General features: G+C 55.5%; 101 protein-coding genes, 3 pseudogenes and 1 other annotated feature (1 of these 105 running past the window's edge). Of the genes and pseudogenes, 44 read left to right on the top strand and 60 right to left on the bottom strand.

Going from position 1 to position 115343, the window contains the following annotated elements; all coding sequences use genetic code 11:
* Positions 1 to 156 carry the start of a phosphatidylglycerophosphatase B gene (gene pgpB, locus CMQ96_RS20845; protein ID WP_049086276.1) on the bottom strand. 612 nt of this gene lie to the left of the window's left edge, so 156 of the gene's 768 nt are visible here — the first part of the coding sequence; the start codon lies at positions 154 to 156; its stop codon lies beyond the left edge, outside the window.
* A gap of 161 nt (positions 157 to 317) precedes the next feature.
* Between pgpB and ribA the strand changes: the two genes are divergently transcribed.
* Positions 318 to 908, top strand: a complete 591-nt coding sequence (ribA, locus tag CMQ96_RS20840; protein WP_004139521.1) for a GTP cyclohydrolase II — start codon at positions 318 to 320, stop codon at positions 906 to 908.
* A gap of 56 nt (positions 909 to 964) precedes the next feature.
* Here ribA and acnA read toward each other — a convergent pair whose 3' ends face one another.
* The 4 genes from acnA to topA all read right to left on the bottom strand — a co-directional run bounded on the left by acnA (position 965) and on the right by topA (position 8346).
* Positions 965 to 3637, bottom strand: a complete 2673-nt coding sequence (acnA, locus tag CMQ96_RS20835; RefSeq protein ID WP_098067276.1) for an aconitate hydratase AcnA — start codon at positions 3635 to 3637, stop codon at positions 965 to 967.
* Positions 3638 to 4031: 394 nt separating this feature from the next.
* On the bottom strand, positions 4032 to 4199 hold the full coding sequence (locus CMQ96_RS20830; RefSeq protein WP_004139526.1) for a YmiA family putative membrane protein: 168 nt from the start codon (positions 4197 to 4199) through the stop codon (positions 4032 to 4034).
* 245 nt (positions 4200 to 4444) lie between these two features.
* The gene (gene cysB, locus CMQ96_RS20825; RefSeq protein ID WP_004121248.1) at positions 4445 to 5419 is read right to left on the bottom strand and encodes an HTH-type transcriptional regulator CysB; all 975 of its coding nucleotides are present in this window, start codon (positions 5417 to 5419) and stop codon (positions 4445 to 4447) included.
* 329 nt (positions 5420 to 5748) lie between these two features.
* Positions 5749 to 8346 (bottom strand): type I DNA topoisomerase, encoded by a 2598-nt coding sequence (gene topA, locus CMQ96_RS20820; protein ID WP_024359426.1) that lies wholly within the window; start codon positions 8344 to 8346, stop codon positions 5749 to 5751.
* A 410-nt stretch (positions 8347 to 8756) separates the two neighbouring features.
* On the opposite strand from topA, the gene CMQ96_RS20815 reads away from it, so the two are divergent.
* On the top strand, positions 8757 to 9008 hold the full coding sequence (locus tag CMQ96_RS20815) for a YciN family protein (RefSeq protein WP_004101388.1): 252 nt from the start codon (positions 8757 to 8759) through the stop codon (positions 9006 to 9008).
* A gap of 56 nt (positions 9009 to 9064) precedes the next feature.
* Here CMQ96_RS20815 and sohB read toward each other — a convergent pair whose 3' ends face one another.
* Entirely contained in the window at positions 9065 to 10111 is a 1047-nt protein-coding gene (gene sohB / locus CMQ96_RS20810) for a protease SohB (RefSeq protein ID WP_024359427.1), read from the bottom strand.
* Between the two features lie 254 nt (positions 10112 to 10365).
* Between sohB and CMQ96_RS20800 the strand changes: the two genes are divergently transcribed.
* Positions 10366 to 11127: a YciK family oxidoreductase gene (locus CMQ96_RS20800; RefSeq protein WP_004121257.1), complete on the top strand. Its 762-nt coding sequence runs from the start codon at positions 10366 to 10368 to the stop codon at positions 11125 to 11127.
* Entirely contained in the window at positions 11124 to 11714 is a 591-nt protein-coding gene (gene cobO / locus CMQ96_RS20795; RefSeq protein ID WP_024359428.1) for a cob(I)yrinic acid a,c-diamide adenosyltransferase, read from the top strand. The genes CMQ96_RS20800 and cobO overlap by 4 nt, the downstream gene beginning before the upstream one ends.
* Here the strand turns inward: cobO and CMQ96_RS20790 are convergent.
* The 7 genes from CMQ96_RS20790 to rnm form a co-directional block, all read right to left on the bottom strand.
* On the bottom strand, positions 11686 to 12660 hold the full coding sequence (locus tag CMQ96_RS20790) for an AraC family transcriptional regulator (RefSeq protein ID WP_064342506.1): 975 nt from the start codon (positions 12658 to 12660) through the stop codon (positions 11686 to 11688). The genes cobO and CMQ96_RS20790 overlap by 29 nt on opposite strands.
* A gap of 16 nt (positions 12661 to 12676) precedes the next feature.
* Positions 12677 to 15034: a glycoside hydrolase family 3 C-terminal domain-containing protein gene (locus tag CMQ96_RS20785; protein WP_064411518.1), complete on the bottom strand. Its 2358-nt coding sequence runs from the start codon at positions 15032 to 15034 to the stop codon at positions 12677 to 12679.
* A gap of 18 nt (positions 15035 to 15052) precedes the next feature.
* On the bottom strand, positions 15053 to 16417 hold the full coding sequence (locus tag CMQ96_RS20780; RefSeq protein ID WP_004139545.1) for an MFS transporter: 1365 nt from the start codon (positions 16415 to 16417) through the stop codon (positions 15053 to 15055).
* 165 nt (positions 16418 to 16582) lie between these two features.
* On the bottom strand, positions 16583 to 17470 hold the full coding sequence (rluB, locus tag CMQ96_RS20775; protein ID WP_004121268.1) for a 23S rRNA pseudouridine(2605) synthase RluB: 888 nt from the start codon (positions 17468 to 17470) through the stop codon (positions 16583 to 16585).
* 228 nt (positions 17471 to 17698) lie between these two features.
* On the bottom strand, positions 17699 to 19597 hold the full coding sequence (locus CMQ96_RS20770) for a DUF2207 domain-containing protein (protein ID WP_024359431.1): 1899 nt from the start codon (positions 19595 to 19597) through the stop codon (positions 17699 to 17701).
* 29 nt (positions 19598 to 19626) lie between these two features.
* Positions 19627 to 20247, bottom strand: coding sequence for an L-threonylcarbamoyladenylate synthase (locus tag CMQ96_RS20765; RefSeq protein ID WP_004121270.1), 621 nt, complete (start codon positions 20245 to 20247; stop codon positions 19627 to 19629).
* A 9-nt stretch (positions 20248 to 20256) separates the two neighbouring features.
* A complete protein-coding gene (gene rnm / locus CMQ96_RS20760; RefSeq protein WP_004121271.1) occupies positions 20257 to 21126 on the bottom strand; it encodes an RNase AM in 870 nt (289 codons plus the stop codon).
* A 227-nt stretch (positions 21127 to 21353) separates the two neighbouring features.
* Positions 21354 to 21449, top strand: a sequence feature (Trp leader region).
* A gap of 35 nt (positions 21450 to 21484) precedes the next feature.
* Here rnm and CMQ96_RS20755 point away from each other — a divergent pair.
* The 5 genes from CMQ96_RS20755 to trpA are packed head-to-tail and all read left to right on the top strand — an operon-like array spanning position 21485 to position 28016.
* Positions 21485 to 23047: an anthranilate synthase component 1 gene (locus CMQ96_RS20755; RefSeq protein WP_098067275.1), complete on the top strand. Its 1563-nt coding sequence runs from the start codon at positions 21485 to 21487 to the stop codon at positions 23045 to 23047.
* Positions 23047 to 24642: a bifunctional anthranilate synthase glutamate amidotransferase component TrpG/anthranilate phosphoribosyltransferase TrpD gene (gene trpD, locus CMQ96_RS20750; RefSeq protein ID WP_024359433.1), complete on the top strand. Its 1596-nt coding sequence runs from the start codon at positions 23047 to 23049 to the stop codon at positions 24640 to 24642. The genes CMQ96_RS20755 and trpD overlap by 1 nt, the downstream gene beginning before the upstream one ends.
* A gap of 3 nt (positions 24643 to 24645) precedes the next feature.
* Positions 24646 to 26004 (top strand): bifunctional indole-3-glycerol-phosphate synthase TrpC/phosphoribosylanthranilate isomerase TrpF, encoded by a 1359-nt coding sequence (gene trpCF, locus CMQ96_RS20745; RefSeq protein ID WP_049085461.1) that lies wholly within the window; start codon positions 24646 to 24648, stop codon positions 26002 to 26004.
* Positions 26005 to 26013: 9 nt separating this feature from the next.
* Entirely contained in the window at positions 26014 to 27207 is a 1194-nt protein-coding gene (gene trpB / locus CMQ96_RS20740; protein ID WP_004139553.1) for a tryptophan synthase subunit beta, read from the top strand.
* The gene (gene trpA, locus CMQ96_RS20735) at positions 27207 to 28016 is read left to right on the top strand and encodes a tryptophan synthase subunit alpha (RefSeq protein ID WP_004121283.1); all 810 of its coding nucleotides are present in this window, start codon (positions 27207 to 27209) and stop codon (positions 28014 to 28016) included. The genes trpB and trpA overlap by 1 nt, the downstream gene beginning before the upstream one ends.
* Positions 28017 to 28048: 32 nt before the next feature.
* Here the strand turns inward: trpA and CMQ96_RS20730 are convergent, their stop codons facing one another.
* Entirely contained in the window at positions 28049 to 28504 is a 456-nt protein-coding gene (locus tag CMQ96_RS20730; protein WP_049085464.1) for a MarR family winged helix-turn-helix transcriptional regulator, read from the bottom strand.
* Positions 28505 to 28581: 77 nt separating this feature from the next.
* Between CMQ96_RS20730 and CMQ96_RS20725 the strand changes: the two genes are divergently transcribed.
* Positions 28582 to 29529, top strand: coding sequence for a zinc-binding alcohol dehydrogenase family protein (locus CMQ96_RS20725; protein ID WP_098067274.1), 948 nt, complete (start codon positions 28582 to 28584; stop codon positions 29527 to 29529).
* A gap of 154 nt (positions 29530 to 29683) precedes the next feature.
* On the opposite strand, the gene CMQ96_RS20720 is transcribed toward CMQ96_RS20725, so the two are convergent.
* A complete protein-coding gene (locus CMQ96_RS20720; protein ID WP_024359436.1) occupies positions 29684 to 30583 on the bottom strand; it encodes a LysR family transcriptional regulator in 900 nt (299 codons plus the stop codon).
* A gap of 121 nt (positions 30584 to 30704) precedes the next feature.
* Between CMQ96_RS20720 and CMQ96_RS20715 the strand changes: the two genes are divergently transcribed.
* A complete protein-coding gene (locus CMQ96_RS20715) occupies positions 30705 to 31409 on the top strand; it encodes an SDR family NAD(P)-dependent oxidoreductase (protein WP_004139565.1) in 705 nt (234 codons plus the stop codon).
* A gap of 80 nt (positions 31410 to 31489) precedes the next feature.
* Here CMQ96_RS20715 and CMQ96_RS20710 read toward each other — a convergent pair whose 3' ends face one another.
* Positions 31490 to 32383, bottom strand: a complete 894-nt coding sequence (locus CMQ96_RS20710) for a helix-turn-helix domain-containing protein (protein ID WP_224231755.1) — start codon at positions 32381 to 32383, stop codon at positions 31490 to 31492.
* Positions 32384 to 32693: 310 nt separating this feature from the next.
* Between CMQ96_RS20710 and CMQ96_RS20705 the strand changes: the two genes are divergently transcribed.
* Complete coding sequence (locus CMQ96_RS20705) at positions 32694 to 33317, top strand: helix-turn-helix transcriptional regulator (protein WP_064342502.1); 624 nt, start codon at positions 32694 to 32696, stop codon at positions 33315 to 33317.
* A gap of 526 nt (positions 33318 to 33843) precedes the next feature.
* Complete coding sequence (locus CMQ96_RS20700) at positions 33844 to 34089, top strand: YmjA family protein (protein ID WP_004139568.1); 246 nt, start codon at positions 33844 to 33846, stop codon at positions 34087 to 34089.
* 97 nt (positions 34090 to 34186) lie between these two features.
* On the opposite strand, the gene ompW is transcribed toward CMQ96_RS20700, so the two are convergent.
* Positions 34187 to 34825 (bottom strand): outer membrane protein OmpW, encoded by a 639-nt coding sequence (gene ompW / locus CMQ96_RS20695; RefSeq protein WP_049085487.1) that lies wholly within the window; start codon positions 34823 to 34825, stop codon positions 34187 to 34189.
* Between the two features lie 313 nt (positions 34826 to 35138).
* Between ompW and CMQ96_RS20690 the strand changes: the two genes are divergently transcribed.
* The 4 genes from CMQ96_RS20690 (at position 35139) to yciA (ending at position 39383) form a co-directional block, all read left to right on the top strand.
* Positions 35139 to 35882, top strand: coding sequence for a YciC family protein (locus tag CMQ96_RS20690; protein ID WP_004121298.1), 744 nt, complete (start codon positions 35139 to 35141; stop codon positions 35880 to 35882).
* A 52-nt stretch (positions 35883 to 35934) separates the two neighbouring features.
* Positions 35935 to 36474 carry a septation protein A gene (locus CMQ96_RS20685; protein ID WP_004101360.1) on the top strand — a complete coding sequence of 180 codons (540 nt, stop codon included), beginning with the start codon at positions 35935 to 35937 and terminating at the stop codon, positions 36472 to 36474.
* 230 nt (positions 36475 to 36704) lie between these two features.
* Positions 36705 to 38885 carry a TonB-dependent siderophore receptor gene (locus CMQ96_RS20680; RefSeq protein WP_004138183.1) on the top strand — a complete coding sequence of 727 codons (2181 nt, stop codon included), beginning with the start codon at positions 36705 to 36707 and terminating at the stop codon, positions 38883 to 38885.
* Positions 38886 to 38984: 99 nt separating this feature from the next.
* Complete coding sequence (gene yciA / locus CMQ96_RS20675; RefSeq protein WP_004121302.1) at positions 38985 to 39383, top strand: acyl-CoA thioester hydrolase YciA; 399 nt, start codon at positions 38985 to 38987, stop codon at positions 39381 to 39383.
* Positions 39384 to 39415: 32 nt separating this feature from the next.
* Here yciA and CMQ96_RS20670 read toward each other — a convergent pair whose 3' ends face one another.
* A complete protein-coding gene (locus CMQ96_RS20670) occupies positions 39416 to 39952 on the bottom strand; it encodes a YniB family protein (RefSeq protein WP_064342501.1) in 537 nt (178 codons plus the stop codon).
* A gap of 130 nt (positions 39953 to 40082) precedes the next feature.
* Between CMQ96_RS20670 and hxpB the strand changes: the two genes are divergently transcribed.
* From hxpB to CMQ96_RS20650, 4 genes are all read left to right on the top strand, one after another.
* Positions 40083 to 40751, top strand: a complete 669-nt coding sequence (hxpB, locus tag CMQ96_RS20665; protein ID WP_098067273.1) for a hexitol phosphatase HxpB — start codon at positions 40083 to 40085, stop codon at positions 40749 to 40751.
* 148 nt (positions 40752 to 40899) lie between these two features.
* The gene (kduD, locus tag CMQ96_RS20660; RefSeq protein WP_004121311.1) at positions 40900 to 41661 is read left to right on the top strand and encodes a 2-dehydro-3-deoxy-D-gluconate 5-dehydrogenase KduD; all 762 of its coding nucleotides are present in this window, start codon (positions 40900 to 40902) and stop codon (positions 41659 to 41661) included.
* Positions 41662 to 41752: 91 nt separating this feature from the next.
* Complete coding sequence (locus tag CMQ96_RS20655) at positions 41753 to 42343, top strand: metal-dependent hydrolase (RefSeq protein WP_004138197.1); 591 nt, start codon at positions 41753 to 41755, stop codon at positions 42341 to 42343.
* Positions 42344 to 42477: 134 nt separating this feature from the next.
* Positions 42478 to 43869 (top strand): L-cystine transporter, encoded by a 1392-nt coding sequence (locus CMQ96_RS20650; protein ID WP_004138198.1) that lies wholly within the window; start codon positions 42478 to 42480, stop codon positions 43867 to 43869.
* Positions 43870 to 43943: 74 nt separating this feature from the next.
* Here the strand turns inward: CMQ96_RS20650 and cedA are convergent, their stop codons facing one another.
* Complete coding sequence (gene cedA / locus CMQ96_RS20645; protein WP_024359440.1) at positions 43944 to 44183, bottom strand: cell division activator CedA; 240 nt, start codon at positions 44181 to 44183, stop codon at positions 43944 to 43946.
* Between the two features lie 196 nt (positions 44184 to 44379).
* Between cedA and katE the strand changes: the two genes are divergently transcribed.
* Positions 44380 to 46638 carry a catalase HPII gene (katE, locus tag CMQ96_RS20640; protein ID WP_024359441.1) on the top strand — a complete coding sequence of 753 codons (2259 nt, stop codon included), beginning with the start codon at positions 44380 to 44382 and terminating at the stop codon, positions 46636 to 46638.
* Positions 46639 to 46678: 40 nt separating this feature from the next.
* On the opposite strand, the gene chbG is transcribed toward katE, so the two are convergent.
* From chbG to osmE, 7 genes are all read right to left on the bottom strand, one after another.
* A complete protein-coding gene (chbG, locus tag CMQ96_RS20635) occupies positions 46679 to 47437 on the bottom strand; it encodes a chitin disaccharide deacetylase (protein WP_004138201.1) in 759 nt (252 codons plus the stop codon).
* Between the two features lie 12 nt (positions 47438 to 47449).
* On the bottom strand, positions 47450 to 48796 hold the full coding sequence (locus tag CMQ96_RS20630) for a 6-phospho-beta-glucosidase (protein WP_004138202.1): 1347 nt from the start codon (positions 48794 to 48796) through the stop codon (positions 47450 to 47452).
* A gap of 102 nt (positions 48797 to 48898) precedes the next feature.
* The gene (gene chbR, locus CMQ96_RS20625; protein ID WP_029669837.1) at positions 48899 to 49738 is read right to left on the bottom strand and encodes a transcriptional regulator ChbR; all 840 of its coding nucleotides are present in this window, start codon (positions 49736 to 49738) and stop codon (positions 48899 to 48901) included.
* A gap of 12 nt (positions 49739 to 49750) precedes the next feature.
* Positions 49751 to 50098: a PTS N,N'-diacetylchitobiose transporter subunit IIA gene (gene chbA / locus CMQ96_RS20620; protein ID WP_004138207.1), complete on the bottom strand. Its 348-nt coding sequence runs from the start codon at positions 50096 to 50098 to the stop codon at positions 49751 to 49753.
* Between the two features lie 53 nt (positions 50099 to 50151).
* Positions 50152 to 51510 carry a PTS N,N'-diacetylchitobiose transporter subunit IIC gene (gene chbC / locus CMQ96_RS20615; protein ID WP_004121341.1) on the bottom strand — a complete coding sequence of 453 codons (1359 nt, stop codon included), beginning with the start codon at positions 51508 to 51510 and terminating at the stop codon, positions 50152 to 50154.
* Positions 51511 to 51678: 168 nt separating this feature from the next.
* Complete coding sequence (chbB, locus tag CMQ96_RS20610) at positions 51679 to 51999, bottom strand: PTS N,N'-diacetylchitobiose transporter subunit IIB (protein WP_004101340.1); 321 nt, start codon at positions 51997 to 51999, stop codon at positions 51679 to 51681.
* Between the two features lie 285 nt (positions 52000 to 52284).
* A complete protein-coding gene (gene osmE, locus CMQ96_RS20605) occupies positions 52285 to 52623 on the bottom strand; it encodes an osmotically-inducible lipoprotein OsmE (protein ID WP_004121344.1) in 339 nt (112 codons plus the stop codon).
* 230 nt (positions 52624 to 52853) lie between these two features.
* On the opposite strand from osmE, the gene nadE reads away from it, so the two are divergent.
* Positions 52854 to 53681: an ammonia-dependent NAD(+) synthetase gene (gene nadE / locus CMQ96_RS20600; RefSeq protein ID WP_024359442.1), complete on the top strand. Its 828-nt coding sequence runs from the start codon at positions 52854 to 52856 to the stop codon at positions 53679 to 53681.
* Between the two features lie 102 nt (positions 53682 to 53783).
* Complete coding sequence (cho, locus tag CMQ96_RS20595) at positions 53784 to 54644, top strand: excinuclease Cho (protein WP_004138213.1); 861 nt, start codon at positions 53784 to 53786, stop codon at positions 54642 to 54644.
* Positions 54645 to 54678: 34 nt separating this feature from the next.
* Here the strand turns inward: cho and CMQ96_RS20590 are convergent.
* From CMQ96_RS20590 to CMQ96_RS20550, 8 genes and pseudogenes are all read right to left on the bottom strand, one after another.
* Positions 54679 to 56721: pseudogene (locus tag CMQ96_RS20590) on the bottom strand (DUF2207 domain-containing protein).
* A gap of 4 nt (positions 56722 to 56725) precedes the next feature.
* Positions 56726 to 57268 carry a LemA family protein gene (locus tag CMQ96_RS20585; protein ID WP_004138218.1) on the bottom strand — a complete coding sequence of 181 codons (543 nt, stop codon included), beginning with the start codon at positions 57266 to 57268 and terminating at the stop codon, positions 56726 to 56728.
* Between the two features lie 208 nt (positions 57269 to 57476).
* Positions 57477 to 57959 (bottom strand): ATP-independent periplasmic protein-refolding chaperone Spy, encoded by a 483-nt coding sequence (gene spy / locus CMQ96_RS20580; protein WP_004138219.1) that lies wholly within the window; start codon positions 57957 to 57959, stop codon positions 57477 to 57479.
* Between the two features lie 349 nt (positions 57960 to 58308).
* Positions 58309 to 59274 carry a succinylglutamate desuccinylase gene (gene astE / locus CMQ96_RS20570; RefSeq protein WP_064342497.1) on the bottom strand — a complete coding sequence of 322 codons (966 nt, stop codon included), beginning with the start codon at positions 59272 to 59274 and terminating at the stop codon, positions 58309 to 58311.
* A 12-nt stretch (positions 59275 to 59286) separates the two neighbouring features.
* Positions 59287 to 60612: an N-succinylarginine dihydrolase gene (astB, locus tag CMQ96_RS20565; protein ID WP_098067272.1), complete on the bottom strand. Its 1326-nt coding sequence runs from the start codon at positions 60610 to 60612 to the stop codon at positions 59287 to 59289.
* Positions 60609 to 62087: a succinylglutamate-semialdehyde dehydrogenase gene (astD, locus tag CMQ96_RS20560; protein WP_049131825.1), complete on the bottom strand. Its 1479-nt coding sequence runs from the start codon at positions 62085 to 62087 to the stop codon at positions 60609 to 60611. Before astD ends, astB begins: the two co-directional genes overlap by 4 nt.
* On the bottom strand, positions 62084 to 63118 hold the full coding sequence (gene astA / locus CMQ96_RS20555) for an arginine N-succinyltransferase (RefSeq protein ID WP_024359447.1): 1035 nt from the start codon (positions 63116 to 63118) through the stop codon (positions 62084 to 62086). The genes astD and astA overlap by 4 nt, the downstream gene beginning before the upstream one ends.
* On the bottom strand, positions 63115 to 64335 hold the full coding sequence (locus CMQ96_RS20550; protein ID WP_049086182.1) for an aspartate aminotransferase family protein: 1221 nt from the start codon (positions 64333 to 64335) through the stop codon (positions 63115 to 63117). The genes astA and CMQ96_RS20550 overlap by 4 nt, the downstream gene beginning before the upstream one ends.
* 444 nt (positions 64336 to 64779) lie before the next feature.
* On the opposite strand from CMQ96_RS20550, the gene xthA reads away from it, so the two are divergent.
* The 8 genes from xthA (at position 64780) to CMQ96_RS20510 (ending at position 72363) form a co-directional block, all read left to right on the top strand.
* Positions 64780 to 65586 carry an exodeoxyribonuclease III gene (gene xthA / locus CMQ96_RS20545; RefSeq protein ID WP_024359449.1) on the top strand — a complete coding sequence of 269 codons (807 nt, stop codon included), beginning with the start codon at positions 64780 to 64782 and terminating at the stop codon, positions 65584 to 65586.
* Positions 65587 to 65777: 191 nt separating this feature from the next.
* On the top strand, positions 65778 to 66431 hold the full coding sequence (locus CMQ96_RS20540) for a TVP38/TMEM64 family protein (protein ID WP_024359450.1): 654 nt from the start codon (positions 65778 to 65780) through the stop codon (positions 66429 to 66431).
* Positions 66421 to 67119, top strand: coding sequence for a TVP38/TMEM64 family protein (locus CMQ96_RS20535; RefSeq protein WP_004138228.1), 699 nt, complete (start codon positions 66421 to 66423; stop codon positions 67117 to 67119). Before CMQ96_RS20540 ends, CMQ96_RS20535 begins: the two co-directional genes overlap by 11 nt.
* On the top strand, positions 67116 to 67667 hold the full coding sequence (locus CMQ96_RS20530) for a carboxymuconolactone decarboxylase family protein (RefSeq protein ID WP_004138231.1): 552 nt from the start codon (positions 67116 to 67118) through the stop codon (positions 67665 to 67667). Before CMQ96_RS20535 ends, CMQ96_RS20530 begins: the two co-directional genes overlap by 4 nt.
* 9 nt (positions 67668 to 67676) lie before the next feature.
* Positions 67677 to 68837 (top strand): ABC transporter substrate-binding protein, encoded by a 1161-nt coding sequence (locus CMQ96_RS20525; RefSeq protein WP_098067271.1) that lies wholly within the window; start codon positions 67677 to 67679, stop codon positions 68835 to 68837.
* Positions 68810 to 70345 carry an ABC transporter permease subunit gene (locus tag CMQ96_RS20520; protein WP_098067270.1) on the top strand — a complete coding sequence of 512 codons (1536 nt, stop codon included), beginning with the start codon at positions 68810 to 68812 and terminating at the stop codon, positions 70343 to 70345. Before CMQ96_RS20525 ends, CMQ96_RS20520 begins: the two co-directional genes overlap by 28 nt.
* Complete coding sequence (locus tag CMQ96_RS20515) at positions 70345 to 70977, top strand: ATP-binding cassette domain-containing protein (protein WP_049087347.1); 633 nt, start codon at positions 70345 to 70347, stop codon at positions 70975 to 70977. The genes CMQ96_RS20520 and CMQ96_RS20515 overlap by 1 nt, the downstream gene beginning before the upstream one ends.
* Before the next feature lie 78 nt (positions 70978 to 71055).
* Entirely contained in the window at positions 71056 to 72363 is a 1308-nt protein-coding gene (locus tag CMQ96_RS20510; protein WP_098067294.1) for a sulfurtransferase, read from the top strand.
* A 143-nt stretch (positions 72364 to 72506) separates the two neighbouring features.
* On the opposite strand, the gene CMQ96_RS20505 is transcribed toward CMQ96_RS20510, so the two are convergent.
* Positions 72507 to 73124, bottom strand: a complete 618-nt coding sequence (locus CMQ96_RS20505) for a CDP-alcohol phosphatidyltransferase family protein (RefSeq protein ID WP_049087346.1) — start codon at positions 73122 to 73124, stop codon at positions 72507 to 72509.
* Positions 73125 to 73210: 86 nt separating this feature from the next.
* Between CMQ96_RS20505 and CMQ96_RS20500 the strand changes: the two genes are divergently transcribed.
* Together CMQ96_RS20500 and gdhA are read left to right on the top strand one after the other, a co-directional pair.
* A complete protein-coding gene (locus CMQ96_RS20500) occupies positions 73211 to 73621 on the top strand; it encodes a pyrimidine (deoxy)nucleoside triphosphate diphosphatase (RefSeq protein WP_049131842.1) in 411 nt (136 codons plus the stop codon).
* Positions 73622 to 73803: 182 nt separating this feature from the next.
* Complete coding sequence (gene gdhA, locus CMQ96_RS20490) at positions 73804 to 75147, top strand: NADP-specific glutamate dehydrogenase (protein WP_004138255.1); 1344 nt, start codon at positions 73804 to 73806, stop codon at positions 75145 to 75147.
* Positions 75148 to 75217: 70 nt separating this feature from the next.
* On the opposite strand, the gene CMQ96_RS20485 is transcribed toward gdhA, so the two are convergent.
* On the bottom strand, positions 75218 to 77173 hold the full coding sequence (locus tag CMQ96_RS20485) for a DNA topoisomerase III (protein WP_004121401.1): 1956 nt from the start codon (positions 77171 to 77173) through the stop codon (positions 75218 to 75220).
* 4 nt (positions 77174 to 77177) lie between these two features.
* Positions 77178 to 78221 (bottom strand): selenide, water dikinase SelD, encoded by a 1044-nt coding sequence (gene selD, locus CMQ96_RS20480; protein WP_024359457.1) that lies wholly within the window; start codon positions 78219 to 78221, stop codon positions 77178 to 77180.
* 227 nt (positions 78222 to 78448) lie between these two features.
* Between selD and phoC the strand changes: the two genes are divergently transcribed.
* On the top strand, positions 78449 to 79195 hold the full coding sequence (gene phoC, locus CMQ96_RS20475) for an acid phosphatase PhoC (protein ID WP_004138262.1): 747 nt from the start codon (positions 78449 to 78451) through the stop codon (positions 79193 to 79195).
* Between the two features lie 164 nt (positions 79196 to 79359).
* Here the strand turns inward: phoC and CMQ96_RS20470 are convergent, their stop codons facing one another.
* Positions 79360 to 79911, bottom strand: coding sequence for an NAD(P)H nitroreductase (locus tag CMQ96_RS20470; protein WP_098067269.1), 552 nt, complete (start codon positions 79909 to 79911; stop codon positions 79360 to 79362).
* Positions 79912 to 80077: 166 nt separating this feature from the next.
* Between CMQ96_RS20470 and sppA the strand changes: the two genes are divergently transcribed.
* The 3 genes from sppA (at position 80078) to pncA (ending at position 83694) form a co-directional block, all read left to right on the top strand.
* Positions 80078 to 81931 carry a signal peptide peptidase SppA gene (gene sppA / locus CMQ96_RS20465; protein WP_064371693.1) on the top strand — a complete coding sequence of 618 codons (1854 nt, stop codon included), beginning with the start codon at positions 80078 to 80080 and terminating at the stop codon, positions 81929 to 81931.
* Positions 81932 to 82025: 94 nt separating this feature from the next.
* Positions 82026 to 83042: an asparaginase gene (ansA, locus tag CMQ96_RS20460; RefSeq protein ID WP_004138269.1), complete on the top strand. Its 1017-nt coding sequence runs from the start codon at positions 82026 to 82028 to the stop codon at positions 83040 to 83042.
* A 10-nt stretch (positions 83043 to 83052) separates the two neighbouring features.
* Entirely contained in the window at positions 83053 to 83694 is a 642-nt protein-coding gene (gene pncA, locus CMQ96_RS20455; protein ID WP_004138271.1) for a bifunctional nicotinamidase/pyrazinamidase, read from the top strand.
* Positions 83695 to 83824: 130 nt separating this feature from the next.
* On the opposite strand, the gene CMQ96_RS20450 is transcribed toward pncA, so the two are convergent.
* The 8 genes from CMQ96_RS20450 to CMQ96_RS20415 form a co-directional block, all read right to left on the bottom strand.
* Positions 83825 to 85180, bottom strand: a complete 1356-nt coding sequence (locus tag CMQ96_RS20450) for an MFS transporter (RefSeq protein WP_004138273.1) — start codon at positions 85178 to 85180, stop codon at positions 83825 to 83827.
* Positions 85181 to 85322: 142 nt separating this feature from the next.
* Positions 85323 to 86081 carry a DeoR/GlpR family DNA-binding transcription regulator gene (locus CMQ96_RS20445; protein WP_004138274.1) on the bottom strand — a complete coding sequence of 253 codons (759 nt, stop codon included), beginning with the start codon at positions 86079 to 86081 and terminating at the stop codon, positions 85323 to 85325.
* 136 nt (positions 86082 to 86217) lie between these two features.
* Positions 86218 to 87201, bottom strand: coding sequence for an aldo/keto reductase (locus CMQ96_RS20440; RefSeq protein WP_049089993.1), 984 nt, complete (start codon positions 87199 to 87201; stop codon positions 86218 to 86220).
* Positions 87202 to 87210: 9 nt separating this feature from the next.
* Entirely contained in the window at positions 87211 to 88158 is a 948-nt protein-coding gene (locus CMQ96_RS20435; protein ID WP_004138277.1) for a carbohydrate kinase family protein, read from the bottom strand.
* Between the two features lie 4 nt (positions 88159 to 88162).
* Positions 88163 to 88999, bottom strand: coding sequence for a ketose-bisphosphate aldolase (locus tag CMQ96_RS20430; protein WP_024359460.1), 837 nt, complete (start codon positions 88997 to 88999; stop codon positions 88163 to 88165).
* Positions 89000 to 89023: 24 nt separating this feature from the next.
* Positions 89024 to 90067, bottom strand: a complete 1044-nt coding sequence (locus CMQ96_RS20425; protein ID WP_098067268.1) for an NAD(P)-dependent alcohol dehydrogenase — start codon at positions 90065 to 90067, stop codon at positions 89024 to 89026.
* A 17-nt stretch (positions 90068 to 90084) separates the two neighbouring features.
* The gene (locus CMQ96_RS20420) at positions 90085 to 91464 is read right to left on the bottom strand and encodes an MFS transporter (RefSeq protein WP_049085401.1); all 1380 of its coding nucleotides are present in this window, start codon (positions 91462 to 91464) and stop codon (positions 90085 to 90087) included.
* A 26-nt stretch (positions 91465 to 91490) separates the two neighbouring features.
* On the bottom strand, positions 91491 to 92567 hold the full coding sequence (locus CMQ96_RS20415) for a zinc-binding dehydrogenase (protein ID WP_024359462.1): 1077 nt from the start codon (positions 92565 to 92567) through the stop codon (positions 91491 to 91493).
* 322 nt (positions 92568 to 92889) lie between these two features.
* On the opposite strand from CMQ96_RS20415, the gene CMQ96_RS20410 reads away from it, so the two are divergent.
* Positions 92890 to 94143, top strand: a complete 1254-nt coding sequence (locus CMQ96_RS20410) for a glycoside hydrolase family 18 protein (protein WP_098067267.1) — start codon at positions 92890 to 92892, stop codon at positions 94141 to 94143.
* A 100-nt stretch (positions 94144 to 94243) separates the two neighbouring features.
* Positions 94244 to 94588 carry an HNH nuclease YajD gene (gene yajD / locus CMQ96_RS20405; RefSeq protein ID WP_004138290.1) on the top strand — a complete coding sequence of 115 codons (345 nt, stop codon included), beginning with the start codon at positions 94244 to 94246 and terminating at the stop codon, positions 94586 to 94588.
* A 60-nt stretch (positions 94589 to 94648) separates the two neighbouring features.
* On the opposite strand, the gene CMQ96_RS20400 is transcribed toward yajD, so the two are convergent.
* Both CMQ96_RS20400 and msrB read right to left on the bottom strand, forming a co-directional pair.
* On the bottom strand, positions 94649 to 94924 hold the full coding sequence (locus CMQ96_RS20400) for a YeaC family protein (protein ID WP_004138292.1): 276 nt from the start codon (positions 94922 to 94924) through the stop codon (positions 94649 to 94651).
* A gap of 42 nt (positions 94925 to 94966) precedes the next feature.
* Entirely contained in the window at positions 94967 to 95380 is a 414-nt protein-coding gene (gene msrB, locus CMQ96_RS20395; protein ID WP_004121465.1) for a peptide-methionine (R)-S-oxide reductase MsrB, read from the bottom strand.
* A gap of 338 nt (positions 95381 to 95718) precedes the next feature.
* On the opposite strand from msrB, the gene gapA reads away from it, so the two are divergent.
* Positions 95719 to 96714 (top strand): glyceraldehyde-3-phosphate dehydrogenase, encoded by a 996-nt coding sequence (gene gapA / locus CMQ96_RS20385; protein WP_004138295.1) that lies wholly within the window; start codon positions 95719 to 95721, stop codon positions 96712 to 96714.
* A gap of 74 nt (positions 96715 to 96788) precedes the next feature.
* Entirely contained in the window at positions 96789 to 97673 is an 885-nt protein-coding gene (locus CMQ96_RS20380) for a D-hexose-6-phosphate mutarotase (RefSeq protein ID WP_024359464.1), read from the top strand.
* A gap of 117 nt (positions 97674 to 97790) precedes the next feature.
* On the opposite strand, the gene CMQ96_RS20375 is transcribed toward CMQ96_RS20380, so the two are convergent.
* Both CMQ96_RS20375 and CMQ96_RS20370 read right to left on the bottom strand, forming a co-directional pair.
* Positions 97791 to 98645 (bottom strand): aldo/keto reductase, encoded by an 855-nt coding sequence (locus tag CMQ96_RS20375; protein ID WP_049085330.1) that lies wholly within the window; start codon positions 98643 to 98645, stop codon positions 97791 to 97793.
* A gap of 92 nt (positions 98646 to 98737) precedes the next feature.
* Positions 98738 to 99484 (bottom strand): MipA/OmpV family protein, encoded by a 747-nt coding sequence (locus CMQ96_RS20370; protein ID WP_004138300.1) that lies wholly within the window; start codon positions 99482 to 99484, stop codon positions 98738 to 98740.
* Positions 99485 to 99910: 426 nt separating this feature from the next.
* On the opposite strand from CMQ96_RS20370, the gene yeaG reads away from it, so the two are divergent.
* Both yeaG and CMQ96_RS20360 read left to right on the top strand, forming a co-directional pair.
* A complete protein-coding gene (gene yeaG / locus CMQ96_RS20365) occupies positions 99911 to 101845 on the top strand; it encodes a protein kinase YeaG (protein WP_004121478.1) in 1935 nt (644 codons plus the stop codon).
* A gap of 130 nt (positions 101846 to 101975) precedes the next feature.
* Entirely contained in the window at positions 101976 to 103259 is a 1284-nt protein-coding gene (locus tag CMQ96_RS20360; protein ID WP_004121480.1) for a YeaH/YhbH family protein, read from the top strand.
* Positions 103260 to 103399: 140 nt separating this feature from the next.
* Here CMQ96_RS20360 and CMQ96_RS20355 read toward each other — a convergent pair whose 3' ends face one another.
* The 10 genes and pseudogenes from CMQ96_RS20355 to CMQ96_RS20310 all read right to left on the bottom strand — a co-directional run.
* A complete protein-coding gene (locus tag CMQ96_RS20355; protein WP_098067266.1) occupies positions 103400 to 103726 on the bottom strand; it encodes a hypothetical protein in 327 nt (108 codons plus the stop codon).
* Entirely contained in the window at positions 103726 to 103965 is a 240-nt protein-coding gene (locus CMQ96_RS28935) for a hypothetical protein (RefSeq protein WP_075208996.1), read from the bottom strand. The genes CMQ96_RS20355 and CMQ96_RS28935 overlap by 1 nt, the downstream gene beginning before the upstream one ends.
* 86 nt (positions 103966 to 104051) lie before the next feature.
* Positions 104052 to 104426, bottom strand: a pseudogene (locus tag CMQ96_RS20345) (recombinase family protein); the annotation flags it as partial.
* Positions 104426 to 105340 carry an arabinofuranosidase catalytic domain-containing protein gene (locus CMQ96_RS20340; protein WP_098067265.1) on the bottom strand — a complete coding sequence of 305 codons (915 nt, stop codon included), beginning with the start codon at positions 105338 to 105340 and terminating at the stop codon, positions 104426 to 104428. The pseudogene CMQ96_RS20345 and the gene CMQ96_RS20340, both read right to left, overlap by 1 nt.
* A gap of 9 nt (positions 105341 to 105349) precedes the next feature.
* The gene (locus CMQ96_RS28930) at positions 105350 to 107884 is read right to left on the bottom strand and encodes a hypothetical protein (protein ID WP_224253296.1); all 2535 of its coding nucleotides are present in this window, start codon (positions 107882 to 107884) and stop codon (positions 105350 to 105352) included.
* Between the two features lie 77 nt (positions 107885 to 107961).
* Complete coding sequence (locus tag CMQ96_RS20330; protein WP_098067264.1) at positions 107962 to 111039, bottom strand: host specificity factor TipJ family phage tail protein; 3078 nt, start codon at positions 111037 to 111039, stop codon at positions 107962 to 107964.
* Entirely contained in the window at positions 111036 to 111416 is a 381-nt protein-coding gene (locus tag CMQ96_RS20325) for a nitrite transporter (RefSeq protein WP_025713372.1), read from the bottom strand. The genes CMQ96_RS20330 and CMQ96_RS20325 overlap by 4 nt, the downstream gene beginning before the upstream one ends.
* 12 nt (positions 111417 to 111428) lie before the next feature.
* A complete protein-coding gene (locus CMQ96_RS20320; RefSeq protein WP_049100206.1) occupies positions 111429 to 111905 on the bottom strand; it encodes a DUF1833 family protein in 477 nt (158 codons plus the stop codon).
* Positions 111892 to 112365: a hypothetical protein gene (locus CMQ96_RS20315; RefSeq protein ID WP_073511344.1), complete on the bottom strand. Its 474-nt coding sequence runs from the start codon at positions 112363 to 112365 to the stop codon at positions 111892 to 111894. Before CMQ96_RS20315 ends, CMQ96_RS20320 begins: the two co-directional genes overlap by 14 nt.
* A gap of 20 nt (positions 112366 to 112385) precedes the next feature.
* Positions 112386 to 115268: pseudogene (locus CMQ96_RS20310) on the bottom strand (phage tail tape measure protein); the annotation flags it as partial.
* Positions 115269 to 115343: the final 75 nt, after the last annotated feature.

Below are 115343 nucleotides of genomic sequence, written 5' to 3'. Positions count from 1 at the left end.
CCAGGGTTGCGTCACCGTTTCAGTTATCCAGTACAGCAGCTTCATCGCCCCTGCCGACAGCCCCGGATGCCATTTCCAGCCGGTAATCCAAATCACAGCGGGCATGATTAATAACAGGGCCGCGCCAACGGCGGTTCGTCTGGCAATCAACAGCATCTCGTCTCCTTTTCATTGACCTCAATATCATAACGGAAAGTAGTTCGTTTGTGCGCTTTGCGCGCAGGTAACCCTACGCAATTAGGAGAACGTCGCGCCATTGTGGCAAAATAGCGGCAAACAGAAGCACAGTCAGGTGCTGATAGAATCTGGAGAATCACATGCAGCTTAAACGTGTGGCAGAAGCCAAACTGCCAACCCCATGGGGCGATTTTCTCATGGTGGGTTTTGAAGAACTGGCAACCGGGCAGGATCACGTCGCGCTGGTCTTTGGCGATATTTCGGGGCAATCCCCGGTTCTGGCTCGCGTACACTCTGAGTGTTTAACGGGCGACGCCCTTTTTAGCCTGCGCTGTGATTGCGGATTTCAACTGGAAGCGGCGCTGTCGCATATTGCCGAAGAGGGACGCGGCATTCTGCTGTACCACCGTCAGGAAGGGCGCAATATCGGCCTGCTGAACAAAATCCGCGCCTACGCTTTACAGGATCAAGGCTATGACACCGTTGAAGCCAACCATCAGTTGGGCTTTGCCGCCGATGAGCGCGATTTCACGCTGTGCGCAGATATGTTTAAGCTGCTCAACGTCGACCAGGTACGCCTGCTGACCAACAACCCGAAGAAGGTCGAGATCCTCACTGAAGCGGGAATCAATATTGTGGAACGCGTGCCGCTGATTGTGGGGCGCAACCCGAAAAATGCCCACTATCTGGACACCAAGGCCGCCAAAATGGGGCACCTGCTGAGTCAGTAATGCCGTTGAAAATGAAGGGCCAGCCTGTGCTGGCCCTTTTTATATCAGACGCGACTTTACAGCATATTGCGGATCACATAGTGCAAAATACCGTCGTTCTGATAGTAGGTCAGCTCCGTCGCGGTATCGATACGGCAGCGGCAATCAATCACTTCCTGCCGACCATCCGCGCGGGTCAGCGTGACCGGCACCGTCATACCTGGCTGCAAAGCCTGCAGGTTGCTGATATCTATCCGCTCCTCGCCGTTTAGCCCCAGCGTTTTGCGCGTCACCCCCTGCGGAAACTCCAGCGGCAGGATCCCCATGCCAATCAGGTTGGAGCGGTGGATACGCTCGAAGGACTCGGCAATCACCACCCTGACGCCGAGCAGACGCGGTCCTTTAGCCGCCCAGTCGCGGCTGGAGCCGGAACCGTACTCTTTGCCTGCGATCACCGCCAGCGGCGTCCCCTCTTCTTTGTAGAGCATGGCGGCATCGTAAATAGCGATCGGCTGAGTATCCGGAAGATGACGAGTCATCCCCCCTTCCACGCCGGGGACCATTTCGTTACGAATACGAATATTGGCAAACGTCCCGCGCATCATGACTTCGTGGTTGCCGCGACGGGAGCCGTAGGAGTTAAAATCAATACGTTCGACGCCGTGATTTTGCAGATAACGGCCCGCAGGGCTATCGGCTTTAATGCTGCCCGCCGGAGAGATATGGTCGGTGGTAACCGAGTCGCCCAACATGGCGAGAATGCGCGCGCCGTGAATATCCTCTACCGGTTTAGGCTCAACGCCCATTTCATCAAAGAATGGCGACAGGCGGATGTAGGTGGAATCATTCTGCCAGTCGTAGGTATCAGAGCGATCCACTTTTATCGCCTTCCACTCGGCGGTCCCTTCAAACACTTCGGCATATTCTTTGCGGAACATCTCCGTTGATACCTGCTCAACCGCTTGCGCCACTTCGATTCCGCTCGGCCAGATATCTTTCAGATACACCGGCTGGCCGTCTTTCCCCGTGCCTAACGGCTCACGGGTCAGGTCGAGATCCATATTCCCCGCCAGGGCGTAGGCGACCACCAGCGGCGGCGAAGCCAGCCAGTTGGTTTTTACCAGCGGATGAATGCGTCCCTCAAAGTTGCGGTTCCCGGAGAGCACCGCCCCGACGGTCAGATCGCCCTGCTTGATGGCACGCTCAATCGGGTCAGGTAATGGGCCTGAGTTACCGATACAGGTGGTACAGCCATAACCGACCAGGTTAAAGCCCAGCTCATCCAGCCAGGGCGTCAGCTTTGCGTGGGCCAGATAGTCGGAAACGACCTTCGATCCGGGCGCCAGCGACGCTTTCACCCACGGCTGCGGTTTCAGACCCCGCTCAACGGCTTTTTTGGCCAGCAAGCCGGCGGCCATCAGGACGCTGGGGTTTGACGTGTTAGTACAGGAGGTGATAGCGGCAATCACCACCGCCCCGTCAGGCAGCGAATACTGCTGTCCGTTGAGCGTATAGTCGATTGGCCGTTTATCTTTCTGCGCGTGGTTGACTTCAAGCTCGGTGCTGGCGGCAAAGGCACGGGGGACATCGCCGAGCGCTACGCGGTCCTGCGGGCGCTTCGGTCCGGCCAGGCTCGCTTCGACGGTTTCCATATCCAGCGCCAGGGTGCTGGTGAATACCGGCTCATCTCCGGGCTGACGCCACATACCCTGCGCTTTCGCATAGGCTTCCACCAGCGCCACCTGCTCTTCGCTGCGCCCGGTAAGGCGCATATAGTCAAGCGTAACCGCATCAATCGGAAAGAAGCCGCAGGTCGCGCCATACTCCGGCGACATATTGGCGATCGTCGCGCGGTCCGCCAGCGGCAGCGAATCAAGGCCGTCGCCGTAGAATTCAACAAACTTACCAACGACGCCGTGTTTGCGCAGCATCTGGGTCACCGTCAGGACCAGGTCAGTCGCGGTAATGCCTTCACGAAGCTTGCCGCTCAGTTTAAAGCCGACGACGTCCGGTATTAGCATGGATACCGGCTGCCCCAGCATCGCGGCTTCTGCTTCAATACCGCCGACGCCCCAGCCCAGGACGCCTAAACCGTTAATCATCGTGGTATGGGAATCGGTGCCGACCAGGGTGTCGGGAAAAGCCACCCACTCGCCGTTTTGCTGTTCGCTCCACACCGCCCGTCCAAGGTATTCGAGGTTTACCTGGTGGCAAATACCGGTACCCGGCGGTACCACGCTGAAGCGGCTAAATGCCTGCTGCCCCCAGCGCAAAAAGACGTAGCGCTCATGGTTGCGCTCCATCTCCAGTCGGACGTTCTCTTCAAAAGCATCATCGTCGCCAAAGCGGTCGACGGTGACCGAGTGGTCAATCACCAGGTCGACGGGCGAAAGCGGGTTCACTTTAGCGGTATCGCCGCCCAGGCGTTTGACCGCTTCGCGCATCGCCGCCAGGTCCACCACGGCGGGAACCCCGGTAAAGTCCTGCATCAGAACGCGCGCCGGACGGTAGGCGATCTCCCTGTCAGCATGGGCATGCTTCAGCCATCCGGCCAGGGCATGAATATCTTCGGCGGTCACGGAATCACCGTCTTGCCAGCGCAGCAGGTTTTCCAGTAGCACTTTGAGCGATTTGGGCAAGCGCGAGAGATCGCCCAGTTGTTTGGCGGCCAGCGGTAAGCTGTAGTAATGCCAGGTTTTATCTTTAACCTGTAGCGTATCCTTGCTGGCTGCTCGTAGGGTTGACGACATAGCTCCTCCTTTACCTTAGGGATAGCATCCCCTGATCCTCCTCAGGGTCATTATTAAAGATAACACATCTTTGATGTAACATTTTGATAACAACCCAAATTGCTAAAATAGGCTTAACGCATAAAGACAGGAAATTTGAATAATGAGGGCGGATATATTGAGAAGGATTGAAGAAGACAGGTGTGTATCGGCGACCGTGGCGTATTAGTACACAAGTACAAAGAAGAACTAATCGCCATTATTCTGGCGATTAGTTCAATAGCGTAAATTTATCGAGCGAGTGTAAAAAGGGAAAAATTATATCCTCCTTATTGCCGCTATTTTATCCGATGGAATATTACTCAATATTTCACTTGTCATAAAAATGACACAACCATTTTGACTGGAAGGTGCTCTAGCTTAGAAACCAAACGTTGCAGACAACCAGAGCAATGACGCTCCAGAACATCGCAAGCCCAAGGATAACGGCGCTCCAGGCCTTACTTCTCAAAACCGGATCTATCTCAGTCTTGTCACGTTCCTGTGACATCGCAAACTTCATATAATCGATATCACTAATCATTTTTTCACCACCAATCGCTAAGAATTTCTAACCACAGATAAATCTTAATTATGGATTGGCTATTAATCCAGTGAATTCGCTTCCCGGAAGATATCTTTGCTCATTAATTTGATCGCGGCAGGTATATTTGCAAATGTGGTACGAGGAGTTAACGAAAATTGTGATTCAGACGAGGTTTAGATATTCATTTTCAGGTCATTATAGGTTTTGGCATCCCCGAGAGGATGCCATTATTTTTTCTGCGGTTATTTTTCCGGTAATTTAATATCTTTGAACATCGCTTCGATATCTTCATTTGAGCGCAAAGCGACGGCGGTATCGACTACATCCCGCGTCAGATGCGGCGCAAATCGTTGAATAAAATCATACATATAGCTTCGCAAGAAGGTGCTGCGCCGGAAACCTATTTTCGTGGTGCTGTGGCTGAAAATACCGTTGGCGTCGAGCTTGACCAGGTCCGGGTCGGAAACCGGATCCACCGCCATACTGGCAATCACCCCTACCCCAAGGCCCAGACGCACGTAGGTTTTAATCACATCGGCGTCGGTGGCGGTGAAAACGATGCGCGGCGTTAAGCCGGCGCGATTAAAGGCGGTATCCAGCTCGGAACGACCGGTGAAGCCGAAGGTGTAAGTCACCAACGGATACTGCGCCAGCTCCTCAATCGATACCGACTCGCGCGAGGCCAGCGGGTGCTCTGGCGTGACGACCACGGAGCGGTTCCAGTGATAGCACGGCAGCATGACCAAATCATCATAGAGATGGAGCGCTTCGGTCGCGATAGCGAAGTCGGCATTGCCTTTCGACACCGCCTCGGCGATTTGCGTTGGCGACCCCTGATGCATGTGCAAGGAGACGCGGGGGTAGCGTTCGATAAAGCCTTTAATCACGCCCGGCAACGCGTAGCGGGCCTGAGTGTGGGTAGTCGCAACGTACAGGGAGCCCTTGTCTGGCCAGGTATGCTCACCCGCCACCGACTTGATCGCATCCACCTTCGATAAGACCTCGCGAGCGATGCGTATGATCTCCTGGCCTGCGGGAGTCACCTGGGTGAGATGTTTGCCGCTGCGGGCGAAAATCTGAATGCCCAGCTCATCCTCCAGCATGCGAACCTGCTTGCTGATGCCCGGCTGTGAGGTATACAGACCTTCGGCAGTCGAGGAGACGTTCAGATTATGGTTAACAACCTCAACGATATAGCGGAGCTGCTGTAGTTTCATGGCTGATATCCGATAGCACGTAAAATAAACCCGCTTAATACATTTTACGCTCAGGTCACTTGCCGGCGGGCGGATTGCCCCCCCAAGCCTGCGACTCGCCGTGTCGGCGCCACAACGTATCCTGAAGACGATGATGTATAAGACGATAAGATAATAAAAAAGAGATTAGCTATAACCACTATATCATTTATATCTACAGTGTATAGATACTAACAAAAAATAATAAGTCGGTTATAAGGCGAGAGACGATACAGAATAAATCTTGGATATCAGCAACATGCAGTGTTAAAAAAGGGCCGCGACGCGGCCCTTATTTCCGGTGATAGCAGTTACTTCTTCGCTTCAGTCCATTTGCCGTCAATATAGAAAGCTGACCAGCCGGTGGCTTTACCCTCTTTCTCTGACGCAACGTACTGCTGCTTAGTTTTACGACTAAAACGCACCATCGTTTTGTTGCCTTCCGGATCCTGCTGCGGCGCATCGGCCAGATAGCGCAGCTTCTCGGCCAGGCGGTCGCGGAAGCGGTACAGCTCTTCCACGAGCGGCGCGCGGGTTTCGCGCGATTTCGGGAAGGTGTTCGCGGCCAGGAAAACGCCCGCCGCGCCATCGCGCAGAACAAAGTAGGCGTCCGATTTCTCGCACGGCAGCTCCGGCAGCGGCACAGGATCTTCTTTCGGCGGCGCCACTTCCCCGTTACGCAGGATCTTACGGGTGTTTTTACACTCGTCGTTGGTGCAGGCCATATACTTACCAAAACGCCCCATCTTCAGGTGCATTTCAGAGCCACATTTCTCACACTCAACGATCGGGCCATCATAGCCCTTAATGCGGAACTCGCCCTCTTCAATCTCGTAGCCATCGCAGGTCGGGTTATTACCGCAGACGTGCAGCTTGCGCTTAGGATCGATGAGATAGCTGTCCATCGCCGTGCCGCATTTTTTACAGCGGCGTTTGGCGCGCAGCGCGTTGGTTTCAGCGTCCTCGCCTTCCAGCACGTTGAGAACTTCGTTTTCCGGCACCAGGTTAATGGTAGTTTTGCAGCGCTCTTTTGGCGACAGCGCATAGCCCGAACAGCCGAGGAAGACGCCGGTGCTGGCGGTGCGGATCCCCATCTTGCGCCCGCAGGTTGGGCAGTCGATGGTGGTCAGAACCATTGGGTTCGGCTGCATGCCGCCCTCTTCCGGATCTTTCTCCGCCGTTTGCAGCTGCGAGGTGAAGTCTCCGAAGAAGTTATCGAGAACCTGTTTCCATTCGGCCTGATGGTTGGCCACCTGGTCGAGGCGGTCTTCCATCTGCGCGGTGAAATCGTAGTTCATCAGATCGCGGAAGTTCTCTTCCAGACGATCGGTGACGATCTCGCCCATTTTTTCCGCATAAAAACGACGGTTTTCCACCCGCACATAGCCGCGATCCTGAATGGTCGAAATGATCGACGCATAGGTGGACGGGCGGCCGATGCCGCGTTTTTCCAGCTCTTTAACCAGCGAGGCTTCGCTAAAACGCGCCGGCGGCTTGGTAAAGTGCTGCGCGGGCGTCAGCTCGACCAGGCTCAGGCTTTCGCCCTTGTTGACCAGCGGTAAAGTACGATCTTCATCGCCTTTACGCAGGGCTGGCATCACTTTGGTCCAGCCGTCAAAGCGCAGCGTACGACCGCGCGCTTTCAGTTTGAAATCGCCGGCTTTCACCGTCAGGGTGGTGGAGTCGTACTGCGCTGGCGTCATCTGACAGGCGACAAACTGGCGCCAGATCAGCTGATACAGTTTCTGCGCATCAGATTCCATATCTTTTAACGTTTCGGCCAGCACGTTGACATCGGAAGGACGAATCGCTTCGTGCGCTTCCTGGGAGTTTTCTTTGCTGGCGTACTGGTTAGCGCTTTCCGGCAGATATTTCTTACCGAAGTTATCGCCAATATAGCCGCGCACCATATTCAGCGCGTCCTGGCTCAGGTTCGTGGAATCGGTACGCATATAGGTAATATGCCCCGCTTCGTAGAGGCGCTGCGCCATCATCATGGTTTTCTTCACGCCGAAGCCAAGACGCGTGCTGGCGGCCTGCTGGAGCGTGGAGGTGATAAACGGCGCGCCCGGCTTGCTGCTGGTCGGCTTGTCTTCACGCTCCAGCACGCTGTAGCTGGCTTTCTCAAGCAGCGCAACCGCTGCCATGGTTTCATCACGGCTCACCGGACGGAACGGCTTATCGCCGCTGTGGGTCACCTGCAGCGGTAACGCATCGCCGCCTGGTGTCGTAGTGCTGGCGTCAACTTCCCAATACTCTTCCGGAACAAACGCCTTAATCTCACGCTCGCGTTCAACCACCAGACGTACGGCAACCGACTGGACGCGGCCTGCGGACAGACCACGGGCAATTTTTTTCCACAGCAGCGGAGAAACCATGTAACCCACCACGCGGTCCATAAAACGGCGCGCCTGCTGAGCGTTAACACGGTCAATATTCAGTTCGCCCGGCTTTTCGAAAGCCTGACGGATAGCATTCTTGGTGATCTCATTGAACACTACGCGGCTATAGCGCTGTTCATCACCGCCGATAACTTCCCGCAGGTGCCATGCGATGGCCTCCCCTTCGCGGTCAAGGTCGGTTGCGAGATAGATGTGGTCAGCTTTTTCCGCCAACTGTTTGAGTTCGGAAACAACCTTTTCTTTACCCGGGAGTATTTCATAGTGCGCATCCCAGTCATGCCATGGGTCCACGCCCATACGGTTGACCAGAGCGCCGCGTTCATCCTTCTTAGGCTTTTTAGCCCCTTTGGTGGAGGTAGAGTCGGCGCTCTTTTTGGAAGCTGAGCCACTGGTCGGCAAATCGCGGATATGACCGACGCTGGACTTAACCACGTAGTCATTACCCAGATACTTATTGATCGTTTTGGCTTTTGCCGGGGACTCAACGATAACGAGAGCTTTACCCATATTCACCTTTACCTAATTTGATTCATCCAGGAATACATCGCACATTGATTCACCATCCACTGGCGACACGTCACAACCTATGTTGCGTCGTTATCGATGGATATCAACCCTTTGCACCGGTTTCAGGTCCATAAAACCAGATAGCTGAGTTTGCTGGCTTTTTCTTGCCAGGCGACATAGCACGAATAATTTTTGGCCGAATGTCAAGCAAATCTGTTGCCAGATCGCTGAAAGCGTCACACTGTACCTGATAAAATTCGTTACGCAACTTTATTAGCATGCAAAAGCAAATCCCGCCACTAAACTGATGTTTATTAAGCTCCTGCGATTACCCCCATAAGATCCATGGAAAATTTGCCCCTCGTCGCCGTGCGGCGTAGACTAGCCGCGAAGAATCACAGGAGGCATTTATGCAAGGTACAACCCAACCCATCGATCGCCAGACGCTTCTGGAAAAAGCCAACAAACTCATTCGCGAACATGAAGATACGTTAGCCGGGATCGAGGCCACCGACGTCGTTCAGCGTAACGGCGTGCTGGTGTTCAGCGGCGAGTTTTATCTTGATGAGCAGGGTCTGCCAACGGCGAAGAGTACGGCGGTATTCAATATGTTTAAATATCTCGCGCACGAGCTGTCTGATAAGTATCACCTGGCGGATTAACCGCCGCGCGCAGGGCCAATACGACAACGCGAGGCCCGTGCCTCGCGTTGTTTTTTTTACATCAGCGGCTTTTGCCCGCGCTGCCACCAGCGCAGCAGCAGTTTATCGGCGCTTTCCGCCGCGCTGCCGGTAAACCGGTCGAGCATTTTCTTACGCTGCTGGTAGCGCACGCTGATAACCTCATGCTTGTCCATCAGGCCCAGCAGAAGTTCATCGCTGGTTTCCACCGCGTCAACAAGGCCTTTTTCCAGCGCCTGAACGCCATACCAGTGTTCACCCGTCGCTACCTGCTCGATATCCAGCTCAGGGCGCATCCGGTGGACAAAGTCTTTGAAGAGTCGATGGGTATCGTTGAGATCTTCGCGGAATTTCTGGCGCCCTTCTTCGGTATTTTCGCCCAGCATCGTCAGGGTACGTTTGTACTGCCCGGCCGTATGCAGCTCAATGTCGATGTCCTTGTTCTTAAGAAAACGATTGATGTTGGGGATCTGCGCCACAACGCCAATAGAGCCAAGGATAGCGAACGGCGCGCTGACGATTCTGTTCGCCACGCAGGCCATCATATAGCCGCCGCTGGCCGCAACTTTATCTACCGCGACCGTTAACGGGATTTGTTTGTCGCGCAGACGCTGCAGCTGTGAAGCGGCAAGGCCGTAGCCGTGGACCACGCCGCCGGGGCTTTCAAGGCGAATCACCACCTGGTCGCGCGCTTTTGCCGCCGCCAGAACGGCGGTGATCTCTTCGCGCAGGCTGCTGACTTCGTGGGCATCCATACTGCCTTTAAAATCCAGCACCCAGGCGCGCGGTTTAGCGTCCGGCTCGGGGGTTCCCAGCTTTGCCCGCGCCTTTGCCGCTTTTGCTTCCTGCTTGAGCTTTTTCTTTTGCGCTTTATGCCACAGCTTCTGCTGCGGCCCATCGAGCAACGAAGCCGCCAGCTCTTCCTTCATCTCCTTATATTGCTCGCTAAGATTGGTTACCCGCAGCTCGCCGCGCTGTTTTTTGCGCTGAGTCAGGTTAACAATAATGGCGACGATAACCGCAATTGCGACAACGATGGTCGCGATTTTGGCCAAAAACAGGCCATATTGAGCAAGTAATTCCACGTTTTCACCTTGTGTAAACCGCTGACGTTGGCGCACAGTGTACATCAGCCGTCGGCGAGAAGTCTTTGTGCTTTGTGTCGCGTGCGAGGCGCCTTCCTGTTTTTTTCAGCGACGATGAAATCGTTGCAAGATATTAATTCCGCGAAGAGTTTCCGTTTCGCCGATTGCAATAGCGGGCGCTTTCAGGCATAAAGCGCAAAAGTGAAATACCGAATAGCAAGCGCGATCGCCTGCCGATCGCCCGAGGAGTCGCCGTGCACTATCAACCGCAACGTCACCTGTTACAGGATCGCATCATCCTGGTTACCGGCGCCAGCGATGGCATAGGCCGTGAAGCCGCCCTGACCTATTCCCGCTATAGCGCCAGCGTTATCCTGGTCGGCCGTAATGAAGAGAAGCTGCGCAGCGTTGCGCACGAGATTCAGCAAGCGGGCGGCATTCCCGCCCGCTGGTTCACTCTCGACCTGTTAACCTGCACGCCGCAGGAGTGCCAACAGCTGGCGCAGAAGATCGCCATCCACTATCCGCGCCTCGACGGCGTACTACACAACGCGGGTCTGCTGGGCGATGTCTGCCCGATGGATCGGCAAAAGCCGGAAGTATGGCAGCAGGTCATGCAGGTAAACGTGAACGGCACCTTTATGCTCACCCAGGCGCTGCTTCCTTTATTACTTAAATCCGAATCGGGTTCGCTGGTCTTTACCTCCTCCAGCGTCGGCCGTCAGGGGCGCGCCAACTGGGGCGCTTATGCCGCATCTAAATTCGCCACCGAAGGCATGATGCAGGTGCTGGCCGAAGAGTATCAGAGCCGTCATCTGCGGGTTAACTGCATCAACCCCGGCGGCACGCGCACCAAAATGCGCGCCAATGCCTTCCCAACGGAAGATCCACAAAAATTGAAAACCCCCGCTGATATCATGCCGGTTTACCTGTGGCTGATGGGCGACGACAGCCGCCGTAAGACGGGAATGACTTTTGACGCCCAGCCGGGCCGCAAACCAGGAATCGCACAATGAGTGATGAACGCCACCGCGAACGCCAGCAGCGGGTAAAAGAGAAAGTTGACGCTCGCGTCGCCGCCGCGCAGGAAGAACGCGGCATCGTGATCGTGTTTACCGGTAACGGTAAAGGCAAAACCACCGCCGCTTTTGGCACCGTTACCCGCGCCGTCGGGCACGGTAAAAAGGCCGGCGTCGTGCAGTTTATAAAAGGCACCTGGCCAAACGGCGAGCGCAACCTGCTCGAGCCGCACGGCGTCGAATTTCAGGTGATGGCGACCGGTTTTACCTGGAATACGCAGGATCGCGAAAGCGACACCGCCGCCTGCCTTTCAGTCTGGGAGCACGGGCGCCGAATGCTGGCCGATGAAAGCCTCGACCTCGTTTTGCTGGACGAGCTCACCTATATGGTGGCCTACGACTACCTGCCTCTGGAAGAGGTGCTTACCGCGCTGCGCAGCCGCCCGGCGCACCAGACGGTCATTATCACCGGCCGCGGCTGCCACCGTGAAATTACCGAACTGGCCGATACCGTTAGCGAACTGCGTCCGGTTAAGCACGCCTTCGATGCCGGGATCAAGGCGCAGATAGGGATCGACTACTAGCCGCCAGCCGCTCGAGCAGCCCATGATTGAGCGGCAGGCACAGGCAATCCTCCCCCAGCGCCAGCTCGCTTTCGGGAATATTTTGCCGCGAGACGAAGCGCTTACGGTATTCGGTTGGCGTGACGCCGCAGTATTTATTAAAGGCGGCAATTAGAGACTTGTGCTCCTGAAAGCCGCAGCTGTGGCTAATCTCAGTGATTGGCGTGCGCGTATCGCGCAGCAGAGTGCGGGCTTTGTTTAGCCGCACCAGCGTCAGGTACTCTTTAAAATTATAGCGGCTCACTTTTTTGAACAACCGCGAAAACCAGGAGTAGCTCATCCCGCTATGGCAGGCGACCTCGCTCAGGGTCAGCGGCTGATCAAAGTGTTGATTGATAAAATCAATGCCTTTTTTGATCATCGCCTCGTCGCGCAGCGAGCTTTCGCCGCGCCGCGTCGGCTTTCCGGCGCAGACGACCGCATCCAGCAGCAGATAAATCGCCGCGATGCGCTGAAACGGCGCGTGGTTATCGATTAGCTGTTCCAGTAGCCTCGCCAGCCGGAGGTGCACCTCACTGTCTGCCGTCGAGTAAGGTCGTTCGCAGGTATTCCAGTCCAGCTGCGGCGAGGGATGAAGCTCATCAAACAGGCCGGGTGAAAACTGGACGGTGACCAGCTGGCTGCCCGCCTCCTCCGCGCTAAGCGAATGGACCTCTTCGGCATTGATGTACAGCATATCCCCCTGCGTAAGCTCCAGGCTCTGCTGGCCGACAGAGAGCGTAAATCGCCCCGCCAGCACGGTAATCAGCTCCGGAGCCGGATGCCAGTGAGGCTCGCAGTAGCGAACCTCCGCGGCAAACACGTTCAGCTTCTCCGCATCAAAGGCAATCAGCTCGTAGCCGCTGTTCACCGTCTGTCGGCCGGTCTGGCTGACCGAACGAGGATGAGTCACTGAAAAAGGGAACATGCGCACTCTCCTGTCATTAGCAATGATGAGCGCCCGCCAGCACCGCGTTAAGCTCGTCGCGCTCAATATCCAGCGCCAGGAACTCGGTCAGCGCAATCAGCAGCCCGCAGAACAGATCCGGTGCCAGGCGAATCAATTTTTCACGCACCTGCTCCGCTGGTATCTGACTCTTATCGGCAATCAGCGTCACGACGCGGGCAAAGGCCTCCGGCTGCTGGATCAGCTGTTGCAGAGAGTTATCATCGCGCAGCGGGACATACCGCTGCGGGCAATCTACCTCCATTTCCGCCGTTAACGGCAGATCGCGGGATGAGGCGCCGACGCGGATCTGCCAGATGCCCGGCGTCACCATCCAGTCGCCAAGACCCGGATGGTAGCAGGCTAGTTCGGCAATGGGCAGCTGCAGGCTTACGCGCCGGGATTCTCCGGCGGCCAGCGCCACTTTGCTGAACGCTTTTAATGACTGTACTTCGCGAATCAGCTCCCCCTTCGGCGCGCTGACGTACAGTTGGACGATCTCTTTACCCGCATACTCCCCGCAGTTGGTCAGGTCGAACGACACCGTAAGCGTCTCGTCTGCGCCTAATCGGGAGGCTGACAGCGCGATATTATCATAGGCAAACCGGGTATAGCTTAAGCCAAAACCAAACGGAAACTGCGGCGTCAGGCGACGTTTGTCATAATAGCGATAGCCGACAAAAAGCCCTTCTCCGTAGTAGTGGCGCAGGTTTTCGCCCGGATAGTGTAGCCAGGCCGGGGTTTCCTCCAGGGAATTAGGCACCGTTACCGTCAGCTTGCCGCAGGGGTTACGCTTGCCGAAGAGGATTTCCGCCACCGCGCGCCCCATCCCCTGACCGGCAAAAAACGTTTCCAGCAGCGCTTTGCATTCGCCAAGCCACGGCATCACCACCGCATCGCTATTCGCCAGCACCACCACGATATTTGGCTGGACCGCGGCGACTTCACGAATCAACCGCTCGTGCACCGGCAGAATATGCAGATCCTGACGATCGCCGTTTTCGCCATCTTCGCCTACGGCGGTACTGACGAAGAGTACCGCCACGTCAGCCTCTTGTGCCACGCTGCAGGCCTGCGCCAACGCCTGTTCATCATCGCGCAGATCGTCCGGCGCGCCTACGGCCCAGGTAACGCTAAAATCGTCCCCGGCGAGGTCGAAAATTTCATCCAGCGGGCGATCGAGAAGATACGGTACCGTGGTCGCGCATCCGGATCCCTGAATCACCGGCTCCTGCGCCGGTTTACCCAGCACCGCGATGCGCGGTGTTTTCTCCGAACGCAGCGGCAGCAGAGCCTCTTCATTTTTCAGCAGGACGATAGATTCACCGGCAAGCCGCTGCGCCAGCGCGTGGTGCGCCGTAAAATCGGCTCGCGTTTGCGGGCGGCGATGGCGCTGAACCTTGTCGAGCAGTTCCAGCATGCGTAGACAGGCGCGATCCACCACCGCCATCGGCACCTCTTCGGCTTCGATAGCCGCCAGCAGGGTTTGTTTATCGCGGCGGGTTTCCGGCATCGCCAGGTCGTTGCCCGCCATCAACGAAGCGGGACGATCTTTAATACCGTACCAGTCGGACATCACCAGGCCGTCATATCCCCACTCATCGCGCAATACCTGAGTGAGTAAAAACGGATCCTGCGAAGTTTGTACGCCGTTAAGACGATTGTAGGAGGACATCACCGTCCACGGCCGGGATTTTGCAATCGCCCGCTGGAAACCCGCCAGGTAAATTTCCCGCAGCGCCCGCTCTTCAATGATCGAATCCATCTCCGTGCGGCGAAATTCCGAGTTATTGGCCGCAAAATGCTTCAGGCTGGCGCCGACGCCCTCCTGCTGCAGACCGTTGATCAACGCTGCGGCAATGTCACCGCTGACCACCGGGTCTTCGGCGTAATATTCATAGCCGCGCCCGGCCAGCGGCGTGCGGCGAATATTAATGCCGGGCCCGAGCAGGATCCCGACGCCCATTTGCTGACACTCTCGCCCCAGCGCTTGCCCCATCTGATGCACCAGTTCCACATCCCAACTGCAGGCCAGGCTGGAGCCGTTTGGAAAGCAGGTCGCCGGTAGCGAAGTGCTGAACAGCGCTTCACTGCCCCCTTTCGCGGCGGGCTCTTCCACGCTGGCCTGGTCTGCGGTTTGGGTGATGACCGAGATAAAATCATCCATGCTCCACTTTTCCCGGCCATCAATCTGCGCGCTGCTGTAGCGCACGCCATAAGTGCCGTCGGTCATAATGATATCTTCGATACCGTGCTGCGGCAGCGAGGCGGTGCGCCAAAGGCCGCTGCCGGTCAACAGCGCCACTTTCTCTTCCGCGCTCATCGCGGCAAGGGTGGTGTTAAAATCGTTACTCATCTCTCTGGCTCCCTGAGGTTAAAGCGCGTTCTGTTTACGCAGGCTGATCTTTTGCACAATATCGCGATAGGTTTTTTCATCCAGCGAATAGCAGGCGACAAACAGGGCGCTGAGGGCAAACATCGCGCCGGGAAATAGCGTCATCAGTACGTTAATGCCGTTAATCGCGCTGGCGGTGATATTGCCCGCGTCATAGTGATAATAGTCCAGCATCCATCCCGCGCAGCCGCCGCCGATGGCCATTGCTATTTTAGTGATGAAATTAAAAAAGCCGTAAATTGCGCCTTCGGTACGCACCCCATGGTGCCACTCGGCATATTCCACGGTATCGGCAATCATTGACCACATTGAAACGAAACCCATCCCCAGCGTAATACTGTAGAGACACACGCCGGTCATGATCAGCCAGATATTGTCGCCGGCGATAAAATATTGCATCAGTACGCCCACCACGCCGATTAACAGGGCCACCAGCGTCATTTTCTTTTTACCTATCAACGCAATAATTTTTTCCGAAATAACGGTACCGACAATATAAGCCGCCGACTGAATCATAAAGAAGGTGGAGGTAAAACCTTCGCTACCAATGATATATTTGATAAAGTAAATAGCGATCGCCATCCACACGGTATAGGCAATATAAAAAAAGACGGTGAACATGGAGAGGTTAATTAGCGGCGCGTTACCTGCCACCGCCTTCAACATTTCCCGCAGCGTCGGCGCCGGAGTCTGTTCCTCTTCTTCGCCAACGCGCTCTTTGGTCATCCCGAAACAGGCAAGGAACAAAAACGTCGCCAGCAGCGCAAAGCAAGAGACGGCGAAGACATAGCCCAGCTGTTTATCGCTAAACGGGGAAATCAGCCTATCCGCGGTGGTGGACACAATCAGATAGCCAACAATCGCCAGTACAAACCGGTATACCGACAGCGATGAACGGGAGGCTTCATGCTGGGTTAAACGGTTGGTCAGCGCCGAGTAAGGCGTATTCACCGCCGTATAGGCCAGGCAATAAATAGTATATGAAATCAGTGCGAAGTAGAATTTGGCCTCACCGCCGAAAGGCACAAAGCAGAGCACCGTCAGAAAGCCCAGCGGAATGGAACCATACAATAACCATGGACGAAGTTTACCGTAACGGCTGTGGGTTTTATCGATAGCAAAACCAATCACAATATTAAAGGCCGCATCAACCACGCGGGCAATAACAAAGATCAGGCTCGCCTGTACGGCGCTAATCCCGTAAATATTGGTATAGAAAAAAAGTAAGAATAGAGAAACAAAGCCGAAGGATAAATTAGAGGCGAAATCGCCAAATCCATAGCCTATTTTTTCTTTAACGCCGATAACCACATAGCTTGCCGATAGTTTTCCTGCTGTTTCCATTTTAGGCTACCTGTTAATGTAATCAGTGGCGTCAGTATATGGCGTAGCCAGGCGCATCGCTTTGCGTTATTTGTCCGGGGATTTCCCGTTTTTTGTCTTTATGCAGAAGTGTGAAAGGAGTCACAAGAGAGAAAATTCCGGCGGCGACCGCCGGAACTGGAATAATTAACCGTTACCGTTATTACGGCTGCTGGAACGACGGTTGTTATTATTATTACTCACCTGGCTGTGGCGCTTAACCGCGCGGCGAATCTGATTTGCCTTCATGCGACGGCGATCTTTTTCGACGGCGACCTTAGAGGTGGTTTCCGGCGTAAGCTCGACCAGCTCACGCAGGTAGTTGGTTTGCGCCAGGTCCAGCTCGGTGTAGCCGCCGCGCGGCAGGCCTTTCGGCAGCAGAATATCGCCGTAGCGCACGCGGATCAGGCGGCTGACCTGTACGCCAACGGCTTCCCACAGGCGACGGACTTCACGGTTACGCCCTTCGGTCAGCGTGACGTTGTACCACTGGTTAATCCCTTCACCACCGGTAAACTTGATGGTTTTGAACGCCGCCGGGCCGTCTTCCAGCTGTACGCCGCGAGAAAGCTGGCGCAGCTTGTCATCGTCAATCTGGCCAAACACGCGCACCGCGTATTCACGTTCCACTTCGCGGCTCGGGTGCATCAGGCGGTTCGCCAGTTCACCGTCGGTGGTAAACAGCAGCAGGCCGCAGGTGTTCACGTCCAGACGACCGACGGCAATCCAGCGCGCGCCGCGCAGCTTTGGCAGACGATCGAACACCGTCGGACGCCCTTCCGGGTCGTTGCGGGTACAGAGTTCGCCTTCCGGCTTGTAGTAGGCCAGCACGCGGCAAATCTGTTCCGCAGACTCTTTCACCGAAATCAGGTGGCCGTCGATACGAATTTTTAAACCCGGGACAATTTCAACGCGATCGCCAAGGGTGGCGATTTTGCCATCGACGCTGACGCGGCCAGCTTCGATTTTGGCTTCGATTTCACGGCGGGAGCCGTGGCCAGCGCGGGCCAGCACTTTTTGTAATTTCTCGCTCATTGAGCTTCCTTAAGGTGTCGCCTTCCCAGGCGTCTGGTATACTTCGAAAAACAGGGCGTTAGCAAAATAATATTCTAACACCATGTTCTGTATATATATTTTGCATCAAGGCGTATCATGTTTTGCGCCATTTTAGCGACCACAGTAGAGACACGTCTTCTCGCGTGGGCGAACATGGTACACGAACTTTAAGATCAATGCTTCTTCGCATTACGAGGATAGCACAACTTACCATCCGCCTCCGCCGCCGCCTCCTGCTCCGCCGCCGGAAAATCCCCCGCCGCTGCCGCCGAGACCAAAAGCGCTGGCGGATCCACTATTCAGATGCGCCTGCAAGGTCAAAAACGCCCCGGATCGGGCTATCTCCGGCGCCTTAATCGCCGCCGCCAGGGATGGAGCCAGGCGATTGGCCCACGCCTTACCCAACCCTGCGGCTACCGCCCAGCTAAGCAATGAAATATCCAGGTAACGGGATTCGCCTTTGCGCCGTGGGCCGCTGTGCGTTGCTGCCTCCAGCCGTCCAAGATAACGGATGACCCCTTCAGCTCTGGCAAAGCGCTGCTGGCCCAATTGCGTAAGCTGCGGGAGCAGGCAAAAGCCCAGCGCGGTGATATAACCGGACAGGCACCAGGCGCTGAAGTATCCGGCGGGCATATACCATTGAAAGAGCGAAAAACCCATTTTCGCCCATAGAAACAGAAAAATCAGGCCGCCGCCGATAAGCGGCCACAACACCGTCGCCATTAGACGCTTGCGAATTGGTTTGCCGGGATCGCTATCGCTCAGTAAAAACACGCTGCTAAAGAGAAGCGGAATAACGAAGAAAAGACCCGCAAACCAATCCGCAGTTAAGGTTCTGGCCGTCCAGCCCAGACTCTGCGCATTAGCGAGAATCTGAGTCGCAAACATCGCCACAATACCGCATAACAGGAAGCTCAAAGGCCGATAGCCCGCGCCCTTATGCTGCTGACGATAGTATTTATCCATTCGCTTAAACGCTTTGCGCAGCGTTCTGTTGTAGCGCCCCTTGAGCTCCACTTTATCGCTCTTATGAAACAGCAGATCCATCAATAGCTGCTCTTCCTGGGTCGGAATATCGCCTGTGTGAATTGCGCCAGAACGTACCCGAACCAACGAGCATAGCATTTCATCGCCCGGCACATTCTCCAGCGCCACCCGCCCCTTCACAATCAGGTTGGTCACATCGGCGCAAAAGCCTTTATCGTCGTACGTTTGCTTCGCCGCCATACGCAAATAGCCTGGAGAAAATTCCCTAGACATTGACGTCAGCACCGGCACGTCAACCGGAGTAAAACGCGGCCTGCGCAGCCATAAAAACAAGAAATAACCCGCCATTAATCCACAGGGGATCCACACGCTTAAAGACGATAACGTGGGGATAAAAAGATGCGGGAGTAGATGAGTCGCCTGCGGCTCTGCGGCATCAGGCAACAGCGCACGAGGCCAGCGATAGAGTACGGTAAAATCCTGCTGGTAGAAGGGTTCGCGGGACTCAATGCGCCCATCCGGCAGAAGGTGGCCATTTTTTAACCTTTCGCCATCATCGCCGGTAAAAAAGTCGATCTGCCTGAACGGGTCCCCTTGCGCATCCGCTAGTTGCAGCGCGAAGCGAACCTGGAATATTTCGAACGACCAGCTGGCGCCGGTGACATTCCAGATAAGCACATCATCTTCGTCATCGCGGATAAACGCGTTGCTGACCTGATAGTGCACCTGGTAGCGATAATCGCCTTCCGGCAGAAAAGTTTGCTCATCGCCGACTACGATCCTCATCGTCCCCCGGTGCCAGAGCAGATGCCAGGGCTCGGGTTTGCCATCGCGGGTCACGCCGATCACATGGTACGTCAGCAGGGCCGCGTTGCCGTCCGGCCGCACCCACATACGCGGAAGATCGCGAAAGAAACCGTGTTTGATCTGCCTGTTGCGCGCCTGGAAGTGAAGGTTTTCTCGCACGTCCAGCACGCCGTCCTGGCGCATGGTAGCCTGAACGTCAAACAGAGCGATAGCTTCTTGCCAGGGGGATAAAACCTCAGAATGCGCAGGGCTGAACGGCACGCTGAACAGCCACAGCAGAAGAAAAAAGCGACAGATTAATGTCCATTTCACGACGATTCCTTCCTTGGAATAAAAAACAATTACAGGAACGGCGTCACGTCCCCGACACCTTCACGCACTACGACCGGCGCGTCTTCGGTAAGATCGATAACCGTGGTCGGCTGCTGGCCCAGATAGCCGCCGTGAATAATCAGGTCCACCTGCTTCTCCAGACGATCCTTAATCTCTTCCGGATCGGATTCGGTAAAGTCGCTTCCCGGCAGCATCAAGGAAGTGGAAAGCATCGGCTCACCCAACGTTTCCAGCAGCATTTGCGCAATCGGGTTCGACGGCACGCGCATCCCGATAGTCTTACGCTTCTCCTGCAACAGGCGGCGCGGGACTTCTTTGGTGCCCTTGAGGATAAAGGTATAGTTACCCGGCGTATTGTTTTTAATCAGACGAAAGGCCACGTTATCGACGAATGAATAGGTCGACAGCTCGGACAGATCGCGGCACATCAGGGTAAAGTTGTGGCCGTTTGGCAAATTACGGATCCGGCAAATCCGCTCCATCGCGCCTTTATCTTCAATTTTACAGCCTAAGGCGTAACCGGAGTCGGTCGGATAGACGATGACTCCGCCTTTACGCACAATGTCCACCGCCTGGTTAATTAACCGCGCCTGGGGGTTTTCCGGATGGATATAAAAAAACTGGCTCATACTTCCCTCTCAATTTTGTTCTACGGCCACTTCCCAACTGCGCCAGATCCCTTCAACGCCCGCGGGCAGCCAAAGTTTGCGGCCCAGTTCGATCCATGGGCAGGGCTGATGAAAATCAGACCCCTGCGAGGCATCCAGGCCATACTGCACGGCGTAAGCGGCAAGCTGAGCGCGCTCGTGCGGCGCCTGTTGACACTGCGCCACCTCCATCGCATCGCCGCCCTGTTCGCTAAAGTGGGCCAACAGACGTTTTAACCACTTGGCGGAAAGGTCATAGCGCCCGGGATGGGCAATGACCGCCTTACCGCCAGAATGATGAATGACATCAATCGCTTGTTTTATTGTACACCACTGAGGCGGAACGTAACCGGTTTTCCCGCGCGCCAGATACTTCTTAAAGACGTCAGCCATATTGTTGGCATAGCCGGCCTCCACCAGAAAACGGGCAAAATGGCCGCGCGTCACCGCACCGCCGTCCGCCAGCTTCAGCGCCCCTTCCCAGGCCCCCGGGATCCGCGCTTTTTCCAGCCGTTCAGCAATCTGCTGGCCCCGCATCTGGCGACGCGCTTTCTGTTCATCGAGCAGCGCGGTCATTGCCGGATGGCCGATATCGATATTCAGTCCGACAATGTGAATTTCATGATTTTCCCACAGCGTGGAAATCTCCACCCCGGTAATCAGCGCCAGCGGTAAACCGGCGCGTTCAATTTCAGCCTGAGCCGCGGGAATCGCCGCCACGGTATCGTGATCGGTAATCGCCAGGGTGCCGACGCGCATCTGGTGCGCGCGATGGACAAGTTCTTCTGGAGTCAGTCGCCCGTCAGAGGCAATGGTATGGCTGTGCAGGTCGTAAATCACTGCGTAGTTGGTGTTGCTCAAGATGACTCCTGCTGGACATGAACCTGTACCCGTCATACTTTAAGTCACAGGCAGATTGACTGTGATTCTGCAGCTTAAGTGATTAAGGATATCAATAAGCGCATCATCATACCGACAGAGAGAGAAAATCTGCAAACAGGGGTTGACATTAATCTCTCGGACTAGTTAACTAGTACGCAAGTTCACATGAAGGGGTATCAACGATGAAAACGCAATTTATCACTCTGCACGGCTGGTGGCGCACCTCCTGTTATCGGGCGGCGTGATCGCGTTTTGCACTCAGCATACAGATACCCGGCCCGCCAATGAGCGGGCTTTTTATTGGACAAATTATTATAGCGAACAGGCGACAACAATAATGCAAACATCAAAACCGGCACTCGAGCTTCTCACCAGCGACGCCATCTATCGGGAAAACCCCACCGCATTGTTCCACCAGATCTGCGGCGCGCGTCCAGCCACCCTGCTGCTGGAATCCGCTGATATTGACAGCAAGGATGATTTAAAGAGCCTGCTGCTGGTGGATAGCGCCCTGCGCATTACCGCGCTAGGTGACACCGTCACTATTCACGCATTGTCCGCCAACGGTACGGCGCTGCTGGAACTGTTGGATCGCGCCCTGCCCTCCGGCATCAATAATCAGCGTCAGCCCAATAGCCGGGTATTAACCTTTCCCCCGGTCAGCGCGCTGCTAGATGAAGACGCCCGCCTGTGTTCACTCTCGGTATTCGACGCTTTTCGCCTGCTGCAGGAACTGGTTACCGTTCCGCAGGACGAGCGCGAAGCCATGTTCTTCGGCGGCCTGTTCGCCTATGACCTGGTCGCCGGTTTTGAAGACCTGCCATCGCTGGAAAGCGACACCGCCTGCCCGGATTACTGCTTCTATCTGGCGGAAACGCTGCTGGTTATCGATCATCAGACCAAAAACACCCGTATCCAGGCGAGCCTGTTTACGCCGCTGGAAAGCGAAAAGCAGCGTCTGCTGCAGCGCATCGCTCAGCTTCGCCAGCAGCTGAACGAGCCGCCGCTGCCGCTGCCGGTAACCACGGTAGCCGAGATGCGCTGCGACTGCGACCAGAGCGACGAAGAGTATGGCGCCGTGGTGCGTAAAATGCAGCGCGCCATTCGCGCGGGCGAGATTTTCCAGGTCGTGCCGTCGCGCCGCTTCTCGCTGCCCTGCCCGTCGCCGCTCGCCGCTTATGATGTGCTGAAGAAGAGCAACCCGAGCCCGTACATGTTCTTTATGCAGGACAACGATTTCACCCTGTTCGGCGCGTCGCCGGAGAGCTCTCTCAAGTATGATGCCACCAATCGCCAGATTGAAATCTACCCGATCGCCGGTACCCGACCGCGCGGCCGCCGCGCGGATGGTTCGCTGGATCGCGATCTCGACAGCCGCATTGAGCTGGAGATGCGCACCGACCATAAAGAGCTTTCCGAGCATCTGATGCTGGTCGACCTTGCGCGTAACGACCTCGCGCGCATCTGTACGCCGGGCAGCCGCTACGTCGCCGACCTGACCAAAGTCGACCGCTACTCCTTTGTGATGCACCTCGTCTCCCGCGTGGTTGGCGAGCTGCGCCGCGATCTTGACGTGCTGCATGCCTACCGCGCCTGTATGAATATGGGCACCCTCAGCGGGGCGCCGAAAGTGCGCGCCATGCAGCTTATCGCCGCCGCTGAAGGCAAGCGTCGCGGCAGCTACGGCGGCGCGGTGGGCTATTTTACCGCCCACGGCGACCTCGATACCTGCATCGTTATCCGTTCCGCCTACGTGCAGGATGGCGTCGCCACCGTCCAGGCGGGCGCCGGTATCGTGCTCGACTCCGTTCCCCAGTCAGAAGCGGATGAAACCCGTAATAAAGCTCGCGCGGTGCTGCGCGCTATCGCCCAGGCCCACCACGCGAAGGAGATTTTCTAATGGCCGACATTCTGCTGCTCGATAATATCGATTCTTTTACCTATAACCTGGCAGACCAGCTGCGTTCGAACGGCCATAACGTGGTGATTTACCGCAACTCCGTCCCGGCGCAGGCGCTGATTGAGCGCATCGGCACGATGAAAAACCCGGTTCTGATGCTCTCTCCAGGGCCGGGGACGCCGAGCGAAGCGGGCTGCATGCCGGAGCTGCTGATCCGCATGCGCGGCAAACTGCCGATTATCGGTATCTGCCTCGGACACCAGGCGATTGTCGAAGCCTACGGCGGCTACGTCGGCCAGGCCGGCGAAATCCTCCACGGTAAGGCTTCGAGTATTGAACATGACGGACAGGCGATGTTTGCCGGTCTGAGCAACCCGCTGCCGGTGGCCCGCTACCACTCGCTGGTGGGTAGCAACATTCCGGCGGGGCTGACCATCAATGCCCACTTCAACGGCATGGTCATGGCGGTGCGTCACGATGCGGATCGCGTCTGCGGCTTCCAGTTCCACCCGGAGTCGATTCTGACCACGCAGGGCGCGCGCCTGCTAGAGCAAACCCTGGCCTGGGCGTTGCAGAAGCTGGAGCAGACCAACACCCTCCAGCCAATTCTGGAAAAACTGTATCAGGCCGAAACCCTGAGCCAGCAGGAGAGCCATCAGCTGTTCTCAGCGGTGGTGCGCGGGGAAGTGAAACCCGAGCAGCTGGCCGCCGCGCTGGTGAGCATGAAGGTGCGCGGTGAGCATCCGCAGGAAATCGCCGGCGCCGCCACCGCGCTGCTGGAAAACGCCGCGCCGTTCCCGCGCCCTGATTATCTGTTTGCCGATATCGTCGGTACCGGCGGCGACGGCAGCAACAGTATCAATATTTCGACCGCCAGCGCGTTTGTGGCCGCCGCCTGCGGCCTGAAGGTCGCGAAACACGGCAACCGCAGCGTATCGAGTAAATCAGGATCTTCCGACCTGCTGGCGGCGTTCGGTATCAATCTGGATATGAATGCCGATAAATCTCGCCAGGCGCTGGATGAACTGGGCGTTTGCTTCCTGTTCGCTCCGAAGTATCACACCGGTTTCCGCCACGCGATGCCGGTCCGTCAGCAGCTGAAAACTCGCACCCTGTTTAACGTGCTTGGGCCGCTGATCAACCCGGCCCACCCGCCTCTGGCGCTGATTGGCGTTTATAGCCCGGAGCTGGTGCTGCCGATTGCGGAAACCCTGCGCGTGCTGGGCTACCAGCGCGCCGCGGTGGTGCATAGCGGCGGAATGGACGAGGTGTCGCTGCACGCGCCGACGGTGGTCGCGGAGCTGAACAATGGCGAAATCAAGAGCTACCAGCTGACCGCCGCCGACTTTGGCCTGACGCCTTACCATCAGGAGCAGCTGGCAGGCGGCACGCCGGAAGAAAACCGTGACATTCTTACGCGCTTACTACAAGGTAAAGGCGAGGCCGCTCACGAAGCCGCCGTTGCCGCCAACGTCGCCATGCTGATGCGTTTACATGGATACGAAGATCTGAAGGCCAACGCGCAGCAGGTCATCGATGTGCTGCACAGCGGAGCGGCCTATGACAGAGTGACCGCATTAGCGGCAAGAGGGTAAATAATGCAGACCGTTTTAGCAAAAATCGTGGCCGACAAAGCGATTTGGGTAGAAGCCCGCAAACAACAACAACCGTTAGCCAGTTTTCAAAATGAAGTGGTACCGACGCAGCGCAATTTTTACGACGCCCTCGCCGGAACCCGCACCGCGTTTATTCTCGAGTGCAAAAAGGCCTCGCCATCAAAGGGGCTGATCCGCGATGATTTTGACCCGGCGGCCATCGCCGGCGTCTACAAGCACTACGCCTCGGCGATCTCGGTACTGTGCGATGAGAAATATTTCCAGGGCAGCTTCGACTTTCTGCCGATCGTCAGCAAGGTCGCGCCGCAGCCGATTTTGTGTAAGGACTTCACCATCGATCCTTACCAGATTTATCTGGCGCGCTACTACCAGGCCGACGCCTGCCTGCTAATGCTTTCGGTGCTGGATGACGAACAGTATCGCCAGCTCTCCGCCGTCGCGCATAGCCTGAACATGGGCGTGCTGACCGAAGTGAGCAATGAAGAGGAGCTGGAGCGCGCGATTGCGCTGAAGGCGAAAGTGGTCGGCATCAACAACCGCGATCTGCGCGATATGTCGATTGACCTCAACCGTACCCGCACCCTGGCGCCTAAGCTCGGTCATGAGGTCACGGTGATCAGCGAGTCCGGTATCCATACCTACGCAGAAGTGCGTGAACTAAGCCACTTCGCCAACGGTTTCCTGATTGGCTCGGCGCTGATGGAGCACGCCGATCTGAACGCCGCCGTGAAGCGCGTGCTGCTCGGCGAGAATAAGGTCTGCGGCCTGACCCGCCCCCAGGATGCCCAGGTGGCGTATGAATCCGGCGCGATCTACGGCGGCCTGATTTTTGTCCCGACGTCGCCGCGAGCGGTGAATGACGCTCAGGCGAAAGCCGTCATCGATAGCGCGCCGCTGAGCTACGTCGGCGTGTTCCGCAATACGCCGGTGGCGGAAGTGGTCGCCCGCGTGGAAAATCTGAGCTTAGCCGCGGTGCAGCTGCACGGCAGCGAAGACCAGGCCTATATTGATACCCTGCGCGCCGAACTTCCGGCGACGGTGCAAATCTGGAAGGCCCTCAGCGTCGGCGAAACCCTACCGCAGCGCAATCTGCATCACGTCGATAAATATGTATTCGACAACGGTCAAGGCGGCACCGGCCAGCGTTTCGACTGGTCGCTGCTGCAAGGTCAGGACCTGCGTAACGTTCTGCTGGCAGGCGGCCTCGGCGCCGATAACTGTGTGGAAGCCGCCAAAAGCGGCTGTGCCGGACTCGATTTTAATTCAGGCGTAGAGTCGCAGCCGGGTATTAAAGATGCCAGCAAGCTGTCCTCTGTATTTCAAACGCTGCGCGCATATTAAGGAGCAATAATGAGTACTTTACTGAACCCCTACTTTGGCGAATTCGGCGGGATGTACGTTCCGCAGATCCTGATGCCCGCCCTGCGCCAGCTGGAAGAAGCGTTCGTCAGCGCGCAGAAAGACCCGGCATTCCAGGCTGAATTTACCGACCTGCTGAAAAACTACGCCGGTCGCCCGACGGCGCTGACCAAATGCCGTAACCTTACCGAAGGCACCCGTACCACGCTGTATCTCAAGCGTGAAGACCTGCTGCACGGCGGCGCGCATAAAACCAACCAGGTGCTCGGCCAGGCGCTGCTGGCGAAACGGATGGGCAAAACGGAAATTATCGCCGAAACCGGCGCCGGCCAGCACGGCGTGGCCTCTGCGCTCGCCAGCGCCCTGCTCGGCCTGAAGTGCCGTATCTATATGGGCGCTAAGGATATCGAACGCCAGTCGCCGAACGTTTTCCGCATGCGCCTGATGGGTGCGGAAGTGATCCCGGTACATAGCGGTTCTTCTACCCTGAAAGACGCCTGCAATGAAGCCCTGCGCGACTGGTCCGGCAGCTACGAAACAGCCCACTATATGCTCGGCACCGCTGCCGGTCCGCACCCGTTCCCGACCATCGTGCGTGAATTCCAGCGCATGATTGGCGAAGAGACCAAAGCGCAGATTCTGGAGAAAGAAGGTCGTCTGCCGGATGCGGTTATCGCCTGCGTCGGCGGCGGATCGAACGCCATCGGCATGTTCGCCGACTTTATCGACGAAACCACCGTTGGCCTGATTGGCGTGGAGCCCGCGGGTCACGGTATTGAGTCCGGCGAGCACGGCGCGCCGCTGAAGCACGGTCGGGTGGGTATCTACTTCGGTATGAAATCGCCGATGATGCAAACGGAAGAGGGGCAGATTGAGGAGTCCTACTCCATCTCCGCCGGGCTGGACTTCCCGTCAGTGGGGCCGCAGCATGCGTATCTGAACAGCATTGGCCGCGCCGATTATGTGTCGATTACCGATGACGAAGCGCTGGATGCCTTTAAAGAACTCTCCCGCCATGAGGGGATTATCCCGGCGCTGGAGTCCTCCCATGCCCTGGCGCACGCGCTGAAAATGATGCGTGAAAACCCGGAAAAAGAGCAGCTGCTGGTGGTTAACCTCTCCGGCCGCGGCGATAAAGACATCTTCACCGTACACGATATTTTAAAAGCGCGAGGGGAAATCTGATGGAACGTTATGAGACGCTGTTTGCACAACTTAAAGCTCGCCGGGAAGGCGCGTTTGTTCCCTTCGTCACCCTCGGCGATCCGAATCCGGAACAGTCGCTGAAAATTATCGATACCCTGATTGAAGCGGGCGCCGACGCGCTGGAGCTGGGCATCCCCTTCTCCGACCCGCTGGCTGACGGCCCGACGATTCAGGACGCCACCCTGCGCGCTTTTGCCGCAGGCGTCACGCCCGCCCAGTGCTTTGAAATGCTGACGGCGATTCGTCAAAAGCATCCGACCATCCCAATCGGCCTGCTGATGTACGCCAACCTGGTCTTCAGCCCGGGCATTGATGAATTCTACGCCGCGTGCGAACGCGCGGGCGTCGATTCAGTGCTGGTCGCCGATGTCCCCGTGGAAGAGTCCGCGCCGTTCCGCCAGGCCGCGTTGCGCCATAACATCGCGCCGATTTTCATCTGTCCGCCGAATGCCGATGACGATCTGCTGCGCCAGATCGCCTCTTACGGTCGCGGTTATACCTACCTGCTGTCGCGGGCGGGCGTGACCGGCGCGGAGAACCGCGCCGCGCTGCCGCTGCATCATCTGATTGAAAAACTGGCCGAGTACCACGCCGCGCCGCCGCTGCAGGGTTTTGGCATCTCGGCGCCGGAGCAGGTGACCGCGGCGATTGACGCAGGCGCGGCCGGCGCGATTTCCGGCTCTGCCATCGTCAAAATCATTGAGCGTAACGTGAACGACCCGCAGGCTATGCTCGCCGAACTGAAAGCCTTTGCGCAAAGTCTGAAGGCCGCCACCAAAGCCGCCTAAGCGCGTCCGCCGCCCGGTCCCGCGCCGGGCGGCTATTTCTGCTGCAAGCTGTCGGCATATTTGCGCGTCAGACGAAACAGCGCCAGCACATCATCTTGCGACCACCCTGCCAGCACCTCATTCATCAGCCGCGTTCTTGCTTGCGCAATGCGTGTAATCATCGCCTGGCCCGCTTCGCTGAGCGTCACTTCGCTAATCCGCCGGTCTTTCGCATTGGGCTGCTTTCGCGCCAACTCTTGGGCTTCCAGCTTCTTCACCTGCCTGCTGACGGTGGTGTAGTCGCGCCCAAGGCTGTCCGCCAGTTCAACGACCCCGACGGGTCCCCTGCGCCCGACGGCCACCAGTAGCGGAAAGAGAGTCCGATCGAGCTGGACCTCGGCCGCCTGCAGTATCTGCTCATCGCGCATCGGTTGGTTCATCACGCTGATGATATCGAGCAGCGCGCCGTGGAAGTCGCTAATGTCGTAATTATTATGTGCATCTTGCATATATTAGTTAACCGAGTATAGTGCCGTTAGCTGATATGTGCATTTTACACATAACTATCCCAGAGGGGGAGAAGACAATGAAAGCAGCCGTGGTTTTTGACCTGCAGCAGGGGCCGGTTTGGTCCGATTTTAGCGATCCGCGCGCCGGTGAGAGTGAGGCGTTAGTCAAGGTTCGCGCCGCCGCCATCAGTCATGTGGTGAAAGGCCGGGCCTCCGGCAAACATTATAGTTTCGATGGTCGTCTGCCTTTTGTCCCGGGTATTGATGGCGCCGGCGTACTACCCGACGGGCGGCGCGTCTATTTCGCCTTCCCCGCCGCGCCCTGGGGCAGTATGGCGCAGTGGGCTCCCGTCGCCCTAAACCACTGTCTGCCGCTGCCGGATGAACTGGACGATATCACTGCCGCCGCAATGGCTAATCCGGGTATGTCGGCCTGGGCGGCGCTGGTCAAGCGCGGCGGGTTGAAAGCGGGCGAAACCGTATTGATCAACGGCGCCACGGGCAGCGCCGGTCAGCTGGCGGTGCAAGTCGCCCGCTTTCTGGGCGCCAGAAAAGTGATAGCCTGCGGGCGAAACGGGGAGAAACTGGCCGCGCTCGAAGCCGATGCGATCGTGAACTTAAGTCAGGATGAGGCGAGCCTGCGGGCGCAGTTTGCCGAACTGGCGGCGCAGCAGATTGATGTCGTCGTCGATTATCTGTGGGGACGTAGCGCCGAACTTTTGCTGCCAGCGCTGGCAAAGCACAGCCCGGGAAATGCGCCGGTACGTTTTATTCAGGTCGGTTCCCTTTCCGCCGCCGATATCGCGCTCAGCGGCGCGGTACTGCGCTCCGCGCCGCTGCAGCTGATGGGCAGCGGTATTGGCAGCCTTTCAGTGTCCCAGCTGCTGGCCGCTATCGGGGAAATGCTGCAGGCTGCCGTTACTGGCGGGTTTACCATCGCCACCACTCCCCGGCCGCTTCGCGAGGTCGCCGCGGCATGGCCGCAGGATAACAGCCAGAAGCGCACCGTTTTTATCGTCGATTAAAAAAAACGCTTCCGCACAAAAGTTGGGGTTGATATCTTAAATGAGAAATATTATCTTTCTCATTACCGAGTAGTTGAGTAAACAACTCAGGTATTCGGTACGACATTGCTCACATTGCTTCCAGTATTTTTGCCCGCACTTGTGCGGGCTTTTTTTATGGCTGCCGACACTCTCTGCGCACCAGCTGCCTTAGCCAGCGATGCGCTAATTCATGCTCCTGGCGAGGATGCCACATTTGTGACACCGTTATCTCCGGCGTGCTCACCGGGAGGGGAAAACCGATCATCTCTTTTCCCGCCGCGCTCTGCAGGCAGGAGGCCGGGACAACGGCGATAAGTTCAGCATCCCGGGCAACGGCCAGCGCGGCGGAAAACGCAGGCACCACCGCGGCAATTCTGCGGCTCATTCCATATGCCGCCAGCGCTTCATCAACCGGCCCGCTGATCGCCCCGCGACGGGAGGCTATGACGTGCCCTACGGAAACAAATTGTTCTCGCGACAGTTCGGCAAAGGCGGCTAACGGGTGGTTTTTTGCCAGTGCGGCGACAAAGCGATCGCGAAACAGCGCCTGCAGGCGGATCTCAGGCCCCATATTTTCCAGTACGCCAATTTCCAGGTCCACCCGCCCCTCGCGTAAAAATCGGGCATCTTTCTCCGGCTTCGCGACAAACTCGAGCGTCACGCCCGGCGCTTCTCGTGCGACAGCGTTCACCAGCGCCGGGCCAAAAACGTCTATAAATCCCTCATTGGTACGTAACGTAAATCGCTTCTCAAGGGTCGATAAACTCAGCGGCGCAGGCGAAGCGTTGAGCACCGCGCGCATCTCAGTGACGACATTTTTTGCCCGCGCCTGCAGACTTTCCGCATGGGGAGTCAGCACCATTTTTCGCCCGGCCCTGACCAGTAGCGGGTCGCCGGTTACCTGCCGTAAGCGCGCCAGCGTGCGGCTCATCGCCGACGCGCTAAGCTCAAGCCGCTTTGCCGCCCCGGCAACGCTCTTCTCGCTCAACAGTACATCCAGCGCAGTCAGTAAATTAAAATCGGGATCGGTCATCTTTTCTCCACTCCGGGATAGGGCGTCTGATGCACTTTATTATTGCAAATGCTGCGCCTTCCGCCTGCTACAGCACCGGCCTATATTTATCCCATCATTTATTTACGCCGGAGTGATGCCAATGGCCGCTTCCACTAAAACAGTATTGATCGCGGGCGCTTCACGCGGGCTTGGGCACGCCATGGCTGAACAGTTTCTGCTGCATGGCTGGCAGGTCATCGGCACCGTACGCGATCTCTCGCAAACCACGCCGCTGCATCATCTGGCCCGGGCGTATCCTGGACGGGTTCGTATTGAGGCGCTGGATATTTGTGATAATGACGGGATCGCGGCGCTGCGCGAAACGCTTAGCGATAACGTGCTGGATATGCTGTTCGTCAACGCGGGCACCACCAACCGCGATCCGACACAAACCATCGGCGAAATCGCGACGGAAGAGTTTATTCATGTCATGTTGACCAACGCGCTCGCGCCGATGCGGGTAATAGAAAGTCTGCAAGATGTCGTGTTGCCGCAGGGGCTGATTGGCGTTATGTCTTCAGGACAAGGCAGTTTGAGCAATAATACCGGCGGACAGCGCGAGCTATATCGCGGGAGTAAAGCCGCGCTGAATATGTTTATGCGCAGTTTTGCCGCCCGCCCTGCCTGCGTATCGCATCCGCTGGTGGTCATGGCGCCGGGCTGGATCCGCACGGCCCTCGGCGGCGAGAATGCCCCACTCACCATTGCCGAGACCATCCCCTCGCTGGTGAACGTCCTGCTGGAAAAACAAAACCGCCCCGGATTAGAGTATCTGGATTATCGAGGATGTCGCGTGCCGTGGTGATAAGTCTATGCGTATTGACGGACTGCAGACGGGTTCATGGCAGTCAATTTTCGCTTTTTACTGGACAAAGCTGCCATCTTCTAAATATAACCGACCGGGACATAATAATGCAGGGTGTAAATGGGCCGGTCGTTTCCTAAAGCAATATTTTCCTGAGGGACAAAACGTTCGATATCATAACCTTCACGTCGATACAGCCCCAGTTCAGGAAGGTATTTCAGATATACATGATTCGAAAGAAAAATAAAGTCTTCCCATGAGCCACTAAATTCAAGACCAAGGTATAGCCCACGTTTAGCGACCCGTATCTCACGAAAAGAAGCCGCCCGCGAATTAAACGGTGTGCCGATGAATCCATTGATCGCTGTTTTATATATATTGTGCGCAGCGGGAGAACATGCAGAGAGAATGTAGATATCGCGGTCTGCGCCTGTCGCGCCGCCGGCAATTTTTCTCCGGGTGACCTCTTTTCGCGTAGCGATATCATCAGTCAGAGATAGCGTATAGTTGAATCCATATCCAGCAAACGACTGTTCTTCAAGAAAACAAAGGTAAGGTGCCGGTACGCCATCGCCCTGCGGTGCCACTTTCTGATAAAGTAACGACATATCCCAACAGGTCGAATCCCGGTACGCTCCGGGACTAAGTCCAAAGGTTTTTTTAAACTCACGGGAAAAGGTTTGATGAGAATCAAAGTGCAGTAAACAGGCAATCGATGAAATTGATTGCTGAGTCAGCTTTAGCTTACCGGCGGCAAGCGTCATTCTGCGCATGCGAATATATTTCCCGACGGGAAGGCCGGCATGCTCATGGAACAGATTATAAACAAAACGCCGGGAATACCCAACCCCACAGGCGATATCATCAACGGACGGATTGATTGTCAGGCGGGATTCAATCCACTCCACCACCTCATTAAAAATTGCCCGTTTCATTGCTTTTAAGAATACCCTGACCAATTCATCCTCAGCCAAAATCTTACCAGTAAAGCAATACGGACACTAAGCTTTTCGTGCACGACAAAAATAAATAAAAACGTTCTCAGTCAAAAAACTCAAAAAGGCTTATTATCTATTTGAAAGATAAGATTTTTCCCATGAAAAATATCTGAATTCTCATTTACTATAGAAATATTGCTTTTTAAAAACCTCTACAATATCTTATTTACAGTTTGTTAAACCACTCATTACCGTTAGACCTCTTAGTTTTACGTACGGCCATTATCAGGCCCTGACACTATTTTAATTCTGATTTATTTATTCATAAGCATGCGAACCTTTATTTATGATAACCATTTTAATCAATACCAAAAATATCTACACCCGATATGCCATCAAGCAGCTGATGCAGGAAAGCGTAGCTCACGAGGAAAACCTCATTTTTGTAGATAGCTACACCCCTGGTAACATCGCAGAGGCTCAGATCATATTCACCGAAATGGCACCCGGAGAAATATTTTTATGTCATGATGAGTTGAAATATAAAGCCACGAAAAGCTTACTGTTTATTCTTCAGGAAAGGGAAAATCAATGTTCGGAAAGTGAACTCCCCAACTGTACTAAAGATTGTTTGTTTTTATATAAAGGTGATTCGCTTCCGGTGATAAGAAATAAAATAAAACTTCATGTTTATGCATTCACCTGGACGGACAATGAAACAGGATATCGCCCGCAGACTATCCGCTGCATTAACTGTCCCTATAAATCGCTGACCCAGGCGCAGTCAAAGGTCGTTCATGCCCTGAGTCTTGGACTTAACCAGCTGGAAATTGCGAATAAATTGAACATTAACTATAAAACAGTGTATTCTCACAAGAAAAATGTCATGCATGACTTTAAGATTGAAAGCAATACCGATCTTAATAAGTTTCTAAACGTGCTAGAGAAAAGAAAACAGTTTATGACCTAGCGTCACGATCGTCAGAAGTATAAAAACAACGAAACACATTACGTCGTCTTCTGATCTCATTAAAATAAGCCACGCCATTGTATATGGAAATAACCAATAGCAAGATGGAGATAAATAAAAGAAGTAAATTACTCATAAGGCACCCTAGATATAAAAGAAAAAACATTTACAGGCAAAGGCATCATAGAGCACGGCGTATTATTCCAACAAGCTATTTGCTTTTATTTCAGAATCGATGGTGTCGCGGCAAGAGTTTTCTCATTAAACGTGCAGCTCAAATAACATAGCATTAGAAACCAAGTGTGTAATAACTCTCCTAACGGAACAACCGTATCAATAGCCTTAATAAAGGCCAGCGCATGTCGCACGAACATCCTTACGCCCCGATAGCGGGGCGTTACCCTTCCCGTTGCGTATGGTGTGGGCTCGGCATGCGTTTTTCTGGTCGTTCCTGAGCTAAAGCCCGACAGGAGTGATATTATTCAGGCCAGAAAATGCAGGCACAACGTCAATCGGGGAGCGATTTATGCACGAGGAAGTACCACTGAAATATTACGACATTGCGGATGAGTATTCGACCGAGTCCGCTGAGCCCGTCAGCGAGTCGGAACGCGATCCTCTGGCGCGCTATTTCCAGCTGTTGATTACTCGCCTGATGAATAACGAAGAAATCAGCGAGCAAGCGCAGGGAGAGATGGCCGTACAAGCGGGCATCGATCGCCAGCGCATTGATGATATCGCGGTATTTCTGAATAAATGGGGTAATGAGTAGCCGTTACTGCAGCCGCTCCGGGGGAGGCTTAAGCAAATCCGCCACGCGTCAGAAAGCGTAATAAAGCTGGTCATTGCGACCAGCTTTATCCGGGACTTTAGAACCGGTATCCCGCAGAGAACATAAACACCCACGGATCCAGACGAATACTGTCGTGCTGCTGCGCGCCCGCCAGCTTATAGTTGGCGGTGGTGTCGATATCCATGTACCACACCGACATGTTAATCAGCCAGTCGCGGTTAATCAGATAGTCCATCCCCACCTGCCCTGCCGCTCCCCAGGAGTCTTTCAGGCTCAGGTCAGAGATACCGGTTTTTTTACCCGTATCGTTCACGCTCTCATCGAAGAAGGTCGTGTAGTTGATACCCGCGCCAATGTAAGGACGCAGTTTGCTGCTCGAATCGCCAAAGTACCACTGCGCCATTAACGTCGGCGGTAAATGGTGAACGGTCGCAATATTGCCGGTTGCCGCGGTCCCGACTTTATGCCGGAACGGCGTGGCGGCCAGCAGTTCAACGCCAATGTTTTCGGTTGCCATATAGGTGAATGTCAGACCCAGTTGCGTATTGTTGCTGACGTTAAAGCCCCCCAGGCTGCCTAACGTACCGCCCGCGCCTTCGGTCGGCCTGACCGTGGCCGAACCCGCGCGAATAAAAAATTCACCGGCTTCATGCGCCCAGACGCTACTGCCGGAAAGACTGCTCAGAATAACAACCGCCGCTGCTAACTTTTTCATACCCACTTCCTCATTATGGTTATTCAGCGCAAGAATATACATACAAAGAGGTATGTTTGATCCAACATAGATCACATTAAGTCGGCAAATTTAACATTTATTGATCCAGATTAATTTTCACTTTCTCAATACAATCAGTGATAAGCGTATGGTATCAAGTTTCTTCCTTTATGGTCCTCCAGACAGCGCTTCGCTGATTTCCTCTTCTATTTACAAAGATATACTTAGCGCGCAGCAGCAGAGACTGCTACCCAGCCGCGATTTGCGGTACAATCGCCGGCTAGTTAACACCTGCAATACTCAAGGAGAATGCATGTCTATCACGGCGAAGTCCGTCTACCGTGACACCGGGAACTTTTTCCGCAATCAGTTCGTTACTATCCTACTGATTGCGCTGCTATGCGCGTTCATTACGGTAGTACTTGGCCATGCCTTTTCACCCAGTGAAGAACAGCTGTCGATATTAAGCCAGGGCGATAGCCTGGCGGGTAGCGGCGGGCTGTTTGAACTGGTTCAGAGCATGACGCCTGAGCAGCAGCAAATCCTGCTGCGAGCCTCCGCGGCCTCCACTTTCTCCGGTCTTGTAGGCAACGCCATCCTTGCCGGCGGCGTTCTGCTCATGATTCAAATGATCTCCGCCGGTCAGCGGGTCAGCGCCCTTCGCGCGATCGGCGCTTCCGCGCCGGTGCTGCCAAAGCTGCTGCTGCTGATCCTGCTGACGACGTTTATCGTGCAGATGGGGATGATGCTGGTGGTGGTGCCTGGCGTCCTGCTGGCTATCGTGCTCTCTTTCGCACCGGTTATGCTGGTGCAGGATAAAATCGGCATTTTCAGCGCCATGCGTGGCAGTATGCGTCTGGCCTGGGCCAACGTGCGTCTGGTGGCGCCGGCGATTATCGGCTGGCTGCTGGCGAAAACGCTGCTGCTGCTGTTTGCATCGAGCTTCGCGGTCCTGACGCCGAACGTTGGCGCGGTGGTAATAAATACCCTCAGTAATCTGATCTCTGCATTGTTGCTGATCTATTTATTCCGCTTGTATATGCTTATTCGCAACTAACTTAATCCGGGGCGGGCTATTTCTGCCCCGATCTGAACGACGGAATCGATGTATGAAGCAGTTTCTGGATTTTTTACCGCTGGTAGTCTTCTTCGCATTCTACAAGCTATATGATATTTACGCCGCGACAACCGCGCTGATTATCGCCACCGCCATCGTGCTGATCTACAGCTGGGTACGCTATCGCAAAGTCGAAAAAATGGCGCTCATTACCTTCGTCCTGGTCGCCGTATTCGGCGGATTGACTATCTTCTTCCATAACGACGAGTTTATTAAATGGAAGGTAACGGTTATCTACGTGCTGTTCGCCAGCGCGCTGCTGTTTAGCCAGTGGGTGATGAAAAAGCCGCTGATCCAGCGCATGCTGGGGAAAGAGCTGACGCTTCCGCAGCAGGTGTGGTCGCGGCTCAATCTGGCCTGGGCGGTATTTTTTATTCTTTGCGGGCTGGCGAATATCTACATCGCTTTCTGGCTGCCGCAGAATATCTGGGTCAACTTCAAGGTCTTCGGCCTGACCGCGCTGACGCTGGTCTTCACCCTGCTGAGCGGCGTTTATATCTATCGCCATATGCCGCAGGACGACAATCATTAAGCTGCCATTCTCCCGGCACGCAGCTCTGCGTGCCGTCTCCCCCCTTGATCTACTGTTATGCTCTCTGAACAGGATTAAAAAACCGTTTTCTTCATGATATCTGCCGGATCACGGAAAGTTGCGGCAAATGTGAGGATTTTGTGGAGATTAACGCAGTGTTATTGTAATGATAATTATTATCATTGATATTCTCGATCTCAATTTCACCCGCTTTTATAGGGATATTTATCATGAGACCGCAGAAACAGCACATAACCACTCCCCTCGCTCTGGCCATCGCAGGCTTGTTCAGTCCGGCTGGCTTTGCCGAAGAAGTGGAGCAGGATACCGAAACCATGGTGGTACGGGGAACCGCCGAAGAGGCGCTGAAGCAGCAGCCGGGCGTCTCGATCATCACCGCGGAAGATATCGCCAAAGATCCGCCGGTTAACGACCTCTCAGAAATTATTCGTAAAATGCCCGGCGTAAACCTGACCGGCAACAGCGCCAGCGGCAGCCGCGGCAACAATCGTCAAATAGATATTCGCGGTATGGGGCCGGAAAACACGCTGATCCTTATTGATGGCGTGCCCGTCACTTCCCGCAATTCTGTGCGCTATAGCTGGCGCGGCGAGCGCGATACCCGCGGCGACAGCAACTGGGTGCCGCCGGAAATGGTGGAACGCATTGAAGTTCTGCGCGGCCCTGCCGCAGCGCGCTACGGCTCAGGCGCCGCGGGCGGCGTGGTCAATATCATCACCAAACGCCCCACCAACGACTGGCACGGCTCGCTCTCGCTCTATACCAATCAGCCGGAAAATAACAAAGAAGGCTCCACTAACCGGGCTAATTTTAACCTCAACGGACCGCTGGCCGGGGATGCCCTGACCATGCGTTTATACGGCAACATTAACAAAACCGAACCCGACGCCTGGGATATTAACCGCGCGCAAAATGGATCTTATGCCGCGGGCCGCGAAGGTGTGCGCAACAAAGATATTAACGCCCTGCTGTCGTGGAAAGTCACGCCGCAGCAGATTATCGATTTTAGCTACGCCTATAGCCGGCAGGGCAATATCTATGCCGGCGATACCCAGTATAGCAACAGTAATATGAGCCCCAATGGCCTGGTGGATACCCTCTACGGTCAGGAAACAAACCGGATGTATCGACAGACCTGGGGGCTGACCTATAACGGGATCTGGGACTGGGGCCAGTCGAAGGCGGGCGTCTACTACGAAAAAACCAACAATACCCGTCTGCAGGAGGGTACTACCGGTCGCGTGGAAGGGATGATCAATAGCGATGTTTATGACACCAGCCGCCTGGAGTCGTGGCGCTCAACCGCCGAGGTGAATCTCCCCTTCAACTGGCTCGCTGAACAGACCCTGACGCTGGGCATGGAGTGGAATCGCGATGAGCTCAACGATCCGGCGTCCATGCAGGCCACCACCACCACGGATGCGCTCCCCGGGGTGTCCGGCGATCCTTCACAACGCAGCCCCAAGAACAGCGCCACGCTGACCGGTATCTATCTCGAAGACAATATTGAGGCAACGCCGGGCACCAATATTATCCCGGGTCTGCGCTTCGACTACCATAACGACTTCGGCAGCAACTGGAGCCCGAGTCTGAACCTGTCGCAGGATCTGGGGGATATGTTTAAGGTCAAAGCAGGTATTGCCCGCGAGTTTAAAGCGCCGAATCTGTATCAGTCGAGCGAAGGCTACCTGCTTTCCACGCGCGGAAACGGCTGCCCGATAAGTATTGCCGATGGCAACTGCTATCTTTTGGGTAACCCGGATCTCGACCCGGAAATCAGCATCAATAAAGAGATTGGTCTTGAGTTTAATCTCAACGGTTACAACGCTGGCGTCACCTGGTTCCGCAACGATTACAAAAACAAGATTGTCTCCGGCACCGAGGTGCTGGGTAATACCGCCAGCGGAGCGAATATCCTGCAGTGGGAGAATGGCGGGAAAGCGGTCGTCGAAGGCCTTGAAGGCACGCTGCTGGTTCCGGTTATTGCCGATACGCTCAGCTGGCGCACCAACGCCACTTATATGATCAAATCGGAAAACAAAGATACCGGAAACCCGCTGTCCGTAATTCCGAAATACACCATCAATACCCTGCTTGACTGGCAGGTGACCAGTAAGTTTTCGGCGAACGTCAACTGGACCCTGTACGGTCGGCAGAAACCGCGCGAATATGCGGAAATTCGTAATGAAAACGGGGTGCTGGCTACCAATGAAGTCGGTTCTTATTCCGTGGTGGGTATCGGCGGCAACTATCAGCTAATGAAAGACCTGCGCCTGAACGCCGGGATTAGCAACCTGTTTGATAAGCAAATTTATCGTGAAAACGAAGGCGCTTCGACCTATAACGAACCGGGCCGCGCCTACTACGCTGGCGTCACGATCTCCTTCTGACCCTTCACGCCCGCTATCGCGGGCGTATTCCCTATTCTCTCGACGCCATTTTCATAGTAGCATCGCGCCTGATCATCTTTGACTAGTACAGAGTATAGAATGACAACAACAGATCTTGCGCCGAAGGGCGAATTGGTTTTACGCACCCTGGCGATGCCGGCGGACACCAACGCTAACGGCGATATTTTCGGCGGCTGGCTGATGTCGCAGATGGATATTGGCGGCGCCATTATGGCCAAAGAGATTGCCCACGGCCGCGTCGTGACCGTCCGCGTCGACGGCATGACCTTTTTACGCCCGGTGGCGGTTGGCGATGTCGTATGCTGCTACGCCAACTGTGTGAAGCGCGGCAACACGTCGATAACCATTAATATGGAAGTGTGGGTCAAGAAAGTATCGTCTGAGCCTATCGGCCAGCGCTATAAAGCGACCGAAGCGCTGTTTATCTACGTCGCGGTGGATAATCAGGGCAAGCCTCGCGCCCTGCCCGCCCTGTAATGCAGCCGGCCCGGCACAACCGGGCCGATCGTTTACAGAAAACCGAGTAAAGAGAAGAAGAAGTAGCCCAGTACAATAATGACCACCGGCAAAACGTAAAGCGGAAAATACTGCACCAGGATGGTATGACGCGGCACCACCACGCGTTCGGAGATTTGCTCGCGCGTCAGCCCTTCGGCCCCTTTCGCCTGCTCCAGAATCAGCTGATCCTCCACGCCTTCGCGCAGAAATTTCGCCTGGCGCCCCATCCGCGCCCCGGACGCCTGCAGCGCCATGCCGACAAACACCAGAATATAGATGACCCAGAAGCCAATGTTCATACCGTGCTTAAAGTCCGGCAGCGGCGAGTTGTACCAGAAGAAATTGAGGAACGGCGTATTAAAACGCATCATCTCAATCATCACATGAGCGAAGTCCATCATCACCGCGTCAATGCCCGGTTTTTTCTCACTGTGCTCGTACATAAACTTCAGCACGGAAATCAGCGTCGAGATAACCGCCGGGATAAATACCACCCACCCCAAAATACGTTTAAGTACTGCAACGCGTCCAGCTTGTTGATACGTCATGGGTTCCCCTTGTTAAGACGCCTATCCACTCTAAGTCTACCTTCGTCGGCGAATTTCGCCCAATAATGCGCGGTATGATATACCATGAGTGCCGATTCGTTATCTATTTACGCTACAAGGAGAGGGACTTATGTCAGCCAGGCGCCAGATTCACGCCGCGATTTTTGATATGGATGGTTTACTGATTGATTCCGAGCCGCTGTGGGATAAAGCAGAGCTGGAGGTGATGGCAAGCCTGGGGGTGGATATCAGCCGCCGCCATGAAATGCCGGATATTCTGGGGCTGCGCATCGATTTAGTCGTCGACCTGTGGTTTGCCCAGCAGCCGTGGAAAGGCCCGGATCGCGCGGAAGTCACCGCGCGGATCATCAATCGCGCCATCCAGCTGGTGGAAGAAGCGCGTCCGCTTCTTCCCGGCGCGCGCCAGGCGGTAGCATTGTGCAAAGCCCAGGGGCTAAAAATCGGCCTCGCGTCGGCATCGCCGCTGCGGATGCTGGAAAAAGTCCTCACCATGTTTGAACTGCGCGACCAGTTTGACGCCCTCGCTTCCGCGGAAATGCTGCCGTTCAGCAAACCGCATCCGCAGGTGTATCTGAACTGCGCCGTCAGTCTTGGCGTCAGCCCAATGAACTGCGTGGCGCTGGAAGACTCGGTCAACGGTATGATTGCCAGCAAAGCAGCGCGGATGCGGTCTATCGTGGTACCGGAAGCGGAAAACAGCCGCGACCCGCGCTTCGTGCTGGCTGACGTGAAGCTTGCTACGCTTGAGTCCCTCACGCCGGGCGACCTGCTCGGTTAATCCTGCCGGTGATGATGGGAGAGCGGCATCATCCCATCATCACAAAAATAAAACACCGTTTCATTTTTAATTGTTTTTTCCTCTTCCGCCCTCTATGCTTATCTCAACGGCGTTATTTGACGCATGAAATCAGCATACAGAGGTGCATATGGTACTGAACGCCTTTGACCTTGCGGGCAAGGTCGCCATCGTGACGGGTTGTGATACCGGGCTGGGCCAGGGAATGACGTTAGGCCTTGCGCAGGCCGGGTGCGATATCGTCGGCGTGAATCGCCGGATCCCCCATGAAACCGCAGAAAAGGTCCAGGCGCTGGGCCGCCGCTTTACCGCTATCCAGGCCGATCTGAGCCGGCAGGATGAGATTGAAGACATAGTGACTCAGGCCGTGGCCGCCATGGGCCGGGTCGATATTCTGGTCAACAATGCGGGAACCATCCGTCGCGCCGATGCGCTCTCCTTTAGCGAAAAGGACTGGGACGACGTGATGAATCTGAATCTGAAGTCGGTGTTCTTCCTTTCGCAGGCGGTCGCCCGGCAGTTTATCCAGCAGGGTGACGGCGGGAAAATCGTGAACATTGCCTCAATGCTCTCGTTTCAGGGCGGTATTCGGGTGCCATCCTACACTGCGTCAAAAAGCGGCGTACTGGGCATCACCCGCCTGATGGCCAACGAATGGGCCGGGCATCGCATCAACGTTAACGCGATTGCGCCGGGGTATATGGCGACCAATAATACCCAACAGCTGCGCGATGACGCCGAGCGTAGCAAAGCGATCCTCGACCGTATTCCGGCCGGGCGCTGGGGGGTTGCGGATGATCTCCAGGGGCCGGTCGTCTTCCTCGCCTCCAGGGCGGCGGATTACATCAGCGGCTATACCCTGGCGGTGGATGGCGGCTGGCTGGCGCGCTGATGATTTTGTGACAAAGAGTTACACCGTCACCTCTTTCGCACACTGTATAAAAACCCTATACTGTATGAATTGACAGTTTAGGGTTTTTATCATGACGGCGGAAGGCCACCTCCTCTTTTCTATCGCCTGCGCGGTATTTGCGAAAAATGCGGAATTAACGCCCGTGCTGGCCCAGGGCGACTGGTGGCATATTGTTCCTTCCGCCATCCTGACCTGTCTGCTGCCGGATATCGATCACCCGAAGTCATTTCTCGGCCAGCGCTTAAGCTGGATATCAAAACCGATAGCGCGCGCCTTCGGCCATCGCGGCTTCACCCATAGCCTGCTGGTGGTTTTTGGCGCGGTCGCGATTTTCTCATTGAAAGTGCCGGAAAGCTGGATAGTTCCGGCAGATGCGGTTCAGGGTCTGGTTCTGGGCTATCTCAGCCATATTCTCGCCGACATGCTCACCCCAGCGGGCGTTCCGCTGCTCTGGCCCTGCCGCTGGCGTTTTCGTCTGCCCCTCCTCGCGCCGCGCAAGGGCAACCAGCTGGAGCGCGCGCTGTGCATGGCGCTGTTCATCTATGCCGTGTGGATGCCGCAAAACGTTGCCGAAAACAGCGCCGTTCGCTGGTCATCGGATATGATTAATTCGCTGCAAACTACCTTTAATCGCTTTATTAGCCACCAGTCTGGGCGATAAACCAGCGAATTAATCAATTAGTTATAATCAATTCCATTTGAATATAAGTAACGAATTACGCCTTCTGCTACCCTTGCCGTCATAAGAGTTGGTTATTGACCAACCTGGTTATAAAAGTTATCAGGAGAACGGGGATGAACTTTCCATTAATAGCGAACGTTGTCGTGTTCGCGGTTTTACTGTTGGCGCTGGCCCAAACCCGGCATAAACAGTGGAGCCTCGCTAAAAAAGTGCTGGTCGGTCTGGTTATCGGCGTGGTTTTCGGCCTGGCGCTACAGCTTATCTATGGTTCCGACAGCCAGGTGCTGAAGGACTCTATCCAGTGGTTCAATATCGTCGGTAACGGCTATGTTCAGCTGCTACAGATGATCGTCATGCCGCTGGTTTTCGCCTCGATTTTGAGCGCGGTGGCCCGTCTGCACAATGCTTCGCAGCTGGGTAAAATCAGCTTCCTCAGCATCGGTACCCTGCTGTTCACTACGCTGATTGCGGCGCTGGTCGGGGTACTGGTGACCAATATGTTTGGCCTCACCGCCGAAGGTCTGGTTCAGGGCAGCGCGGAAACCGCCCGCCTCAACGCCATTCAGAGCAACTACGCCGGTAAAGTCGCGGACCTGAGCGTCCCGCAGCTGATCCTCTCTTTTGTGCCGAAAAACCCGTTTGCCGATCTGACCGGCGCGAACCCGACGTCGATTATCAGCGTCGTTATCTTCGCTGCGTTCCTCGGCGTCGCGGCGCTGAAGCTGCTGAAAGATGACGTAGCGAAAGGCCAGCGCGTACTCACCGCCATCGACACGCTGCAGAGCTGGGTGATGAAGCTGGTACGCCTGGTGATGCAGTTAACGCCGTACGGCGTACTAGCGCTGATGACCAAGGTGGTTGCGGGCTCTAACCTGCAGGACATCATCAAGCTCGGCAGCTTCGTTATCGCCTCTTATATTGGTCTGGGCATCATGTTCGTGGTGCACGGTCTGCTGCTGGCGGTGAACGGCGTGAGCCCGCTGAAGTACTTCCGTAAAGTCTGGCCGGTGCTGACCTTCGCCTTTACCAGCCGCTCCAGCGCCGCGTCGATTCCGCTGAACGTGGAAGCGCAAACGCGTCGTCTGGGCGTGCCGGAGTCTATCGCCAGCTTCTCCGCCTCGTTCGGCGCCACCATCGGCCAGAACGGCTGCGCGGGTCTTTATCCGGCGATGCTGGCGGTAATGGTCGCGCCAACCGTCGGTATCAACCCGCTCGATCCGCTGTGGATTGCAACGCTGGTAGGCATCGTGACCGTCAGCTCCGCCGGCGTCGCGGGCGTAGGCGGCGGCGCGACCTTTGCCGCCCTGATCGTCCTGCCAGCGATGGGCCTGCCTGTCACGCTGGTGGCGCTGCTGATCTCGGTGGAGCCGCTCATCGATATGGGCCGTACCGCGCTGAACGTGAGCGGGTCTATGACCGCCGGCACCCTGACCAGCCAGTGGCTGCGTCAAACCGATAAAACTATTCTCGATAGCGAAGAAGATGCCGAGCTGGCGCACCGCTAAGCTGATGCCATCTTCAGGTTATCAAAACAAAAAACCGCTGAAATATCAGCGGTTTTTTTATTTCCCCTGCAGCCTCAGCCGTCAATTTCGCCTTCCTGCCTCATTTGCGTCGCCCAGCGCTGCGCCGCTTCCGGCACGTTAAACGGTGGGGAACGGCGAAAGTGTTCATCGATCAGCACAAAGGCAACGTACTTACCCCGCAGAGCCCAGACGTCGCGAAAACCATCCATTTTGACGGCGTGTTCCGGCGGCGCAGGCTCCACTCGAGGCACGTAGCTAATGACCTGACGATTTTGTTGGCGAAGTGGTTTCATCACAAATAGATTCACTAAACACAGCGGGAAACGGAAACCCTTATCATAGCCGAAAGCGCCCCCTTTCGTCGCCCCCTGCTTGCGGCCCTTTAGTAGCAAAACTCTTATAAAAATATGTTCTTGAAATGATGTTCTACAATTAGAAGGGTTTTGGTTTAGCAATGACCATTTTCAGTAATGAAAGCAGGAGCACGCAATGTCTGATAAACACCCTAACCCACAACCCCATCAATCACCGGTTCACGATGACCGGGAAGCAAAACCTGGTCTGGATGCCCTGGCCCCCGAAGACCAGAACTGGCGGCCCACGCCGCATCCCACCGCCCCAGGCGAAGAGCCGACCGCGCCGGGCAGTATGAAAGCCCCGGATACGCACAGCGAAAAGCTTGATGCCCTCGAAAAGCATCGCAAAGGCGGTGAGGATTTTGCCCTCACCACCAACCAGGGCGTTCGCATCGCTGACGATCAAAACTCGCTGCGCGCGGGTAAACGCGGCCCCACGCTGCTGGAAGATTTTATCCTGCGTGAAAAAATCACCCACTTCGACCACGAGCGCATTCCGGAAAGGATCGTCCATGCCCGCGGCTCCGCTGCGCACGGCTATTTCCAGGCGTACAGCGATTTAAGCGACATCACCAAAGCCGATTTCCTCTCCAGCCCGGAGAAAAAAACGCCGGTCTTCGTCCGCTTTTCAACCGTTCAGGGCGGCGCAGGCTCCGCCGATACGGTCCGCGACATCCGCGGTTTTGCCACCAAGTTTTATACCGACGAAGGGATTTTCGACCTGGTCGGCAACAATACGCCGATCTTTTTTATCCAGGATGCGCTCAAATTCCCTGATTTTGTTCATGCGGTGAAACCTGAGCCACACTGGGCCGTCCCGCAGGGGCAAAGCGCGCACGACACGTTCTGGGATTATGTCTCGCTACAGCCGGAAACGCTGCATAACGTGATGTGGGCAATGTCCGACCGCGGACTGCCCCGCAGCTACCGCACGATGGAGGGCTTCGGCATCCACACCTTCCGCCTGATTAACGCGCAAGGCAAAGCCACCTTCGTACGTTTTCACTGGAAGCCCGTGGCAGGCAAAGCGTCTCTGGTTTGGGACGAGTCGCAAAAGCTGACCGGTCGCGATCCTGATTTCCACCGCCGTGATTTATGGGAAGCAATTGAAGCCGGCGATTATCCTGAGTACGAACTGGGCTTACAGCTGATCCCGGAAGAGGACGAGTTTGCTTTTGATTTCGATCTGTTGGATCCCACCAAGCTGATTCCGGAAGCGCTGGTCCCGGTGCAGCGCGTCGGTAAGATGGTCCTCAATCGCAACCCGGATAACTTTTTTGCCGAAAACGAACAGGCGGCGTTCCATCCTGGGCATATCGTTCCGGGGATAGACTTCAGCAACGACCCGCTGCTTCAGGGCCGACTCTTCTCCTATACCGATACGCAGATTAGCCGCCTCGGCGGGCCGAATTTCCATGAAATCCCGATCAATAAGCCCACCTGCCCGTACCATAACTTCCAGCGCGACGGCATGCACCGGATGGATATTGATACCAACCCGGCAAACTACGAGCCCAACTCCATTAACGATAACTGGCCGCGGGAGACGCCGCCAGCCGCTAAACGCGGCGGCTTTGAATCCTATGCCGAGCGGGTTGACGGAGAAAAAATTCGCCAGCGCAGCCCCTCGTTTGGCGAGTACTACTCTCATCCCCTGCTGTTCTGGCGTAGCCAGACGCCTATTGAGCAGCAGCATATTATCGACGGCTTTAGTTTCGAACTGAGCAAGGTCGTCAGGGAGTGGATCCGCGAGCGGGTGGTCGATCAGCTGGCGCATATCGACCTGCAGCTGGCTCAGGCGGTGGGCAAAAATCTGGGGATTGAGCTCACCGACGAGCAGCGCAGCATCACCCCGCCGCCGGATGTTAACGGCCTGAAGAAAGATCCGACCTTAAGCCTGTACGCCATTCCCAGCGGCGACGTTAAAGGCCGGGTGGTAGCGGTACTGCTTAACGATCGGCCGGTCGCGAAAGAGCTGCTGGCGCTGCTGAAGACGCTGAAGGCGCACGGAGTACATGCCAAACTGCTCTATTCCCGAATGGGTAAAGTGAAGGCCGATGACGGTAGCGAGCTTCCGGTGGCCGGAACCTTTGCCGGGTCGCCCTCGTTAACCGTCGATGCGGTTATCGTTCCCGGCGGCGATCTGCAAAGCCTGAGCAACAACGGCGATTTCCACTATTACCTGCTGGAAGCCTACAAACACCTGAAACCGATTCTTCTGGCAGGCGATGCCCGGCAGTGCAAAGCGCCACTGCAGATTGCCAGCCAGGGTGAAGAAGGCGTTGTTGAGACGGATGCCATTGATAGCCAGGCGCTGGATGAACTGATTACCCTGATGGCGGCGCATCGGGTGTGGTCAAGAAGCGCCAAAATCGCCGCGATCCCGGCATAAAAAAGATGCCCGGCAGAAATGCCGGGCTTTTGACTTGCCTTTATACATCGCGATAGGTTCCGAGCCGGTAACCGCGCTCGGTAATCGCCGATTTTAGCGACTCGCTCGTCAGCACATCCAGCTCGGTCAGACGCGGATAGCAATAGGCGCTGCCCATAATCGTGTTATCCACGAACGCCGGATGGCACATTACCTCCAGCGACGTCTCACCGCGGCGGATAGAGGCATCCAGGGTTTGCAGAAACAGCGCTTCCGAAACCCCTTCCCCGTAAAACTCGCTGGCGAACCCTTCGCTGCTGCGCGCCGCATCCTGCGCCAGGCCTGACAGCGTCGCCAGCTGGCGGTCGATCCGCAGCGCCACGCCCTTCTCGCGGGCGAACGCCGCGACGATGGGGTAGATCTGCGCGATCATATGCACATGGTGATGGCTGTCGATATGCGTCGGTTCATGGCCAAACAGCTCGACAAAGCGCTGATACTGCTGCTCCAGTTCGTGGGCGATTTCGTCCAGCGGCAGGCTGTCCTCTTCCGCCATCTGCCAAATCCACTTACCGAGACGCCCTTCGCGGGTTAGCCCCGGCATCGCCGATAGCGGTTCGCCCAGCGTCAGGACAAAATGCATCCCCACCGCCAGTTCGGGGACGCAGCGGCTAAGCTGGGCAGCGTGGCTAATCGCCGCGCCGTTGACCAGCGCCGTCGTGGAGGTGACCACACCGTTCTTGCAAGCTTCGATAATGCCGTAGTTTTGCCCCCTGCTGAGGCCAAAATCATCAGCATTGACGATTAACACGCGTTCCATGAGCCGCTCCCGTTACTGTTTCAGTTTTTCGATAGTCGCCGCAAAGTTTGGCAGCCACTGCTCGTGCGCGAGGATCATCTCCCGCGCCAGCTTTTCAGCATCGCGATCGGAGTGGATCAGCGGGCTTAGATTAAGCGCCAGCAGCACATCGTCCAGTTTACCGCTGATAGCCGCTTCGCTTGCCGCGACTTCAAAACCTTTAATGGTGTAAATCAGACCCAGCACCTTCTCATCGAAGTGCGTAATGCGCGGCGTCGGTTTGGCGCCATCGCGACCCAGCGTACAGGTCATCTCTACCGCCCAGTCGGCCGGGATATTATCGACGTGGCCGTGATGCGGCACGTTAACGTAATGCTCGGCCTGCTTATCATTGTAAATGGCGTTAATCACTTCACAGGCGGCGTCGGAGTAATAGGCCCCGCCGCGCTGCTCCAGCTCTTTCGGTTTCACGTTCAGATCCGGATCCTTATAGAGCTCGAAAAGCTGTTTCTCAACTTTCTGCACTACCTGCGCGCGCGCGCCGCCTTTGTAGTACTCGCCCATTTCAATCGCCAGCATCTCTTTTGGCTTAAAGTAGTAGAGCAGATAGGAGCAAGGGATCAGGCGCAGCGACCGGAGCAGCCCTTCGCTAAACGGCAAATCAAAGATATTTTTCACCGAGTTTGCGCTCAATCGACCCGACGCTACGCCGTCAAGCAGCTCGTCAAAGCGTGAAACGCCGTTGACCAGCACATCGCGAACAAACACCAGATGGTTGAGACCAAACAGATCGATATTGAGCTCATCGCTCGGAGCCAGCTTCAGCACGTCGGTGATAAACATCTTCATGCCGATAGGAATATTGCACACGCCGATAAAGCGCTTAAAGCCGGTATGCCGATAAACCGCTTCGGTTACCATGCCCGCCGGGTTGGTAAAGTTAATCACCCAGGCGTTCGGACAGACTTCCTGAACATCTTTCACAATGTCAAAAATGACCGGAATGGTGCGCAGACCTTTAAACAATCCGCCCGCGCCGTTGGTTTCCTGGCCTAAATAGCCGTGGCTCAGCGGGATACGCTCGTCCTTCTCGCGCGCCTTAAGCTGGCCAACGCGCAGCTGGGTGGTGACGAAATCGGCGCCTTCCAGCGCCGCGCGGCGATCCAGGGTCTTGTAGACTTTCATCGGAACGCCGGCTTTTTCCACCATGCGCTGGCACAGCGCGTGGATAATATCGAGCTTTTCCTGCCCTTCAGCGACATCCACCAGCCACAGTTCGCTAATTGGCAGTTCATGATAACGCTTCAGGAATCCTTCCAGTAATTCCGGGGTATAGCTGCTGCCGCCGCCGATTGTCACTACTTTCAATTTCTGGCTCATTATTTTCTCCCTTGCGGATAGCGCATATGCGGCACCCGCTCTCCGCGTAAATACGGACAGTTAATTTGAATATTTAGACCGCGCGGACTATTCCGCGCCCGGTTAATTAATACTGGTGAGGTGTTTCCGATAGCTGCTGGGGGTAAAGGAAGTCAGCTTCTTGAATGTTTTAATAAACAGACTTGGGCTACTGTACCCCGACTCATAGGCGATATCGGTCACCGAGTAGTTGGTTATCTCTAACTGTTTCTTCGCGAAGTTGATGCGAATATCGTTAATCATCTGCATCGGCGTTTTGCCATAATATCGCTGGGTTGCGCGGGTTAAGTACTCCTGCGTTTTACCGGAAAGCTCAACCATATTTTCCAGCGCCCCCTCGCCAAATTTAAGCTTATCGTGCATACCCTCGACGGTATTTTTCAACCACTGCGGAATAACATCTTCGGTAGGCTCTTCACGATAGTGCCGCAAACGATTCAGGGTGTAAAAAGACACCAGTTCGATAAATTCGTCAAATTCAGTTTCGCGAAAATTCAGTGATGCAATAACCGACTCAATATAACTGAGAAAAGTACTTTTAACGGCATAGACCTGAGAGGCGACGAGACCAAACGGCAGCAGCGGCAGATAGTGTTTCTCAAAGAAACTTTTGCTGATACCGACGTTAAGAATGCGCGTCGCGCCAAATTCATAAAAACTCTGGTGATGCGACCCCATTGGGATAAAGACAAAATCCCCGCGCTCCAGCAGCACCCGTTTGCCATTAATAACCTGATAATAGCGCCCGGTTAAAACGATGGTGTATTCGTAGTAATCATGCTGGTGAAGCCCGCTTACGCTCTCCGTTTTGTTGTAGATGACCACATGAAAGTTCTTGCCGTTAAAGAGTTGTTGCTCCCGGGCGGTACTGATTTCAGTGGTCATCATCTTTGGCTGCCTCATCGTGTCGATGACCTATTGTACCTTCTCGTGCAGCTCAATCAATTCGGCAACCAGCTCACGAGCCAGCATTGAGGTCATCAGATGATCCTGCGCATGAACCAGCACCAGACTCACCTTCATTTTGCCCTCGCCCTCGTCGCTCTCAATCAGTTGCGTCTGGACAAGGTGCGCTTCGCTCAGCGCCATGCGCGACTGTTCCATCATCGCTTTGGCCGCCGCGAAATCTCCCTGCTTTGCCTGCTTAAGCGCGGCATAAGCCAGGCTACGCGCTTGTCCGGAGTTGATAATCAGCCCCATCACCACCTCTTCGAGGTCGTTAACCGCGCTCTCTTCTGCTGCGATGTTATCCAGATCAAACATAATGACTCCCTTATTTCCTGGACGGTACGGGAAACCTCCCGTACCGCTTAATATTAGAATTTCAGTGCGTTAGCGATATCTTCTTCGCTCTCTTCCTGCTCAATAACGCCCTGCGCTTTGTTAGAGATCACCACAAACGGCAGGTAGACCAGGGTGGATACGGCAAGGTTGAACAGGGCCAGCAGCAGGGCCGCGACGCTACCGTTGGTGTTAAAGAAGGCGCCTAAACCGGTCGGCATGGTCCACGGCGCGATATTGGTAATCGGCGGGATGATGCCCAGGGTGTAAGCCGTCATGGTGATAGCCGCCAGCAGAGGCTGAATCAGAATGAACGGGATAAACATCACCGGGTTCATAATAATCGGCAGGCCGAACAGGATGGGTTCGTTAATCTGGAAGATGCCTGACGGCAGCGCCAGTTTGGCCACCTGACGATGATCCTCACGACGTGAAGCGATAAAGATGGCGATGATTAAGCCCAGAGTCGCGCCGGTACCACCAAGGAAGATGTAGGAATCAAGCATCGGCTTGGCCCACATATGGAAGCTCTTACCCGCGGCCAGCGCGGCCTCGACGGAACCGTACTGCTGGTAGGTTGCGATGTTTTCCAGCGCCCACGGCGTCATGATCCCGCTATCCAGCGCCGACAGCGCCAGCGACCCGTGTACGCCGAAGAACCACAGCAGCGAGGTGAAAATAACGTATGCCCAGCCTACGACGGCGCCCATTGAGGCCAGCGGCGTGGAGATCGTGTCCATGATGATCTGGTGGAAGTTCGTCCCCCAGTGGGTCAACGCCCAGGAGATAATCCCCATTATCGAGAGGATAATGAATGCCGGGATAACCGCCGAGAATGAACGGGAAACCGAAGCCGGCACGCTGGACGGCAGCGTAATCACCCAATTGCGATGTACGATAAAGGTGAACATCTCGGCAACGACCAGACCGATCACAATACCGGAAATAATATTGGCGCCGCCTAACCAGTTAGCGCCAACGGCGTAGGCTTCACCGACGCTATAAGGCGTGACGGTCATAAATGCCGCCACGGCCAATAAACCGGCGGCCATCGGGTCCACTTTACGCTCTTCAGCTAACGCGGAACCGATGAAGAAAGGCGCCATTAGCGACATAATGCCGAGCGTACCGTTATAAACGTTACCGCCAATAGCTTTAAAACCGTTAAGCGTTTCTATGGTGGAGGCATCCAGACGGATACCCATTGAATAAAAGAAGGAGCCGTCACCGAAACTCAAAAATACGTTGTTAATTAAAACAAACATTGCCCCGGCTAGCGTCAATGGCATTAACTTAATAAAGCCGTTTTTAATTGCATTGACGTGGGGCTGCCTTCCTATTTTGACGGCAAAAGGAAGGAGTACCTTTTCAAGCGAGTCAATCACTTTACTCATAATAAATACCCTTTAAGGCCGCAATATAATCATTGCGGCAATGATAGATGAAATTACTCTTTGACGGGAAAATAAACTCTGGGTATTTCGGACAGCAAACAGCTAAAACACACCCTCACGAAATTTTAACCGCTGCTATCCGAAATATGTCGAGTTTTAAAATAAAAATTATTGTGCAGCAGCTTTCTTAATGGCCGCAACGGCCGCTTTCAGAACACCTAATCCATCGATCTTACCGTACAAAACAGAATCAATGACTTCTACGGGTTTATTGGGTAGTAAACGCTGAATATCCGGCAACATATAGGAAATTTGTGGGCCTAATAATACGACATCGGCATCAGGACCTTTTTCACCGGCCAGGGTCTCCGGAAATGCTTCAATAATCACCGGCACTTCATACTTCTCGGCCTGGGCGCGCATTTTCGATACCAGCAGTGATGTCGACATCCCAGCAGAACAGAACAGGTAGATATGTTTCTTTTCCATGAACGCTTCCTCAATTTGTGTGACCCGGTCCTCCCGGCATCATGGATGCCTGAGAGGCGGTAAGAGATGTTTCTTTGAATTAGTATTGTTTATGCATTGAGTATACGGCATCGTTCAGCGCCAGGATAATTCCTCCTTGAACAGAATTGTCTCTCATTGACCTCGCGTTTTGACTGCCTTCACATTTCCCTCAAATAATTCGCGCAATTAAATAAGCATCAGAGTTCACAAAAAAGCCCGACCAATGGTCGGGCTTACGTAGAAATCAGCGTTACGGCTGGGGTATTACTTACTGTTGCGCGGATCGGTATCGTACTCGGCGCAGGTCTGATAACCGGAATTTATCACGTGGCCAGTATCGTCCAGGGCGACAAAGTAGGTTTCAATTTTACCATCGCGTTGACCCAGGATGTATGTCTGGCAGGTACCGCGCGCGTGGATCATGGTAACTTCTGATGAAGGTTTACCGGCAATCTGCGCAACCTGGGCGCGGCTCATGCCTTTTTTAACGTCTTTGACCACCGGCTGAGTGAACTGATCTTTGGTACGGTCATAGGCCGTACAGCCTGCCAGCATGGTCAATACAGCTGCTGCGCCCAGAAATCCTGCAAAATGCTTGTTCATGTTCCGTCCTCTTTTTTTTGGCGTGTTAATAAGCCTGGAATAAATATCGTTATTTTTCAAGCCGAAGGTGGAAATGAAACGAAATTAAGAGCTTTCCAATAATAAATCCCCTCTTGTTGCGGTTGCCTGCTTTTGCTTCACTCAAAATTGTGATCCTTGTCGTTTTACCGGCAAAGAGGTAGGTTAAACCTCTGCTGATTGGCAAACAGATTTACTTCCCGGAGGGCGCAATGACGCTACAACAAGAGATTATTCAGGCGCTGGGCGCAAAACCCCAGATCGATGTCGAAGCCGAGATACGCCGCAGCGTAGATTTTTTGAAGTCCTACCTGCAAAAATACCCCTTTATTAAATCGCTGGTCCTCGGCATCAGCGGCGGCCAGGACTCTACGCTCACCGGTAAATTGTGTCAGTTGGCCATCAACGAACTGCGCGCCGAAACCGGCGACAGCAGCCTGCAGTTTATTGCCGTGCGCCTCCCGTACGGCGTGCAGGCGGATGAACAGGACTGCCAGGACGCTATCGCATTTATTCAGCCGGATCGCGTATTAACGGTCAATATTAAGGGCGCCGTGCTGGCCAGCGAGCAGGCGCTGCGCGAGGCCGGGATCGAACTTAGCGACTTTGTTCGCGGTAATGAAAAAGCCCGCGAACGCATGAAGGCGCAGTACAGCATCGCCGGAATGACCCACGGCGTAGTGGTAGGCACCGACCATGCGGCGGAAGCGATCACCGGGTTCTTCACCAAATACGGCGACGGCGGTACCGATATTAACCCCATCTTTCGCCTCAACAAACGCCAGGGCAAACAGCTGCTGGCCCATTTAGGCTGTCCGGAGCATCTGTATAAAAAGCTGCCGACCGCCGATCTGGAGGACGACCGCCCTTCACTGCCGGACGAAGTGGCGCTGGGCGTGACCTACGAAAATATCGATGACTATCTGGAAGGCAAAACGCTGGACGAGAAAATCGCGAAAACGATTGAGGGCTGGTATCTGAAAACCGAACATAAACGCAGACCGCCGATTACCGTCTTCGACGACTTCTGGAAAAAGTAATCCCCTTCTCCCCTCGCCCCGACGCCTCGGGGCGATTTTTTATCCTTTTCGCCTCTCCCTCCGGCTGCTATACTGGATAAATAAACAGCATCAGGAGCAAAAGTGGCAAGAAGGCAATCCGCCCCGCGTCTCGAATTTGAAGCGGCGGCAATTTATGCGTATCCCGAACATCTGCGTCCGTGGCTTGAGGCGCTGCCTAAACAGCCGGGCGTCTATCTCTTCCACGGCGAAAGCGACACCCTGCCGCTGTATATTGGTAAAAGCGTGAACATCCGCAGCCGGGTGCTGTCGCATCTGCGCACGCCCGACGAAGCGGCCATGCTGCGCCAGGCGCGGCGTATTACCTGGCAGCGGACGGCTGGCGAACTCGGCGCGCTGTTATTAGAAGCGCAGCTGATTAAAGAACAGCAGCCGCTATTCAATAAACGACTGCGGCAAAACAGGCAGCTGTGCTCATTACGCCTTGCTGACGACCGTCCTCAGGTGGTTTACGCCAGCGAGCTGGATTTCTCACAGCAAAGCGATCTCTATGGCCTGTTTGCAAATCGCCGCGCGGCGCTGCAGGCGCTGCAAAAAATCGCCGATGAGCATCGCCTTTGTTACGGATTAATGGGCCTTGAACCGCTCAACCGCGGGCGCGCCTGCTTTCGCTCCGCCCTGGGCCGCTGCGCGGGGGCCTGCTGCGGGAAAGAGAGCGTTGAAACGCACCATCAGCGGCTGCGCGAGAACATGCAAAAGATGCAGCTGGTGTGCTGGCCGTGGGCCGGAGCGATCGCGCTGGAAGAGAGCAGCGATGATATGACGCAATACCACATTATTCAAAACTGGCTGTGGCTCGGCGCGGTAGCGTCCCTGTCACAGGCATCATCGCTCACGCGCCTGTCGGCCAAATTTGACCATGACGGTTATAAAATATTGTGCAAGCCGCTGCTCAGCGGCCGCTATAAGCTCCATCCCCTGTGAAGCAAATGTAAGCCCCGATTCGCTATCGGGGCAATTACCAGCCGCCCCCGCCGCCCCCGCCCGAGCCGCCTCCGGATGAACCACCTCCAGAGGAACCGGATCCGCTATAACCTGAACCTGATGATGAACCGCTCCCTGAACCGCTATCCGGCGTTGACATAGAGGCGGTTCGGCAGGCTTCGCTGAAGTGTTCGACGCTTCCCCAGTCGGCGGCGGCAAACGCATGCGACATGGCGCCTGTACTACTCAGGTAGTGGGCAAAGGTATTTGCCCATGTTTTCCCTACGTCCAGCGCCAGGGCAACCGGCAGCAGCGCTTCAAAATGGGAAATCATCTGCTCAGGCGGATAGATAATCTGATAACGATGCTTTTCGGCGGTGCCCAGATAGAGCATCAATCCTTTCGCGATAGCCAGTTCATCAAGCCCGTGCTGCGTATAGCGAGGCGTTTTCCAGGCAACGAAAACGCACAGCGCGAACGCAGCCATAAGCGCGCCAATGTATCCTGACGGAAGCTGGGTGATGGGCAGTATACCAAAGAGAAAAATCCCGCCTCCCAGCGTCGCGAAGGGGCCGAAGAACGCCAATAAAAAGAGCGGTACCGGCCCCCAGGCACGCCACATTTCCCGCGGGCGGCATATAAAGCGCAGCAAACAGGTGAGCATCGCTCCGCCAATCAGCATAAAAACCGCGGCCGGTATCGTCAGCAGCGCGGCCTGCGTATTAACCCAAATGCCGCAAACCACCGGCACCAGCAGCGCGATATAGATGCAGCGCCGCAGCGGCTGCCCCCACTTGCGAAACACCTTAGTCCGCTGCGCCACACAACGTTTCTCCAGCTGTTCACGCGCGTTTTGCATGGGGCGTTGATGGGCCTTGCTGAGATCGATATTCTTTTGTTTATCTTTAAAAAGCGTGCTTAACAGCTTCAGGTCATCACTGTTTAATCGCCTGTTTCCCTCAACGGGCAAACGGGTTAACCGCTGTTTTACGCCGGAGTCAGCAAGCCACGGGTTATGAGTGTGATGACTGTCCCCGCTGACCGCCATTCCGCGTTTAGCCACCAGCGCTAATAAATCGCTACTAAAAGCCACATCATCATATTTACGCCGGGTGATAAAACGCAGGTATCCCGGAGACATGCCGGGGGGCAGCGAATAAAGCGCAACGACCGGCGGCATTTTTAGCCCGGTTTTGGTGACGTTTTTTCGCCACCACATCAGGTAATAAGCGGCCATAAGCAGCAAAGGTAGCCAGACCACGCCGGTTTTTAAGGTGGGGATAAGGAGATGTACCAGCGGCAAAGCGGCCTCCGGCGCCGGAGCGTCGGCAAGGATCGACCGAGGCTAGGTATAGACCACGGTCAGCCCCTCCCCCCGCGCCAAAGGCCGCAGGGTGCGGACGCTACCGTCAGGAAGAACTTGCGCATTGTGTTCTTTCGCCCCTGCGACACCGGTATAAACATCAAGCGATCGCAGTCTGGCGTCCTTAGCGTCAGCGTTGAGATTTCCAACGGCGTCCGGGAGTTCAAGATGAAAGCTGGCCTTGCTGATAGGCCACGCCCAGTCGTTGCCCGTCACGTTCCAGTAAAGCTCATCCCACTCGGGGAAGCGGCTGAAATGGTTGCTGATTTGATAGCGAATTTCGTAGTTATAGATCCCGGGTTTCAGGACCCGTTCGCCGCTGCCAATGCGTACCGTCAGTTTTTTTTCTGCTTCGTCAAGGCTAAAAGGCTCAGGCACGCCATCGCGCGACACCGACTCGATCGCGTAATACACGCGAAAGATCTTGCCGTCCTGACGGTTCCAGGTCAGCGGCAGCGTACGGAAAATCCCCCGCCGAATCTGCCTGCCCAGAGAAAGTACTTTGATATTTTCTCGCATCTCCATACTACCGTCCGGGTTAAAGCGCGCCCGAGCATCGAAAGAGAGGATATGTTCATACGCTGGAATAGCGTCAGCGGGAAGCTGGGAGGCATCCTTGATGATGATCATGTCGTCGGCGGCAAAAGCCGCACTGATGTTCAAAAGCAGCAGCAGGACGAGGGTGCGCCCCCCCTGAAAAAGTAAATTCGCCATTTAATCACGCCATCCGTGGTGATTTAGCTTCTTCCGGTGAGTCCAGTTCAAAGAAAGCTTCTGCTTTAAAATTAAATAACCGCGCCAGCAGCAGGCTAGGGAAAGACTCGACCAGAATATTGAAATCGCGCACCGTGCCATTGAAGTAGCGGCGAGCCATCTGCAGCTGCTCTTCTATTTCATTGAGCGATTGTTGTAAGGCAAGGTAGTTTTCGCTGGCTTTAAGTTCCGGGTACGCTTCGCCAAGCGCGAAAACGCGCCCTAGCGTGCCAGAGTACTGGCGCTCGTTGTCGGCGATCTGTCGGGTACTGCCGACCAGTTCGCCACGCTGGCGGGAAATCTCTTCCAGCAGTTCTTTTTCATGCTGCGCGTAGCGTTTCACCAGGCTCAGCAGATTCGGCGCCAGGTCGTGGCGACGCTTAAGCTGTACGGCAATGCCGCTCCAGGCTTCGTCTTTGAAACGTCGCAGGGAGATAAAGCGGTTATAGGTCATTACGACCCAGATGAGGACGACAACGAGGACGGCGAGGCCGATATACATTTCCATATGCAAGATCCATGAGCAGAATAGGCTTTACACCAGGACACTTGAGTCCGTGGCGATCGTTAAGGCATTCATACTGGCACATTCGCCCCTGCCGGGTAAATCAGGTTTCACGATGGATTTTTAGCAGACAAAGAAAAAACCGCCGGCCCTGCCCAAAGCCTGTTGGCGTTATTGGGCAAGACCGGCGGTCTTAAGTCAGCGCGCTGAGTTATTCAGCTGGTGCAGGCATTTTACCTTCCGGCGCTTTACGATCTGTCAGATGCTTCTCAAAATTCGCATTGAACTGTTTTTTCTGTTCCGGCGTCAGGATGTTGTAAATCTTGTTCTGGGTTTCCAGACGCGCCAGCGCCATCTCTTTATGCTGGGCCTCCATCTTATCAATCTGCGCTTCCGCTTTCGCCTTATCGAAGGTATCGCTGGCTACCAGTTCATGCATCGCGCGGCGCTCATCCAGGGATGGACGTTTCATATTGTCGCGCTGGCTCTTCATGATGTCGCGGATTTGCGTTTTCTGCGCCTCGGTCAGGTTCAGACCTTTAAACATCATTTCGTGTGGGCCGCCAGGTCCGCGCTTATGATGCATCATCGGAGCGTTATCGGTTGGGGTAGCCGTAGCGTCAGCCGCGTGGGCCAGGTTAGCCGCGCCCAGAGCCAGAGTAGAGGCAACAAACAGTGCTGTAATCTTCTTCATCGTTCAATCCTTACTTTGCGTTATTCTTACGGCGCGTTGCCGTGTTGACGAGATTAACTTTACGACGTTTATCGTCAATTAATCAGAGCAAGCGTAAAACATTGAAAGTGTAAAAAACAATTTCTCGCCAATTATGGAGAAAATAAGGAAAATGAGGAGGTAAGTGCAAGAAAAAATAAATAAGCAACTGTTTTAGTGGGAAATCATGAAGATTATAAATCAGCAGAGATTAAAAACAAAGCATTTAACCAGGAATAATCTGCAATCAAAGAACAGAGCACGAAAAAATAAGATGGCAGCGGAAAAATAAACGCCGAAATAAACGCCGCCGCCCGGACGGGCGACGGATTCACTGGAAGCGCTGCAGCATCAGCCCGGCGCGCTGGCCGAAAGCGACGCTGGGATTGGGAAACAAAACGTACTCTTGCTCCCCTTCCACCACGTAGCGGGTGTCGCCATCCTCGGCAAGCAACGTTCCGGACGAAAACGGCGTAAAGTTCAGCGTCTGCGCCGACATATGCAGCTGGAACCTGTCGCTGCTGCGGGTGATTTGCTGTACCACCCTGTAGCGCAGCGGCGTGTGCTCATCCTCCAGCGTCAACTCCCCCGCCAGCAGCAGCAACAGCGCGCGTTGGGTGGCCACAAACAGGCGCAGATCGTTATCGCCAAAAGGTAGCGCCTTGCCGAGCTCCAGCGTGCAGGAGAGCGCGCCGAAACGTTCGCTGCTGAAATGGGTAAAGGTCCCGCCAGGCTGCTGATGAAACACCAGCGCTTCCAGCCCTGCCGCCCCCAGCCAACGCAAAAAACCTTCATCCCATGGTTTTTCTCTCGCCGGAAGAACACCAAAGCGGGTATGCAGCGAACCGCGTATGGCGGTATGTAAATCCAGGTGCCAGCGCTCGCCAGCCGTCGCGGCATAAAACCGCGCCAGGGCATGCTCCAGCTGCCGGGCGCGAACGGTTTCATCGCTGGCGCTAAAGGCCCGCCAGCGCTCGCCAAACATCCGGTTGATATCGCTATGCAGATAACGCTTGTTGGCCCTTAACGCCTGAGGGTTACCGAAGATAACCAGCAGCCGCCAGCGGAGCGGCGTTTCCCCACGAAACAGCTGACGCAGCAGGAGATCGGTGATTTCGACCGGCGCGGTTTCATTGCCGTGAAGCCCGGATGACAAAACCAGCGACCGATCGCAGGGCTCATGGGGAACGAGCTGCAGAATGCCGCAGTCAATCCAGTGCCAGCGGAACTGCGCGTTTTGGCCATGAAAATGGTGGGGCAAACGCCCCGCCAGAGTGAGTGCCAGAAAGTCGTCCACGACGCCTCCTTATTATTGCTGGAACGGATACACTGAGCCCAGGCGCAAGATCTGCGTTAAACGGTCGAGCGCTTCGCGGCCTTCGCGCAGCAGCTGCGGATCCGCGAGATCGGCCTGGGTCAGACGATCGCGGTAGTAGCGGTCCACCCAGTCATTCAGGGTGGCGAACAGCGCATCGTTCATCATTACCGCCGGGTTCACCGCCCGTCGCTCATTTTCATTCAGCACCACCCGCAGACGCAGGCAGGCCGGTCCGCCACCGTTGGCCATGCTTTCGCGCAGATCGTAAACCTGCAGCTCATCGATCGGGTTATCGCCTTCCACCAGCCGGTTCAGGTAGCGCCAGACGCCCGGATGCTCCTGCGCCTCCAGCGGCAGAATCAGCCGCATCCCGCCCTCCCGTTTGCTCAACAGCTGACTGTTGAACAGATAGGTCGCCACCGCGTCTTCTACCGAAACCTGGCTTGCCGGTACGACGAGCGGCGTAAATCCGGGAACCTGCTGCGCCAGCTGCTGCAGGAGCTGCGGCTGGTCAACAAACGCCTGCTCGTGACAAAACAGCACCTGCTGATTACTTACCGCAATGACATCGTTATGAAACACGCCTTTATCAATCACCGCCGGGTTTTGACGGGCGAAAATCACCTGCCGGGGATTGACCTGATTTAGCCGGGCGACCGCCTGGCTGGCCTCCAGCGTCTGCCGCGCCGGGTAGCGCTGCGGGTTATCCTCGCCTCCCTGCTGGCGACCGTAAATAAACAGCTGCACGCCAGGGGCGCCGTAGTCGCCGCCGAGACGGTTATGGTTTGCCGCCCCTTCGTCGCCGAACAGCGATACCTGGGGCAGCGCGCCGTGGACGGCAAACCGCTGCGCATCGGGGAAAATCGCCTTCAGCAGCGCTTCAGTGGTCGGCGCTTCGCTGGCGCGGTGGAATTTATCGTTCAGGTTGGCGACGGTCAGATGCACCCGGCCGTCCAGCGAATCCGCCGATGGCGAGACCGTAGCGGCGTTGGCCACCCACATTGATGAGGCTGAACTGGCCGCCGAGAGGAGCTCCGGCGCCTGGCGCGCCGCCTTTTCCAGTACCTGCTCATCGCTGCCGTCAAAACCAATCTGGCGCAACAGCGGAATGTTTGGCCGCTCCTGCGGCGGGATCAGCGCCTGCGGATAGCCCGCATCCGCCAGGGCTTTCATTTTCTTCAGCCCCTGCTTTGCCGCCAGCTGCGGGTTCGACACCCGATAGCGGTGTTTTGTCGAGGCTTCGTTGCCGAAGGATAATCCCGCATAGTGGTGGGTCAGGCCCGGCAGCCCGTCAAAGTTCACTTCCCAGGCATTCATTGGGATGTCTCCTGACGAAAATTCAGCCCCGGGCTGAGGGTAGCCGGTAGCGACAGCTCCGGCGATTCCAGGCTGGCCATCGGCCAGGCGCAATAGTCCGCGGCGTACCAGGCCCCCGGGCGATGGTTGCCGGAAGCGCCGGTACCGCCGAACGGCGCGGTGCTGGCGGCGCCGGTCAACGGTTTATTCCAGTTAACGATACCGGCCCGCGCCTCCAGCAGCAGCTGGTCGAACTTATCGCGTTCGGCGGAGATCAGCCCGCAGGACAGTCCGAAACGGGTCGCGTTAGCGAGGGCAATCGCCTCATCGAAATGGTCATAGCGCCAGACGCAGAGCAGCGGGCCGAAGACCTCTTCGTCAGCCACCTGCGCCACCGCGCTCATCTCGATAATGCCCGGCGTCAGCAGCGAGGTTCCGGCCTGCAGCAGGCGCGGCTCCAGCAGCGTTTTGCCGCCGCTGGCCACGTGGGCCAGCCAGGCCTGATGCACCTTTTGCGCGGCCTGCGCTGAAATTAACCCACCGATGAACGGCTGAGGCTCAGCGTCCCAAGCCGCGGGAATCAGCGTTTGTGACACCGTCACAAGACGTTGCAGAAAGGCATCGCCCGCCTCGCCCCGTTTTACCAGCAGCCGGCGCGCGCAGGTACAGCGCTGTCCGGCGGTAATAAAGGCCGACTGAATTGTCAGATGCACGGCGGCATCAATATCCTGAGGATCATCAACGATCAGCGGGTTGTTGCCGCCCATCTCGAGGGCGAGAATTTTTTCCGGCTGCCCGGCAAGCTGACGATGTAGCTGAAAACCGGTGGCAGAGCTGCCGGTAAACAGCAGGCCGTCGATATCCGCCTGGCCGCTCAGCGCCTCGCCGGTTTCCCGCCCGCCCTGGAGCAGGTTAAGCACGCCCGGCGGCAGGCCGGCTTCGGCCCATAGCTTCACTACCGCCTCGCCGCTTTGCGGCGTCAGCTCGCTGGGTTTGAATACCACGGTATTCCCCGCCAGCAGCGCCGGAACGATATGACCGTTAGGCAGGTGCCCGGGAAAATTGTAGGGACCAAATACCGCCAGCACGCCGTGCGGCCGGTGGCGTAGCGTCGCCTCACCGTCCGCCATCGCGGTCTGCGCTTCTCCGGTACGACTATGGTAAGCGTTCACCGAAATGGCGATTTTATTGATCATCGCGGTAATTTCCGTTGCCGCTTCCCAGCGCGGTTTGCCGGTCTCCCGGGCGATAACCGCGGTTAATTCGCTTTTGTTCGCTTCCAGTAAAGAAGCAAACTTTTCCGCGATCGCTTTCCGGGCGGCAAACGGCTGACGCGCCCAGGCGGGAAACGCCGCGCGCGCCGCGCTGACCGCCAGCGCAACCTGATCGGCATCGGCATCGTTGCCCTGCCACAGCAGCGTCTGGCTTACCGGGTTATGTTTACTACGGGCCGGTCCGCGACCGCTTTGCCAGTCGCCGTTAATCCATAAACTCATGATTTTTTCTCCTCGGGGCACAGGCGCACCAGGCGGATTTGGTCGCCGGGGTGGCATTTCAGGGCATCCAGCTCGCGCGCGCTTAGCACCAGGCGGTCGCTCTCCGGGTCGGCGTGAACGAGCATGGCGCGAAACTGCTGGTACTGCTCATTGGCAACCAGGCACGCCGGCCACTCGCCCTGGACGGGCTGGCCTTCGGCGACGGTGACCAGCCGGCTTTTGCGAATAGCCCGCACCCGGTCAATTTCGCACTCCAGCGTCGGGCCGCCGTCAAAAATATCGACGTAGTTGAGATAGCGGAACCCCTCTTTCTCCAGCACCGCGCGGGCCGGGGCGGTTTGCGGATGGACCTCGCCAATGACCGCTCGCGCCTCGTCGCTTAAAAAGTCGATATACAGCGGATGCTTCGGCATCAGGGCGGCGATAAACGCTTTTTGCCCGGTACCGCACAGATAGTCGGCGCGGGAGAACTCCATCGCGAAAAAGCGTTTCCCGAGACTCTCCCAGAACGGCGAGTAGCCGTGTTCGTCAATGACGCCGCGCATTTCCGCCACCACCTTTTCGTTGAAACGTTCGCGAAAGGCGGCCATAAACAGAAAGCGCGACTTCGACAGCAGATAGCCGTTGCCCTCTTTACGCCATTTCGGATCGAGGAACAGCGTGCATAGCTCGCTGCTGCCGGTATGATCGTTACTCAGGAACAGCGTCGGCAGGGCGTTGTAGACGTTAAGCTCTTTCGACGCGTGTACCTGGGTACCAACGCGATAGTTGTACCAGGGGTCGTTAAGCCCCACGGCCACCTCAATGGCGCATATTCCCGCCACCGCGCCGCTGGCGCAGTCTTCAAGCACGAACACATACCCCTGCTCGCTTTTCGGCAGCTCGCCGCGCCAGGTCATCTGCGAACGTTCAATGCGCGCGGCCAGCGTGGCTTCATCGGCCGGCAGCGACGTCAGGCCGCCGCCGGTCTCGCCCGCCAGGGTCAGTAGCCCCGGCAGATCGCCTTTTTCTACCGGACGGATCACCATCATGATGAGACCCCCGCGAGAAAGCGTTTGCAGGCCAGCTCGAAGCGATCCAGCCCGCTGTTGACCTCGTCTTCGCTGATAATCAGCGCCGGAGCGAAGCGCACCACGTTGGCGCCGGCAATCAAAATCATCAGTCCCTCTTCCGCCGCCTGATTGCTGATAGCCTTAGCCTTGCCAGCATATTCATCCTTCAGCACGCAGCCAATGAGCAGCCCCAGGCCGCGGATCTCTTTAAATAGGCCGTACCGGGCGTTGATCGCGTTGAGCCGTTCGCAGAACCACTGATGGCGCTGCTTAACGCCGTTGAGAACCTCGCGGGTGTTGATGGTGGCAAACACTTCCCCCGCCACCGCGCAGGCCAGCGGGTTACCGCCGTAGGTGGTGCCGTGGGTACCGACGGTCATCACGCTGGCGCAGCGCTCGCTTGCCAGCAGCGCGCCGATCGGGAAACCGCCGCCCAGCGCTTTGGCGGTGGAAAGCAGGTCTGGCGTCACGCCGTAGTGCATATAGGCGTACAGCTCGCCGGTACGGCCGACGCCGGTCTGGACTTCGTCGAAAATCAGCAGCGCGTTGTGCGCATCGCACAGTTCGCGCAGGCCGCGCAGGAAGTCCGCATCCGCAGGCACCACGCCGCCTTCACCCTGCATCGGTTCCACGATCACCGCGCAGGTATTGTCGTCGATCAGCGCTTTTGCCGAGTCGAGATCGTTATAGATAGCATGCTGAATCTGCGGCGGCAGCGGCGCAAAATCCTGCGAATAGGCCGGCTGGCCGCCCGCGGAAACGGTAAACAGCGTGCGGCCGTGGAAGGCATTCTTGAACGCCACGATGCCGCTTTTCTCACTGCCGAAACGATCGTGGGCATATTTGCGCGCCAGTTTTAGCGCTGCTTCGTTGGCTTCCGCTCCCGAGTTACAGAAAAAGACCCGGTCAGCGAAAGTGGCGTCAATCAGTTGCTTCGCCAGACGCAGTACCGGTTCGTTGGTGTAGCCGTTGCCGGTATGCCAGAATTTCCCCGCCTGTTCGGTCAGCGCCTTAACCAGCCGCGGGTGCGCATGGCCGAGGGCGTTCACCGCTATGCCCCCCGCAAAGTCGATATACTCTTTTCCCTGCTGATCCCACAGGCGTGAACCCTCGCCGCGTACCGGAATAAAAGCCGCTGGCGCGTATACAGGCATCATCCATTCATCAAAGTTGCTACGCGTAATTGACTGAGACATATCGACCTCTTCCGGTAAATAAAAAGTTTAAATAATGTTAATGAATATGGTTATTACGCTGTAAATGTAGATTGCACGGTTCGTGCCAGCCAGAGGTAAAAATGCATAAATCGAGGTCGATAACGAAATATCAATAAGTTACGAAAGGCCACTATTCACATAAAATGCATAGAAAGTGAATAAAAACGCTAAAAGCGGCTTTGGCAGTCGAATAAAAAGAAAGGTTATGCAGAGGTAAGATATAATTCTGTAATTGTGATCCTTGACGAAATTTATCGGCAATAAGCGCCCTTTTTTGGCGCAGCGCGTTCCATAATGGTGCACAGTTTGTGCAAACAGGCTACCAACCGCTGCAATCGGCAGAATAAACCGCCTTACCGCAGCCAGCCCGGCGAATTTCTGCTACCATCCCTGCACTATTCACCTTGCACAGTGGCAGCGACTATGAAATTTGTCTCTTTTAATATCAACGGCCTGCGTGCCCGCCCGCATCAGCTGGCCGCCATCATCGATAAACACCAGCCCGACGTCATCGGCCTACAGGAAACCAAAGTCCACGACGACATGTTTCCCCTCGAAGAGGTGGCGAAGCTGGGCTATAACGTCTTTTATCACGGGCAGAAAGGCCACTACGGTGTCGCGCTGCTGACCAAAGAGACGCCGATCGCCGTGCGTCGCGGTTTCCCGAACGATGGGGAAGAGGCCCAGCGCCGCATCATTATGGCGGAAATCCCTTCTCCGTTTGGCAACCTGACGGTGATTAACGGCTATTTCCCGCAGGGCGAAAGCCGCGATCATGAAACCAAATTCCCGGCGAAGGCGGCGTTTTACCAGAACCTGCAAAACTACCTCGAGACCGAACTGAATAAAGAGAATCCGGTGCTGATCATGGGCGACATGAATATCAGCCCCACCGACCTTGATATCGGCATCGGCGAAGAGAACCGCAAGCGCTGGCTGCGTACCGGCAAATGCTCATTCCTGCCGGAAGAGCGCGAATGGATGGAGCGCCTGCTGGGCTGGGGCCTGGTGGATACTTACCGCCATGCGAACCCGCAGGATAACGAGCATTTCTCGTGGTTCGATTATCGTTCTAAGGGCTTTGACGATAACCGCGGGCTGCGCATCGACCTGCTGCTGGCAAGCACCCCGCTGGCGCAGCGCTGCGTCGAAACCGGCATCGACTACGAAATTCGTGGAATGGAAAAACCCTCCGACCACGCGCCGGTATGGGCGAGCTTTAAGGCCTAAACCGCCCCGCCATCAGGCTCTCTGGCCCGCAGAGCCTGAGCCATATCAAAAAAGCCGCCGTCAGAGATTGTGAACGGCGGCAAACTATTATACTGTCGCGCGCACTTTTGACCGCCGCGCAATACAGGAGAACCCAATGCAAAAGAAGCCGTCATAAAGCAGAGTATAAGCTGCTTTTTGTTGTCGTCGTATTGAGCATTGTCGCCTGTATTATTCAGCAGTCGGGTTTTGCCGAGCTGGTTACCCATTTTGATCGTCTGCGCGAGGCCATCCGCCAGAGCGGCACCTTCGGCTATACGCTCTATATTCTGCTGTTTATTGTCGCCACCCTGTTTTTAATACCGGGCTCTATTTTGGTGATTGCCGGCGGCGTCATTTTTGGTCCGCTCGCGGGGACCTTGCTGTCGCTGCTGGCGGCGACGTTCGCCTCTTCCCTGTCGTTTCTGTTCGCCCGCTGGCTGGGCCGCGAGCTGCTGATCAAATACGTCGGGCAGACGGCGATATTTCAGACTATTGAACACGGTATCGCCCGTAGCGGCAGCGATTTTTTAATTCTGACCCGGCTCATCCCGCTGTTTCCCTATAATATCCAGAATTACGCCTATGGCCTGACGGCGATTCCGTTCTGGACGTTTACCTTTATTTCCGCCCTCACCACCTTACCCGGCATATTTATTTACACGCTGCTGGCCAGTGAGCTTATTCGCGACGGGATCACCTCTCTGTTTATGCTCAAGCTGACGCTCGCGGGGCTGGCCTTATTTGCCCTGATTCAGGCGGCGAAAAGATATGCCCGCTATCGGCGGATCGCGACGCCACGGTTACTGTCTAACGATGAAAAATAGCCACGCGCGCTCGCGGATAGCCATTGGCATTACGCTGCTTGCGCTTTTGCTGGCATGGTGGCTGATACCCGGCGTACATGGGTTTATGCAGCGCAGCCTCGCGGCCTTCGCTACGCTCGATCAGCAGGCTGTTGAGCGTTTTATCGATTCCTGGGGCCCGCAGGCGGCGCTGGTCTCCTTCGCGCTGATGATTCTGCAGGCGATTATCGCCCCGCTTCCCGCCTTTCTGATCACCTTTGCCAACGCCTCCCTGTTCGGGGCTTTCTGGGGCGGCGCGCTGTCGTGGGTAAGCGCCATGGCCGGGGCGGCGCTGTGCTTTTTTATCGCCAGAGCGCTCGGCCGAGACGCAGTGGAAAAACTCACCGGCAAAAGCGTATTGCAGAGTATGGATGGCTTTTTTACCCGCTACGGCAAACACACCCTATTAATCTGCCGCCTGCTGCCCTTCGTGCCATTCGATCCGGTGAGCTACGCCGCCGGACTGACGTCAATGCGCTTTCGCCACTTTATGCTGGCCACCGGCCTCGGCCAGCTGCCGGCGACGATAGTCTATTCGTGGACCGGCAGCCTGCTGACCGGCGGCACCTTCTGGCTGGTCACCGGTTTATCGATCCTGTTTGCGCTGGCCATTGTGGTGGCGGTCGCGAAAGCGCTCTATCTTGAACAACAAAAGAGGCGTTCACGATGAGTTTACCCCCTCTGAAGTCCATTCCGCTGATTCTTCGCCCGCAGGCCTGGCTGCATCGCCGCCACTACGGCGAGGTGCTCAGCCCTATCCGCTGGTGGGGGCGTATTCCGCTGGTGTTTTACCTGGTGTCGATGTTCGTCGGCTATCTGGAACGCAAGCGTTCGCCCCTCGATCCGGTGCTGCGCTCGCTGGTGAGCGCCCGCGTCGCGCAGCTGTGCTTATGCGAGTTTTGCATTGATATCACCAATATGAAGCTGGCGGAACGCAGCGGCGGCAGCGATAAGCTACTGGCGGTCGCCGAATGGCGGGACAGCGCGTTATTCAGCGAACGCGAGCGGCTGGCGCTGGAGTATGCCGAAGCGGCCAGCATGACGCCGCCGGTGGTCGACGACGCGCTGCGCGACAGGCTGGCAGGTCAGTTTGACGCCCGCGCGCTCACCGAACTCACGGCGCTGATCGGTTTACAAAACCTGTCGGCGCGCTTTAATTCAGCCATGGCGATCCCCGCCCAGGGATTGTGCCGGATCCCAACCGATTCAAAACCATAAGGAGCGGTTATGCGCAGTATGTTGGTCTTCGCTTTACTGCTGCTCTCCCCGCTGGCCGCCAGCGCGGGATGGCAATCCACGCAACAAGAAGCCCGCGACCAGACGGTGTGGTTCAACGCCTGGGGCGGCGACCCGGCGGTTAACCGCTATCTCGACTGGGTCAGCGACGAGGTGAAGCGCGACTACGCTATCGACCTGCGCATCGTGCATATTGCCGATGCCGCCGATGCGGTCAAGCGCATCCAGAGCGAAGCCCGCGCCGGACGCAGTCAAGGTGGTTCCATCGACCTGCTGTGGGTGAACGGCGAAAACTTCCGCACCCTGAAAAACGCCAGGCTGCTGCAAACCCGCTGGGCGGAAACCCTGCCTAACTGGCGCTTCGTCGATACGCAAAAGCCGGTGCGCGAGGATTTCTCCCTTCCGACCGACGGCGCGGAGTCTCCGTGGGGCGGCGCGCAGCTCACCTTTATCGCCCGTCGTTCACAAACGCCCGACGCGCCGCAAAATCCGCAGGCGCTGCTGGCTTTCGCCGCCGCGCATCCCGGCAGCGTCACCTATCCGCGTCCGCCGGATTTTACCGGTACCGCGTTTATTGAACAGCTGCTGCTGACGCTGACCCCGCAGCCCGACGCCCTGCGCCAGGCGCCTGAGGAGGCCACCTTCGCCGCCGTGACCGCGCCGCTGTGGCGCTATCTTGACCAGCTTCACCCTCTGCTGTGGCGACAGGGCCGCGACTTCCCGGCTTCGCCCGCCCGCATGGATGCCATGCTGAAGAGTGGAACCCTCAGGCTTTCCATCACCTTTAATCCATTGCACGCGCAGCAAAAAGCGGCCAGCGGCGAGCTGCCGAAAGACAGCTACGGCTTCGGCTTCAGCGAGGGGATGCTCGGCAACGTCCATTTTGTGGCGATCCCGGCCAATGCCCGGGCGACGGCGGGAGCGAAAGTAGTCGCTAATTTCCTGCTCTCGCCGCAGGCCCAGCTGCGCAAGGCCGACCCGACGGTATGGGGCGACCCCAGCGTGCTGGATCCGGCGAAATTAACGGAGAAGGAGCGGCAGGCCTTTAATGCCGTTGTGCCGCAGGATATACCGCCGATGCTGGGTGAACCGCACGCGGCCTGGGTTGACGCGCTGGAGCAGGAATGGCTGCGCCGCTACGGCACGCACTAAGGCTGCTGACCTGGGCCGCCGTCGCGCTGATCTATCTGCCGCTGCTGCCGGCCGCGGCGCTGATGGCGCTTCCGGCTCTTCGCCTCTCCCTCTGGCAATCGCTATTTGCCGACCCGCAGTTTGGCCAGGCGCTGGCGGCGACTCTCGTCTCAACCCTGCTGTCGGTGGGCGGCGCGCTGATAATCACGCTTACCGTCGTGGCCGCGCTCTGGCCGTCGGGCGGCTGGCGACGGCTGGCGGCCAGGCTTCCGCTGCTGCTGGCGGTGCCCCACGTGGCCTTCGCTACCGCCGCTCTGCTGCTGTTTGCCGAAAGCGGCTGGCTCTCTCGCCTTTTCCCACTCTTTTCCCCGCCGATCGACCGCTACGGCATCGGCCTGGGCCTGACTATGGCGATGAAAGAGAGCGCGTTCCTGCTGTGGGTGGTTTACGGTCTGCTGGGTGAAAAACGCCTGGCCGAACAGGCAACGGTATTAAAAAGCCTCGGCTACGGACGCTGGCAGTGCCTGACGTGGTTGGTGTTACCCACCCTGCTTCCGGCGCTGTCGGTAGTGCTGCTGGCGACTGCCGCCTGGAGCCTTTCGGCGGTCGACGTCGCGCTGGTGATCGGGCCCGGCAACCCGCCGACCCTGGCGGTGCTGGCCTGGCAATGGTTAAGCCAGGGCGATGAGCGCCAGCAGGCGAAAGGCGCCCTCGCCAGTCTGATACTGCTGCTGGCCCTCGCCATGATGGCGCTGGCGGCATGGGGAGTCTGGCGTCTCTGGCGACGACGGATCCCGCCGGTTGAGGGGATCCGTCGCCCGCAGCCGCGGGCGCTCGCCGGGAAAAGCTTCGCCCTTCTTCTGCCGCTGTGCGGGGTGGCCTGCGCCCTGCTGCTTGCCGCGGCGGCGCAGAATAGCCAGCCGGTCCACGATAGCGTCGGCAACAGCCTGTGGTTTGGGCTATGCTCAGCAGCGATCGGCGCGGTCATCTGTCTGCTATGGCTGGCGCTGGGCCCCTCCCGCTTCGGCGAATGGATCTGGCTGCCGCTGATTTTACCGGCGCTGCCGCTGGTGGACGGCCAATATCAGCTGGCGCTGTATACGTGGCTGGACGGCGAGCGGCTCACCGTTTTATGGGGGCATCTGCTGTGGGTCGTACCGTGGATGCTGTTTATTCTGCGTCCCGCGTGGCGCGCTCGCGATCCGCGCGCGGAGCTGGTCGCCCGCACCCTCGGCTGGCAACGAGGCCGCATCTTCTGGCTGGTCACCTTACCAGCCCTGACCCGTCCGCTGCTGACGGCGCTGGCGGTGGGCTTTTCGGTAAGCATCGCGCAATATCTGCCGACGTTATGGCTGGGAGGCGGACGGGTTGCGACCCTGACCAGCGAAGCGGTGGCGCTGAGCAGCGGCGGCGATACCTCCACCCTCGCCGCGCAGGCGCTGTGGCAGCTGCTGTTACCGGCGCTGTTTTTTGCCGCCACCGCGCTGCTGGCCTGGCTGATCGGCCGCTATCGACAAGGATTACGCTAATGTTGATCGTCAAAAACCTCACCCTGCGCCTCAACGGAGAGCCGCTGCTGCGCAACGTCGATTTTTCCGTTGCTCCCGGCGAGGTCCTGACCCTGATGGGGCCATCCGGTAGCGGCAAATCAACGCTCTTCTCCTGGATGGTCGGTGCGCTGGAAGAGAGTTTCTGCGCCGCCGGCGAGCTGTGGCTGGATAACCAGCGCTGCGACAGTTTACCCACCGAGCGGCGGCGCATCGGCATTCTGTTGCAGGACGCGCTGCTGTTCGACCACTTCAGCGTCGGGCAAAATCTGCTGCTGGCGCTGCCCGCTGACGTCCAGCGTTCCCAGCGTAAACCCCGGGTAGAACAGGCGCTGGAGCGTGCCGGGTTAGCGGGGTTCTACAGGCGAGATCCGGCAACCCTTTCCGGCGGCCAGCGGGCGCGAGTCAGCCTGCTGCGCGCCCTGCTGGCCCGGCCGCGGGCGCTGCTGCTGGATGAGCCGTTTAATCGTCTCGACGTGGCGCTGCGCGCCGATTTTCGCCGCTGGGTGTTCAACGAACTGGCGCGGCAGGCGATCCCCGCGGTGCTGGTCACGCATGATGACCAGGATACGCCCGTCGGAGGACGCTGCTTGCATATGAGGCTCTGGCAATGAAAGCCTGCGCTATCGCAAAGAATTATCCGCTAATAACGCGGAGAATTGCCGCTCAATTTTCTACTGCCGGGCATTTCGATGAAACGTGTTTCTCAACTGACCGCACTCGCCCTGCTGATGGGGCTTGCTGCCGCTGCCACCTCCGCCGCTGACGCCATGCCGACGCTAACGCTCTCCACGCTGCAACAGCACAACGGCGTCGCCATTGATACGCGTCTTAGCGCTTTCTATAACGGTTGGCCGCAAGGCGCCAACGGCCCTCAGGGCCATGAACCGCAGGCGCTCAACCTCGCCGCCGGCTGGCTTGGCGCGATGACCGACGAACAGCTGGGCGCCTGGGCTAAGCTGCATAATCTGCAGGCCTCAACGCCGATTGCGCTGTACGGCGACGCCGACGACAACGCGAAAGTCGCGGCGCGCCTTAAGGCCGCAGGTTTCACTCATCTCAGCTCGCTTGGCGATGCCCTGAGCCAGGCGGAGCGCCTGCAGAAGCTGCCGCATTTTGAGCAGCTGGTGTATCCGCAGTGGTTGCACGATCTTCAGCAAGGTAAAGCGGTGGCCGCCGCCCCTGCCGGGAAATGGAAAGTGTTTGAAGCCGCCTGGGGCGCGCCGAAGCTGTATCTGCTGAGCCATATTCCGGGCGCCGGGTATATCAATACCAACGAGGTGGAGAGCGAGCCGCTGTGGAATAAAGTCTCCGACGCGCAGCTTAAAGCGATGCTGGCAAAACACGGTATTCGCCACGATACCACGGTGATTTTGTACGGTCGCGACGTGTATGCCGCCGCCCGCGTGGCGCAGATCATGCTTTACGCCGGAGTGAAGGATGTGCGCCTGCTCGACGGCGGCTGGAAAACCTGGTCCGACGCCGGACTGCCGGTCGAGCGCGGAACGCCGCCGAAGCAAAAACCCGAGCCGGAGTTCGGCGCGGCGATCCCGGGCCAGCCGCAGCTGATGCTCAATACCGAGCAGGCTCGCGCCCTGCTGCACCGTCAGGACGCCTCGCTGGTGAGCATTCGTTCCTGGCCGGAGTTTATCGGCACCACCAGCGGCTACAGCTATATCAAGCCGATGGGGGAAATTGCCGGCGCCCGCTGGGGCCATGCCGGAAGCGACTCCACCCATATGGAAGATTTCCATAATCCGGACGGCACCATGCGCAGCGCAGATGATATCGCCACGATGTGGAAATCATGGAATATTCTGCCGAGCCAGCAGGTCGCTTTCTACTGCGGTACCGGCTGGCGCGCTTCAGAAACCTTTATGTACGCCCGGGCGATGGGCTGGAACAACGTCTCGGTCTACGACGGCGGCTGGTACGAGTGGAGCAGCAACCCGAAAAACCCGGTCTCTCGTGGAGAACGCGGCCCGGAGAGCAGCAAGTAATTCGCTAATTGGCAACATGCGCTACGTGGAAGCATCAGGCCCGGCGCGTTTCCCGGAGGCGGCGCGCGGGCTACCGCGTTCCGCAGACGGCTGTGACCCCGTAGCCCGGCTAAGCGCAGCGCGAGCCGGGAAAAACCGGCTCATCAATCTCTGACCTGCTTCAGTGTCAGGTATCCGCTCCACACCCGTGTAAAGGTCGTCAGCCAGCACAGCGCGCCAAACATCCACGCCAGCCACGCAAAGCACGCCGGGAACAGACAGCTCAGCACAAACAGCGCAATAGTTTCCGTCCCTTCCGTCAGCCCGCCAAGGTAATAAAACGATTTGTGGGCGTAGCCCGGGTTATCGATCTGATGCTTTGCCGCCAGCGCGGCAAAGGCAAGAAAGCTGCTGCCGGTGCCGATAAAAGCGAACAGCAGCCAACCGCCCGCCAGCGCGTTGTGGGCCGGATCGGCTAGAATAAAACCAAACGGCACCAGGGCGTAAAACAGGAAATCGAGCGAAATATCGAGAAAACCGCCCGCATCGGTCAATCCGCGTCGCCGGGCCAGCGCGCCGTCTAAGCCGTCCAGCAGGCGATTGAGCACAATCGCCGCCAGGGCCGCCTGATACCAGCCCAGGGCTAAAAACGGCAGCGCCAGCACGCCAATCGCAAAGCCAAATAGCGTCAGGCCGTCGGGGGAAATAGCCGGACGATCCAGCAGGGCGGCGGCGGCGTTGAGGACAGGTTTTAGACGAGGATGCAAATGACGGTCAAGCACAAAGTCTCTCCAGCGGATTCAGGGTTGTTTGATGGGGACAAGGACGGTGATAATAGGCCATTATCCCGTACAGAACGATGATTCACATGCTAAAAACCCTTGATGTTGTTGCCGCCATTATCGAACGCGATGGGCACATTCTGCTGGCGCAGCGGCCGCCCCACGCGGATCAGCCGGGAATGTGGGAGTTTGCCGGCGGAAAAGTCGAACCTGGCGAAACCCAGGCCCAGGCGCTGGCGCGTGAGCTGCAGGAGGAGCTGGCGATCGACGCCCGGCCGGAATGCTACATCGCCAGCCACCTGCGCGAAGTGTCCGCCCGCCTGATTCATCTTCACGCCTGGTGGGTTCCACATTTTCACGGCGAACCCATCGCCCGCTACCACAGCCAGCTGCGCTGGTGTTCACCCCAGGAGGCGTTTACTTTCAACCTTGCGCCAGCCGATATTCCCCTGCTCGAAGCCTTTATCGCCCGGCGCGCCGCTCTCCCTTCCCGCTAATTTTGTCTGGCGGCAGTCATCGCTTTTGATTATGAGCACCGCCTGATTATAAATTTTGCTTTCTGAACAATTTTTCCTTGCTTAACTAACGATTTCCGATGGTATAGTCGGAAAATCGGCTTTTTCAAGGGCCGAATCATAATAAATAGACGCAACCACAACCATAAGGGGAACTTATATCTATGGATCAGACGTGCACTCTGGAAGGTTTTCTCGCCCGCGTTCAACAGCGCGATCCAAATCAAACTGAATTTGCTCAGGCGGTCCGCGAGGTGATGACCACCCTGTGGCCATTTCTTGAGGAAAATCCGCGCTATCGTCAGATGAATTTGCTGGAACGTCTGGTTGAACCGGAGCGTGCTATCCAGTTCCGCGTCGTTTGGGTTGATGACCGCAATCAGGTTCAGGTTAACCGCGCCTGGCGCGTGCAGTTCAACTCCGCCATCGGCCCTTATAAGGGCGGTATGCGTTTCCACCCCTCCGTAAACCTGTCGATTCTGAAATTCCTCGGTTTTGAACAAACCTTCAAAAACGCCCTGACCACCCTGCCAATGGGCGGCGGTAAAGGCGGCAGCGACTTCGATCCTAAAGGCAAAAGCGATGGCGAAGTGATGCGTTTCTGCCAGGCGCTGATGACCGAACTGTATCGCCACCTCGGACCGGATACCGACGTGCCGGCCGGTGATATCGGCGTGGGCGGGCGTGAAGTGGGCTTTATGGCCGGGATGATGCGTAAGCTCTCCAACAACAGCGCCTGCGTATTCACCGGCAAAGGCCTCTCCTTCGGCGGCAGCCTGATTCGTCCGGAAGCCACCGGTTACGGTCTGATTTACTTCACCGAAGCGATGCTTAAGCGCCACGGTTTAGGCTTTGAAGGGGCTCGCGTCGCGGTGTCCGGCTCGGGCAACGTGGCGCAGTACGCGATTGAAAAAGCCATGGAGCTCGGCGCGCGGGTGATTACGGCTTCCGACTCAAACGGTACCGTGGTTGACGAAGCCGGCTTCACCAAAGAAAAACTGGCGCGCCTGATCGACATTAAAGAGCGCAGTCACGGCCGCGTGGCGGATTACGCGCGCGAGTTCGGCCTGACCTATCTTGAAGGCAAACAGCCGTGGTCCGTGCCGGTGGATATCGCGCTGCCGTGCGCCACGCAAAACGAGCTGGACGTCGACGCTGCCCGTCAGCTTATCGCCAACGGCGTGAAGGCCGTCGCCGAAGGCGCCAATATGCCAACTACTATCGCAGCGACCGATCTGTTCCTCGAAGCGGGCGTGCTTTTTGCGCCGGGTAAAGCGGCAAACGCCGGCGGCGTAGCCACCTCGGGCCTGGAAATGGCGCAGAACGCCGCGCGCATGGGCTGGAAAGCGGAGAAAGTGGACGCTCGTCTGCACCACATCATGCTGGATATCCACCACGCCTGCGTTGAGTACGGCGGCGAAGCGAAGCAGACCAACTACGTACGCGGCGCGAACATCGCCGGTTTCGTGAAGGTCGCCGACGCGATGCTGGCGCAGGGCGTGATTTAAGACGGATATTTCTTCGAACCTGGCGCAAGTTCGGATGATATCGAGATAAACCCCGGTTTCCCGGGGTTTTTTATTGCGGGCTTTCCGCTGCGGGGCCGGAGGCGGATTTTTTATCTTTCGCTTTGGCTCGGCCTTTCCCCTTACTAAAGCTTTTCTTGCCGTCGCCCGGCGCCACAATTCCGCGGAAGCGGCGTACCGGCGTGCTCCTGGCCTGGTCGATAAGCTGGAACAGGGTACCGACCAGCGGCTGCATAAAGTCCTGATAGCGGCACTGCTTCTCGCTGATTTGCGTCAGAATCGACTCCCAGTGGGCGGTCATATCCGGGCGCGTCGCCATTTCAGGCAGCGAATGGAACAGCGCCTTCCCGGCGTCGGTTGAGTGGATATAGCGCCCTTTCTTGGTTAAGAAGCCGCGCTTGAACAGCAATTCAATAATGCCGGCGCGGGTCGCCTCCGTACCGAGGCCGTCCGTTGCGCGCAGGATCTTCTTCAGGTCTTTATCCTGCACAAAGCGGGCGATGCCGGTCATCGCCGACAGCAGCGTGGCGTCGGTAAAGTGACGCGGCGGCTGGGTCTGCCGCTCCACCACTTCGCCTTTTTCGCACAGCAGCTCGTCATCTTTTGCCACCACCGGCAGCGGCATGCCGTCGTTCTCTTCGTCGCGCTCTTTATTGCCCAGCAGGGTTCGCCAGCCCGCTTCCGCCAGAAAACGCGCTTTGGCAACGAACTTGCCGTTGGCGATGTCGAGATCGATCTGACATTTGCGGAACACCGCATCCGGGCAGAACTGCATCAGATACTGGCGGGCAATCAGGCCGTAAACCTTCTCTTCGTTGTCACTGAGCTTCACCTGCGAGCTGCGGGCGGTCGGAATAATCGCGTGGTGGGCATCGACCTTTTTATCGTCCCAGCAGCGGTTGCGGATCTCCGGATCCACCACCGGCTGCGGCAGCAGATCCGCCGCGTGCACGCTGATGGCGTTCAGCACCGCATGGCGCCCGGCAAAATGCTCTTCCGGCAGGTAGCGGCTATCCGAACGCGGATAGGTAATCAGTTTATGGGTTTCATACAGCTTCTGGCAGATATCCAGCACGTTCTGCGCGCTAAAGCCGAAGCGCTTCGCGGCTTCAATCTGCAGCGCCGAGAGGGAGAACGGCAGCGGCGCTGGCTCAGAGTCCCGCTTATCGTTATAAGCGGTGACCGTCGCCGGCTGGCCCTCAATGCGCTTGACGACGTGCTCGGCAAGCGAGCGATGCAGCAACCGTCCCTCTTCATCCTGATACGGTTCACAGGCCTCGCTGGGCACCCAGGTGGCGACAAAACGTTCATCCTTGGGGGTAACGATATGCGCCTTTACGTCGAAGAAATCTTTAGCGACGAAGTTTTCAATCTCTTCATCGCGGCGTACCACCAGCCCCAGCACCGGCGTTTGCACGCGTCCGACCGATAGCACCCCTTGATAACCGGCGTTACGGCCAAGGATGGTGTACGCGCGGGTCATATTGATCCCGTACAACCAGTCGGCGCGGGCGCGGGCCAGCGCCGAGACGCACAGGGGTACAAATTCGCTGTTGGCGCGTAGGCGGTTAATCGCCCGCTCCACCGCCTGCGGGTTAAGATCGTTGATCAGACAGCGCTGCACCTGCTGACGCTTTTCCGGCGCCAGCTGCAGATAGTCAAGTACCTCATCCACCAGCAGTTGACCCTCTCTGTCCGGGTCACCGGCATGAATGACTTCCTGCGCATCGCCGAGCAGACGCTTAATCACGTTAAGCTGTTTGGTCACCGATGGCTTAGGCTGGAGCTGCCACTTTTCCGGCACGATCGGCAGGTCGAGCAGGTTCCAGCGCGCATAGCGCGCATCATAGACATCGGGCTGGGCCTGCTCCAGCAGGTGACCGATGCACCAGGTGACCACCTGCCCGTTACCGCACTCAATATAGCCGTCGCCTTTGCGATGCGGTTTTGGCAGCACCTCGGCGATGGCGCGGCCGAGACTCGGTTTTTCTGCAATAAACAGCCGCATGAAATCAACGGATCTCAATCATGGGGCGTCCGCCGCGGGCGGTTACCAGCTCGCCGATAGCGCTAAGCGTGATACCAAACTCAGCGGCGGCTGCCTGCACCTCAGCCTCGGCTTCCGGCGCTACCGCCAGCAGCAGACCGCCGGAAGTTTGCGGATCGCACAGCAGATCGCGCCACTCTGGCGGCATATCGCCCATCAGATGACCGTAGCTGGCGAAATTACGCCCGGTACCGCCCGGCACCGCGCCCGCCGCGATGTAGGCTTCCACGCCGGGCAATTTCGGGATATCTGCATAGGTAAGCTGCGCCTGTACGCCCGCGCCGCGGCACACTTCGCTGAGATGGCCCAGCAGCCCGAAGCCGGTCACATCAGTCATCGCCTTCACGCCGTCGATATGGGCAAATGCCGAGCCAACGAGGTTCATCTGGCACATGGTTTCCGTCGCCAGCCCCTGGTGCTCTGGCTTCAGCAGCGACTTTTTCTCCGCGGTGGTCAGCACGCCAATACCCAGCGGTTTAGTGAGATACAGCTTGCAGCCGGCCTGCGCGGTGCTGTTTTTCTTCACCCGCTCGGTCGGAACCACGCCGGTCACCGCAAGACCGAAGATGGGTTCAGGCGCATCAATCGAGTGGCCCCCGGCCAGCGCGATCCCCGCCTGCTGGCAGGCAAAACGACCGCCCTCAACCACCTGACGGGCAATTTCCGGCGCCAGGGTATTGATGGGCCAGCCGAGAATAGCGATCGCCATAATCGGCTTACCGCCCATGGCGAAAATATCGCTGATGGCATTGGTCGCCGCGATGCGCCCAAAGTCGAACGGATTGTCGACGATCGGCATAAAAAAGTCGGTGGTGCTGACGATCGACGTACCGTTGCCGAGATCGTAGACGGCGGCATCATCGCTGGTTTCGTTGCCCACCAGCAGATTTGGGTCGATAAATTTGGCCTGGTCGCTTTGCAGGATAGTTTCCAGCACTTTAGGGGAAATTTTACACCCGCAACCGGCTCCGTGGCTGTATTGCGTTAAACGAATGGTTTGCTCGCTCATGGACATCTCCTGTCATTGCAATCCCGCTATGGTAGCGCCCAAACGGCGGAGTGGTAAGTGCGACAGTCCGAAATCGCGTATGGTTGCTCATTAAGCAGACAAAAAACCGATTTTGCGATGCGGGCCCGCTTTTTCAACGTGATTTTACCCTTTACTAAAAAATGACAGAAATATGACAAGCATAAATTCTGTTTTCTCTGGACATATAACAACGTAAGGAAATTTTAATGAAAAAGCGTGTTCTCGCCGTTTGCCTGGCCAGTTTCTTCTCCATCAACGCTTTCGCCCTGGTTCCCGCCGGTAACGACGTCACCACCAAGCCCGATCTCTACTATCTGACCAATGCGCAGGCTATCGACAGCCTCGCGCTGCTACCGCCGCCGCCGGAGGTGGGCAGTATCGCGTTTTTAAACGATCAGGCAATGTATGAGAAAGGACGCCTGCTGCGCGGCACCGAGCGCGGCAAACTGGCGGCGGAAGACGCAAACCTGAGCGGCGGCGGCGTCGCCAACGCCTTCTCCGGTGCCTTCGGCTCGCCTATTACCGCCAAAGATGCGCCGGAGCTGCACAAGCTGCTCACCAACATGATTGAAGATGCCGGCGACCTGGCGACGCGAGGAGCGAAGGAGAAATACATGCGCATTCGCCCCTTTGCGTTTTATGGCGTCGCCACCTGTAACACCAAGGAACAGGATACGCTATCGAAAAACGGCTCCTACCCCTCCGGCCACACCTCTATCGGCTGGGCCACCGCGCTGGTGCTGGCTGAGATTAATCCCCAGCGGCAAAACGAAATCCTTAAGCGCGGCTTTGAGCTGGGCGAAAGCCGGGTGATCTGCGGCTATCACTGGCAGAGCGACGTCGACGCGGCGCGTATCGTCGGTTCGGCGGTCGTCGCCACGCTGCATACCAACCCGGCCTTCCAGCAGCAGCTGCAGAAAGCGAAAGACGAATTCGCGAAACGACAGAAGTAACGTCGTCCGCGGTTTGGTAGCCCGGACAGGCGCGCCAGCACCGCCTCCGGGAAAGGCGTCGAGTCTGATACGCTGGCACTACTTCCAGCCGGCTCGCGCTGCGCTTAGCCGGGCTACAACCCGAGGCGGCGATGAGCCGGGCCCGTCCGGCATAAAGAACGAACTCAGAAGCGCGTCACGAACGGCGCGGTATCCGGCAAAGCGATCGTTGTTGAAGCTTTGAGCTGCGGGGTCCCCAGATAGAGAAATCCCACGATTTTATCTTGCTCGCGGCAGGCAAACCCTTCGCGTACAACCGGGCTTTCGGTTAACGCGCCGCTGCGCCAGATGCCGTTATACCCCTGCGCCACGGCCGCCATCTGCATGGCCATCACCGCGCAGCCTGCCGACATCTCCTGTTCCCATTTGGGTACTTTCGGATGTTCTTCACAGCGCGCCACCACCGCAATGATCAGCGGCGCGCGAAACGGCGCGCTGCGGGCTTTTTCAATCGCTTTTTCATCTCCGCCTGCCGCCATCGCGCCTTTTTCCAGCAGTTGGCTGAAGCGCTCGCGCCCTTCATCAGCGATAATGAAGAAGCGCCACGGCTGTAGCGTCCCGTGGTCCGGCGCGCGCAGGCCGGCGCGCAGGATGTTTTCCAGCTGTTCGCCCGCCGGCGCCGGGTCGGTCAGACGTGAAGCGCTGCGGCGATTAACCAGTAGTTCGAGAGCATCCATCTGTATAACTCCTGTGATGTGATTTTTCACAAAATTAACATGAGCAAGGATTTTGTTACAGCCCAACGGGTGATTCCTGCTGACAACCGACGGCACTCTCATTAGGATAGCCAGACGCGGCGGCCCCTGCGGCTCGCCCATTTTTGATTATGGTTAGGGAGAATACATGCGAACTCTTTGGCGACTGCTCGCCGGATTTTTTAAATGGACATGGCGCGTGCTCAATTTCATTCGCCAGCTCGCACTGAACGTGGTTTTCCTGGTGCTGGTGCTGGCCTGCGTCGGCATCTGGGCCCAGTTCAGCAGCACAACGACAGAGCACAGTACCCGCGGCGCGCTGCTGCTGGATATCACCGGCGTGGTGGTCGATAAACCCTCGGCCAGCAGCAAGCTTGGCGTAATTGGCCGCCAGCTGTTTGGCGCCAGCTCCGATCGCCTGCAGGAAAACTCGCTGTTCGATATTGTGCAGACCATTCGCCAGGCGAAAGACGACCGCAATATCACCGGTATCGTGCTGGATCTGAAGAACTTTGCCGGCGGCGATCAGCCATCGATGCAGTATATCGGTAAAGCGCTGCGCGAATTCCGCGATAGCGGCAAGCCGGTATATGCCATCGGCAGCAGCTACAGCCAGGGTCAGTACTATCTCGCCAGCTTCGCTAATAAGATCTGGCTTTCGCCGCAGGGCGAAGTAGACCTGCACGGCTTCGCGACCAACGGCCTGTACTATAAATCGCTGCTCGACAAGCTCAAGGTATCAACCCATGTGTTCCGCGTCGGCACCTATAAGTCAGCGGTAGAACCGTTTATCCGCGACGATATGTCCCCGGCGGCGCGCGAAGCGGATAGCCGCTGGATCGGCGAGCTGTGGCAAAACTACCTCAACACCATTGCCGCCAACCGCCAGATCACCGCACAGCAGCTGTTCCCCGGCGCTCAGGGCGTGATTGACGGCCTGCGTAAAGTCGATGGCGACACGGCTAAATACGCGCTGGATAACAAGCTGGTTGACGAGCTGGGCACCTCCACCGAGGTCGAGAAAGCGCTGACTAAGCAGTTTGGCTGGAGTAAAGCGGATAACAACTACAGCGCGATTAGCTATTACGATTACAGCGTCAAAACGCCTGCCGACCAGGGTTCCGCGATTGCGGTTATCTTTGCTAACGGCGCGATTATGGATGGCGAAGAAACGCCGGGTAACGTCGGCGGCGACACCACCGCCGCGCAGATCCGCGACGCGCGCCTCGATCCGAAAGTGAAAGCGATCGTGCTGCGGGTAAACAGCCCGGGCGGCAGCGTCAGCGCCTCAGAAATGATTCGCGAAGAGCTGGCGGCAGCGAAAGCGGCCGGAAAACCGGTTGTGGTATCGATGGGCGGCATGGCGGCCTCCGGCGGTTACTGGATCTCCACCCCGGCGAATTATATCGTCGCGAACCCCAGCACCCTTACCGGCTCTATCGGTATCTTTGGGGTGATCAATACCGTCGAAAATACCCTCGGCTCGATTGGCGTCCATACCGACGGCGTGGCCACCTCGCCGCTGGCCGATGTCTCCACCACCAAAGCACTACCGCCGGAAGTGCAGCAGCTGATGCAGCTCAGCATCGAAAACGGCTACAAGCGCTTTATCACCCTGGTGGCGAACGCGCGTAAGAGCACGCCGGAGAAAGTCGACCAAATCGCTCAGGGCCACGTCTGGACCGGTGAAGATGCGAAAGCGAACGGCCTGGTCGACAGCCTTGGCGACTTTGACGACGCGGTGGCAAAAGCCGCCGAGCTGGCGAAGCTGAAACAGTGGCATATCAACTACTATCAGGAAGAGCCGACTTTCTTCTCGATGGTCGTCGATAGCCTGACGGGTTCCGTTCGCGCGGCGCTGCCGGCAGCGGTCCAGGCGTATCTGCCCGCACCGGTCGCCGCGGCGGCCAATGCGGTGAAAACCGAGAGCGATAAGCTGGCGGCATTCAACGATCCGCAGAACCGCTACGCGTTCTGCTTAACCTGCGCCAATATTCGTTAATCCTCTGCCGCCCCATCCCGTGGGGCGGCATTTACTTTATTTTTTCTTCCGCCCCTCTATACTGCGCCTGTCTACGTTTAACCTAAGCGATGCTATGCAGAAGAAATCTATTTACGTTGCCTATACCGGCGGCACCATTGGTATGCAGCGTTCTGAACACGGCTATATCCCCGTTTCCGGCCATTTACAGCGCCAGCTGGCGTTGATGCCCGAGTTTCACCGCCCGGAGATGCCGGACTTCACCATTCATGAATACGCCCCGTTAATGGACTCTTCCGATATGACGCCGGAAGACTGGCAGCATATCGCCGACGATATTCGCGATCATTATGACCAGTACGACGGTTTCGTAATCCTCCACGGCACGGATACCATGGCGTTTACCGCCTCGGCGCTCTCCTTCATGCTGGAAAATCTGGGGAAACCGGTTATTGTGACAGGGTCACAAATTCCGCTCGCCGAGCTGCGCTCTGATGGCCAGATTAACCTGCTCAACGCGCTGTACGTCGCCGCCAACTACCCGATTAACGAAGTGTCGCTGTTCTTCAATAACCGCCTCTACCGCGGCAACCGCACGACGAAGGCCCATGCCGATGGCTTTAACGCCTTCGCCTCGCCCAACCTGGCGCCGCTGCTGGAAGCCGGCATCCACATTCGCCGGCTCGGCACGCCTCCCGCTCCGCACGGTAGCGGCGAACTGGTGGTTCATCCCATTACGCCGCAGCCGATTGGCGTGGTGACGATTTATCCCGGCATTTCCGCCGACGTGGTGCGCAACTTCCTGCGCCAGCCGGTCAAAGCGCTGATCCTGCGCTCCTATGGCGTCGGCAACGCGCCGCAGAACGGCGAGTTTATTCAGGTCCTGACCGAGGCCAGCCAGCGCGGTATCGTGGTGGTTAATTTGACCCAGTGTATGTCTGGCAAGGTCAATATGGGCGGCTACGCCACCGGTAACGCGCTGGCGCAGGCTGGCGTAATTAGCGGTTTTGACATGACCGTCGAAGCCACGCTGACCAAGCTACACTATTTGCTGAGCCAGGATCTGGACGTGGCGGCTATCCGTCACGCCATGCAGGAGAATCTGCGCGGCGAACTGACACCCGATGAGTAAGGAGAAGCACATGACTCAGCGCGCGCTGCTACTGGTCGACTTACAAAATGATTTTTGCGCCGGCGGCGCACTTGCCGTCCCGCAGGGCGACAGTACGGTGGACGTCGCCAACCGGCTTATCGACTGGAGCCTGCAACGAGGCGAAACGGTGGTTGCCAGCCAGGACTGGCATCCGGCGAATCACGGCAGCTTTGCCAGCCAGCATCAGGTTGAGCCCTATACCCAGGGCGAGCTTGACGGCCTGAAGCAAACGTTCTGGCCGGATCACTGCGTGCAAAATAGCGAAGGCGCGGCGCTGCATCCGCTGCTCAAACAGCAAGATATTGCCGCCGTATTCCATAAAGGCGAAAATCCGTCCATTGACAGCTACAGCGCCTTTTTCGATAACGGTCACCGGCAGAAAACGCGGCTCGATGCGTGGCTGCGCGAGCGCGGCATTAACGAGCTAACGGTGCTGGGGCTCGCCACCGACTACTGCGTCAAGTTTACCGTGCTCGACGCCCTCAATCTGGGCTATACCGTCAACGTGATTACCGACGGCTGCCGCGGGGTGAATATTCAGCCGCAGGATAGCAATCTGGCGTTTATGGAGATGGCCGCCGCGGGGGCAACGCTGTATACGTTGGCGGACTGGGAAGAAACCCAGGTGTAAAATCCGCCGACAGGACGCCGTGCGGTCTTCCTCCCTGGGCGGCATAAAACGCCTTGCCCGGGCGACAGGTCCGCGCGGTTTCGTATCCTGGACAGACGCGCAGCATCGCCTCCGGGACTCCGCAAAAGCATCACCCAAGGCTTGAAATCTCTTCCAGCGAAACTTTGCGCGTTTCGATGCCAAAGCAAAACAGAATCAGCGCGCAAAGTACCAGCATGACGCCCAGGACGATAAAAACTCGAATCGAACCGTAGCGCGTCAGCAGGAGCGCGACGCCGTAAGGGGTAAATACCGCGACAATTCTTCCTATCGCGTTAACAAATCCCGAACCGCGTAGCCTGAGGTGCGTTGGCCACAGCTCCGGTACATACACCGCGGAAGCAAAGCAGACGTACATATACAGGAAAAAGATCATCACCAGACCATAGCTTAGAATGGCCCACTCCGCGGTCTGAATAGAGTAGACGTAACCGAGCAGTGCGATAATCATCAGCAGTGAGGAGCCAAATAATCGGCGCGGAAAACGATCGATAATCAGCGCGGCGATAAATATCCCCACCGGCGCGCCAATCATAATAATCGCGGTCATCAAGATAGATTTCGTCACGTCGATCCCCGAGTTGACGAAAATCGTTGGGATCCACACCGTGATGGTATAGAGCGAAATGTTCATAGCGATAAGGACCGTGATCGCCACCAGCGTCCGCCGCAGCATCTGGCCTTTAAAAAGTAGCCAGAACGAACCGCTCTCCGCGCACGGCTCCGCCGGGCCAGCCCCCTGCCAGGGCGGTAAGGTGATGCTTTTCTCTTTCTCGATTTGCAACTCCACCTGCAGGAGATGTTTTTCAGCGGCGTTTCGTTGCCCCTTGCCTGCGAGCCAGCGGGGCGACTCAATAAAATATTTCCCCGACAGATACCATGCCAGCAGCATTGCCGCGCCGCCGAGCAGAAACATCATCCGCCAGCTTAAAAAGGCGATCACCACGACGCCGATGGCCGCCGACAGCATGGGCGACCAGTTGCCGACAAACGACAGCCGGGCGGACCATTTTCCGCGCACCGCGGGCGGAATAAATTCGGTAAATGAGGCATAGCCCACCATGATCAGCGCTCCCATTCCGCAGCCCATCAGACAGCGGAAAAAGATAAGCCAGTACATGTTGGGGACAAATGTCGCCGCACAGGCAGAGATTCCAACGATAAGTAAATTCACGCGAAAGGCTTTGCGACGGCCAAGATAATCGCCCATAAAACCGCCGGTCAGCGATCCGATGAAGTAGCCAAACATCAGCGCTGAGGTGAATGTCGCATTCAGGTAATTATTTGACCAGCCGTTACTGACTAATTTTGCCAATACTATGTTGCCGGAATAGCTGAGAAAACCGGTGATTAATAAGCTGAAACTAATAATGCCGAAAATACGAAAATGAAATCGTGATAAGGGTAAGCGATCTAATCTTGCGCCGATAGGGTCACATTGTTCCATCTGGATGCCTCAAATTCAGCTAAAATTATTAAGTATGGCGTTCGCGGCAGAGTTAATTTTGCCGCGCGATCCATCATCATTAATTTTTTATGGCATTGCCCAGGTGCAAACTAAAACAATATCGACACGACCAACGGTGACGTTAATAAACGAGTTGAATATTATTTTCTTTACAGAATGCAATCCACTGTGCACCCGGCGCCTTATTGGTAATAAGGTAATTAATATGACTAAAATCCACGAGCTGGACGAAAGCTTTACGATCGAACTTTGAATGGTCGACCAGCAGCGCCACTTCCGTTGCCTGGCGGATCATGGTTTTCTTGATTTCCGCTTCCGCTTCGTTAGAGTCCAGCGCCCCGCTTTGCATATCGAGACCCTTGCAGCTCATCACCATAATATCAACATGATAACGACTGATAATTTCCTTGGTGATCCGCCCCTGCAGCGACAGCGTATTTTTATTCAGCTCTCCGCCGGTGGAAACAACGTTTATTTCCGACTGCGCCAGTTCATGGAAGGCTTCCGCGGAATTGGTCAGCAGCGTGAGATCATTTCTTTCCTTCAGCAGTTTTAATAACTCCATCGCGGTACTGCTGGAATCAGCGGCCATAGTGGTCTTATTTTTAATAAACGGCAAGGCGTTACGGGCAATGACCTGTTTCTCTTCAAAATGAGACTTTGCGCGTTTATAAAAATGAACATTATCGGACAACGCGCTGGTATTTAATACTGCGCCGCCGTACGTGCGAGTCAAAAAACCTTCATCTTCAAGCTTTTCCAGATCGCGGCGAATCGTTTCCTCTGTGACCTGAAAAATTGCGCTTAAATTAGAAACCGCTACTTTCTTATCATTAGCCACCATTTGCTTAATGGCCTGAATTCTGTCTTTTGCCGCCACGGTAACACCTCTGTTTCCTGCAAAGTCATAATAAACCCCTGGTATCCGCCAGGTCATGTTTGTTTTAAAAATAACATGTCCGAATCACAGATTCCAATATTCTTTTACACAGAAACAGAGGTCAGTCACGCCGCGCTTATTGGGTCTCCAGCGCTTGCGCCATTTGTCTCATCAGTAATGAATCATCATCCGTCAGAGCGATGGTCAGCGCGTCGATATTCTCGCGCACCTGTTCGGGCGCCGTAGCGCCGCTAAGTAAGGTGATTAAATCGCTTTGCTTTAGGATCCACGCCAGCGCCAGGGCGGGGATGGCGCAGCGATATTTCTCGCACAGCGGCTGCCACTGCTCGAGCATATCAATCACGCGCAGCATATTTTCCCGCTGGAACCAGACTTTGTTGGCCCGCGCGCCGCCGGGAACATAATCCCGTGTGATAGTACCGGACAGCAGCCCCTGCTCGAGCGGCGAGTAGACCTGCACCACGATGCCGTTCTGCTGGCACAACGGCAGCAGCTCGGCTTCCAGCGCCCGGTCAAGGATGCTGTATTTGGCCTGCACGATATCCAGCTCGCCGTGTTTGAGATATTCCCTGATATGTCCGGCATCGACGTTCGCTGCGCCGATAGCGCGGATCTTTCCCTCTTTCTTTAGCGCGTTCAGCGTCGCTACGGTCTCCGCAATTGGCGTAAAGCAGGGTTCGACTGACTGCCAGTGGGTCATATAGATATCAATGGTGTCGATACCCAGCCTTTGCAGGCTGGCATCCACCTCTTCGCGAATCGACTCGGGCGTCAGGTTTTTATACAGCTGGCGATCCCCCACTTTATTAAACAGGCTTCCCGTCCGCTCCCAGACGATGCCGCATTTGGTCTCAACCACTATATCGCGGCGCGGCAGCTGCTTTAGCGCCTGACCAACAATCACTTCGCTATTGCCGAAGTTGTAGCCCGGCGCGGTATCAATCAGATTAATTCCGCAGCGATGCGCCTCAATAATGGTGTCGATGCAAATCCGCAGGTCGAGATCACCGCTCCATGCCGGGCCGCCGCCGATGGCCCATGTTCCTAATCCCATGCGGGAAAGCCTAATATCCGTACTGCCTAAAGGAATCATTTTCATCTGTCGCTATTACCCTTCGTATTCATCAAGAAGTTGTTCAACCAGCTTTCTGTTTTTTACGCCCGTCGTGGCGCCCACGCTGAGGACCGATATCGCCGCCGTGGCGTTTGCAAACAGCGCGCATTCGCGCAGCGGCTTGCCTTCAAGCAGCGCGGAGATAAATCCCGCGGCAAAATTATCCCCGGCGCCGATGGTATCGATGGCGGTAATCCCTGAAACCGCCGGAACCGCCATCTTCATATCGGCCCGCTTAATAAAACAGCCCCTCTTGCCGGTCTTAATGACGACCGTTTTCACGCCGCAGTTCAGGAAACTATCGGCAATCTCATCCAGCGTCTCTTTCCCGGTGAGCAGTTTTGCCTCGGCAAAATTGGGAAACAGATAATCGACATAGCCCAGCGCCTCACGAATATCCTCCAGGGTTTCGTTAAGCCGCGGCTTAATCATATCGGCGCAAATCATCAGCCCGTACGCTTGCGCCTGAGAGAAAATCTCCACTAACGCTTTGCCGTCGAGCAGCGGACTATTAAAAATACTCGCCAGCGACAGCAGTCTTGCCTGTGAGAAGCGCTTAAAATCGACATCGTTAATATTCAGCTGCCACAGGCTTCCGTTGCGATTAGTGACGAAAGTACGTTCGCCATCAGCGGTCACTAAACCTACGTTGATGGAGGTATCTGTATTGGCATCCTGCTTCAGGCTCAGAATATCAATCTTCTCTCGACGACAGTGGTCGAGAATAAAATGACCCGCCGCGTCATTCCCTACCCGACTGATTAATGCCGTCCGATGTCCAAGGCGAGAAATAATCGTCGCCTCATTAATTGCATCCCCCCCAGTGGTCATCGCAATGCGTTCTAATGGATAAGAGTCGACATCAAAGATATTTTTACTCACCGGCTGCAGGGGAATATCCACGATGGCCGCCCCCAGACAAATAACCTCGATATTATCCATAGTGTCATTCCGCTTTCCCGTCAGAGCCAAACAGTTTGATTTTCTCCAGCGCGCGGGCTTTTACCGCATTGCGGACTTCACGCTCAACGTGCAGGAACGGCTGATTCTGGTTCTCCTGGACCGCCGCCATCGCCGCCTGGCACAGTTCGGTGTGGATATTGATTTTCGCAATGCCTAATGAAATGGCCTTCTTGATATCCGCATCGCTAATGCCGGACGCGCCGTGCAGCACCAGCGGAACGGCCACCGCCTCGCGCACGCGCTTAACCACGTCAAAATTCAGTTTCGGTTCTGAGGTATAGACACCATGCTGGTTGCCAATCGCCACCGCCAGCGAATCACAGCCGGTACGTTCGACGAATTCCGCCGCCTGATCCGGATCGGTATAGTGATAGTCGGCCAGCGCTTCTTCGTAGACCGTTTCGTTCCCCACGTGCCCCAGCTCCGCCTCAACCGGAATACCCAGCGGATGGAAGAAATCCACCGCCTCTTTGGTCAGGCGAATATTCTCTTCGAAGTCAAAGGCCGAGGCGTCGCGCATCAGCGAATTCATGCCGTGGACCCAGGCGTTATGGATAATCTCCATGCTGCGGCCATGATCCCAGTGAGCAATCACCGGTACCGATGCCTTTTTCGCCATCGAAACCATCATATGCGAAAAATCTTCAAACGAGGTATTGCCCACAAATCCGGTACCGAAAGAGATAATCACCGGCGACTTAGCCTCTTCCGCCGCATCAATCACCCCCATTAACATTTCCGCATTCCACACGTTAAAGTGGGCAATCGCATAATGTTTATTCCGGGCATCATTTTCCCAATATTTAATATCTGCCAGCATGGTTGTTTCTCCCTTTGCAATAAATTAATGGTTAACTTTAATAACGCCTTTAATGATTTCACGTTTGTTATTAACGGATTCTTCAAACGCGCGCTGAACATCCTCAAAATCGTAAATATGCGTCACCATCGACTTCACATCGAAACGCCCGGAGGAAATAGCTTCAATGGTGACCGGATAGCGGTTGGCATAGCGGAAAACGGTCTGAATCGACACTTCACGGTTAATCTTGAGGAAATTGATCGCTGAATCCCCGGGAACCGTACCGACGATCATGATTTTCCCTCCGCGCATGACCAGATACGGAGCCTGCTTAACGGTGACGGCCGAACCGGCGGTTTCGAATACGATATCGGCCCCCATATCACCGGAGAACTGCTGGCAGCGCGCGACGGTGTCCTCTTTCGCGCCGTTGATAACGACATTGGCGCCAAGCTTCCCGGCCATGGCAAGGCGTTTTTCCAGCACATCCACCACAGCAATGTTGGTTGCCCCCAGGCAAAGGCATGCCTGCAGGGTCATTAAACCAATACAGCCTGCGCCAAGAATGACGATTTTCTTGCCCGGCTTGACGTCCGCCAGCATCGCGGCATGCATGCCGACCGCCGCAGGCTCCACCAGCGCGCCTTCCATCGTGTCCATATTGTCGGGCAGCTTATAGGTGAAGCTCTCCGGATGGCACAGGTAGTGGGTTAACGCGCCGCGATAATTTGGCTGCGTGGCCATGAAATCAACGTCAGGACAGATATTGTATTTTCCCTCCAGGCAGTAGCGGCAGTGGCCGCACGGCACGCCGGGCTCAATATTCACCCGGTCGCCGGGTTTAAATTTGCTCACGCGGTTGCCCACCGCCACTACCGTACCGGCGCATTCGTGCCCCAGACCAATTTCCTGATTGGGATCTTTCGGCGGAATAAAGGGGCCCGATTCAAAACCGTGGACGTCTGAGCCGCAAATACCGACGTATTCAATTTTTATCAGCACTTCATGCTCTTTCGGCACCGGGATATCGGCGGCAATAATTTTCATCGTGCCCGGCGTTTTTAATATCGCTTTTACATTCTTCATATTATTTCCCGTCAATATTATTTGCTGGTAACGGCATCAATACCGAGGCTTTCGACAGAGACGCCTTTAGTTTCAATTCCGATTGTGGCAATAGCGACCGCAACAATAATGGAGACGGCCCCCAGCAGCACAAATACCCCAGTCACGCCGTAACCGTTAAGCAGTACCGCCACCGCATAAGGCGCGGCGATGCCGCTGATGCGCCCCACCGCGTTCGCCAGGCCTGAACCGCGAAGCTTCGCTTCGGTCGGCCAGATTTCCGGCACATATACCGCTGAGGCATAGCACACGTACATATAGACAAACGTAATCAGGAAGAAGCCAATTAAGGTAATCAGCAGCATGCTGGTTTGCAGCGAATAGATATATCCCAGTACGGCAATTAACACTAACAGGCCTACGCCCATCGTCTTTCTGGGAATTTTATCCATCACCAGCATGGCGATAAAAATCCCGAACGGCGCGCCGAACATACTCATGGTATTTAAAACAATCGAGTCTTTCAGATTAATTCCCTGGGTCATAAATATCGTCGGCAGCCAGTTAATTAAGGTGTACTGGACGACATTCATGGCTATCAGCACGAAGGAGCCTAAAATTACCCGCTTCAGTAATACACCCGTTAATAACGCTGAATAGGGCACGGCGCGCGGCGCTTTACCATCATCTTCTATTACCACTGGCGGCAATGGCTTACCGGTTTGCAGCACGACTCTCTCTTCAATGGCCCGCATCACCTCTTCGGCTTCCTCATAGCGTCCACGAGACTCCAGCCAGCGGGGCGATTCAGGGAAACTGCGCCAGGCAATCACGGTGGCTATCAGCGACAGCATGGCGGGGATCAGCAGTTGAACGCGCCAGTTCCATTCCGCACTAATTAACGGTGTTAATCCCATCGCGATCAGCGAACAGAGCGGATAGGACCAGTTGCCGATAAACGAGACCCGGCTGGACCAGGTGCCGCGATTTCTGCCGGGCATATATTCGGTAAAACCGGCGAATAAGGTGACCAGCAGCGCGCCTAATCCGACCCCCATGACAAAACGACTGGCGATAAGGAAGGTCATGTTCGGGGAAAATGCCCCGACGACCATGGCAACGATATGAATCGCTTCATACAGAATGAAGGCGTTTTTACGCCCAATTTTATCGCCGATGATGCCGCCGCCGAGCGCGCCAAGAAACATACCCGCCGTGGTAATGGCGGAGAACGTGGCGGTGGTCGAATTATCGGTCCAGCCGAGCACCTTCAACTGCGCGAGAATTAACCCGCCAACGGCATTGCTCCAGCAGACCAGTAACCCGAAAGCGACCATGGCAAACATTGCCGAGTGCCAGCGGCAGTCAGGCAGGCGATCCAGCCTGGCGCCGCAGTGCGGTTTTGCTATCTGTTCCATCGGATAACGTTCCTTTCATAAAGGGGTTATTCATCAAAGTCGTAAGTCATGATGACTTTGATCGCGGTTTTATCGACCATGGCGTCAAACCCTTCGCGCCATTGCGACAGGCCAATGCGGTGCGTGATCATCGGTTTGACTTTGATCGCGCCGCTGGCGAGCAGGCGAATGGCGTTACGCCAGGAAGTGGAGTCATAGGCCATATGCCCGATGATGCTTTTATTCCACGCGGTGATATCGTTGATGGAGAAGTCCAGCGGTTGGAATCCCATGCCCACGCGCACCACTTCACCGTTGGGACGCAGCATTTCGATGGATTGTTTGAGGGCGATATTGGCGCCAGAACATTCGATAACCAGCCCCAGATTATCTTTGCCGCAAATCGCCTGGCAGCGGGCGACCACATCCTCAGTAGAAGCGTTGACTACCGCCGTTGCGCCGAGCGCTTTGGCAATAGGGAAACGTACCGCGACATCCTCTTCCAGCCCGACCATGACGATATTCACGGCCCCCATAATGCGCGCCATCTGTACGGAAAAGAGCCCAAGTGGACCGGTACCGAAAACCACGACGTCCTGACCGGGAAGAAATTTGGATTGTTGAGCGAGCGACTTATAGGCATTACAGATAGGATCCAGCACCGCCGCGTCTTCGTAATCAACGCCCGGCGGAATCTCCCACAGCGCATGACGATGGATTTTGAGGATCTCTCCCGGCACCAGGCAGTATTTTGAAAATCCGCCGCCCCAGGTATTGTTGTCCAGACCCAAATTCACTTTTTCTGCACAACACAGAAAATCGCCCTGTTCGCAGGCCGGACAAACGCCGCAGACGTGCCCGCTATTATCCGAGACTACCCGCTGGCCGACTTTCCAGTCCTTGACTTTGTCACCCACCCGAACAATGGCACCGGCAAATTCATGGCCGCGTATGGAGTTAAATTGATCGGAACCGCTGTCGACATTGTAGTGTTTCATATCCGCGCCGCAGATGGCGGCGGCTTTGATTTCAATCACCACGTCATCCGGGCCGCACACCGGTTCCGGTACGTCAATCATCTTATAGCCGCCAAAGGCCTTACCAAATCTTGCCAGTGCTTTCATTGCGTCTTCCTTTGTTTAATGGTTTTGCTTCAGTGGAGGCAATACTTAACCACAAAATCTTTGAGGTCAATAACAAATCTTTAAAACACAGATATTGATCTGCATTTCACAACTCGGATCACAAATACGGCAACATTCGTCGAGGGAGGTGATTGAAGTGAAGACATGGCGTGGTCACGCGACCGCTTCGCTAATGCAGCCGTGAACCGCTTCGCATTTTTGCGCGACGGAAGATGCTAGCCTGCACGGGCTGTTTTTTCGCCACGCCATTTACGTGGCGTGTTTGCTTTTCGAGTCACTTTTAAGTCAAAGAGGATTTGCTATGAAAATTTTGCCTTTGCTGGCAGCTTTACCCCTGCTCTGCGCGAGCGTTGTTTCCGCTAACACGCTGATGTCCGTCGGCTACTTTAACGGCGGCGGCGACGTCACTGCCGGTCCCGGCGGCGATATTGATAAACTGGACGTACGCCAGATCACCCATCTCAACTACTCGTTTGGTCTGGTCTATAACGACGAGAAAGACGAAACCAACGCGGCCCTGAAAGACCCGAGCAAGCTGCATCAGATTTGGCTGTCGCCGAAAGTACAGGCGGATTTGCAGAAAATCCCCAGCTTGCGCCAGCAGAACCCAAGCCTGAAAGTGTTGCTTTCCGTCGGCGGCTGGGGGGCGCGCGGATTCTCCGGCGCAGCGGCGACGAAAGAGACCCGGGCGGTGTTTATCCAGTCGGCGCTGGCGATTATTGAAAAATATGGCCTCGATGGCATCGACCTCGACTGGGAGTATCCGGTCAACGGCGCGTCGGGGCTGGTCGCCAGCCAACCGGCCGATCGCGATAATTTTACCGCCCTGCTGAAAGAGCTGCGCGCGGCGGTAGGGAACAAAAAACTGGTGACCATCGCCGTAGGCGCAAACGCGGAGAGCCCAAAAAGCTGGGTTGACGTCAAAGCGATAGCGCCATCGCTCGACTACATCAACCTGATGACCTATGACCTGGCCTACGGCACCCAGTACTTCAATTCCAACCTGTATGATTCAACCCGCTGGCCGACGGTCGCTGAAGCAGATAAGTACAGCGCGGACTTTGTGGTGAACAACTACCTTGCCGCCGGTCTAAAGCCGAGCCAGATGAACCTGGGGGTTGGTTTCTATGGCCGGATACCAAAACGCGCCGTCGAACCGGGTATTGACTGGAGCCAGCCGGACGCGCAGAAAAACCCCGCCACCCGTCCCTACTTTGCGGTTCAACAGATTGAGCTGTTCGAATCGCTGGGCGTCGATCTGACCAAAGACACCTATGTGAAATATAACGATATCGTGGCGAAGTTAATCAACGATCCGCAGAAGCGCTTTACTCAGCATTGGGATGATGAAGCGAAGGTGCCGTGGCTATCGGTGCAGTCCGCCGACGGTCAAGCCCTCTTTGCGCTTTCCTATGAAAACCCGCGCTCGGTGGCCATCAAGGCCGACTATATCAAGAGCAAGGGTCTGGCGGGCGCGATGTTCTGGGAATACGGCGCGGATGACCAGAACCAGTTGGCGAAACAGCTGGCCGAGTCATTAGAGATCAAACGCTGAACTGCGCGGTGTCAGCGCATGCACAATAGGTTATGATAACTGCATTCCGCTGCGCCAGCTCAGGCGCAGCTTTTCATTTGCAACAGAAGGCATGGGTATTATGGCTTATATCCCGAAAAACTACGCCCGTCTGGAAGTCGGTTACCGCGAAAAAGCGCTGAAGCTCTTCCCCTGGGTCTGCGGACGCTGCTCGCGTGAGTTTGTCTATTCAAACCTGCGTGAGCTGACGGTGCACCATATCGATCACGACCACTCCAATAACCCGGAAGATGGTAGCAACTGGGAGATGCTGTGCCTGTACTGTCACGATCATGAGCACTCAAAATACACCGAAGCCGATCTGTACGGCTCGACGGTGGTCGCCGGCGAAGATGCGCAGAAAAGCGTCGGCGAAGCGAAATATAACCCCTTCGCCGATCTTAAGGCGATGATGAACAAGAAATAACGCTGTGACGCATCAAAGCCCGGCGCACACCTGGCCGGGCTGACGCAGGCCTTTTCAGGCTCAGGATTTAAAGGTCGCGATAGGCTGCGGCGTAATGCCGAAGTCAACTTTCAGCTGCTGTTTACTTTTCATCACCATCTGCCCGTTGGTATCGATGGTCATATGCTGCGCGTCAACGTTGTAGCGCGCCTGCCAAAGCATCACCAGCTGCAGGCAGTTCTCTTTCTGTTCGTCAGTCAACGCCACGCCGTCCGGCCATTTACCCAACTCCACCGCCGTGGCCAGGCGCTGATAAACTTCCGGCGTCATACCGTCAATAATCCGATCGATTTCCATCTTCCGATATCCCCGTTTGGAATAATTTGCTGAATCGTTTTTTCAACCCTTAATTTGCTCACCGTTTTCGTCATTGGTGAAGCTTAACGAGGCCGAATTAACGCAAAAACGTTCTCCGGTGGGCTGAGGGCCATCCGGGAATACGTGCCCAAGGTGAGCATCGCAGTTTCCGCAGCGAATTTCCGTGCGCTGCATACCGTGGGAGTAATCATTAAGGTAGCGAATTGCGTCATCGCTGACGGGCTCATAAAAGCTCGGCCAGCCGCAGCCGGAATCATACTTGGTTTGCGAGTGAAACAGCGCGGCATCGCACACCAGGCAGTGGTAGACGCCATCGCGTTTGTTGTGCAGCAACCGCCCGGTGAACGGCGGCTCAGTACCGTGATTCTGCGTCACGTAAAACTGCATCTCGCTCAAATTTTTTTTGAGCTCGTCCGAAGAGGGTTTATTCGACATTGACTTGCTTCTCGCTGTGAAAGGACAACTTTTCACGTCAATTCTAACAAAATATTAACAATGAAGCGTGCACTTTTGTTCTAAACTTAGGCGACGCCAAAAGGCAGCCACACAATTGTGATTAATATCACATTTTTATCTTCAATGACCTTTAAAATTCCGGGCGCAGCCCCCATATGGAATTGGGCTCAAAGGGAAAGTGGGATAAATCGACCGCGCAAAGGCATGCTCTGGATTGATTTGTCGCAATGATTGACACGATTCCGCTTGACGCTGCGTAAGGTTTTTGTAATTTTACAGGCAACCTTTTATTCACTAACAAATAGCTGGTGGAATATATGACTATCAAAGTAGGTATCAACGGTTTTGGCCGTATCGGTCGCATTGTTTTCCGTGCTGCTCAGGAACGTTCTGACATCGAGATCGTTGCAATCAACGACCTGTTAGACGCTGACTACATGGCTTACATGCTGAAGTATGACTCCACTCACGGCCGTTTCAACGGTACCGTTGAAGTGAAAGACGGTCATCTGATCGTTAACGGTAAAAAAATCCGTGTTACCGCTGAGCGTGACCCGGCTAACCTGAAGTGGGACGAAGTGGGTGTTGACGTTGTTGCTGAAGCAACCGGTATCTTCCTGACCGACGAAACCGCTCGTAAACACATCACCGCTGGCGCGAAAAAAGTCGTACTGACTGGCCCGTCCAAAGACAACACCCCGATGTTTGTTAAAGGCGCTAACTTTGACAAATACGAAGGCCAGGACATCGTTTCCAACGCATCCTGCACCACCAACTGCCTGGCTCCGCTGGCAAAAGTTATCAACGACAACTTCGGCATCATCGAAGGTCTGATGACTACCGTTCACGCAACCACCGCAACTCAGAAAACCGTTGATGGCCCGTCTCACAAAGACTGGCGCGGCGGCCGCGGCGCAGCTCAGAACATCATCCCGTCCTCTACCGGCGCTGCTAAAGCTGTAGGTAAAGTCCTGCCAGAACTGAATGGCAAACTGACCGGTATGGCGTTCCGCGTTCCGACTCCGAACGTATCCGTTGTTGACCTGACCGTTCGTCTGGAAAAAGCTGCTTCTTATGAAGAAATTAAGAAAGCAATCAAAGCTGCTTCTGAAGGCGCAATGAAAGGCGTTCTGGGCTACACCGAAGACGACGTTGTATCCACCGATTTCAACGGTGAAATCTGCACTTCCGTATTCGACGCCAAAGCGGGTATCGCTCTGAACGACAACTTTGTGAAACTGGTTTCCTGGTACGATAACGAAACTGGTTACTCCAACAAGGTTCTGGACCTGATTGCTCACATCTCCAAATAAGTTGAGATGAGACAGTAATCTGTAAGAGCGACTTCGGTCGCTCTTTTTTTTGTCTGAAGATAAAGGATTGCGTAATGATTAATAAAATTTTTGCCCTCCCGGTTATCGAACAACTTACCCCTGTCCTTTCCCGCCGCCAGCTTGATGACCTCGAGCTGATCGTCGTTGACCATCCGCAGGTGAAAGCCTCCGTGGCTTTGCAGGGCGCTCACCTGCTCTCCTGGAAGCCCGCGGGCGAAGAAGAAGTCCTGTGGCTCAGCGGCAATACGCCGTTTAAAAACGGCGTTGCCCTGCGCGGCGGCGTGCCGATTTGCTGGCCGTGGTTCGGCCCTTCTGCGCAGCCGGGTCTGCCCTCCCACGGCTTCGCCCGCAATCTGCCCTGGGCTCTGAAAGGGCACGATGAAGATGACAAAGGCGCGGTGCTGACCTTTGAACTGAAAAGCAGCGAGGCTACCCGCCAGTACTGGCCGCACGAGTTCACCCTGCTGGCGCGTTTCAAGCTGGGCAAAACCTGCGAAATTGAGCTGGAAGCGCACGGCGAATTTGAAACCACTTCCGCCCTGCACACCTATTTCAACGTCGGCGACATTGCGGCTGTGAAGGTCAGCGGTCTGGGGGAGCGTTATATTGATAAAGTGAAAAACGCGGAAGAAGGCGTTTTGAGCAATGGCACAGAGACCTTTCCCGATCGTACCGACCGCGTGTATCTGAATGCCGAAACCTGCAGCGTGATTCACGACGATGCGCTGAACCGCAATATCGACGTTACGCATCATCACAACAGCAACGTGGTGGCCTGGAACCCGGGTCCGGCGCTTTCCGTCAGCATGGGCGACATGCCGGATAATGGCTACAAAACCTTCGTCTGCGTAGAAACCTGCTGCGTGACCGAAACCCAGAAGGCCAGCGAAGAGAAACCTTCGCGCCTGGCGCAAACCCTCCGCGTGGTGAAACGCTAACGCAAAGCAGGATGGCGCGCGTGTTAACATCGTTCTGCCGGGCGGCGGCTTACTCCTTGCCCGGCCTACTCGACTGATTGTGCGCGTATTTTGCCGATCGCAGAGTTGGGCTTTGCTTTACACCATATCCAGCGGCGTTTTTCTGGCCGGCGCCGGGTAAGCTTTATCGAGAAGCGCAAGCTCCTCATCGTTCAGCACAATATCCAGCGCCGCGGCATTCTGCGCGACATGCTCAATGCTCGACGCTTTCGGGATCGCCAGTACCTCCCGGCGGCTAATCACCCACGCCAGCAGAATCTGCGCCGCGGTCACGCCCCGCTCCTGCGCAATATTTTTCACAACGGTATGATTTAAAAGTCCATTGCGCAGGCGACCGGCCTGAGCCAGCGGACAATAGGCCATTACCGGCAGCCGCCGCTGCTGGCACCACGGCAGCAGGTCATACTCAATGCCGCGGGAAGCCAGATGATAGAGCACCTGATTGGTCGCGCACCGTTCGCCGCCCTCCACCTGCCAGAGCTGTTGCATATCATCCTCATCGAGATTCGACACGCCCCAGCGGCGAATTTTACCCTGCGCAACCAGCGCTTCCATGCCGGCAACCGTCTCCTGTAGAGAATAATCTCCGCGCCAGTGCAGCAGATAAAGATCCAGATAGTCGGTATTGAGGCGGCGCAGGCTGGCCTCGCAGGCGCGGGCTATTTTGCGTCCACCGGCATTCCATGGATAGACTTTAGACACCAGCACCACCCGATCGCGTTGCCCGCGAATCGCCTCGCCGACGACCTCTTCAGCGCCGCCGTCAGCATACATTTCCGCCGTATCGATAACCGTCAGGCCAAGATCGATGCCCGCGCGCAGTGCAGCCGCCTCCTGCGCGCGCAGCGCCGGGTTTTCACCCATATACCAGGTCCCCTGCCCGATAACGGGAACCGCCGGATGCTCGCCAAAACGAATGGTCCTTTCTGCCATCGCTACCTCCTGCAAATGATTGCACCACCATAATGCAAAACAGGGCGAGACGCCCTGTTTTGATGCACAAAATGCCCTGTAATAAAGCACTATCAGAAGGAGTAAGTGACCCCGGTAGAAATCAGGCCGCTCCAGGATTTGTCCACCATCGGGCTATCGGTGATTTCATCGGACAGACGGGTATAGCGCGCCACGCCGTATACGCTCCAGTCGCCGAGGAAACGATAGTTTGCCGACAGCTCGAGGTACGGGTTCCAGCTGCTGTCCGGATCGTAGCTGCGCATGCCGCTGCGATTCGACTCATGTTTCGAAACACCATAGTAGTACTCGTTCTGGTTGTCGCTGTTCCACTCCACGCCAATACCCGGCGTAAGCGTCAGGTTGCCGTTGGTATAGCGATACAGCCAGGCCAGATCCCATACGATACCGTTGCTGTTATCCAGGGTGTCCCCTGACAGCGCGGTGCGCAGGAAGCCGTACTGCGTATAGTGTTCGTAGGAGAGCCCCGCCATCACCGTGGACTTACGTTTATCCAGGCGACGCATCTGCTGGCTATCGCTGTCGCCAGGCTTAAAGTACATCGGCGACCAGTACGCGGTCACAGAGAGCTTATCGTTGGTATCATTCCACAGGTAGTAACCACCACCCAAGCCGCGAAACCAGAAGTTATCGCTCTCATAATTAATAACGGGCACCGGGTAAACATCAGCATCATATTGCTTGTAGGGATGTTCGACCACACCCACACCCGCCCCTAAAGTGAACTTCCCTTCAGCGTGTACGGCGGATGCTGAACTCGCAATCAACACACCAAGTGCCAGAAGTTTGATTTTAGTCACGATCCATATTCCTGTTGTCAAATAATCAGCGCAGGCAGTTTAACGTTGTATACGTCATGCCTCAAATTCTTTACCAGTCATTACACTGAACTCATCATTTTCTCATCGTCAGATGACCACAAGCTGACACCTGAATGACAGCGCCATGACGCCGCAGGACAAGAGGTGCAAAAAAGAGACCGTTTTTCGGATGAGTTATTGATATGTCATTGAAATTGATTTTCTACGCCATGCAAGTTTTCCAAATGCATCTACGCTTAAATTTAGAAGAAGTAAATGCGGGGCACGTTATCCCGATATTTCGCCAACCTGGCATAAGGGTTGCTGGAGTATCAGAGAGCGCTATGCAGCTTACCTCTTCCGGGGGCTCCCACTATTCATATGAACGGCTCTCAACCTGTGCTAAAAACGAAAGGACGGCATGCCATGAATATATTCGATCACTATCGCCAGCGCTATGAAGCTGCCAAGGACGAAGAGTTCACACTGCAGGAGTTTCTTACCATCTGTCGGCAAGATCGCAGTGCTTATGCTAACGCAGCAGAAAGATTGCTGATGGCCATCGGTGAGCCGGTCATGGTCGATACGGCCCTCGAACCCAGGCTATCCCGTCTCTTTTCAAACCGGGTTGTCGCACGCTATCCGGCCTTTGAAGAGTTTTACGGGATGGAAGATGCCATTGAGCAAATTGTTTCTTACCTGAAGCACGCCGCTCAAGGGCTGGAAGAGAAGAAACAGATTCTGTATCTGCTGGGGCCCGTGGGCGGCGGTAAATCATCGCTTGCCGAACGCCTGAAGTCCTTAATGCAGCGCGTCCCTATCTATGTGCTCAGCGCAAACGGAGAGCGCAGCCCGGTCAACGACCATCCGCTGTGTCTGTTCAACCCGCAGGAGGATGCGCAAATCCTCGAAAAAGAGTACGGCATTCCAAACCGCTATCTGGGGACGATTATGTCGCCGTGGGCGGCCAAGCGTCTGCATGAATTCGGCGGCGACATCACTAAGTTCCGCGTGGTGAAAGTGTGGCCATCAATTCTGGCGCAGATCGCCATCGCCAAAACCGAGCCCGGCGACGAGAACAACCAGGACATCTCCGCGCTGGTCGGTAAAGTGGATATTCGTAAACTGGAGCACTACGCGCAGAATGACCCGGATGCCTACGGCTACTCCGGCGCCCTGTGCCGCGCCAACCAGGGGCTGATGGAATTCGTCGAGATGTTTAAAGCGCCTATCAAGGTGCTGCACCCGCTGCTGACCGCCACGCAGGAAGGCAACTATAACGGTACCGAAGGGATCTCCGCCCTGCCGTTCAACGGGATCATCCTCGCCCACTCCAACGAATCGGAATGGGTGACCTTCCGGAATAACAAAAACAATGAGGCCTTCCTCGACCGCGTATATATCGTCAAGGTGCCTTATTGCCTGCGTATCTCGGAAGAGATCCGCATCTATGAAAAACTGCTTAATAACAGCGAACTGACCCATGCGCCGTGCGCGCCGGGCACGCTGGAAACGCTGTCGCGCTTCTCGATTCTGTCGCGGCTGAAAGAGCCGGAAAACTCGAGCATTTACTCAAAAATGCGCGTCTATGACGGCGAAAGCCTGAAAGACACCGACCCGAAAGCGAAATCCTATCAGGAGTATCGCGATTATGCCGGCGTTGATGAAGGGATGAACGGCCTGTCTACCCGCTTCGCGTTCAAAATCCTGTCGCGGGTATTTAACTTTGACCATGCCGAAGTCGCCGCCAACCCGGTGCATCTGTTCTACGTCCTCGAGCAGCAGATCGAGCGCGAGCAGTTCCCGCAGGAGCAGTCAGAGCGTTATCTTGAGTTCCTCAAAGGCTATCTGATCCCGAAATACGCCGAGTTTATCGGCAAAGAGATCCAGACCGCCTACCTTGAATCCTACTCTGAGTACGGGCAGAACATTTTCGACCGTTATGTCACCTACGCTGACTTCTGGATTCAGGATCAGGAATACCGCGACCCGGATACCGGCCAGCTGTTTGACCGCGAGTCGCTGAATGCGGAACTGGAGAAAATCGAGAAGCCCGCCGGGATCAGCAACCCGAAAGACTTCCGCAACGAGATAGTCAACTTCGTGCTGCGCGCCAGAGCGCACAACAGCGGGCGTAATCCAAACTGGACCAGCTACGAGAAACTGCGCACGGTTATCGAGAAGAAAATGTTCTCCAATACCGAAGAGCTGTTGCCGGTGATTTCCTTCAACACCAAAACGTCAACCGATGAGCAGAAAAAACACGATGACTTTGTCGACCGCATGATGGAGAAAGGCTATACCCGTAAGCAGGTTCGTCTGCTGTGCGAATGGTATCTGCGGGTACGTAAATCATCCTGATAGACCGGCCCGGCAGCTCACCGCTGTCGGGTTAATAATAACTGCGAAGACCCAATAACATTCAGCGATGGGCTGTTTTCCGCGCCTGAATGGCCGGGGCATAGTTGGCAAATGCAGTACAGGAGGGCATATGACCTGGTTCATAGACCGACGCCTGAACGGGAAAAATAAAAGCGCCGTCAACCGGCAGCGCTTTCTGCGCCGCTATAAAGCGCAGATAAAGCAGTCGATCTCCGAGGCCATCAACAAGCGCTCGGTGACCGATATTCAGAGCGGAGAGTCCGTCTCCATCCCAACGGACGATATTAACGAACCGATGTTTCATCAGGGACGCGGCGGCCTGCGCAATCGCGTACACCCCGGTAACGATCACTTTGTACAAAATGACCGTATCGAACGCCCTCAGGGCGGCGGTGGCGGTGGAGGCAGCGGTCAGGGGCAAGCCAGCGCCGACGGCGAAGGCCAGGACGAGTTTGTCTTTCAGATTTCGAAAGATGAATATCTCGATCTATTGTTCGAGGATCTCGCCCTGCCAAATTTGAAGAAAAACCAGCAGCGTCAGCTGACGGAGTATAAAACCCATCGCGCGGGCTATACCGCTAACGGCGTTCCCGCCAATATCAGCGTCGTTCGCTCGTTGCAAAACTCGCTGGCGCGGCGCACGGCGATGACCGCCGGTAAACGCCGGGAACTGCACGCGCTGGAAGAAGACCTTGATACCATTAGCAAAAGCGAACCGGCACAGCTGCTGGAAGAGGAGCGGCTGCGCAAAGAGATAGCCGAACTGCGGGCGAAAATCGACCGCGTCCCGTTTATTGATACTTTCGATCTACGTTACAAGAACTACGAAAAACGGCCAGAACCGTCAAGCCAGGCAGTCATGTTCTGCCTGATGGACGTCTCGGGCTCCATGGACCAGGCGACCAAGGACATGGCAAAACGCTTTTACATCCTGCTGTATCTGTTCCTCAGCCGGACCTATAAAAACGTCGATGTCGTTTATATCCGCCACCATACGCAGGCTAAAGAGGTCGACGAACACGAATTCTTTTATTCGCAGGAAACCGGCGGCACGATTGTCTCCAGCGCCCTGAAGCTGATGGATGAAGTGGTCAAAGAGCGCTACGACCCGGCGCAGTGGAATATCTACGCCGCGCAGGCCTCGGATGGGGATAACTGGGCGGACGACTCACCGCTGTGTCATGAACTGCTGGCGAAGAAGATCCTGCCCGTGGTGCGCTACTATAGCTATATTGAGATAACCCGTCGGGCGCACCAGACGCTGTGGCGGGAGTATGAACACCTGCAGTCGACCTTCGAAAACTTTGCTATGCAGCATATTCGCGACCCGGAAGATATTTATCCGGTATTTCGCGAACTGTTTCACAAGCAGACTTCCAAGATTGACACTTAGTTAAATAAAATCAGCCAGTTATATAAACTTCCTGGCTGATTCCCCCCTCTTTTGAGTATGTTTTATTTTCTTATTTAATCAATGATATGCCTTTCATTTTGGGGAAGCATTCTTCCTTTTTAAGCATAACTTTACTCACATCAAATCGGGCTATCGTCCTGCCTCAAGTCGTTGATCGCGTGCGTAGCCACCCCCAACACTTCAACATCTTCCATTGCCTCCCCTTCTATCGATTCACCTTCGACAGTGATAAAAGAACGCCCCATCAATTTTGCAAACTGCAGTTCGCCAGCCAGGCGGATCAGAAGGACGCTTCCTTGCGTCACTTTTAACGACTGATCGAGGACCACAAATCCGCGATCAGTCTCTATAATCTGAGAGTTCGCGCCAATGTTGCACGCAGCCGTGACAGTAAGCCTCTGCTCAACGTAGTCGGCAGCAGGTGAAGGAAAATAGCTGGCAGTCATTACATCACCCTCCCCATGTTGCGGAGAATCCACAGCCTGTTTTCTGTGTGATCCGGCGTTTTGTCAGCGAAGCACGACTGATAGCGCTCTATCCATCGATTAGCCTCAGAGTGTGAAAAGTGAATGCCGCGCTGCTGTAATGATGAAACGAAATCTCTTGTATATAAGTATTGATATCCCTTCGAGTTACGTAAAACTGACTCGCGAAATGCCTGGTTAATGTCTGTTTGTCTAAGCACAATCGTCCCTCGCATAAACACTGTTTATATATACAGTAATTTCATCGTGAATTTTGTTCAATGCAGGTTTCATCTATCGATCTTTATCACTGAGGTAACGCTTTGCTTTTTGTGGGGATACCGACTGGAAGATATTTGTAAATGCTCTTGGTCCCCACCCCAACTACATCGGCTATCTGTTGCCGGGTTGCGCCGTTCTCCAGCATCCTGCGGCAGCGTTCCACAACTTCGGTGGTCATTATCCGGCGGCGGCCACCGATGCGCCCCTGCTCCCTTGCCGCTGCTAAACCGGCGCGGGTACGCTCGACGATCAGCTATCTTTCCATTTCCGCCAGTGCACTCATGACGTGGAAGAAAAAATGCCCTGCTGGCGTACTGGTATCGATGCTGTCAGTCAGGCTTCGGAAATAACAAATGGCGGCTGTCATGATAATTGCCAGCCGCAATATCAAGGCTTGAATTAATTAGTAAAGTATTTCTGCTGATTAGCCGTGATGTTTCTGAGGAAATAATCGCTTTTTGAATCAACGAGGATAAATTCGCCGATAGTCACGTAAGAAAGTTCGCTTGGCGCCCCGCTTACCCACGGCCCGCCACCCAGTACAGCGGAATCAGATATTCCTGTGACATCACCAGACACGGCGCCGGTAACCCATCCTCCGCTGTCCAGCGCGATACCCTGTATATGAGTTTTAAAGTCGATGTAGGAGCGAACAATAATATTTGTATTTGCTGTAAACGGGGTAGTTTCTGTCACGATCTCAGCGTTACCCGAATCTGCCTGCGTCGAAATTATTTGTAGCAGGTTTTTCGCCTGACTCTGAAATCCTGCGCCCAGGTTGTATCGACGACGAACGGGGCTGTCTGATTTATAAAATGAGAAAATACTACAGGCCGCTGCGGGCGAAGATCGAAAACGCAGAACAAGAGATGAGGACAAACTTGCTACTCCAGATAACGCAGAAACAGCCGCCGTTAAAGAGAGGGCATCACTTGTTCCGTCGAATACCACGCCTGGTTTAGAACCAATCAGATCAACAGCGCCTGCCGAAACTATCCGTGGCTGTCCGGACACATTTTCGCGGATAGCATTAAACTCATTACCCGATTGATCGTACCAGACACTGATAAATCCGTTGCCTGAACCGCAAAAATTAAGCAGCGCCGTCGTGTCCAGATCGCCTTCGGCAGTAAATCCAATATTAATCTCTGTGTTATCACTGGAGCGACGTACACGAATTGCAGGCCCGGTGTAGGATGCTGAAAGCTGCCGCAAAGACAGAGCCACTGTGGGAGTATATCCAAAAGTAGGCCAGTAACCGGGTAAATCTTTTTTATCGCCGGTATATGCAGAGTTAGAATTAAGTACAAGCATGATGACCTCTTAATTAATAATCAGATTTATTTTTTGGACCGCTGTCTGTCCGACACTGTTCTGGCAGGCGCTGGTAATAACATATGAGCCATTTTGACCACCGAAGTTGATTAACTGGCAGCTTTTGGTGTCAAAGATCACGCCTTCGGGTAGTGAATAAACGCCGATGGTTTTGGTACATTTCTCGCCATCAGTGACAAGAATTCCGCAATCCCAGAGAGGATATAAATCAACACTTTTTCCTGGTTTCAGTGTTAATGCGTCACCTGAATAACGAGGTCCAATATTGGCCCATGTGCGGGCGGGTTCGCAGCTTGAGCCATCCTGCAGATAGCCATAAATAACGAAGTTAAGACGTCCCGCTTTCGTGTATCCGTTACTGATAGTAATGCTTCGGGTGGATGCATCGTAAGTAACAAAAGGAGGCAGGGAGTTATAGGATACTGTATGGCTGCCACCGGGTTCATTCTCTTCAGTCATGACCGTCTGGATATGCTCTGAAACATCGTCACGGCCCCACAGAACCGACTTAGCCGGAAGCACTATTGTGCCGCTGCTGCCATAATCAATGTTGACTGAAGGAACGATGACAAGCGGTTTTATATGACTCAATCCTGTTTTACGCCAGATGCGGCACCAGTCAACACTGATTGTCGCCCCCTTCCAGAATTTTTCCCATGCCCAGGCAGAATAGGTTTCACCATGGAAAGTGCCTTTATATACATGACTACTCATCAACAAATAACCCGGTTCACGTACTGAATTGGCATCAAGACTTAATATGCTGCTAAAAGTATCATCAATGAATATCTGGACATTACTTTGATTGAGGATGGCGCTAATTTTATGGTACTTGCCATCAAATATATATTTTTCCGGTCCAAGCGTTCCACCGCCTGTTTTTGAACCATCTGCTCCCCAGAGATTATAATTTGACGTTGCAAACTGGCTGATGCCCTCGATAATATCCAGCTCATCCGAATTGTAGGTGTAGGATGGCAGCGAACTTTGGGTCCATAATGACGGGTGCCACCCTGGCGGGTTTTGTGTTTTGTGAGTGAACATCGCATACCACTCAATAATACAATCTCCAGTCCCGGCGGGACCGGCGAAAAATGAAAATGCGCCTACAGAGCTCACCATCGCCGCCAGGTCATGCCTTGAGCCTTGCAGATGGGGTTTTTCATTCGCAGTAGCTGCACGGGCCTGAAGCCTCAGAACACCATCTTCAACGCGCATATTATCAAAACCCACCGGCACGCCCCGGTTCGAGTCATTAAAGCCCGTAAACGCGGGATCAGTGTCGTACATTGTGCCCAGCTGCGTATCAGAGCCCCGCGGCGGGTTGAGGTAAGTGCGGGTAGTAAACCAACGCCCCTTAGGATTCGCCGGGCTCAAAATATCCAGCGTATTGAAATCGTCACCTGCAGATAGAGTGTACCCCTCATAAATTGAGCCAGCCAGCCCGGCGCTCTCCAGCATTATCCCGCCAATCTGTCCGGTGGTTTTATCTGATACCCTATTTCCACCCAATAAACTCTCAATGCTAAGCGTAATATTTTTCATCATATCGTCAGCTGTTAATACATATGCGTACCCGGTAGCATCTGGAATAGCTACGTTATCACGTAACCATTTTATTTTCTCAGCATAATAACCATCGGGAATATTAATATAAGCAGCTGTATCTACCTGATTACGGATATCAATCGAAACAACCGATGATTCGGGCGTTTGATTGTTTTTCAGGTTATTTATTTCATCCTGAACTGAGTCAGCCAGCAAAGGTAGATACAGGTGGCCATCATTTGCCTGAATGAGTGTGTCATGTTCGCCATCACCAAAGCGCAGGATATCGTCCCCGGTAGTTAACGAAGCATAGGATTCAATGTACTTAAAATAATCCTGGATGGACAAATTAAGTAGCGGAACGAATACACGACCGTCGCAATCCTGTATGAAGGTATCATTCTCACCATCACCTAATCTGAAAATATCACTTCCACTACGTGATGAAACCAGCGCCAACAACCGATTGATTGTATTCTGCACGGATTCCGGTAAATAAGGCAAAAAGAAATAACCATCTTTATCAAGAAGACCAACAATGTTTTTCTCACTGTCATGAATTTCAACAATATTTTCGCCTTCAGATTCAGAAATGCGATTATCAATTTTAGCGACGAGTTCTCCTGATGCCATTGTCCGGCCGGTAGGTTGCAGTGTCCCACTAACGTTCATGACCTCGATAGCGAGCGCGCTATCGTCCGGACTGCGGTAATACGTGGTGCTCCCCTCAGGGATATTCGCGATATCCGCCTGCGCCGCAGCCAGCGTTTGGTATTGCTTACTCAGCGGAATGATGTTCTGCCTGACCTCATCATTTTTCACCATCATCTGGCGCCACGTATCAAGCGGTTCACCTGCACGGTCGTTAACCGTTCCTGCCGGACCGTTCACTAACCGATCGGCCCGCTTAACGTTATCTAAAAAGATTTCAGGCGTCGTCGTACCCAGCGGCGGATTCAGTTCATCTGCAGCCATGTTTTTTGCTCCAAAAAAGGCATTCGCGCAAACGAGGGTTTGAGCGAAAAGAGTTAATAAGGGGTTTTTATGGGGTATTACGAGACGTCGCCGGGGTAGATAGCGTCGTCGTAGGCGTAGAAAATTTCTTTATATTCCGGCGCGGTTATCTGACAGTTGCTGTCACCGGAGGGGGCGACCTCCTGGACTATCCCATGCCGGGCACCTTTTTCACTGTCGCAGAACAGCAAACGCGGTAGATCAATATCAGGGTCGTCCATAATCCAGTCTTCCGGGTGCAGATCGTCGTTGTAAGGTATGGTAAGAGTGAAATCATCTATCCGCTGCGGCGTCAGCATCCGTGACGATGGACGACTGTTCTGAAACTGTATCCAGCACCGGGGATTTGTATAGCTCCAGTCCAGAGGCTCGGTGACATGTAACGTTATTTCCTGAAAGTCGTATGTCATTGCGTCAATCAGGCAACTTTGGGTTTTCCCGGTTCGAATATCATCTGACAAAATGATGTGGTCACCAAAATCATGGCACCATCCCAGCATTGCAGTTGTAGCCGTATACGTCCGGCGTTGATGAAGATATTTCATTAACCGGCGCATCCCGATACGCCAGGCACGATCCGCTGTCATGACGACATCGATGGTGTAAGCCTCCGTTTTCCGGGGGAACGGATTTTCAGGCGTCCGGCACTGTACGGTCTCCTCCGCCCAGGTAACGGGATTGATGTATTTCACATCCACGCCATCAAAATCGTCCTCCGAAGGAACCCTGAATGATGTCTGCATTTCCTCGACAGTATCCTGGGGGGTGATGATTCCGGTCCAGCTTTTAACCCCTTCACGCCCGACGGAAAGTAAGCCGTCAGACAGCAGAAAATACCCCATGCCTGCTTCAGCAATCTTGTCGAAAATATCCTTTGCGGACGTGCTGTCACTGCTTGCCTGATGGTCAAAATACTCGCCTCGTGGCGTCCAGTAGTTAGCCTCAAGCATGTTAATTGTGGAAATGTCGATCTGGTCGTCGCGATAACCCAGACTGCGGGCCAGATGCAGGAATGCCCCGCTGATTGTCCTGTCACCACCGCCATCATAGTTTCGCGTGGCGACAACACTCACACGCTTGTCTGACTGCGCCGCCAGTTGGCCGCCGGTTTCAACCGTGATCCCTATTGTTGATATCCCTGCGTAGGAGGTCGGACGGGAAAGCAAACGACCTCTGAGCGCCTGCCAGAACATGCTGTCTCTCGCGTTGTTGCTCCCCTGCTCGTTGCGGCGGCGGCATCGAACCTCCACCAGCCCGGGTGAAGACAGATCAAAACGCTCTGTAAAACCGAGGCCATTAACGTTTTTAAGCGCGTACACCCCCTGCTTACTCGTCCACCCCGATCCGGAACCATATACGCGGTACTGAATTTCATACTCAACATGGCGAACCCGCTTATTCCCGTTGTTCTGGAATCCGCAAATTCCGTTTGGGAAAGCAAAGTTGACCTCGAAGGCGTCCACAACTTCATTTTGCGGGGAGGCCAGAAAGGGGCCGAGCCATGTTTCATTATCGTTAATACCAGACGCGGCAAAATCCACGACGGTACGGGTCAGAAAACCTGACCAGGTGTAGTCAACGGCACCGTTAACCACTCTCTGTACGGTCGCAGACGATCCGCCAGTCGATGCTATCTGGTATTCGTTGCCACGGTGAGCCAGGGAAATCCGCTGCGTGCCGTCCGGCAGGCCAGAAAATGCGGTACCGGAATCGTATGCCAGCCTGACACTGGCTGTGACCGCCGGGCTTCCGCCACTGGATGCTGTACCGGCAGTAAACACAGGGCTGTCTCCAAAAACTGACGCGGGCAGGAATGATGACGTAATGGAACCGCCACGCCACGGGCTGGAGATTTCCACGATACGAATCACGCCGCCGTCATCCTGAGCAATCAACCCCGATCCGGTGAGCCCGCTATTAATCGCCGCCAGCAAACCGGACATTGTGCCGTAGTCAGCAACCAGGGACAGGGTATAGGTGACGCCCTGCCAGGTCAGAGCAAACGTCTGGCTGGTTGTCGTAAAATCATACGTGGCTGGCGACGCACTGGCGCGCAATGCTGCAGTCGATCCACCCGTTCCCGGAACGGCGTCCTGGTGAGGGGTATACGTGGCAATCTGCAGATCATAATCGGTACCGCTAAACGTCAGCGTTACAGGCATACCATTATATGGCGCCACTTCTTCGACGGCGTCACCTGTCAGAACGTTAAAACTATCCTCAATCGATACCTGATAATTCACCGGCGCTTTCAGAGTGACAATTGCACCCTCAATCCAGCCAGGAGGCAGCTTGTTCTCATCTTCATCATCATCGTTGTCATCGTCGACATCGAGACCTGAAAACGAGATTGAGGCGCCGCTGACGGTCATGGCATCAGCAACGATATCACTGGCTTCAGGGGCAGTCTGAGCCATATCCAGACCTGACCCGCTTGATGTCCCGCCAACTTCTGTACTGTTGAACCAGACCTCGCTGCGACGGTCCCCCGCCACGTTATCGCCAGGCCCATAGCTGGTATAAGAAAAGCCATCGCCTAACGGCAGAGCAGGAGTTTCACCCACCCGAAAATCACCGCCGGTGTAAGAGAAACGACCGTATCCGAGACACACAAACATTTCGACCGTCATCCGGGTGGGATCATTGGGGTCAAAGCGAGTGACAGGCTGCACCAGGTAATCCGGATAAATTCTGTTTCTTCCGAATACCTCACGAACAGGATCGCCAAGCTTAGCTGTATTCGCTTTTGCCGGGTTCATGTCCAGTGATGCTGAATTGCCTGACGAAAACCCGCCCAGCTCTGGTTTCGGGGCGAAAAACAGCGCATAGGCCGTAGAGGCAATAGATACGGCAACCGATACCCACACGGCGATTTCAAGGCCGGTTCCATACGGGATCGGGTAAATCCGCACATCGCTGTCTGGCCGCAGCAAACATAGTGGCCATTCCGCAGGTGGAACAGCCCGGCCGTCCAGTTCGACAGCAACAGGATGCTTTCTGTCCTGCGAATAGCTCGGGACATTTCTGCACATCCACTCATGCAGCGTCAGCACACCATGCTCGTGCGTTTCAAGGGGTTCACCCGGTAGCCGGGACGGGTAAAACTTTATCGTCATTGCCAGAACTCCACGCGGTTAAAGCGGCGGATAAATCGCGCCAGTGGCAGAAACGTAACCCCCGAGCCTGGATTACATTCCGCGACCTGCAGCTGGTTATCGAGCATGACAACGATCCCGACATGGGAAACTGTTGAGCCCGAATAGCAGGCCACTCCGGCACCTTCACAGGGGTCACAACGCTTCAGCGAAAGCATCAGCTTTCTCGCCTCCCGGTCGAGGCCCCCGCCGTCTTTGGTCACACCTGCAAAATCCGGCCATTCAGGTAGCCCCAGGTCGCTGCGTATTTCATTCACAATGCCGAAGCAGTCAAGTAGCGGGTAGGCTCTACCGCCCTTCTGCCATTTAACAGAACGGTATTTATCAGGGTTAAACATATTTGCCTCAGGTTAGTAGCGTAAGCCCGGATGCTCGGCGAGGTTGTAACGTTTACGGGGCCAGGCTGTTTTGAGGATATTCATATAGCCTGCCGTGACCTGTACTGCTGTCGGGGTCCAGGAGCCGGATTTTATATCGAGCGTATACGGTGATGATGCCGGAGCAGACAGATCGGATGAAATGTACCGCCGGAATGTCAGCGTGGCTGATTTCATTTCATCCAGGATTTTATCGATCGCCTCAGAAACCCTTCCGTCAATATTGCTGATAGCAAACTTTAAATCCTGTGTCCCGTCGGCGTTCCTGGCTGGTAAGGCGATATCTATCGCGCTGGCTTCAAACGTCGCCGGCTGACCATTTTCCAGCGTCACTGAGACGTCATCCCAGCCACTGGTTAGCCAGTAGTTATCATCGCCTGCCGATATCTGCAACGTATCGTGAATAACCTCCGATCCGCTGCTGGCATATAGTCGCTCAAGAATTGTCATGCTTCGGCCACTCTCTGTTTAGCGCAATATCCAGTAACGACTGGCCCGCCAGCCATTCCGGGTAATTTCCCCAGCCTGAAGGCGGTAACGGGCGCTCCCATAATTCCAGCGTTGCGCTGTACTGCCAGTATTTTGGCGCGACCAGCGTCGGCCCTTCGTAAATATCCACGAACCTGGCTTTATAGGGCTTTGCCCCGATTGGAGTCTGGAGTTTCAGATAGAACCAGGACTGGCCATCTTTAAGCGCATCCCTGAAAAACGCCTCAAACACCTGCGCCAGAGCATCAGTTTTAAAAATCCATTTAACCGATGCCTGGGTGGGTGTTGAGGTATATCGCCTTCGTTGTTGAGCGCGACCGGACGTCATCTCCGTTCGCAGTAAAGGTGATATGGGCTTAAACCCGTACCCGTCCATAAGCGGCATGGGCAGGTATTCATCCGGGTAGAAAATATCTGCCATGAATATTCCCTCCGGGCAGGTTATCGTGGTTTTTTGGGCTGAAGGTTGGAGTAAAGTGCTCTACCGAAGGCATTTTGAGGATTGTTTACGTCGCTCGTCAGTTCTGATTTTATCTGTTTAGCCAGGCGGCGGCCGTGGACATCCAATGTCTGCATCATCACATCATCCGGTTTACCAGTGAGGTGGTAATTGACGTTGATGTCACCAGTTGAAAGAAGTTGTCTTTCCTGCTGCTGCCTCGCAGCGTTCTGTACCGCCGGCGATTCCCGCCCTACAGCTTTAACCCCCAGCGAACCATCAGCGCCACGGGTCAGGGGCATAATCGCTTCCGGGCCCGCTTCACCGAACACGCCCGCTCCTTTCGCAAAAGCAAAGTACTGCGGAGTGCTGTATACACCGCCGCTGTATGCGGAAAGTGAAGGCGAATCGTAGACACCACCGAGGGCATTAAAGGCAAAAGACGATCCGAAGCTTTGCAATGCAGTTCCACTACTTGCAGCTCCACTTGCCCCACCAAAAAGACTACCGAACATCCCACCAGCACCACCGCCGAACGACGCCATAATCGCTTTGGTAATTAACGCCTGTGTTGCCATCTGGATCAGCGTCTTAATCACCGTTTCACCCAGAGAGCTGAAGATATTTGACATCCCATCTTTGAACGAAGTCGCACCAGTCAGGACACTGGTCAGGTTGTTGGAAATGGAGTTCGTTGTGTTATTGAGAATCTCGCTGGTCGCTGATGCTGCCATTGAACTGAGGTCAGCAGCCTGATCGGCGTAGTTCATCAGTGAATCGCTGATCCCAGCCCGCCAGTCTGACTGCTGTTCATCGGTTTTCTTGTAGTAGTCCTCCTGAATCTGGAGCCGTTCAGTAAGCGCCGCCTGTAGCGCTTCCGTTTGCTGTTTGTACAGGTCCTCAGAAATCTGACCTTTGCTGAAATCCCGCTGCAGGTCCCGCTGCTGTTTGAGAAAATCAGTGCGAATATCCGCCATTTCCTTCATGCGGTCGCGGGCCTTATCCCCCATCCCGGCACCAAGAAAATCAATATCCCCCCGTTCACGCGCAGCAGCGTTGCTGTCAGCGAGCCCCTCACGGAACGTTTTTAACTGTTCAGCAATGTTTTTCTGATCGATAAGCGCAGCATTGTGCAGAAGGGTTTCTTTTTTAGCTTGCTCAAGAGAGGCTAACTCACCCTGCGTGACCTGGTATTTTACTTTAGCCAGTTCGGTATTCTGGCTTCCCAAGGCAATTTGTTCTTCCTGCTGTTTAATAAGACGCTTGTAAACATCTTCTGTCTTCTCAGCGGCTTTTAATTCCTCGCTTTTTGGCGCTTTCCGGGTGGGTTTATTGGATTCATTATTTCTCCACTCAGCAATTCCATTATTAATTAATTCCTGCCTTCCTGTCTGGTGTTGAGGATCACTAGTCAACCCCAAATCGTCAGCGGCAAAACCAAGTCTGGCTAACTCTTTTGCCTCGCCCTTAAGTTTCGATAATGCTAAATCTCGGCGGCTTTTCTCAAGAGCATTTGTTTGTTGTGATGTTAAGTCAGCCTGCGGAATCCGCATCGGAGCATTAACCAACCCTTGTCGTGCCATCAGTAAATTATTACCAAGCCCAAGGAGACGGTTAAATTCAGTATGCTGACCATTCATCATTATTAACGATTGATAAGCTGAATTCTGTTCTGCGGCCTGCTGCCGGATTAATACTATTCGCCTGTTCTCTATCCCCTCCAATACCGACTGGATCGACTCAGACTTAGCCTGCATCTGAGCTAATCTCTCCTGTTCAACGGCCAGAGCGGAAGTCGCTTCCTCCAGACCACGAGTGACCGTTTCGACCGAAGTCAGGTGGTTTATCATGAAACCACCACTGGTTGTCGGTCCAGGATTGGACAGGACATACTGATAGCCCGCGATCTCTTCCTTCAGGCTTTTTACTTTTGATGCTTGGGCATCAACAAGATGGTTTTGCTCCTCCAGCGCCTGACGGGTTTTGTTCTCATTATCAGAAACTTCAGGCAGGGACATTGATTTTGTCTTTTCACGGACTGCATCAATGGTTTTTGCATATTCCTGAGCGGATAATCTGGCCTGCTCCTGATTCTGGTACATCGTGTACCAGGCACCGGCACCAAGCAAAACGAGCCCAGGAATACCGCCAACGAGGCCCAATGCTCCCCCCATGAGCCGGGAACCCACAGCAGTAACCGAGTTCAGTGCAGTCTGAGCGGATACTCTGGCCTGAATATTACGGTTAAGCGACTCCTGCGTTAGTGAGAGCCGTTTTTCTGCAGCAGTCTGTGCGTCAGTCCCCCGTGCTGCTTCCAGCGCTTTCTGGGCGCGATATACTGCCGCGCGAGCACGGGCTGTAGAAATTTGAGTTCCCCTCACCTGTGCTTCCGCTAACGCAACTTCACTTTTCGCAGCATTAATAATGTCAGCAGTTGCTGATCTGGCACTTAATGCCATATTTCCAAAGTAGCGTGCGGCACCTACGGCTACCAGAACTCCCGCTGCTGTTGCCACTTCATCAATATTATTCGCCACACCGTCAAGGATGCCGGTGAGTGTTCGGGTGGCTCCGCTGGCCTCATTGGCTCCCCCGACCCATTGCATAAATGCGTTTTCAACTTTAGTTGCTGATGAGGATACTGTTTGTGGTAATTCTCCAAATTCACTTCTGAGTTTGCCGAGCTGGCTGATTAATGCCGGAACCACTTTATCAATGGTAAGTTGGCCTTGATCGGCCATCGACTTCAGGTCTTTACGGGCAACCCCCATTCCTGCGGCTAATGCACGAATGACACGATCGCCATTTTCGTTTACAGAGTTGAACTCTTCACCGCGAAGCACACCCTGCGCCAGAGCCTGGCTGAATTGTGTTATGACAGAGCTAAATAGCTGCGCCTAATACCGCTACACTTTTGCCTGACCATGTTTTCCTCCGGGGAATGGGCTGGCGGTTTCCAT

Source organism: Klebsiella sp. MBT K-1, assembly GCF_002556465.1.
In the GTDB taxonomy this organism is placed as follows: domain Bacteria; phylum Pseudomonadota; class Gammaproteobacteria; order Enterobacterales; family Enterobacteriaceae; genus Klebsiella; species Klebsiella grimontii.
Note: the sequence above shows the minus strand (reverse complement) of the source record. Positions and strands in the feature narration are given on the sequence as shown.

What these genes read in the sequence shown, in the direction of transcription:
- ribA (WP_004139521.1), top strand. Translation starts at nt 318, where the DNA reads ATGCAGCTTAAACGTGTGGCAGAAGCCAAACTGCCAACCCCATGGGGC.
- acnA (WP_098067276.1), bottom strand. Translation starts at nt 3,637, where the DNA reads ATGTCGTCAACCCTACGAGCAGCCAGCAAGGATACGCTACAGGTTAAA.
- CMQ96_RS20830 (WP_004139526.1), bottom strand. Translation starts at nt 4,199, where the DNA reads ATGATTAGTGATATCGATTATATGAAGTTTGCGATGTCACAGGAACGT.
- cysB (WP_004121248.1), bottom strand. Translation starts at nt 5,419, where the DNA reads ATGAAACTACAGCAGCTCCGCTATATCGTTGAGGTTGTTAACCATAAT.
- topA (WP_024359426.1), bottom strand. Translation starts at nt 8,346, where the DNA reads ATGGGTAAAGCTCTCGTTATCGTTGAGTCCCCGGCAAAAGCCAAAACG.
- CMQ96_RS20815 (WP_004101388.1), top strand. Translation starts at nt 8,757, where the DNA reads ATGCAAGGTACAACCCAACCCATCGATCGCCAGACGCTTCTGGAAAAA.
- cobO (WP_024359428.1), top strand. Translation starts at nt 11,124, where the DNA reads ATGAGTGATGAACGCCACCGCGAACGCCAGCAGCGGGTAAAAGAGAAA.
- CMQ96_RS20790 (WP_064342506.1), bottom strand. Translation starts at nt 12,660, where the DNA reads ATGTTCCCTTTTTCAGTGACTCATCCTCGTTCGGTCAGCCAGACCGGC.
- CMQ96_RS20785 (WP_064411518.1), bottom strand. Translation starts at nt 15,034, where the DNA reads ATGAGTAACGATTTTAACACCACCCTTGCCGCGATGAGCGCGGAAGAG.
- CMQ96_RS20780 (WP_004139545.1), bottom strand. Translation starts at nt 16,417, where the DNA reads ATGGAAACAGCAGGAAAACTATCGGCAAGCTATGTGGTTATCGGCGTT.
- rluB (WP_004121268.1), bottom strand. Translation starts at nt 17,470, where the DNA reads ATGAGCGAGAAATTACAAAAAGTGCTGGCCCGCGCTGGCCACGGCTCC.
- CMQ96_RS20765 (WP_004121270.1), bottom strand. Translation starts at nt 20,247, where the DNA reads ATGAGCCAGTTTTTTTATATCCATCCGGAAAACCCCCAGGCGCGGTTA.
- CMQ96_RS20755 (WP_098067275.1), top strand. Translation starts at nt 21,485, where the DNA reads ATGCAAACATCAAAACCGGCACTCGAGCTTCTCACCAGCGACGCCATC.
- trpD (WP_024359433.1), top strand. Translation starts at nt 23,047, where the DNA reads ATGGCCGACATTCTGCTGCTCGATAATATCGATTCTTTTACCTATAAC.
- trpCF (WP_049085461.1), top strand. Translation starts at nt 24,646, where the DNA reads ATGCAGACCGTTTTAGCAAAAATCGTGGCCGACAAAGCGATTTGGGTA.
- trpB (WP_004139553.1), top strand. Translation starts at nt 26,014, where the DNA reads ATGAGTACTTTACTGAACCCCTACTTTGGCGAATTCGGCGGGATGTAC.
- trpA (WP_004121283.1), top strand. Translation starts at nt 27,207, where the DNA reads ATGGAACGTTATGAGACGCTGTTTGCACAACTTAAAGCTCGCCGGGAA.
- CMQ96_RS20730 (WP_049085464.1), bottom strand. Translation starts at nt 28,504, where the DNA reads ATGCAAGATGCACATAATAATTACGACATTAGCGACTTCCACGGCGCG.
- CMQ96_RS20725 (WP_098067274.1), top strand. Translation starts at nt 28,582, where the DNA reads ATGAAAGCAGCCGTGGTTTTTGACCTGCAGCAGGGGCCGGTTTGGTCC.
- CMQ96_RS20720 (WP_024359436.1), bottom strand. Translation starts at nt 30,583, where the DNA reads ATGACCGATCCCGATTTTAATTTACTGACTGCGCTGGATGTACTGTTG.
- CMQ96_RS20715 (WP_004139565.1), top strand. Translation starts at nt 30,705, where the DNA reads ATGGCCGCTTCCACTAAAACAGTATTGATCGCGGGCGCTTCACGCGGG.
- CMQ96_RS20705 (WP_064342502.1), top strand. Translation starts at nt 32,694, where the DNA reads ATGATAACCATTTTAATCAATACCAAAAATATCTACACCCGATATGCC.
- CMQ96_RS20700 (WP_004139568.1), top strand. Translation starts at nt 33,844, where the DNA reads ATGCACGAGGAAGTACCACTGAAATATTACGACATTGCGGATGAGTAT.
- ompW (WP_049085487.1), bottom strand. Translation starts at nt 34,825, where the DNA reads ATGAAAAAGTTAGCAGCGGCGGTTGTTATTCTGAGCAGTCTTTCCGGC.
- CMQ96_RS20690 (WP_004121298.1), top strand. Translation starts at nt 35,139, where the DNA reads ATGTCTATCACGGCGAAGTCCGTCTACCGTGACACCGGGAACTTTTTC.
- CMQ96_RS20685 (WP_004101360.1), top strand. Translation starts at nt 35,935, where the DNA reads ATGAAGCAGTTTCTGGATTTTTTACCGCTGGTAGTCTTCTTCGCATTC.
- CMQ96_RS20680 (WP_004138183.1), top strand. Translation starts at nt 36,705, where the DNA reads ATGAGACCGCAGAAACAGCACATAACCACTCCCCTCGCTCTGGCCATC.
- yciA (WP_004121302.1), top strand. Translation starts at nt 38,985, where the DNA reads ATGACAACAACAGATCTTGCGCCGAAGGGCGAATTGGTTTTACGCACC.
- CMQ96_RS20670 (WP_064342501.1), bottom strand. Translation starts at nt 39,952, where the DNA reads ATGACGTATCAACAAGCTGGACGCGTTGCAGTACTTAAACGTATTTTG.
- hxpB (WP_098067273.1), top strand. Translation starts at nt 40,083, where the DNA reads ATGTCAGCCAGGCGCCAGATTCACGCCGCGATTTTTGATATGGATGGT.
- kduD (WP_004121311.1), top strand. Translation starts at nt 40,900, where the DNA reads ATGGTACTGAACGCCTTTGACCTTGCGGGCAAGGTCGCCATCGTGACG.
- CMQ96_RS20655 (WP_004138197.1), top strand. Translation starts at nt 41,753, where the DNA reads ATGACGGCGGAAGGCCACCTCCTCTTTTCTATCGCCTGCGCGGTATTT.
- CMQ96_RS20650 (WP_004138198.1), top strand. Translation starts at nt 42,478, where the DNA reads ATGAACTTTCCATTAATAGCGAACGTTGTCGTGTTCGCGGTTTTACTG.
- cedA (WP_024359440.1), bottom strand. Translation starts at nt 44,183, where the DNA reads ATGAAACCACTTCGCCAACAAAATCGTCAGGTCATTAGCTACGTGCCT.
- katE (WP_024359441.1), top strand. Translation starts at nt 44,380, where the DNA reads ATGTCTGATAAACACCCTAACCCACAACCCCATCAATCACCGGTTCAC.
- chbG (WP_004138201.1), bottom strand. Translation starts at nt 47,437, where the DNA reads ATGGAACGCGTGTTAATCGTCAATGCTGATGATTTTGGCCTCAGCAGG.
- CMQ96_RS20630 (WP_004138202.1), bottom strand. Translation starts at nt 48,796, where the DNA reads ATGAGCCAGAAATTGAAAGTAGTGACAATCGGCGGCGGCAGCAGCTAT.
- chbR (WP_029669837.1), bottom strand. Translation starts at nt 49,738, where the DNA reads ATGAGGCAGCCAAAGATGATGACCACTGAAATCAGTACCGCCCGGGAG.
- chbA (WP_004138207.1), bottom strand. Translation starts at nt 50,098, where the DNA reads ATGTTTGATCTGGATAACATCGCAGCAGAAGAGAGCGCGGTTAACGAC.
- chbC (WP_004121341.1), bottom strand. Translation starts at nt 51,510, where the DNA reads ATGAGTAAAGTGATTGACTCGCTTGAAAAGGTACTCCTTCCTTTTGCC.
- chbB (WP_004101340.1), bottom strand. Translation starts at nt 51,999, where the DNA reads ATGGAAAAGAAACATATCTACCTGTTCTGTTCTGCTGGGATGTCGACA.
- osmE (WP_004121344.1), bottom strand. Translation starts at nt 52,623, where the DNA reads ATGAACAAGCATTTTGCAGGATTTCTGGGCGCAGCAGCTGTATTGACC.
- nadE (WP_024359442.1), top strand. Translation starts at nt 52,854, where the DNA reads ATGACGCTACAACAAGAGATTATTCAGGCGCTGGGCGCAAAACCCCAG.
- CMQ96_RS20585 (WP_004138218.1), bottom strand. Translation starts at nt 57,268, where the DNA reads ATGGAAATGTATATCGGCCTCGCCGTCCTCGTTGTCGTCCTCATCTGG.
- spy (WP_004138219.1), bottom strand. Translation starts at nt 57,959, where the DNA reads ATGAAGAAGATTACAGCACTGTTTGTTGCCTCTACTCTGGCTCTGGGC.
- astB (WP_098067272.1), bottom strand. Translation starts at nt 60,612, where the DNA reads ATGAATGCCTGGGAAGTGAACTTTGACGGGCTGCCGGGCCTGACCCAC.
- astD (WP_049131825.1), bottom strand. Translation starts at nt 62,087, where the DNA reads ATGAGTTTATGGATTAACGGCGACTGGCAAAGCGGTCGCGGACCGGCC.
- astA (WP_024359447.1), bottom strand. Translation starts at nt 63,118, where the DNA reads ATGATGGTGATCCGTCCGGTAGAAAAAGGCGATCTGCCGGGGCTACTG.
- CMQ96_RS20550 (WP_049086182.1), bottom strand. Translation starts at nt 64,335, where the DNA reads ATGTCTCAGTCAATTACGCGTAGCAACTTTGATGAATGGATGATGCCT.
- xthA (WP_024359449.1), top strand. Translation starts at nt 64,780, where the DNA reads ATGAAATTTGTCTCTTTTAATATCAACGGCCTGCGTGCCCGCCCGCAT.
- CMQ96_RS20535 (WP_004138228.1), top strand. Translation starts at nt 66,421, where the DNA reads ATGAAAAATAGCCACGCGCGCTCGCGGATAGCCATTGGCATTACGCTG.
- CMQ96_RS20530 (WP_004138231.1), top strand. Translation starts at nt 67,116, where the DNA reads ATGAGTTTACCCCCTCTGAAGTCCATTCCGCTGATTCTTCGCCCGCAG.
- CMQ96_RS20525 (WP_098067271.1), top strand. Translation starts at nt 67,677, where the DNA reads ATGCGCAGTATGTTGGTCTTCGCTTTACTGCTGCTCTCCCCGCTGGCC.
- CMQ96_RS20520 (WP_098067270.1), top strand. Translation starts at nt 68,810, where the DNA reads ATGGCTGCGCCGCTACGGCACGCACTAAGGCTGCTGACCTGGGCCGCC.
- CMQ96_RS20515 (WP_049087347.1), top strand. Translation starts at nt 70,345, where the DNA reads ATGTTGATCGTCAAAAACCTCACCCTGCGCCTCAACGGAGAGCCGCTG.
- CMQ96_RS20510 (WP_098067294.1), top strand. Translation starts at nt 71,056, where the DNA reads ATGAAACGTGTTTCTCAACTGACCGCACTCGCCCTGCTGATGGGGCTT.
- CMQ96_RS20500 (WP_049131842.1), top strand. Translation starts at nt 73,211, where the DNA reads ATGCTAAAAACCCTTGATGTTGTTGCCGCCATTATCGAACGCGATGGG.
- gdhA (WP_004138255.1), top strand. Translation starts at nt 73,804, where the DNA reads ATGGATCAGACGTGCACTCTGGAAGGTTTTCTCGCCCGCGTTCAACAG.
- CMQ96_RS20485 (WP_004121401.1), bottom strand. Translation starts at nt 77,173, where the DNA reads ATGCGGCTGTTTATTGCAGAAAAACCGAGTCTCGGCCGCGCCATCGCC.
- selD (WP_024359457.1), bottom strand. Translation starts at nt 78,221, where the DNA reads ATGAGCGAGCAAACCATTCGTTTAACGCAATACAGCCACGGAGCCGGT.
- phoC (WP_004138262.1), top strand. Translation starts at nt 78,449, where the DNA reads ATGAAAAAGCGTGTTCTCGCCGTTTGCCTGGCCAGTTTCTTCTCCATC.
- CMQ96_RS20470 (WP_098067269.1), bottom strand. Translation starts at nt 79,911, where the DNA reads ATGGATGCTCTCGAACTACTGGTTAATCGCCGCAGCGCTTCACGTCTG.
- sppA (WP_064371693.1), top strand. Translation starts at nt 80,078, where the DNA reads ATGCGAACTCTTTGGCGACTGCTCGCCGGATTTTTTAAATGGACATGG.
- ansA (WP_004138269.1), top strand. Translation starts at nt 82,026, where the DNA reads ATGCAGAAGAAATCTATTTACGTTGCCTATACCGGCGGCACCATTGGT.
- pncA (WP_004138271.1), top strand. Translation starts at nt 83,053, where the DNA reads ATGACTCAGCGCGCGCTGCTACTGGTCGACTTACAAAATGATTTTTGC.
- CMQ96_RS20450 (WP_004138273.1), bottom strand. Translation starts at nt 85,180, where the DNA reads ATGGAACAATGTGACCCTATCGGCGCAAGATTAGATCGCTTACCCTTA.
- CMQ96_RS20440 (WP_049089993.1), bottom strand. Translation starts at nt 87,201, where the DNA reads ATGAAAATGATTCCTTTAGGCAGTACGGATATTAGGCTTTCCCGCATG.
- CMQ96_RS20435 (WP_004138277.1), bottom strand. Translation starts at nt 88,158, where the DNA reads ATGGATAATATCGAGGTTATTTGTCTGGGGGCGGCCATCGTGGATATT.
- CMQ96_RS20430 (WP_024359460.1), bottom strand. Translation starts at nt 88,999, where the DNA reads ATGCTGGCAGATATTAAATATTGGGAAAATGATGCCCGGAATAAACAT.
- CMQ96_RS20425 (WP_098067268.1), bottom strand. Translation starts at nt 90,067, where the DNA reads ATGAAGAATGTAAAAGCGATATTAAAAACGCCGGGCACGATGAAAATT.
- CMQ96_RS20420 (WP_049085401.1), bottom strand. Translation starts at nt 91,464, where the DNA reads ATGGAACAGATAGCAAAACCGCACTGCGGCGCCAGGCTGGATCGCCTG.
- CMQ96_RS20415 (WP_024359462.1), bottom strand. Translation starts at nt 92,567, where the DNA reads ATGAAAGCACTGGCAAGATTTGGTAAGGCCTTTGGCGGCTATAAGATG.
- CMQ96_RS20410 (WP_098067267.1), top strand. Translation starts at nt 92,890, where the DNA reads ATGAAAATTTTGCCTTTGCTGGCAGCTTTACCCCTGCTCTGCGCGAGC.
- yajD (WP_004138290.1), top strand. Translation starts at nt 94,244, where the DNA reads ATGGCTTATATCCCGAAAAACTACGCCCGTCTGGAAGTCGGTTACCGC.
- CMQ96_RS20400 (WP_004138292.1), bottom strand. Translation starts at nt 94,924, where the DNA reads ATGGAAATCGATCGGATTATTGACGGTATGACGCCGGAAGTTTATCAG.
- msrB (WP_004121465.1), bottom strand. Translation starts at nt 95,380, where the DNA reads ATGTCGAATAAACCCTCTTCGGACGAGCTCAAAAAAAATTTGAGCGAG.
- gapA (WP_004138295.1), top strand. Translation starts at nt 95,719, where the DNA reads ATGACTATCAAAGTAGGTATCAACGGTTTTGGCCGTATCGGTCGCATT.
- CMQ96_RS20380 (WP_024359464.1), top strand. Translation starts at nt 96,789, where the DNA reads ATGATTAATAAAATTTTTGCCCTCCCGGTTATCGAACAACTTACCCCT.
- CMQ96_RS20375 (WP_049085330.1), bottom strand. Translation starts at nt 98,645, where the DNA reads ATGGCAGAAAGGACCATTCGTTTTGGCGAGCATCCGGCGGTTCCCGTT.
- yeaG (WP_004121478.1), top strand. Translation starts at nt 99,911, where the DNA reads ATGAATATATTCGATCACTATCGCCAGCGCTATGAAGCTGCCAAGGAC.
- CMQ96_RS20360 (WP_004121480.1), top strand. Translation starts at nt 101,976, where the DNA reads ATGACCTGGTTCATAGACCGACGCCTGAACGGGAAAAATAAAAGCGCC.
- CMQ96_RS20355 (WP_098067266.1), bottom strand. Translation starts at nt 103,726, where the DNA reads ATGACTGCCAGCTATTTTCCTTCACCTGCTGCCGACTACGTTGAGCAG.
- CMQ96_RS20340 (WP_098067265.1), bottom strand. Translation starts at nt 105,340, where the DNA reads ATGCTTGTACTTAATTCTAACTCTGCATATACCGGCGATAAAAAAGAT.
- CMQ96_RS28930 (WP_224253296.1), bottom strand. Translation starts at nt 107,884, where the DNA reads ATGGCTGCAGATGAACTGAATCCGCCGCTGGGTACGACGACGCCTGAA.
- CMQ96_RS20330 (WP_098067264.1), bottom strand. Translation starts at nt 111,039, where the DNA reads ATGACGATAAAGTTTTACCCGTCCCGGCTACCGGGTGAACCCCTTGAA.
- CMQ96_RS20325 (WP_025713372.1), bottom strand. Translation starts at nt 111,416, where the DNA reads ATGTTTAACCCTGATAAATACCGTTCTGTTAAATGGCAGAAGGGCGGT.
- CMQ96_RS20320 (WP_049100206.1), bottom strand. Translation starts at nt 111,905, where the DNA reads ATGACAATTCTTGAGCGACTATATGCCAGCAGCGGATCGGAGGTTATT.
- CMQ96_RS20315 (WP_073511344.1), bottom strand. Translation starts at nt 112,365, where the DNA reads ATGGCAGATATTTTCTACCCGGATGAATACCTGCCCATGCCGCTTATG.